The organism is Mesobacillus sp. MER 48 (assembly GCF_023714225.1).
Taxonomy (GTDB): Bacteria; Bacillota; Bacilli; order Bacillales; family Cytobacillaceae; genus Mesobacillus; species Mesobacillus oceanisediminis_A.
In genome coordinates this window covers 575,001-690,343 of sequence record NZ_JAMAUR010000001.1, presented here as the reverse complement: position 1 = coordinate 690,343, position 115,343 = coordinate 575,001, and the positions used below count along the sequence as shown (strand labels likewise).

119 protein-coding genes, 1 other RNA gene and 1 other annotated feature (2 of these 121 cut by a window edge) are annotated in these 115,343 nt (G+C 43.1%); of the genes, 97 read left to right on the top strand and 23 right to left on the bottom strand.

The features are described from left to right. The 11 genes from M3593_RS03500 to M3593_RS03450 all read left to right on the top strand — a co-directional run. Window positions 1–169, top strand: partial view of a capping complex subunit for YIEGIA gene (locus M3593_RS03500; RefSeq protein ID WP_144476751.1) — the 3' portion only. 17 nt of this gene lie to the left of the window's left edge; the window shows 169 of its 186 coding nt (coding positions 18–186); its start codon lies off the left edge, out of view; its stop codon occupies window positions 167–169. Window positions 170–376: 207 nt separating this feature from the next. Then, the gene (der, locus tag M3593_RS03495) at window positions 377–1,687 is read left to right on the top strand and encodes a ribosome biogenesis GTPase Der (protein WP_251540714.1); all 1,311 of its coding nucleotides are present in this window, start codon (window positions 377–379) and stop codon (window positions 1,685–1,687) included. A 19-nt stretch (window positions 1,688–1,706) separates the two neighbouring features. Further along, window positions 1,707–2,753 carry an NAD(P)H-dependent glycerol-3-phosphate dehydrogenase gene (locus tag M3593_RS03490; RefSeq protein WP_251540706.1) on the top strand — a complete coding sequence of 349 codons (1,047 nt, stop codon included), beginning with the start codon at window positions 1,707–1,709 and terminating at the stop codon, window positions 2,751–2,753. Window positions 2,754–3,010: 257 nt separating this feature from the next. After that, on the top strand, window positions 3,011–3,211 hold the full coding sequence (locus M3593_RS03485; RefSeq protein ID WP_144476760.1) for a DUF2768 domain-containing protein: 201 nt from the start codon (window positions 3,011–3,013) through the stop codon (window positions 3,209–3,211). A 27-nt stretch (window positions 3,212–3,238) separates the two neighbouring features. Continuing rightward, window positions 3,239–3,949, top strand: coding sequence for a hypothetical protein (locus M3593_RS03480; RefSeq protein ID WP_144476763.1), 711 nt, complete (start codon window positions 3,239–3,241; stop codon window positions 3,947–3,949). A 295-nt stretch (window positions 3,950–4,244) separates the two neighbouring features. Continuing rightward, complete coding sequence (gene spoIVA / locus M3593_RS03475) at window positions 4,245–5,723, top strand: stage IV sporulation protein A (protein WP_144476766.1); 1,479 nt, start codon at window positions 4,245–4,247, stop codon at window positions 5,721–5,723. A gap of 799 nt (window positions 5,724–6,522) precedes the next feature. Next, the gene (locus M3593_RS03470) at window positions 6,523–6,795 is read left to right on the top strand and encodes an HU family DNA-binding protein (RefSeq protein WP_079509561.1); all 273 of its coding nucleotides are present in this window, start codon (window positions 6,523–6,525) and stop codon (window positions 6,793–6,795) included. 190 nt (window positions 6,796–6,985) lie between these two features. Beyond that, entirely contained in the window at window positions 6,986–7,552 is a 567-nt protein-coding gene (gene folE / locus M3593_RS03465) for a GTP cyclohydrolase I FolE (protein ID WP_144476769.1), read from the top strand. A gap of 173 nt (window positions 7,553–7,725) precedes the next feature. Next, window positions 7,726–7,959: a trp RNA-binding attenuation protein MtrB gene (mtrB, locus tag M3593_RS03460; protein ID WP_144476772.1), complete on the top strand. Its 234-nt coding sequence runs from the start codon at window positions 7,726–7,728 to the stop codon at window positions 7,957–7,959. A gap of 278 nt (window positions 7,960–8,237) precedes the next feature. Beyond that, window positions 8,238–9,074, top strand: a complete 837-nt coding sequence (locus M3593_RS03455; RefSeq protein ID WP_144476775.1) for a heptaprenyl diphosphate synthase component 1 — start codon at window positions 8,238–8,240, stop codon at window positions 9,072–9,074. Between the two features lie 4 nt (window positions 9,075–9,078). Then, window positions 9,079–9,780 (top strand): demethylmenaquinone methyltransferase, encoded by a 702-nt coding sequence (locus tag M3593_RS03450; RefSeq protein ID WP_144476778.1) that lies wholly within the window; start codon window positions 9,079–9,081, stop codon window positions 9,778–9,780. Window positions 9,781–9,806: 26 nt separating this feature from the next. On the opposite strand, the gene M3593_RS23970 is transcribed toward M3593_RS03450, so the two are convergent. Then, on the bottom strand, window positions 9,807–9,938 hold the full coding sequence (locus tag M3593_RS23970; RefSeq protein ID WP_260983581.1) for a hypothetical protein: 132 nt from the start codon (window positions 9,936–9,938) through the stop codon (window positions 9,807–9,809). 90 nt (window positions 9,939–10,028) lie between these two features. On the opposite strand from M3593_RS23970, the gene hepT reads away from it, so the two are divergent. The 19 genes from hepT (at window position 10,029) to M3593_RS03355 (ending at window position 28,127) form a co-directional block, all read left to right on the top strand. Beyond that, entirely contained in the window at window positions 10,029–10,991 is a 963-nt protein-coding gene (gene hepT / locus M3593_RS03445; protein ID WP_144476782.1) for a heptaprenyl diphosphate synthase component II, read from the top strand. Window positions 10,992–11,081: 90 nt separating this feature from the next. After that, window positions 11,082–11,528, top strand: a complete 447-nt coding sequence (ndk, locus tag M3593_RS03440; RefSeq protein WP_144476785.1) for a nucleoside-diphosphate kinase — start codon at window positions 11,082–11,084, stop codon at window positions 11,526–11,528. An 809-nt stretch (window positions 11,529–12,337) separates the two neighbouring features. Continuing rightward, complete coding sequence (locus M3593_RS03435) at window positions 12,338–13,111, top strand: CheR family methyltransferase (RefSeq protein WP_144476788.1); 774 nt, start codon at window positions 12,338–12,340, stop codon at window positions 13,109–13,111. Between the two features lie 227 nt (window positions 13,112–13,338). Beyond that, window positions 13,339–14,511: a chorismate synthase gene (gene aroC / locus M3593_RS03430; protein ID WP_251540704.1), complete on the top strand. Its 1,173-nt coding sequence runs from the start codon at window positions 13,339–13,341 to the stop codon at window positions 14,509–14,511. Next, on the top strand, window positions 14,512–15,606 hold the full coding sequence (gene aroB / locus M3593_RS03425; RefSeq protein ID WP_251540695.1) for a 3-dehydroquinate synthase: 1,095 nt from the start codon (window positions 14,512–14,514) through the stop codon (window positions 15,604–15,606). Further along, window positions 15,599–15,955: a chorismate mutase gene (aroH, locus tag M3593_RS03420; RefSeq protein ID WP_144476797.1), complete on the top strand. Its 357-nt coding sequence runs from the start codon at window positions 15,599–15,601 to the stop codon at window positions 15,953–15,955. The genes aroB and aroH overlap by 8 nt, the downstream gene beginning before the upstream one ends. Window positions 15,956–16,067: 112 nt before the next feature. Then, window positions 16,068–17,171, top strand: coding sequence for a histidinol-phosphate transaminase (gene hisC / locus M3593_RS03415; RefSeq protein WP_251540693.1), 1,104 nt, complete (start codon window positions 16,068–16,070; stop codon window positions 17,169–17,171). A gap of 13 nt (window positions 17,172–17,184) precedes the next feature. Further along, window positions 17,185–18,291 carry a prephenate dehydrogenase gene (locus M3593_RS03410; protein WP_251540691.1) on the top strand — a complete coding sequence of 369 codons (1,107 nt, stop codon included), beginning with the start codon at window positions 17,185–17,187 and terminating at the stop codon, window positions 18,289–18,291. Window positions 18,292–18,308: 17 nt separating this feature from the next. Beyond that, window positions 18,309–19,601 carry a 3-phosphoshikimate 1-carboxyvinyltransferase gene (gene aroA / locus M3593_RS03405; RefSeq protein WP_251540689.1) on the top strand — a complete coding sequence of 431 codons (1,293 nt, stop codon included), beginning with the start codon at window positions 18,309–18,311 and terminating at the stop codon, window positions 19,599–19,601. Between the two features lie 323 nt (window positions 19,602–19,924). Next, window positions 19,925–20,830: a hypothetical protein gene (locus M3593_RS03400; RefSeq protein WP_251540686.1), complete on the top strand. Its 906-nt coding sequence runs from the start codon at window positions 19,925–19,927 to the stop codon at window positions 20,828–20,830. A gap of 68 nt (window positions 20,831–20,898) precedes the next feature. Then, window positions 20,899–22,161: a tetratricopeptide repeat protein gene (locus M3593_RS03395; RefSeq protein WP_144476813.1), complete on the top strand. Its 1,263-nt coding sequence runs from the start codon at window positions 20,899–20,901 to the stop codon at window positions 22,159–22,161. Between the two features lie 39 nt (window positions 22,162–22,200). Beyond that, complete coding sequence (locus M3593_RS03390) at window positions 22,201–22,755, top strand: ReoY family proteolytic degradation factor (RefSeq protein WP_144476816.1); 555 nt, start codon at window positions 22,201–22,203, stop codon at window positions 22,753–22,755. Window positions 22,756–22,995: 240 nt separating this feature from the next. Then, the gene (locus M3593_RS03385; protein ID WP_251540684.1) at window positions 22,996–23,451 is read left to right on the top strand and encodes a YpiF family protein; all 456 of its coding nucleotides are present in this window, start codon (window positions 22,996–22,998) and stop codon (window positions 23,449–23,451) included. A gap of 155 nt (window positions 23,452–23,606) precedes the next feature. Then, entirely contained in the window at window positions 23,607–24,113 is a 507-nt protein-coding gene (locus tag M3593_RS03380; protein ID WP_144476822.1) for a Rieske (2Fe-2S) protein, read from the top strand. 3 nt (window positions 24,114–24,116) lie between these two features. Further along, on the top strand, window positions 24,117–24,791 hold the full coding sequence (qcrB, locus tag M3593_RS03375) for a menaquinol-cytochrome c reductase cytochrome b subunit (RefSeq protein WP_102263395.1): 675 nt from the start codon (window positions 24,117–24,119) through the stop codon (window positions 24,789–24,791). A 68-nt stretch (window positions 24,792–24,859) separates the two neighbouring features. Then, window positions 24,860–25,618 (top strand): menaquinol-cytochrome c reductase cytochrome b/c subunit, encoded by a 759-nt coding sequence (locus tag M3593_RS03370; RefSeq protein WP_144476825.1) that lies wholly within the window; start codon window positions 24,860–24,862, stop codon window positions 25,616–25,618. Window positions 25,619–25,923: 305 nt separating this feature from the next. Beyond that, complete coding sequence (lhaT, locus tag M3593_RS03365; protein WP_251541255.1) at window positions 25,924–26,526, top strand: lipoprotein heptaprenylglyceryl N-acetyltransferase LhaT; 603 nt, start codon at window positions 25,924–25,926, stop codon at window positions 26,524–26,526. A gap of 70 nt (window positions 26,527–26,596) precedes the next feature. Beyond that, on the top strand, window positions 26,597–27,391 hold the full coding sequence (gene ypjB, locus M3593_RS03360; protein ID WP_144476828.1) for a sporulation protein YpjB: 795 nt from the start codon (window positions 26,597–26,599) through the stop codon (window positions 27,389–27,391). A gap of 61 nt (window positions 27,392–27,452) precedes the next feature. Continuing rightward, entirely contained in the window at window positions 27,453–28,127 is a 675-nt protein-coding gene (locus tag M3593_RS03355) for a zinc metallopeptidase (protein WP_144476831.1), read from the top strand. 184 nt (window positions 28,128–28,311) lie between these two features. Here the strand turns inward: M3593_RS03355 and M3593_RS03350 are convergent, their stop codons facing one another. Next, window positions 28,312–29,184 carry a YitT family protein gene (locus tag M3593_RS03350; protein ID WP_144476834.1) on the bottom strand — a complete coding sequence of 291 codons (873 nt, stop codon included), beginning with the start codon at window positions 29,182–29,184 and terminating at the stop codon, window positions 28,312–28,314. Between the two features lie 317 nt (window positions 29,185–29,501). On the opposite strand from M3593_RS03350, the gene M3593_RS03345 reads away from it, so the two are divergent. The 18 genes from M3593_RS03345 (at window position 29,502) to M3593_RS03260 (ending at window position 45,690) form a co-directional block, all read left to right on the top strand. Beyond that, window positions 29,502–29,831: a nucleotide pyrophosphohydrolase gene (locus M3593_RS03345; protein ID WP_251540682.1), complete on the top strand. Its 330-nt coding sequence runs from the start codon at window positions 29,502–29,504 to the stop codon at window positions 29,829–29,831. 16 nt (window positions 29,832–29,847) lie between these two features. Beyond that, window positions 29,848–30,648, top strand: a complete 801-nt coding sequence (dapB, locus tag M3593_RS03340) for a 4-hydroxy-tetrahydrodipicolinate reductase (RefSeq protein WP_144476840.1) — start codon at window positions 29,848–29,850, stop codon at window positions 30,646–30,648. Between the two features lie 10 nt (window positions 30,649–30,658). Continuing rightward, a complete protein-coding gene (gene mgsA / locus M3593_RS03335; RefSeq protein WP_144476843.1) occupies window positions 30,659–31,090 on the top strand; it encodes a methylglyoxal synthase in 432 nt (143 codons plus the stop codon). After that, a complete protein-coding gene (gene bshB1 / locus M3593_RS03330) occupies window positions 31,071–31,787 on the top strand; it encodes a bacillithiol biosynthesis deacetylase BshB1 (RefSeq protein WP_144476957.1) in 717 nt (238 codons plus the stop codon). Before mgsA ends, bshB1 begins: the two co-directional genes overlap by 20 nt. Next, window positions 31,784–32,938: an N-acetyl-alpha-D-glucosaminyl L-malate synthase BshA gene (bshA, locus tag M3593_RS03325; protein WP_144476846.1), complete on the top strand. Its 1,155-nt coding sequence runs from the start codon at window positions 31,784–31,786 to the stop codon at window positions 32,936–32,938. Before bshB1 ends, bshA begins: the two co-directional genes overlap by 4 nt. Further along, window positions 32,919–34,127 carry a CCA tRNA nucleotidyltransferase gene (locus tag M3593_RS03320; RefSeq protein ID WP_251541253.1) on the top strand — a complete coding sequence of 403 codons (1,209 nt, stop codon included), beginning with the start codon at window positions 32,919–32,921 and terminating at the stop codon, window positions 34,125–34,127. Before bshA ends, M3593_RS03320 begins: the two co-directional genes overlap by 20 nt. Continuing rightward, on the top strand, window positions 34,088–35,083 hold the full coding sequence (locus M3593_RS03315) for a biotin--[acetyl-CoA-carboxylase] ligase (RefSeq protein ID WP_144476848.1): 996 nt from the start codon (window positions 34,088–34,090) through the stop codon (window positions 35,081–35,083). Before M3593_RS03320 ends, M3593_RS03315 begins: the two co-directional genes overlap by 40 nt. 238 nt (window positions 35,084–35,321) lie before the next feature. After that, window positions 35,322–36,158 (top strand): 3-methyl-2-oxobutanoate hydroxymethyltransferase, encoded by an 837-nt coding sequence (gene panB / locus M3593_RS03310; RefSeq protein ID WP_251540680.1) that lies wholly within the window; start codon window positions 35,322–35,324, stop codon window positions 36,156–36,158. Next, on the top strand, window positions 36,155–37,003 hold the full coding sequence (panC, locus tag M3593_RS03305; protein ID WP_251540678.1) for a pantoate--beta-alanine ligase: 849 nt from the start codon (window positions 36,155–36,157) through the stop codon (window positions 37,001–37,003). Before panB ends, panC begins: the two co-directional genes overlap by 4 nt. 22 nt (window positions 37,004–37,025) lie before the next feature. Next, window positions 37,026–37,412, top strand: a complete 387-nt coding sequence (gene panD / locus M3593_RS03300; RefSeq protein WP_144476855.1) for an aspartate 1-decarboxylase — start codon at window positions 37,026–37,028, stop codon at window positions 37,410–37,412. 272 nt (window positions 37,413–37,684) lie between these two features. Beyond that, the gene (gene dinG, locus M3593_RS03295; RefSeq protein ID WP_251540670.1) at window positions 37,685–40,477 is read left to right on the top strand and encodes an ATP-dependent DNA helicase DinG; all 2,793 of its coding nucleotides are present in this window, start codon (window positions 37,685–37,687) and stop codon (window positions 40,475–40,477) included. A gap of 168 nt (window positions 40,478–40,645) precedes the next feature. Next, entirely contained in the window at window positions 40,646–41,476 is an 831-nt protein-coding gene (locus M3593_RS03290; RefSeq protein WP_251540664.1) for a ComEC/Rec2 family competence protein, read from the top strand. 181 nt (window positions 41,477–41,657) lie between these two features. After that, complete coding sequence (locus M3593_RS03285; RefSeq protein ID WP_144476864.1) at window positions 41,658–41,828, top strand: YpmA family protein; 171 nt, start codon at window positions 41,658–41,660, stop codon at window positions 41,826–41,828. A 54-nt stretch (window positions 41,829–41,882) separates the two neighbouring features. Next, window positions 41,883–42,395: a cell wall elongation regulator TseB-like domain-containing protein gene (locus M3593_RS03280; protein WP_251540662.1), complete on the top strand. Its 513-nt coding sequence runs from the start codon at window positions 41,883–41,885 to the stop codon at window positions 42,393–42,395. 48 nt (window positions 42,396–42,443) lie between these two features. Beyond that, window positions 42,444–43,625, top strand: coding sequence for a pyridoxal phosphate-dependent aminotransferase (locus M3593_RS03275; protein ID WP_144476966.1), 1,182 nt, complete (start codon window positions 42,444–42,446; stop codon window positions 43,623–43,625). A 223-nt stretch (window positions 43,626–43,848) separates the two neighbouring features. After that, window positions 43,849–44,556, top strand: a complete 708-nt coding sequence (locus M3593_RS03270; protein ID WP_144476867.1) for a DnaD domain-containing protein — start codon at window positions 43,849–43,851, stop codon at window positions 44,554–44,556. A gap of 109 nt (window positions 44,557–44,665) precedes the next feature. Then, window positions 44,666–45,316 (top strand): endonuclease III, encoded by a 651-nt coding sequence (gene nth, locus M3593_RS03265; protein WP_144476870.1) that lies wholly within the window; start codon window positions 44,666–44,668, stop codon window positions 45,314–45,316. Between the two features lie 38 nt (window positions 45,317–45,354). Next, window positions 45,355–45,690: a YpoC family protein gene (locus tag M3593_RS03260; protein WP_251540660.1), complete on the top strand. Its 336-nt coding sequence runs from the start codon at window positions 45,355–45,357 to the stop codon at window positions 45,688–45,690. Window positions 45,691–45,741: 51 nt separating this feature from the next. Here the strand turns inward: M3593_RS03260 and M3593_RS03255 are convergent, their stop codons facing one another. Further along, window positions 45,742–48,390, bottom strand: coding sequence for a penicillin-binding protein 1A (locus M3593_RS03255; protein WP_251540658.1), 2,649 nt, complete (start codon window positions 48,388–48,390; stop codon window positions 45,742–45,744). 32 nt (window positions 48,391–48,422) lie between these two features. Next, window positions 48,423–49,040 carry a Holliday junction resolvase RecU gene (recU, locus tag M3593_RS03250; RefSeq protein WP_251540656.1) on the bottom strand — a complete coding sequence of 206 codons (618 nt, stop codon included), beginning with the start codon at window positions 49,038–49,040 and terminating at the stop codon, window positions 48,423–48,425. Between the two features lie 123 nt (window positions 49,041–49,163). On the opposite strand from recU, the gene M3593_RS03245 reads away from it, so the two are divergent. The 3 genes from M3593_RS03245 to M3593_RS03235 all read left to right on the top strand — a co-directional run bounded on the left by M3593_RS03245 (window position 49,164) and on the right by M3593_RS03235 (window position 51,645). After that, window positions 49,164–50,150, top strand: coding sequence for a DUF2515 domain-containing protein (locus tag M3593_RS03245; protein ID WP_144481461.1), 987 nt, complete (start codon window positions 49,164–49,166; stop codon window positions 50,148–50,150). A gap of 404 nt (window positions 50,151–50,554) precedes the next feature. After that, window positions 50,555–50,809, top strand: coding sequence for a hypothetical protein (locus M3593_RS03240; RefSeq protein ID WP_251540654.1), 255 nt, complete (start codon window positions 50,555–50,557; stop codon window positions 50,807–50,809). A gap of 458 nt (window positions 50,810–51,267) precedes the next feature. Beyond that, entirely contained in the window at window positions 51,268–51,645 is a 378-nt protein-coding gene (locus M3593_RS03235; RefSeq protein ID WP_251540652.1) for a YppE family protein, read from the top strand. 90 nt (window positions 51,646–51,735) lie between these two features. Here M3593_RS03235 and M3593_RS03230 read toward each other — a convergent pair whose 3' ends face one another. Further along, on the bottom strand, window positions 51,736–51,933 hold the full coding sequence (locus M3593_RS03230; RefSeq protein ID WP_144481454.1) for a YppF family protein: 198 nt from the start codon (window positions 51,931–51,933) through the stop codon (window positions 51,736–51,738). 191 nt (window positions 51,934–52,124) lie between these two features. On the opposite strand from M3593_RS03230, the gene M3593_RS03225 reads away from it, so the two are divergent. Beyond that, a complete protein-coding gene (locus tag M3593_RS03225; RefSeq protein ID WP_144481453.1) occupies window positions 52,125–52,670 on the top strand; it encodes a YppG family protein in 546 nt (181 codons plus the stop codon). A 42-nt stretch (window positions 52,671–52,712) separates the two neighbouring features. Here M3593_RS03225 and M3593_RS03220 read toward each other — a convergent pair whose 3' ends face one another. Beyond that, the gene (locus M3593_RS03220; RefSeq protein WP_144481452.1) at window positions 52,713–53,183 is read right to left on the bottom strand and encodes an Hsp20/alpha crystallin family protein; all 471 of its coding nucleotides are present in this window, start codon (window positions 53,181–53,183) and stop codon (window positions 52,713–52,715) included. A gap of 224 nt (window positions 53,184–53,407) precedes the next feature. Between M3593_RS03220 and hcp the strand changes: the two genes are divergently transcribed. Beyond that, entirely contained in the window at window positions 53,408–54,709 is a 1,302-nt protein-coding gene (hcp, locus tag M3593_RS03215; RefSeq protein ID WP_144481451.1) for a hydroxylamine reductase, read from the top strand. Between the two features lie 54 nt (window positions 54,710–54,763). On the opposite strand, the gene M3593_RS03210 is transcribed toward hcp, so the two are convergent. Next, complete coding sequence (locus M3593_RS03210; RefSeq protein ID WP_144481450.1) at window positions 54,764–55,456, bottom strand: Crp/Fnr family transcriptional regulator; 693 nt, start codon at window positions 55,454–55,456, stop codon at window positions 54,764–54,766. 191 nt (window positions 55,457–55,647) lie between these two features. On the opposite strand from M3593_RS03210, the gene M3593_RS03205 reads away from it, so the two are divergent. The 8 genes from M3593_RS03205 (at window position 55,648) to M3593_RS03170 (ending at window position 63,339) form a co-directional block, all read left to right on the top strand. Further along, complete coding sequence (locus M3593_RS03205; protein WP_251540650.1) at window positions 55,648–57,924, top strand: DEAD/DEAH box helicase; 2,277 nt, start codon at window positions 55,648–55,650, stop codon at window positions 57,922–57,924. A gap of 14 nt (window positions 57,925–57,938) precedes the next feature. Further along, window positions 57,939–59,246: a ribonuclease H-like domain-containing protein gene (locus M3593_RS03200; protein ID WP_251540649.1), complete on the top strand. Its 1,308-nt coding sequence runs from the start codon at window positions 57,939–57,941 to the stop codon at window positions 59,244–59,246. A 384-nt stretch (window positions 59,247–59,630) separates the two neighbouring features. Further along, entirely contained in the window at window positions 59,631–59,939 is a 309-nt protein-coding gene (locus tag M3593_RS03195) for a CotD family spore coat protein (protein WP_144481447.1), read from the top strand. A 303-nt stretch (window positions 59,940–60,242) separates the two neighbouring features. After that, window positions 60,243–60,803 (top strand): SLOG family protein, encoded by a 561-nt coding sequence (locus tag M3593_RS03190; RefSeq protein ID WP_144481446.1) that lies wholly within the window; start codon window positions 60,243–60,245, stop codon window positions 60,801–60,803. Between the two features lie 183 nt (window positions 60,804–60,986). Continuing rightward, on the top strand, window positions 60,987–61,286 hold the full coding sequence (gene gpsB / locus M3593_RS03185) for a cell division regulator GpsB (protein ID WP_144481460.1): 300 nt from the start codon (window positions 60,987–60,989) through the stop codon (window positions 61,284–61,286). An 83-nt stretch (window positions 61,287–61,369) separates the two neighbouring features. After that, window positions 61,370–61,758, top strand: an RNA gene (gene rnpB, locus M3593_RS03180) — RNase P RNA component class B. Between the two features lie 134 nt (window positions 61,759–61,892). Then, window positions 61,893–63,044, top strand: coding sequence for a THUMP domain-containing class I SAM-dependent RNA methyltransferase (locus M3593_RS03175; RefSeq protein WP_144481445.1), 1,152 nt, complete (start codon window positions 61,893–61,895; stop codon window positions 63,042–63,044). 127 nt (window positions 63,045–63,171) lie between these two features. Beyond that, window positions 63,172–63,339: a hypothetical protein gene (locus tag M3593_RS03170; protein ID WP_186326895.1), complete on the top strand. Its 168-nt coding sequence runs from the start codon at window positions 63,172–63,174 to the stop codon at window positions 63,337–63,339. A 241-nt stretch (window positions 63,340–63,580) separates the two neighbouring features. Here the strand turns inward: M3593_RS03170 and M3593_RS03165 are convergent, their stop codons facing one another. From M3593_RS03165 to M3593_RS03145, 5 genes are all read right to left on the bottom strand, one after another. Next, window positions 63,581–63,886: a metal-sulfur cluster assembly factor gene (locus tag M3593_RS03165; protein ID WP_144480011.1), complete on the bottom strand. Its 306-nt coding sequence runs from the start codon at window positions 63,884–63,886 to the stop codon at window positions 63,581–63,583. A gap of 13 nt (window positions 63,887–63,899) precedes the next feature. After that, complete coding sequence (locus M3593_RS03160) at window positions 63,900–65,144, bottom strand: hypothetical protein (RefSeq protein WP_144480009.1); 1,245 nt, start codon at window positions 65,142–65,144, stop codon at window positions 63,900–63,902. A 5-nt stretch (window positions 65,145–65,149) separates the two neighbouring features. After that, on the bottom strand, window positions 65,150–65,365 hold the full coding sequence (locus tag M3593_RS03155; protein WP_144480007.1) for a DUF2249 domain-containing protein: 216 nt from the start codon (window positions 65,363–65,365) through the stop codon (window positions 65,150–65,152). Between the two features lies 1 nt (window position 65,366). Beyond that, on the bottom strand, window positions 65,367–65,606 hold the full coding sequence (locus tag M3593_RS03150; protein ID WP_144480005.1) for a DUF2249 domain-containing protein: 240 nt from the start codon (window positions 65,604–65,606) through the stop codon (window positions 65,367–65,369). Between the two features lie 105 nt (window positions 65,607–65,711). Beyond that, the gene (locus tag M3593_RS03145) at window positions 65,712–66,401 is read right to left on the bottom strand and encodes a Crp/Fnr family transcriptional regulator (RefSeq protein WP_251540647.1); all 690 of its coding nucleotides are present in this window, start codon (window positions 66,399–66,401) and stop codon (window positions 65,712–65,714) included. Between the two features lie 220 nt (window positions 66,402–66,621). Between M3593_RS03145 and M3593_RS03140 the strand changes: the two genes are divergently transcribed. Next, complete coding sequence (locus tag M3593_RS03140; RefSeq protein ID WP_251540645.1) at window positions 66,622–68,985, top strand: nitric-oxide reductase large subunit; 2,364 nt, start codon at window positions 66,622–66,624, stop codon at window positions 68,983–68,985. Window positions 68,986–69,096: 111 nt separating this feature from the next. Here M3593_RS03140 and M3593_RS23965 read toward each other — a convergent pair whose 3' ends face one another. Beyond that, window positions 69,097–69,231 carry a hypothetical protein gene (locus tag M3593_RS23965; RefSeq protein WP_260983649.1) on the bottom strand — a complete coding sequence of 45 codons (135 nt, stop codon included), beginning with the start codon at window positions 69,229–69,231 and terminating at the stop codon, window positions 69,097–69,099. Window positions 69,232–69,425: 194 nt separating this feature from the next. Here M3593_RS23965 and M3593_RS03135 point away from each other — a divergent pair, with 194 nt between their 5' ends. From M3593_RS03135 to M3593_RS03115, 5 genes are all read left to right on the top strand, one after another. After that, window positions 69,426–69,659: a DUF2249 domain-containing protein gene (locus M3593_RS03135; protein WP_144479999.1), complete on the top strand. Its 234-nt coding sequence runs from the start codon at window positions 69,426–69,428 to the stop codon at window positions 69,657–69,659. A gap of 164 nt (window positions 69,660–69,823) precedes the next feature. After that, window positions 69,824–71,332, top strand: a complete 1,509-nt coding sequence (locus tag M3593_RS03130) for a carboxypeptidase M32 (RefSeq protein WP_144479997.1) — start codon at window positions 69,824–69,826, stop codon at window positions 71,330–71,332. Window positions 71,333–71,427: 95 nt separating this feature from the next. Then, window positions 71,428–72,333, top strand: a complete 906-nt coding sequence (locus tag M3593_RS03125; protein ID WP_144479995.1) for an EamA family transporter — start codon at window positions 71,428–71,430, stop codon at window positions 72,331–72,333. Between the two features lie 91 nt (window positions 72,334–72,424). Further along, window positions 72,425–72,658, top strand: a binding site (T-box leader). 54 nt (window positions 72,659–72,712) lie between these two features. Next, a complete protein-coding gene (gene asnS, locus M3593_RS03120; RefSeq protein WP_251540643.1) occupies window positions 72,713–74,104 on the top strand; it encodes an asparagine--tRNA ligase in 1,392 nt (463 codons plus the stop codon). A 257-nt stretch (window positions 74,105–74,361) separates the two neighbouring features. Beyond that, on the top strand, window positions 74,362–74,604 hold the full coding sequence (locus tag M3593_RS03115) for a hypothetical protein (RefSeq protein ID WP_186326835.1): 243 nt from the start codon (window positions 74,362–74,364) through the stop codon (window positions 74,602–74,604). Window positions 74,605–74,625: 21 nt separating this feature from the next. Here M3593_RS03115 and M3593_RS03110 read toward each other — a convergent pair whose 3' ends face one another. The 3 genes from M3593_RS03110 to M3593_RS03100 are packed head-to-tail and all read right to left on the bottom strand — an operon-like array spanning window position 74,626 to window position 76,934. Then, window positions 74,626–76,281 (bottom strand): b(o/a)3-type cytochrome-c oxidase subunit 1, encoded by a 1,656-nt coding sequence (locus M3593_RS03110; protein ID WP_144479990.1) that lies wholly within the window; start codon window positions 76,279–76,281, stop codon window positions 74,626–74,628. Beyond that, window positions 76,281–76,757 carry a cytochrome c oxidase subunit II gene (locus tag M3593_RS03105; protein WP_251540641.1) on the bottom strand — a complete coding sequence of 159 codons (477 nt, stop codon included), beginning with the start codon at window positions 76,755–76,757 and terminating at the stop codon, window positions 76,281–76,283. Before M3593_RS03105 ends, M3593_RS03110 begins: the two co-directional genes overlap by 1 nt. Window positions 76,758–76,784: 27 nt before the next feature. Next, window positions 76,785–76,934 carry a cytochrome c oxidase subunit 2A gene (locus M3593_RS03100; protein ID WP_144479986.1) on the bottom strand — a complete coding sequence of 50 codons (150 nt, stop codon included), beginning with the start codon at window positions 76,932–76,934 and terminating at the stop codon, window positions 76,785–76,787. Between the two features lie 597 nt (window positions 76,935–77,531). Here M3593_RS03100 and M3593_RS03095 point away from each other — a divergent pair. The 6 genes from M3593_RS03095 (at window position 77,532) to M3593_RS03065 (ending at window position 86,449) form a co-directional block, all read left to right on the top strand. Then, on the top strand, window positions 77,532–78,305 hold the full coding sequence (locus tag M3593_RS03095) for an SDR family NAD(P)-dependent oxidoreductase (RefSeq protein ID WP_251540639.1): 774 nt from the start codon (window positions 77,532–77,534) through the stop codon (window positions 78,303–78,305). A 297-nt stretch (window positions 78,306–78,602) separates the two neighbouring features. Beyond that, the gene (locus tag M3593_RS03090; protein ID WP_144479980.1) at window positions 78,603–79,688 is read left to right on the top strand and encodes a type III polyketide synthase; all 1,086 of its coding nucleotides are present in this window, start codon (window positions 78,603–78,605) and stop codon (window positions 79,686–79,688) included. A gap of 1 nt (window position 79,689) precedes the next feature. Continuing rightward, window positions 79,690–80,259, top strand: a complete 570-nt coding sequence (locus M3593_RS03085; protein WP_144479978.1) for an isoprenylcysteine carboxyl methyltransferase family protein — start codon at window positions 79,690–79,692, stop codon at window positions 80,257–80,259. A 325-nt stretch (window positions 80,260–80,584) separates the two neighbouring features. Further along, window positions 80,585–84,253: a dynamin family protein gene (locus tag M3593_RS03080; protein ID WP_251540637.1), complete on the top strand. Its 3,669-nt coding sequence runs from the start codon at window positions 80,585–80,587 to the stop codon at window positions 84,251–84,253. Between the two features lie 185 nt (window positions 84,254–84,438). Continuing rightward, window positions 84,439–85,284 (top strand): sulfurtransferase, encoded by an 846-nt coding sequence (locus M3593_RS03070; RefSeq protein ID WP_313959735.1) that lies wholly within the window; start codon window positions 84,439–84,441, stop codon window positions 85,282–85,284. Window positions 85,285–85,558: 274 nt separating this feature from the next. Beyond that, the gene (locus tag M3593_RS03065; protein ID WP_251540635.1) at window positions 85,559–86,449 is read left to right on the top strand and encodes a 5'-3' exonuclease; all 891 of its coding nucleotides are present in this window, start codon (window positions 85,559–85,561) and stop codon (window positions 86,447–86,449) included. A 42-nt stretch (window positions 86,450–86,491) separates the two neighbouring features. Here the strand turns inward: M3593_RS03065 and sspL are convergent, their stop codons facing one another. Next, complete coding sequence (gene sspL / locus M3593_RS03060; RefSeq protein ID WP_023627620.1) at window positions 86,492–86,623, bottom strand: small, acid-soluble spore protein L; 132 nt, start codon at window positions 86,621–86,623, stop codon at window positions 86,492–86,494. Between the two features lie 153 nt (window positions 86,624–86,776). Here sspL and M3593_RS03055 point away from each other — a divergent pair, with 153 nt between their 5' ends. Both M3593_RS03055 and M3593_RS03050 read left to right on the top strand, forming a co-directional pair. Further along, window positions 86,777–87,238 (top strand): divergent PAP2 family protein, encoded by a 462-nt coding sequence (locus M3593_RS03055; RefSeq protein WP_144479969.1) that lies wholly within the window; start codon window positions 86,777–86,779, stop codon window positions 87,236–87,238. A gap of 55 nt (window positions 87,239–87,293) precedes the next feature. Then, complete coding sequence (locus tag M3593_RS03050) at window positions 87,294–87,575, top strand: DUF6123 family protein (protein WP_251540633.1); 282 nt, start codon at window positions 87,294–87,296, stop codon at window positions 87,573–87,575. A 176-nt stretch (window positions 87,576–87,751) separates the two neighbouring features. Here M3593_RS03050 and M3593_RS03045 read toward each other — a convergent pair whose 3' ends face one another. Further along, entirely contained in the window at window positions 87,752–88,690 is a 939-nt protein-coding gene (locus M3593_RS03045; RefSeq protein ID WP_251540631.1) for a DMT family transporter, read from the bottom strand. Further along, window positions 88,691–89,098 (bottom strand): reverse transcriptase-like protein, encoded by a 408-nt coding sequence (locus tag M3593_RS03040; protein ID WP_144479965.1) that lies wholly within the window; start codon window positions 89,096–89,098, stop codon window positions 88,691–88,693. It lies immediately after the preceding gene. 186 nt (window positions 89,099–89,284) lie between these two features. Here M3593_RS03040 and M3593_RS03035 point away from each other — a divergent pair, with 186 nt between their 5' ends. Both M3593_RS03035 and M3593_RS03030 read left to right on the top strand, forming a co-directional pair. Beyond that, a complete protein-coding gene (locus tag M3593_RS03035) occupies window positions 89,285–89,941 on the top strand; it encodes a reverse transcriptase-like protein (protein ID WP_144480057.1) in 657 nt (218 codons plus the stop codon). Between the two features lie 15 nt (window positions 89,942–89,956). Further along, a complete protein-coding gene (locus M3593_RS03030; RefSeq protein ID WP_144479963.1) occupies window positions 89,957–90,130 on the top strand; it encodes a zinc-finger domain-containing protein in 174 nt (57 codons plus the stop codon). A gap of 574 nt (window positions 90,131–90,704) precedes the next feature. Here the strand turns inward: M3593_RS03030 and cspD are convergent. Then, window positions 90,705–90,905 carry a cold-shock protein CspD gene (cspD, locus tag M3593_RS03025; RefSeq protein WP_144479961.1) on the bottom strand — a complete coding sequence of 67 codons (201 nt, stop codon included), beginning with the start codon at window positions 90,903–90,905 and terminating at the stop codon, window positions 90,705–90,707. Between the two features lie 338 nt (window positions 90,906–91,243). Here cspD and M3593_RS03020 point away from each other — a divergent pair, with 338 nt between their 5' ends. The 4 genes from M3593_RS03020 (at window position 91,244) to mntR (ending at window position 95,395) form a co-directional block, all read left to right on the top strand. Further along, complete coding sequence (locus tag M3593_RS03020; RefSeq protein WP_251540629.1) at window positions 91,244–92,230, top strand: HD-GYP domain-containing protein; 987 nt, start codon at window positions 91,244–91,246, stop codon at window positions 92,228–92,230. Window positions 92,231–92,289: 59 nt separating this feature from the next. Then, window positions 92,290–92,586: a hypothetical protein gene (locus M3593_RS03015; RefSeq protein WP_144479959.1), complete on the top strand. Its 297-nt coding sequence runs from the start codon at window positions 92,290–92,292 to the stop codon at window positions 92,584–92,586. Window positions 92,587–92,724: 138 nt separating this feature from the next. Further along, on the top strand, window positions 92,725–94,902 hold the full coding sequence (locus tag M3593_RS03010) for a DNA topoisomerase III (RefSeq protein WP_251540628.1): 2,178 nt from the start codon (window positions 92,725–92,727) through the stop codon (window positions 94,900–94,902). Window positions 94,903–94,972: 70 nt separating this feature from the next. After that, window positions 94,973–95,395: a transcriptional regulator MntR gene (mntR, locus tag M3593_RS03005; protein ID WP_144479955.1), complete on the top strand. Its 423-nt coding sequence runs from the start codon at window positions 94,973–94,975 to the stop codon at window positions 95,393–95,395. A gap of 38 nt (window positions 95,396–95,433) precedes the next feature. Here mntR and M3593_RS03000 read toward each other — a convergent pair whose 3' ends face one another. Then, the gene (locus M3593_RS03000) at window positions 95,434–95,652 is read right to left on the bottom strand and encodes a DUF3892 domain-containing protein (RefSeq protein WP_144479953.1); all 219 of its coding nucleotides are present in this window, start codon (window positions 95,650–95,652) and stop codon (window positions 95,434–95,436) included. 117 nt (window positions 95,653–95,769) lie between these two features. Here M3593_RS03000 and M3593_RS02995 point away from each other — a divergent pair, with 117 nt between their 5' ends. Next, window positions 95,770–96,453, top strand: coding sequence for a class I SAM-dependent methyltransferase (locus tag M3593_RS02995; protein ID WP_251540627.1), 684 nt, complete (start codon window positions 95,770–95,772; stop codon window positions 96,451–96,453). A 37-nt stretch (window positions 96,454–96,490) separates the two neighbouring features. Here the strand turns inward: M3593_RS02995 and metA are convergent, their stop codons facing one another. Further along, window positions 96,491–97,399, bottom strand: a complete 909-nt coding sequence (gene metA / locus M3593_RS02990; protein WP_144479949.1) for a homoserine O-acetyltransferase MetA — start codon at window positions 97,397–97,399, stop codon at window positions 96,491–96,493. A gap of 181 nt (window positions 97,400–97,580) precedes the next feature. On the opposite strand from metA, the gene M3593_RS02985 reads away from it, so the two are divergent. The 11 genes from M3593_RS02985 to M3593_RS02935 all read left to right on the top strand — a co-directional run bounded on the left by M3593_RS02985 (window position 97,581) and on the right by M3593_RS02935 (window position 110,413). Then, the gene (locus tag M3593_RS02985; protein WP_144479947.1) at window positions 97,581–99,269 is read left to right on the top strand and encodes a formate--tetrahydrofolate ligase; all 1,689 of its coding nucleotides are present in this window, start codon (window positions 97,581–97,583) and stop codon (window positions 99,267–99,269) included. A gap of 91 nt (window positions 99,270–99,360) precedes the next feature. After that, complete coding sequence (locus M3593_RS02980; protein WP_144479945.1) at window positions 99,361–99,894, top strand: hypothetical protein; 534 nt, start codon at window positions 99,361–99,363, stop codon at window positions 99,892–99,894. Between the two features lie 165 nt (window positions 99,895–100,059). Beyond that, on the top strand, window positions 100,060–100,908 hold the full coding sequence (locus tag M3593_RS02975) for a DegV family protein (protein ID WP_251540626.1): 849 nt from the start codon (window positions 100,060–100,062) through the stop codon (window positions 100,906–100,908). 504 nt (window positions 100,909–101,412) lie between these two features. Further along, window positions 101,413–102,057 (top strand): HD domain-containing protein, encoded by a 645-nt coding sequence (locus M3593_RS02970; protein WP_251540625.1) that lies wholly within the window; start codon window positions 101,413–101,415, stop codon window positions 102,055–102,057. Next, window positions 102,054–103,934 (top strand): ABC-F family ATP-binding cassette domain-containing protein, encoded by a 1,881-nt coding sequence (locus M3593_RS02965; protein WP_251540624.1) that lies wholly within the window; start codon window positions 102,054–102,056, stop codon window positions 103,932–103,934. The genes M3593_RS02970 and M3593_RS02965 overlap by 4 nt, the downstream gene beginning before the upstream one ends. A gap of 99 nt (window positions 103,935–104,033) precedes the next feature. Then, window positions 104,034–105,164 (top strand): conserved virulence factor C family protein, encoded by a 1,131-nt coding sequence (locus M3593_RS02960; RefSeq protein WP_251540621.1) that lies wholly within the window; start codon window positions 104,034–104,036, stop codon window positions 105,162–105,164. A 162-nt stretch (window positions 105,165–105,326) separates the two neighbouring features. Beyond that, the gene (gene ilvD / locus M3593_RS02955) at window positions 105,327–107,039 is read left to right on the top strand and encodes a dihydroxy-acid dehydratase (RefSeq protein ID WP_144479935.1); all 1,713 of its coding nucleotides are present in this window, start codon (window positions 105,327–105,329) and stop codon (window positions 107,037–107,039) included. Between the two features lie 81 nt (window positions 107,040–107,120). Next, the gene (locus tag M3593_RS02950; protein ID WP_251540619.1) at window positions 107,121–107,555 is read left to right on the top strand and encodes a BrxA/BrxB family bacilliredoxin; all 435 of its coding nucleotides are present in this window, start codon (window positions 107,121–107,123) and stop codon (window positions 107,553–107,555) included. Between the two features lie 156 nt (window positions 107,556–107,711). Continuing rightward, entirely contained in the window at window positions 107,712–108,509 is a 798-nt protein-coding gene (locus M3593_RS02945) for a class I SAM-dependent methyltransferase (protein ID WP_144479931.1), read from the top strand. Between the two features lie 369 nt (window positions 108,510–108,878). Further along, window positions 108,879–109,460: a YpjP family protein gene (locus M3593_RS02940; protein WP_144479929.1), complete on the top strand. Its 582-nt coding sequence runs from the start codon at window positions 108,879–108,881 to the stop codon at window positions 109,458–109,460. 164 nt (window positions 109,461–109,624) lie between these two features. After that, window positions 109,625–110,413: a TerC family protein gene (locus M3593_RS02935; RefSeq protein WP_144479927.1), complete on the top strand. Its 789-nt coding sequence runs from the start codon at window positions 109,625–109,627 to the stop codon at window positions 110,411–110,413. 167 nt (window positions 110,414–110,580) lie between these two features. On the opposite strand, the gene M3593_RS02930 is transcribed toward M3593_RS02935, so the two are convergent. Next, on the bottom strand, window positions 110,581–110,841 hold the full coding sequence (locus M3593_RS02930) for a hypothetical protein (protein WP_144479925.1): 261 nt from the start codon (window positions 110,839–110,841) through the stop codon (window positions 110,581–110,583). Between the two features lie 206 nt (window positions 110,842–111,047). On the opposite strand from M3593_RS02930, the gene M3593_RS02925 reads away from it, so the two are divergent. From M3593_RS02925 to M3593_RS02910, 4 genes are all read left to right on the top strand, one after another. Beyond that, the gene (locus tag M3593_RS02925; protein WP_251540618.1) at window positions 111,048–112,685 is read left to right on the top strand and encodes a YceG family protein; all 1,638 of its coding nucleotides are present in this window, start codon (window positions 111,048–111,050) and stop codon (window positions 112,683–112,685) included. Between the two features lies 1 nt (window position 112,686). Beyond that, window positions 112,687–113,775, top strand: coding sequence for a toxic anion resistance protein (locus tag M3593_RS02920; RefSeq protein ID WP_251540616.1), 1,089 nt, complete (start codon window positions 112,687–112,689; stop codon window positions 113,773–113,775). A gap of 316 nt (window positions 113,776–114,091) precedes the next feature. After that, window positions 114,092–114,793: an anthrax toxin lethal factor-related metalloendopeptidase gene (locus tag M3593_RS02915; protein ID WP_144479919.1), complete on the top strand. Its 702-nt coding sequence runs from the start codon at window positions 114,092–114,094 to the stop codon at window positions 114,791–114,793. A gap of 143 nt (window positions 114,794–114,936) precedes the next feature. After that, window positions 114,937–115,343 carry the 5' portion of a thymidylate synthase gene (locus M3593_RS02910; protein WP_251540614.1) on the top strand. The gene runs 388 nt beyond the window's last position, so the window shows 407 of its 795 coding nt (coding positions 1–407); its start codon is at window positions 114,937–114,939; the stop codon falls past the right edge of the window.

Below are 115,343 nucleotides of genomic sequence, written 5' to 3'. Positions count from 1 at the left end.
CGTCCTGGCTGCCATTACCACCAATCCAAAAAAGGCGCCTTCCGGTACCGCTGTATTCCATTGTGATTCAAAGGAAGAAATGGATCAGGTTGCGGCAAACCTGGAAGCTATCCTTGATGGTATCGCCCATTCTTTGACCGAGGATCTGTATATTATCGTGAAACATTGACAAGAAATGTTTTCATTGCCTGTTTACGGCATCTTTTGATAAACTGATTAAGCCAGACCCTTCTGTATACTAAAGAAGGGTTTATTTTATAAATGCCGTCCTCCATGATGGTATTTAATTAATAATTGAAAACTATGGATATGTAAGTTTGACATTGTTATGGCCTGGTCTGTGACCTGCAAATAGAATTTTGAAAGGGTGATGTTCATGACGAAACCAGTGGTAGCTATCGTTGGGCGTCCGAATGTCGGCAAGTCTACGATTTTTAATCGAATCGTTGGTGAACGTATTTCGATCGTTGAAGATATTCCTGGAGTAACGAGGGATCGTATATACAGTTCAGCTGAATGGCTGACACATGATTTTAACATTATTGATACTGGCGGGATTGATTTGGGGGACGAGCCATTTTTGGATCAGATCCGCCAGCAGGCAGAAATTGCGATTGATGAGGCGGATGTCATCATCTTCCTTGTCAACGGCAGAGAAGGAGTGACTTCTGCGGATGAAGAAGTGGCAAAGATTCTCTATCGCTCGAACAAGCCTGTTGTCCTCGCAGTCAACAAAATTGACAATCCGGAAATGAGAGAAATGATATACGACTTTTATGCCCTGGGATTTGGCGAACCTTTCCCGATTTCCGGCTCACACGGTCTAGGTCTCGGTGATTTGCTGGATGAGGCTGCAAAACATTTTCCAAAGGCCAAGGAAGACCAGTATGATAAAGATGCAATCAAGTTTTCTTTAATCGGAAGGCCAAATGTAGGGAAGTCTTCACTGGTGAACGCAATTCTTGGGGAAGACCGCGTCATAGTCAGTGATATCGCGGGGACAACTAGAGATGCTATTGACTCCCAGGTAACGTATGATGGGCAAAAATATGTCATAATCGATACAGCTGGAATGCGCAAAAAGGGGAAAGTGTACGAAACGACTGAAAAGTATAGTGTTCTAAGGGCCTTAAGGGCGATTGAACGCTCCGATGTCGTTCTTGTCGTTATTAATGCCGAAGAAGGCATCATTGAGCAGGATAAGCATATCGCCGGCTATGCAGAGGAAGCTGGCCGTGCGGTCATCATCGTCGTAAACAAATGGGATGCGATTGAAAAAGATGAAAAAACAATGAAGGAATTCGAGGAGAAAATCCGTGCCCACTTCCAATTCCTGAGCTACGCCCCAATTGTCTTCCTGTCGGCAAAAACGAAGAAGCGAATCCACACATTGATGCCGATGATTGATTTGGCTAGTGAGAATCATGCAATGAGGGTGCAGACAAACATCCTCAACGAGGTCATCATGGATGCTGTAGCGATGAATCCAACTCCTACGGACAAAGGAAAGAGACTTAAGATTTATTACGCAACACAGGTGTCGGTAAAACCGCCTACTTTTGTTGTCTTTGTCAATGAGCCAGAATTAATGCATTTTTCTTATGAGCGTTTCCTTGAAAACAGGATCCGGGATGCCTTTGATTTTACAGGCACACCGATCAAGATTTTTGCGAGACAAAGAAAATAAGATAAAGGTTGTGGTTTAAATGGAAAGGAAGAGAGAGAAAGTTGCTGTCCTGGGTGCTGGCAGCTGGGGAACAGCTTTAGCGATGGTTCTAGCCGATAATGGACATGAAGTCCGTTTATGGGGCCATAACCCAGCGCAGATTGATGAAATCAATCAAAATCATATCAACAAGAAATATCTTCCTGAAATTACGCTGCCTGAAACTATCAAGGGATACTCTTCACTTGGGGAGGTATTGCACGGGATCAAAACGGTGATTATGGCAGTGCCTACAAAAGCCATCCGCGAAGTAATCAGGAAAATGACAGAGATAACCACAGAATCTTTGGTCATTGTACATGTCAGCAAGGGAATAGAGCCTGATTCCCTGCTGCGCATTTCTGAAATGATTGAAGAGGAAATGCCTGCTGACCTTCTGGAAAGTGTTGTCGTCCTCTCCGGACCAAGCCATGCGGAAGAAGTAAGCTTGCGCCACCCTACGACTGTGACAGTCTCTTCGAAAAATATGGATGAGGCGGAAAAAGTCCAGGATTTGTTCATCAATAATCATTTCAGGGTATATACAAACCCGGATTTAATAGGTGTGGAGATTGGCGGAGCGCTGAAAAATATCATCGCGCTTGCTGCCGGCATATCTGATGGACTTGGGTATGGCGATAACGCAAAGGCTGCCTTGATCACGAGGGGACTTGCCGAAATAGCACGTCTTGGAGTCAAAATGGGCGCCAGCCCTTTGACTTTTTCCGGATTGACGGGGATTGGCGATTTAATTGTTACTTGTACAAGCGTCCATTCCCGTAACTGGCGTGCAGGCAATATGCTTGGCAAGGGGCAGAACCTTGAGGAGGTCCTCGAGAATATGGGGATGGTTGTTGAAGGTGTGCGAACCACCAAGGCAGCTTATCAGCTTGCACAAAAATTTGAAGTCAAAATGCCAATTACCAATGCCCTTCATAACGTTTTATTTAACAACGTCAATCCAAAGGATGCTGTTGATGGGCTGATGTCCCGTGAGAAGACTCATGAGATGGAAGATTTGGCAGATATCCTCGGAGGAAGAAATTAAGCGAAAAATTTTTTTGCAATAATGCGTTCAATATAGGCATTCGAGGATGCGATTCTAACGATGTTTGCATAAGATGCAACGAAGCAAACTGGTGGTTTGAACTGGGTGATAGGGTATTTAGTCATTTAGCTGGAGTAAAGTTGACCGCCCCTTCTTTACTTCAGCTTTTTTTTTGCTTAATCAGAAGCCTGAAGACAAATTTGCAACAGTGATTGCAGATTATGATATAATACTGTTCGAAAAAGGGAGGGGTTCAGTTGTCACCCGCATTATTAAAAATGTATATTTCTTTTGTAGGCATGGGCAGTATGATTTTGTCCCTTGTTGCCATTTATCTTAGCCGTTATAAGTTAAAAGGATTTTTCAAGATTGCCACGGCTGTCATTGCATATATGTTAATGGTCCTGGCAGGCCTGATAATCTTTTTTGTTGTTTTCAGCGGCCCGACGAGCGAATAAAATACATAGAATTAAGGATTGGGATCAATGAATAAGAGCCGATTTTTCCTGCCGGTCATCATTGTGCTGTTTACTTTGACTGGCTGTATGTTTCCAGAAGAAAAATTAATGCAGAACCAGGTGCCCTATAAGGACCAGCTTGACAGTGTCCAGTCTGCAGTCGATCAGTATAAGGAAGCCAATGGCGGTTTGCTGCCAATCAAGACTAGAGATGCAAAAACACCGATTTATCAAAAGTACCCGATCGAGTTTAAGAAGGTCGTCCCTAAATTTATTGCTGAGCCGCCGGGGAATGCATTCGAAAGCGGCGGACTTTTTCAATATGTCCTGGTCGATGCAGAAACAAATCCGACAGTGAAACTGCTTGACTTAAGAATGGCAGATACGATCCGGGAAATCAAAATGCGGATCAAAGCCAATGGCTATCCTCCATTCAAGGACCAAATTGCTGAAAATGTGTATACCATCGACTTCAAAAAGATTGGTTATCAAGAGGAGCCTGTTGCAGTCAGCCCCTTTACAAACCAAAACTTGCATTTTGTCATTTCGACAGAGGGCGAAATCTATGTGGATTACCGAAGTGACCTTTTTCAGGCTATGAAATCCTCCGGGAAAGAACTCAAGGAAGGAGAGGATATCCGGGGCATCCTTGTGGAGAATTCCATGTTCGTGCCGGCATATTCTTTACCTTATACCATTGATAAAGAGACCAATGAACCAGTCTTTTTAGCAAAATAGTCATAACCCTGTTTCTGCAAAATATATTGTAGAAGCAGGGTTTTTTTGTCTTAAAAAAGATATCGACTGTCCTCATAAATGAGAATCGAGGAATCTTTTTATAAGGTTGTTTTGGATTTCGGAGATAAAATAATCAGCAAATAGACCAAAACTCCTTTGTTAAATCAAAATTAAGGAGGTAAAAAAATAAAAAATTGTCATATCGATATAGGACAACATCATAGATATATACTGTCCCAGATTACAAATTTGGATGAATTTATTCCCACTAACTCTATGATCGGGAGGGGATCACTTGGAAAAGGTAGATATTTTTAAGGATATCGCCGAGAGGACTGGCGGCGATATTTACCTGGGGGTTGTAGGTGCGGTCCGCACTGGAAAATCCACGTTTATCAAAAAATTTATGGAGCTGGTGGTTTTACCTAATATCAATAATGAGGCTGACAGAGCCAGAGCGCTTGATGAGCTGCCGCAAAGTGCAGCAGGTAAAACGATTATGACGACCGAACCTAAATTCGTGCCTAACCAGGCAGCATCCGTGCATGTGGATGAAGGGCTGGATGTGAATATCAGGCTGGTAGATTGTGTCGGCTATACAGTTCCTGGAGCAAAGGGATATGAAGATGAGAATGGGCCAAGGATGATCAATACACCTTGGTATGAAGAGCCGATCCCTTTCCATGAAGCAGCTGAAATTGGAACCAGGAAGGTTATTCAGGAGCATTCAACACTTGGCGTCGTCATTACGACGGATGGGACAATTGGGGAGATCCCAAGGCAAGATTACATTGAAGCAGAAGAAAGAGTAATCGAAGAACTGAAGGAAGTCGGCAAACCATTCATCATGGTGGTGAACAGTGCGCAGCCGTATCATCCGAATACAGAAACGTTGCGTGCACAATTGGCAGATAAATACGATATCCCAGTGCTGGCTATGAGCGTGGAAAGCATGCGTGAATCAGATGTTTTAAGCGTCATGAGGGAAGCTTTATACGAATTCCCGGTACTGGAAGTAAACGTCAACCTGCCAAGCTGGGTGATGGTTCTCCGGGAGAATCACTGGCTGCGTGAGAGCTACCAGGAAGCTGTCAAAGAGACAGTGAAGGATATTAAAAGACTTCGTGATGTTGACAGGGTTGTCCATCAATTCAGTGATTTTGAATACATTGACCGAGCCGGCCTGGCAGGTATTGAAATGGGCCAGGGTGTAGCTGAAATCGATCTTTATGCACCTGATGATCTTTATGATGAAATCCTCAAAGAAATCGTTGGCGTGGAGATTCGCGGCAAGGACCACTTGCTGGAGCTGATGCAGGAATTTGCATACGCAAAAGCGGAGTTCGACCAAATTTCAGATGCACTTAAAATGGTTAAGCAGACAGGATACGGGATCGCATCTCCTTCACTGACGGACATGAGCCTGGAAGAGCCGGAAATCATCCGCCAGGGTTCTCGTTTCGGAGTCAGATTAAGGGCTGTAGCTCCTTCCATCCATATGATTAAAGTGGATGTAGAGTCCGAATTCTCGCCAATCATTGGCACTGAGAAGCAAAGCGAAGAGCTTGTCCGCTACTTGATGCAGGATTTCGAGGATGATCCGCTGTCGATCTGGAACTCCGACATCTTTGGCAGAAGCCTGAGCTCGATTGTGAGAGAAGGCATTTCGGCTAAATTAAGCTTGATGCCGGAAAATGCCCGATATAAATTAAAAGAGACACTGGAAAGAATCATCAATGAAGGTTCTGGTGGACTGATCGCAATCATACTTTAATTTGACTCCTTTTTGGGAGTCTTTTTGTTTTTTGCTCTGGGAAGCTAAATGTTGATTTTTAAACCCTGGTGATGTAGTGTAAGGCGCGTAGATTCCTCGAAAATGCTAACGAATTTCCTTCGTGTGTGGGCAGGTTCAAGGTAGTTAAATCAATGTCCTGCGGGCGCAGCTGGTCAGGTGAGACCTAGGTGAAATGATTCACGTGAGGAATCATTTGCACCCCGCAGGAACGAATCGGCGAGGAAGGCTAAGCGCCAGCCCCAAGGAAGAATTGCTCATGAAAAAGACGGCAGTTGGTAATTTTCATATTCTTCCAACGGAAAGCGAAGCGCCTGGAACGAAAATCAAAAGCCTGTTTAACAGATTCTTGTTTTTTAAAGAAATCAGGCGATTTTTCAGGTAAGGTAAATTAATCTTCTAATATAATAAAAATTTCCTGGAACAAGCAAAAAAACTGGCAAGTAAGGGATAAATATATTATTTTATGTTTAAACCCCTCTGACAAGGGTAAGGAAAGAGGGTTAACTTATTACAAATATGTTTCAAAGAAGAAAAGATTCCCATTATTTCTTGAAATTATCTTGATAAGAGGAAAACATTATGATAATCTTTTAACAGAATTAGCGTTGTTGCTTAAAAACCCTTATGTAATAGGGGTTCAAGCGATTTTGGATGAATTTATCAACAAATGATAAATAAAATCTTCCAGCAACGTATAGAATTCATATGTTTTGTTTAGAAATGTAGTAAGATGCTTAATTTCTGAGCAATGGGATCTCTTTGGGAGGAGGTGAATGGCATGAACAAAACAGAACTTATCAATGCAGTTGCAGAAGCTGGTGAGCTTTCAAAGAAAGACGCAACAAAAGCAGTTGACGCTGTTTTTGATTCAATCTTAAATGCATTAAAAGATGGGGACAAAGTACAGTTAATCGGTTTTGGTAACTTCGAAGTTCGTGAGCGCGCTGCCCGTAAAGGACGCAACCCACAAACTGGTGATGAAATCGAAATCTCTGCAAGCAAGGTGCCTGCTTTCAAACCAGGCAAAGCGCTTAAGGATGCAGTGAAATAATTACATACGGCGCACTGAGCGTATGCTAAACCCCAAGGCCGCGACCCGTTCGCGGCCTTTTTCTATGGGGTGAAACATTTAGCTTTGCCTGCTTTGATTTGGTTATGCTAAGATGAAAATATTATAATCAAATAGTTGGAAGACTATACAAGATTATAATGAGATTGATGGACCATAGGAGGAAACGCAGATGTCAAACGTCAATCGTGCCCAAATCGAAGAAGCGGTACGTTTAATATTAGAAGCAGTCGGTGAAGATCCTAACAGGGAAGGGTTGCTCGATACTCCAAAGCGGGTTGCGAGGATGTATGAGGAAGTTTTTTCAGGCCTTAACCAGGATCCAAAAGAATATTTCGAAACCATTTTTGGTGAAGACCATGAGGAGTTAGTCCTGGTCAAGGATATCCCATTCTATTCTATGTGTGAGCACCATCTTGTTCCTTTCTTCGGCAAGGCTCATGTCGCATATATTCCAAGAGGCGGAAAAGTTACCGGTCTCAGCAAGCTTGCAAGGGCAGTTGAAGCGGTAGCTAAACGGCCGCAGCTGCAGGAGAGAATCACGTCGACAATTGCGAATGCGATTATGGAAAAGCTTGATCCGCATGGTGTCATGGTTGTGGTTGAAGCTGAACATATGTGCATGACGATGAGAGGAGTCAAAAAACCTGGCTCTAAAACAGTTACCTCTGCTGTGAGAGGTACACTGGCTGAGGATGTAAATGCTCGTGCTGAAATTCTCTCTTTAATCAAAGACTGATATATTAGTCTTAATCATAATCTATCTCCGTATCGATGATGGCAAGAACTCATGAAAAGATTTCGAAGGCTGAAAGAAACTCTTTTAGCCTTTTGTTTTATATGAACTGAAATTTGATACTTGATTTTGAAATGCAAGTCTCGTCATATTCTTTTTGGGGAAGGGGGATAATAATGGATAAGAAACAAACCTTAAACACCGATTATGTCATAATCAAAGCGATTGAGGATGGCGTGAATGTGATTGGGCTTACAAGAGGGACAGACACTCGTTTCCACCATTCAGAAAAGCTCGATCAGGGTGAAGTCATGATCGCCCAGTTCACAGAACACACTTCAGCTATTAAAATCAGAGGTCACGCCAAGATTGTCACACCTTTTGGCGAAATAGAGAGCGAGAAAAAGTAAAGCGGTTCAAAAAACAACTATTTTGTTACAAAATCATGCTCAATTTGTAGCAAATAGTGTTTAATTTATATTATCACGCCCATGTTTTTATCTTTTGTGATATAATTGTCACTGCTTTGGAATGTTCGGTATAGATTGATCAGGCGTTTTTTTTATGCCTGTCTTAAAATTTTCTATTTTTAAAAATGGGCTCTCCAGGCCTGAATGACAAGTATCTATTCTTGACTAAAACCAAGTTATGCCCGCTGCCGGCAATCCAATAAATAAGGGGAACAAGGGTGATTCATTTGCTAGATTTACAAAACAAATTAGACGGCATCAGGGAGCTTCTTATAGAAAAACTTTCACATCCTTACTTGCAGAAGCATGTAGAATCTCCTTTTATTGATGATGATCGACTCTTGCTGCTTACTTCATTGCTTGAACAGCAAGAAGGCAACCAGGAGAGAGCAACCAGTTACACCCTGACCACCATGCTCCTGCAAATCGCCCTTGATACCCATGAGCATGTTCGCAACTCCCTGCCAGGTGAAGGGGATGAAAGCCATAAGCAGCGCCAATTGACGGTTCTTGCCGGGATATATTACAGCGGTCTGTATTACAAGCTGCTTGCGGACCTTGAAGATACTGATATGATCAAACAATTGGCATCTGGTGTAAAAGAAGTGAATGAGCATAAAATATCCTTGTATCAGAAAGATCCTGTAGCAATCGATCAATTGATGGAAAGCTTAAAACTGATCGAATCTTCTCTCCTGGGCAAGGTTGCTGACCATTATCATGCGGCAGAATGGTATGAATTCGCTTCAAACTGGCTTTTCGTCAAAAGGCTGCTTTCTGAAGAAGCAATTTACATGAATACAGGGCATTCTCTGCTATTCAATGCGCTGAAGAAGATCGCACTCCCAAAAATGGATCAAAAGGCTGCTGAACTTTCTGCTGAGCAGCAAAAATACCTTTTGTCGATCTGTACAAGATACATGGAATTTTCAATGACAAAGATAAAAACAGCTTCGAAAAAGCTTTCTGGGATGAACAGCTTGCTGCTGGAACGGTTAGACCTGACCGCCGGGCAGTATCAGACCATGTCTAAAAAATTCGCGGAAGAAGGGTAATGCAATGCAGCAATCGAAAGAAGAACGTGTTCATGGAGTCTTTGAAAAAATCTATGAAAATTACGATCAAATGAACTCTGTCATCAGCTTTCAGCAGCATATTAAATGGCGCAATGACACAATGAAGAAGATGAATGTCCAAAAAGGGGCTGCTGCCCTTGATGTGTGCTGTGGTACGGCTGACTGGACGATTGCCCTTGCGGAAGCTGTTGGCAAGGATGGCAAAGTGACAGGTCTTGATTTCAGCAAAAACATGCTGAAAATAGGTGAAGAAAAAATACAATCGCGCCACATGGACCAGGCAAACCTGATCCATGGGAACGCCATGGAGCTCCCATTCGATGACAATAGCTTTGACTATGTCACGATTGGGTTCGGATTGAGGAATGTCCCTGATTACAATCAGGTACTGCGGGAAATGCACAGAGTTCTTAAGCCTGGCGGTATGGCAGTATGCCTGGAAACTTCCCAGCCTACCATGCCGGGATTTAAACAAGCATACCGATTATACTTCAGGTTTATCATGCCAATGTTCGGAAAATTGTTTGCGAAAAGTTACGATGAATATTCATGGCTGCAGGAATCTGCTAAGGATTTCCCAGGAATGAAAGAGCTGGCCAAGATGTTCACGGAAGCCGGTTTCGTAAACGTCGAATACAAACCATACAGCGGCGGAGTTGCTGCTGTGCATATAGGCCGTAAATAATCCAATAGATTCTGGCTGCCCTTTTCTCATCGCTCGGCAAGGAAGGTCAGCCTGTTTTCATTTAAGGTCACTCTATTTATCCAGAATAGAACAGGGCCGGATGTAATTCTGTTGAGATTAAAAATGAAACTATTTGCCTGGGCATTAATTGCCCGCATAAAAGAAACCTCCTAATTGTGCAATGAAGCCATGAGGATGAGAAAGTCGCAACAATGGAGATCGAGAATGCAAAAGCTGGGTGGATAATAATGAAGATGAAGCTGTTATATACATATTTGAATTCTGATTTGACGTTAATAGAAAGAGAACTGGAAGAATCAATCCAGGCAGATTCCCATCTGCTTAGACAGGCAAGCCTGCACTTGCTTAAAGCAGGAGGGAAACGGATAAGGCCTGTTTTTGTGCTTCTCGGTGCGAAATTCGGTGATTATGATATCAATGTCATCAAGGATGTCGCGGTCTCTCTTGAACTCATCCACATGGCATCACTGGTACACGATGATGTGATTGATGATGCCGAATTGCGAAGAGGGCAGCCGACGATCAAGGCAAAATGGGATAACAGGATTGCCATGTATACAGGGGATTACATATTTGCGAGGGCGCTGGAGCTTATGACCGAAATTAAAAATCCGGCAGCGCACCAGATTCTCTCAGATACCATTGTCGAATTAAGTATTGGTGAAATTGAACAAATAAAAGATAAATATAATTTCGACCAAAACCTGCGCAATTATCTGCTCAGGATTAAGCGGAAGACAGCTCTTTTGATTGCTGCCAGCTGCCAGCTTGGTGCTGTTGTGGCAGGAGTCCCGAAAGAGGAGCATCACAAATTGTATAAATTCGGCTACTATGTCGGGATGTCCTTCCAGATTACGGATGATGTGCTTGATTTCACAGGAACAGAAAAGGAGCTTGGAAAGCCCGCTGGCGGGGACCTGCTCCAGGGTAACATCACCTTGCCAGTCCTGTATGCTATGCAGGATGAGTACATCAACAGCAGGGTCCGGACAGTCCATGAAGGAATGGAAAGGGCAGACCTGGAGGAAGTCCTGAAGCTGGTCCAGGAATCTGGCGCGATTGAAAAGTCTCTTGAAATCAGTGACCGGTATCTGGATAAAGCACTCGCCATCCTTGAGGAACTTCCGCCAAACAGAGCAAAGAAGTCATTGCGCGACATCGCCAAATTTATTGGGAAACGCAAGTATTAGCAAGTTGCGAATTTTTCAAAAAAATGATACTATTTCTAAGGATTGCTTTTGTAAGCGGTTCACATACATAGTGAAATAGGAGTGGAACTCATGGAAAAGACTTATTTGATGGTCAAGCCTGATGGCGTGCAGCGCAACCTGATCGGCGAAGTTGTAGCACGTTTTGAAAAGAAAGGCTTCCAGCTAGTTGGCGCAAAGCTTATGAACATCCCAAGAGAACTTGCTGAAGAGCATTATGGCGAACACAAAGAGCGTCCATTCTTCGGCGAATTGGTAGATTTCATTACTTCTGGTCCAGTATTCGCAATGGTTTGGCAAGGTGAAAATGTAATCACAACTGCACGCCAGATGATGGGTGCTACAAACCCTAAAGATGCAGCTCCTGGAACGATCCGCGGAGATTTCGGCGTTACTGTAGGAAAGAACGTCATTCACGGTTCAGACTCACCAGAAAGCGCAGAGCGTGAAATCGGACTATTCTTCAAACAGGAAGAGTTGGCTGAATACAGCAAATTAATCAACGAGTGGGTTTACTAATATAACCCCTGGACACTTGCTTATAGCAAGTGTCTTTTTTATTTGCGTCATTCTACTGCATCGGTGTACTGCTTTCGGATTATCGATTGGCATCATTGTGGACCCAACGGGGTTCGAGGCACCGATAGACTTCATTGGAGCAGTTATTTTCTAAAAAATGTAATATAAAGTAACCTACCGCCCTTATTGGGGCACTTGTTTTGCAAAAACTGTAATATCGGGGCACCAATAGCCCTTATTGGAGCACTGGTTATCCAGAAACTGTAATAACATGTCACCAATAGCCTTGATTGGAGCACTGATTATCCATAAATTGTAATATCGTGTCTCTAATAGCCTTGATTGGAGCATTGATTATCCAGAAATTGTAATATCATGTCTCTAATAGCCTTGATTGGAGCATTGATTATCCAGAAATTGTAATACCGTGTCTCCAATACCCCTTATTGGAGCTTTAATTATCCAAAAACTGTAATATCGAGTCACCAATAGCCCTTATTGGAGCCCTGATTATCCAGAAACTGTAATATGCTATCTCCAACAGCCTTGATTGGAGCATTGATTATCCATAAATTGTAACACCAGGTCAACAATAACCCTTATTGGATCACTGTATCTCCAAAAAAACTATTAGCTCGGCTCAACAATAGCCATAATTGGGTTTCATGCACAAAGCTCCTTGTATCTAACTGAATTAAGAAAGGGAATTTGTGCTAAATAGGGATAGCAAAAAATAGTGCACCTATCTCAAAGATTTCCGCTATAATGAAATTGTCCAGATTTTTCTAGTACCGATAAGGAGCAAACTGATGCAGCAAGACTATGAAATCTTTATATCGAAAATCTACGAGAAGACAGGTATCAACCTTTCTCTCTATAAAGAAGCCCAGATGAAGAGAAGGCTGACTTCACTCTATCAAAAGAAAGGCTTTTCATCTTTCCAGGATTTTTATCAAGGGCTCGACAAAGATCGGCAGCTATTGAATGAATTTCTCGATCGCATGACCATCAATGTTTCCGAGTTTTACAGAAACGCAAAAAGGTGGGAGGTCCTGGATCAGACAATCCTTCCTGAATTATTGAGCAAAAATCCTAATCCGAAAATTTGGAGTGCCGCCTGCTCGACCGGAGAAGAGCCATATACTCTATCAATGGTGCTTTCAAAGCATATACCACTATCCCGGATTCAGATTCATGCGACGGATATCGACGAAAACGTATTGGCAAAGGCAAGGCTTGGTGTTTATTCAGAAAGGGCGCTGAATGAAGCGCCAAAGGATATGGTTAACAAGTTCTTCAAGAAGGAAGGGCCATATTATACGGTAGCTGATGAAATCAAGAGGACTGTTACCTTTAAAAAACAGAACCTGCTCGCCGACCGCTATGAGGGTCCGTTCGATCTGATTGTCTGCCGGAATGTCCTGATTTATTTTACCGAAGATGCAAAGGAAAGCATCTACCATAAATTCAGCTCGGCGTTAAGGCAGGGCGGCATTTTATTTGTGGGCAGCACAGAACAGATCTTTAATCCTAGTACATACGATTTTGAGACAGCGGAGACTTTCTTTTACAGGAAGAAATAACAGGAGGAGCCGGGTGACCGTGCTCCTTTTGTTATTTGTAAAATAAAATCACCTGATGTCTGCAGACAATAATACATGATGGTTTTTTTGCGAGACTGAAGGGTTCATGATAAAATGGCTTCATTCTTTAAAAGGAATCATACATATTTCGAAATTTTTAATTTATTTATTGGAAACTGTGTGATATAGTAAAACAAATCCTTTAGCGAGTTGAAGGGGGAAAGTATATGAGATATTTAACAGCGGGTGAATCACATGGACCGCAGCTAACAACCATAATTGAAGGAATGCCAGCAGGAATGCCGCTGGTAGCAGAAGATATAAACAATGAGCTTGCGCGCAGGCAAAAGGGTTACGGCCGCGGCAGAAGGATGCAGATTGAAAAGGACCAGGTCCAGATTACTGCAGGAATCAGGCATGGTCAAACTCTTGGCTCACCAATCGCACTGGTGGTTGAAAATAATGACTGGAAGCATTGGACCGGCATTATGGGCCAGGAACCGCTGGATGATCATTCATCCGAAGAAGTGAAAAGAAAGATTTCCAGACCGCGTCCCGGTCATGCTGATTTAAATGGAGCAATCAAGTATGGACATCACGATATGAGGAATGTCCTTGAGCGTTCATCTGCAAGGGAAACGACGGTAAGAGTCGCAGCGGGTGCAGCGGCTAAAAAACTGCTGTCGCTGTTAGGGATTGAGCTAGTTGCACATGTTGTAGAAATTGGCGGAGTAAAAGCAATGAAGCAGGACTTTTCCTCACTGGATGAACTTAGAGAGGTAACAGAGGAATCTCCAGTTCGATGCTTCGACACCGAAGCCGGAAAAGACATGATGGCAGCGATTGATGAGGCAAAGAAAAATGGTGACTCCATCGGCGGTGTCGTTGAAGTCATTGCTGAAGGAATGCCAGCCGGGGTGGGCAGTTATGTCCATTACGACCGCAAGCTAGATGGTAAGCTAGCCGCGGCGATTATGAGCATCAATGCATTTAAAGGGGTCGAAATCGGTATTGGTTTTGAAGCAGCCAGGAAGCCTGGCAGCCAGGTGCATGATGAAATTGCCTGGGAAGAAGAGCGTGGTTATTACCGAAAAACCAACCGGCTTGGTGGGCTTGAAGGCGGGATGACGACAGGAATGCCAGTCGTTGTACGTGGTGTCATGAAACCAATCCCGACGCTTTACAAGCCATTGATGAGTGTTGATATCGATACTAAAGAACCTTTTTCGGCTAGTATAGAACGATCCGATGCCTGCGCAGTTCCGGCTGCTGCCGTCGTTGCTGAAAATGTGATTGCGTGGGAGCTTGCTTCTGCCCTGGTTGAGCAATTTTACGCAGACCGTTTTGACACGCTGAAAGCGACCATCGAGGAACAAAGAAGGACTGCGAGGGATTTTTAAATGCAGCAGGTGAAAATCGTTACAAGTACTAACTCATATCCCGTCTATATTGGGAGCGGTGCGATCCATCTCTTGAACGATTTCATCCAGAAGGCAGCAGATCGCTATACATCAATCATGGTCATAACGGATGAAACAGTTGCAAAGCACCATCTGGATTCTTTTCGGGAGTCGGCCGGTTTAAGCGAGCTCATCGTAAAAATCGTACCTTCAGGTGAGAAAGCTAAAACATTTGATGTTTATTATGATTGTCTTTCTTACGCACTGGAAAACAAACTCGACAGGAAGTCGCTGATTATTTCCTTTGGTGGAGGAGCAGTAGGAGACCTTGCGGGATTTGTCGCTGCATCATATATGCGCGGGATTCGTTTCATTCAAGTACCGACCACGATTCTAGCCCATGACAGTGCAGTAGGAGGGAAAGTGGCTGTTAACCACCCGTTAGGGAAGAATATGATCGGTGCATTTCATCAGCCAGACGCTGTGATTTATGACCTTGATTACTTGAAGACGCTCCCTGCACATGAAGTGCGTTCAGGATTTGCTGAAGTGATCAAGCATTCTCTGATTAGTGATGAGACTTTTTATAGATGGCTAAAGGAACAAATCCATTCACTGGATGCAATAAGCAATTCCCAAATGCTTGAATTCCTGACAAAGGGTATTTCTATCAAAGGTTCCTTTGTTGCAGAGGATGAAAGGGAGAAAGGGATTCGCGCATTTTTAAATTTCGGGCATACGCTAGGCCATGCAATCGAAGCTGAGGCCGGTTATGGAAATGTCACGCATGGTGAGGCTGTTGCGATTGGTATGCTATTTGCCCTCGAATTAAGCAAGGATTTGCTTGGGCTTGGTTTTAATTTGGATGAATTAAAGCTTTGGCTTAAAAAGCTTGGATATCAAACGTCCATTCCGAAAGGACTGGAAAGAGGGCAGTTGATCCAAAGAATGAAACAGGATAAAAAATCAGTGAGCGGTACCATTCGTTATGTTCTTTTGGAAGAGGTCGGCAAACCTGTGCTTATTGAAATAGATGAAAGAACATTGATGTCATATCTGAAGAAATTCGAAGAGGAGGTTGGGCTTGATGATTAGGGGAGTAAGGGGAGCCATCACGGTAAGCAGCAATGAAGAAAGGGAAGTTATTCTTGGTGCTGAAAGGCTTTTAAAAGAAATGATCGCTTCCAACAAGATTGCTCCGGGTGAAGTGGCCTCAATATTCATCTCTGCTACTGATGATGTCGATGCGGTCTTCCCGGCAAAGGCATTAAGGAACCTTGAAGGCTGGACCTATGTACCGGTCATGTGCATGAAAGAGTTATCCGTCACGGGCTCGCTTCCAATGTGCATCAGGGTGATGATCCATTTCAATACTGAAAAGAAGCAGGAAGAAATCAGGCACATATATCTTGAGGGAGCAGCTGGGCTGAGACCGGATTTGTAAAATTGTCCTTTTTTACTTTTTCTGCACCGTCAAACAGTGTATGATAAAAACATACTCTTTATTACTTTAATTAGATAGAGGATTAAAGAATCAGATAGTTGAGGTGGATAAGATGAGATGGAAAGAGCAGCTTTTAAAGCTTAAACCGTACCAGCCAGGAAAATCAATCGGGGAAGTTAAGAGACAGTATGGTTTATCAGAAATCGTGAAACTGGCATCAAACGAGAATCCATTTGGTTCTTCAGAAAAAGTGAGGAATGAAATTGCAGGCTATGCAGGTAAATTTTCGGTGTATCCTGATGGTTATGCTACAGAACTCCGTACAGCTCTTGCAGAGTATTTAGGAGTAAAAGAGGAGCAGATTATATTAGGCAACGGTTCTGATGAAATAATCCAGATGATTGCAAGAGCACTGCTTTCACCACAAACCAGAACAGTGATGGCTGCTCCGACTTTTCCTCAGTATAAACACAATGGAATAATAGAAGGCTGCGAAATTACAGAGATCCCTTTAGTGGACGGTGCACATGACCTGGATGGTATGGCGGCTGCAATCGATGAGAAAACTTCAGTTGTTTGGTTATGTTCGCCGAACAATCCGACAGGGATCCATATAACAGAAGAAGAACTTACTGCATTTATGGCACGGGTTCCTGAAGATGTGCTGGTAGTGCTTGATGAAGCTTATTTTGAATATGTGGATGCTGAGGATTTCCATGATTCAATGCGCCTATTGCAGCAATATAAAAACTTGATCATTCTAAGGACATTCTCCAAAATCTATGGCTTGGCAAGTTTCCGCGTAGGATATGGCATTGCCCATGAGGATACCATCAGGGCACTGGAGCCGGCCAGGGAACCATTTAATGTCAACACATTGGCCCAGGCAGCCGCGATCGCTGCATTGGGAGACCAGAAATTCATAGAAGAATGCAGGCGAGAAAACAGAGAAGGGTTACAGCAGTTTTACGATTTTTGTGATCATGCCGGATTAAAATATTATCCATCACAAGGAAATTTCATTTTGATTGATTTTAACAGGGATGGCCAGGAAGTGTTTCAGTTCCTGCTTGAAAGAGGATATATCGTCCGTTCAGGCACAGCGCTTGGATTTCCTACAAGTATAAGGGTCACAGTTGGTTCAAAGGAACAAAATGAAGGTGTAATTGGGATTATTAAAGAATTTCTGAATGTGGACACCGCAATATCTAAATAAGGATGTGGATTTTATGGAAGGCCGCGTATTGATCATTGGGCTAGGGTTGATTGGCGGCTCTCTGGGAATGTGTATTAAAGAAAAACATCCGGATTCAGAACTGGTAGGTTACGATTTGGACCAAAACCAGATGAACCTTGCCAAGATGCTTGGTGTAATTGACAGACCGGCAGGAGGCATTGAAGAAGAAGCTTCTGGGGCAGATTTGATCATCATAGCGACTCCAGTCACGATTGCAGGGAGGATCATCGAGACTTTGGCATCCTTGCCGCTGAAAAAGGAAGTCATTATTACAGACACAGGAAGCACCAAGGGGTATATCTCCCAAAAGGCATCCATCCTTTCCGACAAAGGGGTTTCGTTCATTGGTGGCCATCCAATGGCAGGTTCCCATAAAAGCGGGGTAGCAGCTGCCAAGAAAATATTATTTGAAAATGCTTTTTATCTTTTGACTCCTGCCAGCAACGTCATGAATGAGACAGTCGATCGTTTAAAAGCCTGGCTTTCAGGTACGAAAGCCAGGTTTCTGGATGTTTCTCCTGAAGAGCACGATTATCTTACTGGTGTTGTCAGCCATTTTCCTCATATAATTGCTGCTTCGCTAGTGCATCAGGCAGCGCGGGCGGACAAAGAGAAACCACTTGTAAACCGCCTTGCAGCAGGTGGCTTCAGGGATATCACGCGAATAGCTTCCAGCAACCCCAAGATGTGGAGAGATATTTTGCTTCAAAACCGCGATGTCCTGGTTTCTTTGTTGAATGACTGGCAGGCTGAGATGGAACGGGTAAAGGAGTTATTGTCCGCAAAGGATGAAGACAAAATTTATGATTTCTTTGAATCTGCGAAAAAATATCGTGACGGTCTTCCTGTAAAGGATAAGGGAGCGATTCCAAGCTTTTATGACTTGTTTGTGGATGTTCCCGATTATCCAGGTGTGATTTCGGAAGTAACCGGGTACCTGGCAATTGAGAGAATCAGCATAACGAATATCAGAATCATTGAAACCCGTGAGGATATATATGGAGTGCTGGTGATCAGTTTTCAGACACCTGAAGATCGGGAAAAAGCAATGAAATGCATTGGGAAACACACGGAATTCGAGATGTCTGTTGCAGAGTAAATTGAAGGAGCAAAATTATGTCTACAAAAACACTTAAAACAAACAAAACCTCCCTGGAGGGTGAAATTAAAGTACCGGGAGATAAATCCATTTCACATAGGGCAGTCATGTTTGGCTCCATTGCTGAAGGGACCACCCAAATCGAGAATTTCCTTCCCGGAGAAGATTGTTTGAGTACGATTTCCTGCTTTCAAAAACTCGGAGTCGAGATTAACAGGAATGGAAATGAGGTTACTGTTTCAGGCAACGGAATCAAGGGCTTAAAGCCACCGGAAGAAACGCTGGATGTCGGCAATTCCGGAACGACCATCCGGCTGATGATGGGAATCCTTTCTGGACTGCCTTTCGAGTCCCGTTTGGAAGGGGACGAATCAATCGCACGGAGGCCAATGACCAGAGTAACTGTTCCATTGTCAAAAATGGGCGCAAGAATCGATGGAAAGAAAAATGGTGAGTTCACTCCGCTGATTGTAAAAGGCGGGAAGTTATCGGGCATTACATATCAATTGCCTGTTGCGAGCGCACAGGTGAAATCGGCTGTTCTCCTTGCCGGTCTGCAGGCCGAAGGTGACACAGTCATCGTCGAACCAGTAAAGACAAGGGATCACACAGAACGAATGATTACGCAGTTTGGCGGCAAAGTCGAACGTGCAGGAGATTCGGTAAAGGTAGTCGGAGGCCAAACACTAAAAGCAGCTAATATAAATATTCCTGGTGACATCTCATCCGCTGCCTTTTTCCTGGTGGCAGGTGCTATAGTGCCAGGGAGTGACATCCTACTTAAGAATGTTGGGCTTAATCCGACAAGGACGGGCATCATTGATGTCCTTGAAGCAATGGGAGCAGATGTCAAGATTGAACCATATGATCAAGAGGCAGCTGAGCCTGCAGGAGATATTAGGATCAAATATTCAAAACTAAATGCTGCAAAGGTTGAAGGAGACTTGATTCCCCGTCTGATCGATGAAATACCCGTCATTGCTTTACTTGCCACACAGGCCGAGGGCAAGACGATAATCAAGGATGCAGGGGAATTGAAAGTCAAGGAAACAAACCGAATTGATACTGTGGTAAATGAATTAAAGAAGCTTGGTGCGAATATCGAGGCAACAGAGGATGGGATGATTATTTACGGGCAGCAAAACCTTGCCGGCGGAACCGTTTCTGCTTATGGGGACCATCGAATCGGAATGATGCTGTCAATCGCTGCCCTGCTTTGCCAAAAAGACGTCGTCCTCGAACAAAGTGAGGCAGTCGCCGTTTCTTATCCTGGTTTTTTCGATGACTTGTATAGCTTAGTACAAGAATAAAATAGCAGGAATGAGGGCCATCAAGTAATAAGATGGCCCTCATTCATTTATTAAGTCTCTTTTCTCAAACTTTGTTGCTATTGACTACTAAATGGGATTGAATGATCTAGTTTTATTCATAAAATTAAGACTTGTTATGAGAAAAGAGCTTGAACACTTAAAAACGAACAGCAAAATGGCTTTATAGCACGTTAAAATCGGCTTTAGGATTTTAACAACAATCTTTCCGAAAACAACTTTTATTAGAGGTAAAAGGAATACAAGCCGTTATATTCCCGGATTTTTTGCATAGTTTGTCATAAGACCGATAAAGGAGTGGTTTTATGGCATACATTATAGAAAATATCCACCTCATGAAGGGACAGGCCCTGATTAATACTAGCATGCTTGTAGAAGGTGACCGGATTATAACGACGACTTCGAGACTCAATCGGCATCAGCATATGAAGATGGATGCGGACAAATATATCATGACCCCTACACATGTCCTCTATGATTCCAATTTGCCTCTGGCAGGTTCCTTTAAAGACAGGAAAGAATATTACTTGAAGAACTTTATCATGAAGGGAAGCACTGTCATCTTCACACCTGTCCGAGTCGAATATGAACGGCAGCTTGAAGAAAAGCTGAAGCAGGCAAAAAGTGATTTGCTGGACAGTCCGATTGACTTTGTTCTTGGAATCTCCATTCCGGTAAGGTTGCTGAAACCCCAATTCATCCGCAAGTGCAAAAAGTTGAAGATACCGGCTATCTTTCTTGAAATCGATGAGATGTGCAGCTTGGAGACCATGCCATGGGGATGGATCAAGGAAGCCTTGTTTCCCTACAACTGTCCGATCATCCCGTTATTTTCAGAAAGCCACCACAAAAAAGAGAAGCAGCAACAGCTGCATGCCTGGAGCAGTTTGATGAAAAAGGAGAAGGTTCCAGCCTTATACGAAGAATTGAAGGATGGCTGCCCTGTTTCAAGATCGGTTTTAAAAAAAACCGGTATTTTTCCGGGGAAATCGAATCTGCACAGTGGCGGGGAAGTCAGCTATAACCTTTATAATATTAGTGCAGAAACAAAACATCGTGATGAGCAGGGGTTATTTTTTCAGTCCAAGCATTTAGTGGTGACTGTGGACAAAGGAAAAGTCATTCGTGCAGGAGATGAGGTTTATTATCGTCCAGGAAAGGGAGAGAATGTTATAATCAAGACACCAGGATTTTTTACTGATAACTACTAATTAGACGTTAAGGTACTGCCTGACTAAAAAAACGGACAGTGCCTAATTTTGAGGATAGGATGATAGCAATGGTCGCAGTAAATGAAATAACCAGTCTTATAGAAAATGGACAGCTTGAGAAAGCTATGTCTGCATATAGGGAAATTCTTGAACAAGGCAATGACGAAGAGAAATTCCTGCTTTCAGAGGAGCTTTTCCGTTTTGGGTTTATGGAAGAAACGGAAACTCTGATTGAAAGTTTATTGAAAAACTACCCAGAAGAGGGTGAACTCCATGTCCTGCTAGCAGAAACAAGAATTGAACTCGGTAAAGAAGAAGAGGCTATGCTCACTCTCGAAAAGGTAGACAAAGACGACCCTGCTTTCCCCCAGGCACTTCTTCTGTTGGCTGATTTATATCAAATGGAAGGTCTCTATGAAGTGAGTGAAAACAAACTCCTCGAGGCTAAAAGAATTTTACCGGATGAATCGGTGATAGATTTTGCTCTTGGGGAACTTTACGCTCATCAGGGAAAACTTGCGGAAGCGATTCAATATTACGAAACAGTCCTTAAGGTGCATGAAGAAATCGGCGGGGTAAACATCAACCAGAGGCTGGCTGAAACATTAAGTGCTGGTGGATCATTTGAAGAAGCGCTTCATTTTTACGATATAGCCCTCGAACAAAAGCTGGAAATCAATACTTTATTCGGTTATGCTTTTACAGCACTGCAGGCTGGCTATAATAAAACAGCAATCGAAAAATTCGAGGAATTGAAGACTCTCGACCCTGAATATCACTCACTATATCTCTATCTTGCCAAAGCCTATGAACGGGAAGAAATGGCGGAGGAAGCGTTTGAAGCTGTCAAACAGGGCATTGAGCAGGATGAATACAACAAGGATCTATACTTTTACGGCGGGAAGCTTGCCCTTAAGCTTCCGGATGAGGATACTGCCGAGAAATTGATACGGGAGGCCATTGCGCTGGACCCGGGATTCATGGAAGGAGTTCTTGTCCTGAACAAACTTCTGTTGAAGCAGGAGCGATATGAGGATGTTCTGGAGCTGATCGGTGCGGCGGACTATAATGAAGAAGAAGAACCGCAAATCCTATGGGATGCAGCTATTGCATATCAGCATATTGAAGATTATTCACAGGCATTAAACAAATACCAACTAGCATATACTTTCTTTAAAGACAACAAAGAATTTTTGTCAGACTACGGATATTTTTTAATTGAAGAAGGAAAAATGGGCGAGGCCGCCGAAATTCTAAGTATGTTAGTTGAAAAGGAACCTGGCAATGAAGAATTCCGTGAAATGCTGGAGCGTTTGACGGAAAATCAGTAACCGAAAAAAATTTAAGTTATGCAGAGGAGGGATTCAAAAATGACAACCCCTGTATCTGTCAACGAGAAAAAGGATTTTATCCGCTGGTTTTTGAACCATTATCAGCTGAAAAGGCGGGAATGTGTTTGGATCCTTAACTACTTGATGAGCCATGATCAGCTGATGGAAAAGGTACACTTTGTGGATAATGCCCAGCATTGCCCAAGGGGATTAGTGATGTCGACACATTGCGTGGATGAAGTTCCATTCCGGTTCTTCAAGGAAAATGTGATGACGACCGATGCTGAGAAGTCTTTTCATGATATTCGTTTGAACAGGGAAGAAGAAATCTACATCCAACTGAATTTCCATGCTTCAAACAAAGCCCATCAATTTGCGGCCGTGCTGGAAGAAAACCCTTATATGCCAGGACAGCTCCAAATCAGCGAAAGCGACAAAATGGTGGCAGAAAGATTTCTGGAGGAAAGCATCCACAATTTCCAGAAAGACAAATTGTTATCCCTGATTGACCAGGCACTGGACAGCCAGGACCAGGAAGCCTTCGAACATCTTACAGAGCAATTAAAAAAATTAGGTGCAGTCAACTCTTTATAGCTTGCTAAAAAATAGCAGGCTTTTTATTTTGCCCGTTTTCAAAGTGGTTGGCAGTCTGAGTACGAATGGGTTTTCCCTGGATTATAAGGTTAGACCGTAAAAATAATTTACGCCCCATACGATTCGAAAACAGTATTTAATCATGATATTATAGAATGGATGTAAACAATGGGTTATGATTGCAGAAGATGGAAATCTATGTTTACGATTCTAGCCTAATTGAAAGATGGAGTTGGTATTATGAAATGGGTGGCAGCAGATGTTGAAATGTATCAAAAAGCTGCTGAGTACGTTGACACGGCAATCGTCCCGCTTTTGCCAGTTTCTTTTGGTGAGGACATGAAACAAAATGCTTCAATGGCTGAGTTCACAGGCATCCTTACATCTCAGCTGGAAAAGCAGTTTCGGGGGCGAATTTTCCTTTTGCCTGATTTTGTGTACATAAAGGAAGATGAGGGCAGCCTGGACGCTTTAAAGAATTGGGAAAATAGTCTATTGGACAAGCAGTTCAATCATATCTTTTATGTTACGTCTGACAGCCGCTGGAGGCATCGAGAAAAAGACCTTAATGGTAATGTGCTTTGGATGCCGTCCTTGTCCATGGATCAGATGCATGACCAGCAAAAGGTAGCAATCGTGGATGATCAAGTTAAGCAATTATTATCTTTGTTCACTGAGAAATGGGATGAAAAATAGCCCTCTGTTATTTTTATCACTGCGAAAAATGTTTTCAACATAGTATTATATTGATTTTGTAATGAGATTGATATATCATGGTTATGTCCTAGTTTTAAAATGTGTTTAAATTATGTCCGTTGGGGACTTAACTTGGGAATAGAGGGGGGAATAACGTGAGTAAGCATCGTGTTTCAAGACGTCAATTCTTAAACTATACTCTAACAGGTGTAGGCGGTTTCATGGCTGCGGGGATGCTGATGCCAATGGTTCGCTTTGCCGTCGATCCTGTGCTGAAGGGTGAAGACACGGGAGATTTCATCGCGACTCCATTGAAGATCGCAGAAATCAAGACTGAACCGCAAAAAGTCAATTTTAAATTCAAACAAAAAGATGCATGGTATGAATCTGAAGAAACAGGAACAGCCTGGGTTTTCAAAAATGAAGCCGGGGAAATCGTTGCCTTGTCGCCAGTGTGTAAACACCTTGGATGTGTTGTAGACTGGGGTACTGACAAGGAGCATCCTGAACAGTTCTTCTGTCCTTGCCACTATGGCCGTTATGAAAAAGATGGAACCAATGTTCCTGGTACACCGCCATTAGCACCTTTGGATGTGTATCCGACAAAAGAAAAAGATGGATTCCTTTATGTAGGAAAAGCTCAACCACGAAAGGGGGCGTAATCATTGTTAAACAAAATTTACGATTGGGTAGATGAGCGTTTGGATATTACGCCTTTGTGGCGCGATATCGCAGACCATGAGGTACCTGAGCACGTTAACCCGGCGCATCACTTTTCTGCGTTCGTGTACTGCTTTGGCGGTCTGACGTTTTTCATCACAGTCATCCAGATTCTTTCCGGTATGTTCCTGACAATGTATTATGTTCCGGACATCAAGAATGCCTGGGAATCTGTGTACTACCTTCAAAATCAAGTAGCGTTTGGACAAATTGTTCGCGGAATGCATCACTGGGGTGCGAGCCTTGTCATCGTCATGATGTTCTTACATACACTTCGTGTGTTCTTCCAGGGCGCTTATAAGAAACCTCGTGAATTGAACTGGGTTGTCGGAGTACTGATTTTCTTCGTAATGTTGGCTCTTGGCTTGACAGGATACTTGCTTCCGTGGGATATGAAAGCATTATTCGCAACCAAGGTTACATTGCAGATTGCAGAAGCTGTCCCATTGATTGGGCCATACATTAAAATTCTGCTATCCGGACATTCAACAATCGTTGGTGCCCAAACCTTGACACGATTCTTTGCGATTCACGTATTCTTCCTGCCTGCAGCACTATTAGGCTTAATGGGAGCACACTTCCTGATGATTCGTAAGCAAGGTATTTCTGGTCCATTGTAAAATTTGAATGAAAACGTTGCGCGAATTGAGATTCGTTCAACTATACGGAAAAAGGAGGGGATCGCTCGATGCATCGTGGTAAAGGTATGAAGTTCGTAGGAGACTCACGTGTCCCTGCAGAACGCAAGCCTAATATTCCGAAAGATTACTCGGAATACCCTGGCAAAACGGAAGCGTTTTGGCCTAACTTCCTATTGAAAGAATGGATGGTTGGTGCTGTTTTCTTAATCGGATACTTGAGCTTGACCATTGCTCACCCGTCTCCGCTTGAAAGGATTGCCGATCCTACAGATACGGCTTATATTCCATTGCCAGACTGGTATTTCTTATTCTTATATCAATTGCTGAAATATTCTTATGCTTCAGGTCCATATACTGTAATTGGAGCTATGGTAATCCCGGGTCTTGCATTCGGTGCATTACTGCTGGCGCCATTTATTGACCGCGGCCCTGAGCGCCGTCCATCAAAGCGTCCACTTGCTACAGGATTCATGCTGCTGGCAATCGCTTCTGTTTTCTACCTTACTTGGGAATCAGTTGCGACCCATGACTGGGAAGCTGCAGAGAAACAGGGGCAGATTGTGGATGTGGAAATCGATAAGAATTCTGATGGATACAAAATTGCCCAGGCACAGACATGTACTTCCTGCCATGGCGGGGAACTTGCCGGCGGTGCTGCAGCACCGAGCCTGCTTGAAACAAAATTGAACGCTGAAGAAATCGCAGATGTTGCAAAGAATGGTAAAGGTAACATGCCTGCAGTTTTCAAAGGAACGGACGAGGAACTAAAGACATTGTCTGAGTTCATCGACGGTCTAAGCGAATAATAACGAAAGGAACCTGTAATCAAACTTGCAGGTTCTTTTTTATTGTATAGGAAATTTTAAAAGCGTTTTTGTGTGGATAACTGCATATGGGTGTCTTAATCCAGCTCCAGCGCCTAGCCCCTCGAGACGCTTCGGTCCTGTCAATGAAGTCAAAAAACGACTTCACTGCCAGGACCTCCGGGTTGTCGGGGCTGAACAAGGCGCTTGCGCTTTTTGTTCTTGCACAAGAGCCATGAAGAACTTGGTTTATTTTCAATAAACTGTAATAATAGTGATAGAAAAAAAGGGAATGGAGTAGTCGTATGATAAAGAAAATATATCCTTTGCTAGGAAACAGGTCTATACTCTTGCTTTTATTCTGGGTAAATGTTCTGGGTACCGCTTACGGATACTATTGGTATAAATGGCAGCTGGTAGATACGCCGCCGCGCTTCTTGCTTTTTGTGCCTGATAGTCCAACAGCCAGCTTGTTTTTTGTATTCGTGCTTGGTGCTTTTTTGTTGGGGAGGAACTGGCCGCTAATGGAAGCGTTGGCAATCGTCAGCCTAGTCAAATATGGCCTATGGGCGGTTGTCATGAATCTGATGGTGTACTTCGTCTCTGGGCAGCTGGATTGGATCGGACTAATGCTGATGGCTTCACATTTTGCCATGGCAGTGGAAGGAGTCCTTTATGCTCCTTTCTATCGGATGAAACCGTGGCATCTGATTGTTGCTGCTGTGGTCGTCCTGCATAATGAAATCATCGATTATGTTTTTGGAATGATGCCAAGGTACCATACGCTAGATTTATACATGGACCAGATAGGATACTTTACATTCTGGCTGAGTATTTTCTCGATTGCGGTGGGATATTACTTCGGACTAAGGCCGGGCCGCTTCTTTCTTTCGCTAAAAAGATCAAGATAACACCTTGAATTTTGGTCTAACCTTGTCCACCCCTTCATACATTTTAATAGTATTTAGAGGGGGGACAGGAATGAAAGCAAAATTTATTATATTATTTTCGGTGCTGATGTTGATCGTGCCGTTCGCAGCATATGCAGAACCACAGTCGCCTGTAGAAGAACTGGACAATATATCAGACCAGGCCTTGCAGATGGTCAAGCTTCACCGTTATGAAGATGCAAACAGGCTGCTGGCCCATTTTTCAGAAGAGTTTTTGCTGGTGACAGGAACTGGCCGTCCGTTTAGCATGGATGAACTGCGCATCATTACAGTCGCACATGATGAGGCATTGGAGGCAGTAGCCAATGGTGATCTTGGACATGCTGAAAGAATGAACAGGGTGACAAAATTCCGGCTGGTGATTGATGCGATCGCTTCTACCCACCAACCGTTATGGGCTGAGATGGAAGACCCGATCATGACTGTTTTTAACAATATGAAAACGGCTGCCTATGAAGGTGACAACGATCAATTCGACAGTAATCTTAATTCCTTCCTTGCTTTGTATAATGTCATCCATCCAAGCATGAAAATAGATATCAATCCGGAAAGAATCCAAAAGGTCGATGCAAAAGTCAGCTTTATTGATCAGTACCGGCCGCAGGTCCTCCAGGAAGCTTCGAGCAGGGAAGAACTGGAGGCTCTAGAATCGGATTTGCAAAATATCTTTGATGATATGACGGAAGATGAAGCAGACCCTTCTCTATGGTGGGTCATGATTTCGACTGGCAGCATCATCATCCTTACATTGTCTTATGTCGGCTGGAGAAAATATAAAGGCAACAGTGAGAAAACAAAGAATGTCCAAAAAGAACGAAAAAATTGACAGCCTATTTAAGTATTAATAAAATAGTAATAACAGCTAGAGTTGTAAGAGGAGGTAACAGATGTATCTCATTTATTTCGCGATTATTATCTTGATCCCGATTTGGGCTCAATTCAAGGTAAAAGGGGCATACAAAAAGTACTCACAAGTGGCTTCTTCATCCCAGATGACAGGAGCGGAAGTCGCACGTAAAATTTTGGACGATAACGGTTTGTATAATGTGGGTGTTGAGGAAACCAGGGGTTATTTAAGTGATCACTATGACCCTCGTGCCAAAGTAGTCCGCTTATCATCAGGTAACTTTTTTGGTCATTCCGTTGCAGCGGCCGCAATCGCTGCCCATGAAGTTGGCCATGCCATCCAGGATGCCGAGGATTATGCATTCCTCCGATTCCGCCATGCGCTTGTGCCAGTGGCAAGTCTTGGTTCAAACTTCTCATGGATATTGATCCTGATCGGAATTTTTGCAAACTTAAGCGGAATGCTTCTGCTGGGAATTCTTTTCATGGCAGCTGCCGTTGTATTCCAGGTCATTACATTACCGGTTGAATTCAATGCTTCCAACCGCGCGATGGATCAAGTGGTGTCAGCTGGAATCATCCGCAATGATGAAGAAAGAGAAACGAAGAAAGTATTGAATGCAGCAGCTTTGACTTATGTAGCAGCCGCAGCTGTAGCGGTGCTGGAATTGTTGCGACTAGTAATGATCTACACTGGGATGACTAGTGAAGACTAAAAAAATCCGGACTTGTCCGGATTTTTTTTAGTGAGATAAGAAAGTATAATATAGACTTTGAGAATAGTCCAGCTCCAGCGCCTAGCCCCTCGAGACGTTTCGGTCCGCCCAATGAAGTCAAAAGAACGACTTCACTGGTCGGCCCTCCAACGCTTGTCGGGGCTGACCAAGGCGCTTGCGCTTTTTATCTTTCTATAGGAAGTTTGTTCTCATCAAGTGTGAATCCTTCGCCAAGGACATCATGGACGACCGTAACAGATACGAAAGCGTGTGGATCCACTGAGTTAATCACTGTCTTTAGGCGGACGATTTCGTTTTTTGCGACAACACAGTAAAGGACATCTCTTTCAGCCTTCGTATAGGAACCTACTGCTTTTAAACTGGTGACTCCCCGGTCCATTTCCTTCATGATTTTCGCAGCAATCTCTTCGTTTTTATCGGAAATGATCATGGCGCCCCTTGCGGCATAAGCACCTTCCTGCATGAAATCAATTACCCTGGCTCCGACAAATACGACGACAAGAGTATACATCGCCTCCCGATAGTCTAAATATGTAATGAGTGATAGGGTGATAACCCCGAAGTCGAACATGAACATCGTCCGGCCCATTGTCCAGCCGAAATATTTCTGCGCAAGCCTTGCGATGATGTCAACTCCGCCAGTCGTTCCACCGTAGCGGAAAATGATTCCGAGCCCGATTCCAATAAAAACCCCAGCAAACAGTGCTGCTAAAAACAAATCTTCATATAAAGGCATGTCGATTTGATACTTTTGGAATATCCCTAAAAATATCGAAACACCAACAGTTCCGATGATTGTGTATATAAAAACACTCCGTCCAAGAAGCTTCCAGCCGAGGAAGAACAAGGGCAGGTTCAGCAGCAGGTTGGTGATGGAAGGGGACCAGCCAAACACGAAATAAAGCAAGAGTGTAATCCCTGTAAAACCGCCTTCTGCCAAATTGTTCTGCATATTAAAATGAACAAGTCCGAACGAGAAAATAGCGGAACCAAGTAAAATGAACAAGATGTTTTTAATTTTCAGGCCATTAAGCAAATGAATTCCCTCCTAGTGCCAGGAATAAAATCTCCTGATTGAAGCGCTTATATTATATAAAATATAGCAAGCAAGGGCAATCTTTTACAGGAGGGGCAATAAGAGTCGGAATTTTCTTTGTTTCCTCCCTTATTTTCAGAGAGTAACCCGAGATCTTTGATTGATAGAGAAAGTAATAGCTGCGAAATGAAAAGCAAATTGTCCAGCAATATACATGCAGCAGAAAAATTAACTCGAAATAAAAATATTTGTCAAAGCTACTCCGTTAAGCTAACATCGATATAGAAAAGCATACATAAAAAGGTTGGGTGAATCTTTTGAGTAACAAGACGATGAAAGAACTCCAGCAGGAAGTCGACGCTTATATAAGCCAGTTTAAAGAAGGATATTTCAGTCCACTTGCTTTGACGGCACGGATGACCGAGGAACTAGGTGAACTGGCCCGAGAAGTCAACCATTACTATGGAGAAAAACCTAAGAAAAAAGAGGAAGAGGAAAAAACAATTGAAGAAGAGTTGGGAGACATGTTGTTCGTGATGATTTGCTTCGCCAACTCGCTGAATATAGACCTTGAAGAAGCACACAACAGGGTCATGGAAAAATTCAATACAAGGGATAAAGGTCGCTGGACAAGGAAAGACAGCTAAAAGGAGCGGGATTATATTGGAAAAAGTTAAAATTGTCATTGCAGGTCCACGGGGAAGGATGGGTAAAGAAGCCGTCAATCTCGTCCTTGGAACGGAAGGGTATGAATTGGTGGGAGCGGTCGACCGAAAACATGAAGGACTCAGAATTGGTGAACTTGATGGTTTTCCGGAAAGTGAAGCATTGATTTACACTGATTTCGAGAAATGTCTCCAGGAGACGGAACCAGATGTCCTGATTGATCTGACCACTCCAGAAGTGGGTATGTTCCATACAAGAACGGCTTTGAAATACAAAGTCCGTCCTGTAGTCGGTACAACTGGTTTTTCGGATGAAGACCTTGCTGAACTTGAGAAGCTTTGTGCTGTACAGGAAACAGGCTGTATCATTGCGCCAAACTTTGCTGTCGGGGCTGTATTGATGATGAAATTTTCACAAATGGCCGCAAAGTATTTCAATGATGTGGAAATCATTGAGCTTCATCATGACCAGAAGCTTGATGCCCCTTCAGGGACCGCAGTGAAAACAGCACAGATGATTTCTGATGTCAGGGAAGCAAAAAAACAGGGACATCAGGACGAAAAAGAAACACTAAAGGGAGCCCGCGGTGCTGATTATGAAGGGATGCATATCCATTCAGTAAGGCTGCCTGGTCTGATTGCCCACCAGCAGGTTCTGTTTGGCGCTGATGGACAAACGCTCACAATCCGCCATGATTCCTATAATCGCAGCTCTTTTATGTCAGGAGTAAAGCTGGCTGTTGATTCTGTGATGAAAATGGATGCTTTTGTTTATGGATTAGAGAATATCATTGAATAGGGGAGAGCTTATGAATATTGCCTTAATCGCCCATGATAAGAAAAAGGATGATTTAGTGGGGTTTACAGTCGCATATAAAGAAATCTTTGAAAAACATACATTATTTGCGACGGGCACTACTGGTTTGAGGATCATTGAAGCAACCGGGTTAGAGGTCCAAAGATTCCAGTCAGGTCCGCTGGGCGGAGACCAGGAAATCGGCGCACGGATCGCAAACGATCAAATGGACGCTGTATTTTTTTTCAGGGATCCGCTGACGGCCCAGCCGCATGAACCTGATGTCACTGCCCTTGTCCGTCTTTGTGATGTATACGCAGTACCCTTGGCAACCAATATGGGAACGGCCGAAATACTCGTAAAAGGAATCGAGCGAGGCGACCTTGATTGGAGAAACATAGTGAAAGAGAAATCTGGTGATAAAAATGGAAGCAATCAAGCTTGATATATTGGCTTTTGGCGCCCACGCAGATGATGTTGAAATCGGCATGGGCGGAACGATCGCCAAATATGCTGAAAAAGGAAAAATAATGGGGATTTGTGATTTAACAAACGCAGAAATGTCTTCAAATGGGAGTGTAGAGATAAGGAAACAGGAAGCGAAAGAGGCGGCGGATATCCTTGGAGTTCGGAAGAGGGAAACACTTGACCTGCCGGATAGAGGCCTGTTCCTTAAGGATGAATACATAAAGGAAATCGTTAGAGTGATTAGGCGGGATCGCCCGGAATTGGTCTTTGCACCCTATTTTGATGACCGTCATCCTGACCATGGCAGCTGTGCGCGCCTTGTCGAGGAGGCGGTCTTTTCGGCAGCCGTCAGAAAATATGATGAACAATCGGGGCTGGATGCCCACAGGCCGAAAGCCTTATATTTCTATATGATCAATGGTTTTCATAAGCCTGATTTTGTTGTGGATGTATCTAATTTTATGGATAAAAAAATTGATGCCCTTAATGCTTATGAAAGCCAGTTCAAGAAAAGCGACTCTACTTTTGAGACACCGCTTGTGAACGGCTATATCGAAACAGTTGAGGCCCGGGAAAGGTTATTCGGCAAGGAAGCAGGCGTGAGTTTCGCTGAAGGCTTCATGTCCAAAAAACCGCTGCTGATCCATAACGATTTGTTAGGGGAAGAAAAATGAAGAAACTTAAAATTGGCATCACCTGTTATCCGACAGTAGGAGGTTCAGGTGTTGTCGCGACAGAGCTTGGGAAGCTGCTGGCTGAAAAAGGTCATGAAATTCACTTCATCTCCTCGAGTCTCCCTTTCCGGCTGAAAAAGATGTATCGAAATATTTACTCGCATGAGGTCGAAGTCAATCAATACTCAGTGTTTCAATATCCTCCATATGATATCGCACTGGCAAGTAAAATAGCAGAGGTAGCCGTCCTGGAGAATTTGGATGTCCTGCATGTTCATTACGCTATACCCCATGCTGTCTGTGCGATCCTGGCACGACAGATGAGCGGAAGGGATTTGAAAATCGTTACAACCCTCCATGGAACCGATATTACCGTGCTTGGATATGACCCATCACTGACAGATGCCATCCGATTCGGAATCGAAAAGTCTGACTATGTAACGGCTGTTTCTGAATCATTGATTAAACAAACTTACGATTTAATCAAACCAAAGAAAGAAATTGACTGTGTATACAATTTTATTGATACTCGCGTCAACAAAAGGGTGGACACGTCCGACCTCAGGGATCAATTCGGGATTCTCCCTGACGAAAAAGTAATCATCCATGTTTCCAACTTCCGTCCTGTCAAAAGAGTTCCTGATGTGATCAGAGCATTTGCAGGGATTGCCGAAAAGCTTCCGGCAAAGCTGTTGCTTGTCGGGGACGGTCCTGAAATGAAGAAGGTATGCAGCCTGGCCAGCGAGTTGGGGGTTCGGGATCAAGTATTGCTGCTTGGAAAACAGGAAAGGGTGGAGGAACTTTATTCATTGAGTGATTTAATGCTTCTTTTGTCCGAAAAAGAGAGTTTTGGACTTGTAGCCCTTGAAGCAATGGCTTGCGGCGTACCCTGCATCGGAACAAACGTCGGTGGCATTCCGGAGGTAATTGTCGATGGTGAGACAGGCTATATTTGTGAGCTGGGAAATATTGCTGAGATTACTGAAAAGGCGGTAGAAATCCTTGCAAATCCCGAAGCTCATAAACGATTTGCCGCAAACTCCCTGAAACGGGCTGAAAGAGATTTCAGCGCCGAACAAATCGTGTCAGAATACGAAAACATTTATTACAGCCTGCTGGAGAATGATGAAGATGATCCCAAATCTATTTAAAGAGGCAGCACCCGTAATTGAAAGGATTGAAAATGCTGGTTTTGAGGCTTATTTTGTAGGTGGATCTGTCAGGGACCACCTTCTTGGCCGTTCAATAGCTGATGTTGACATTGCTACGTCCGCTTTGCCGGAGGAATTGAAGCGGATTTTCAGCAAGACCGTTGACGTGGGGATTGAGCATGGAACCATTCTGGTCCATCACGGCCGGAGCCATTATGAAGTTACCACTTTTCGATCTGAAGCAGGCTATACTGACTTTCGAAGACCTGATAGCGTTTCTTTTATCCGCTCTCTGAAGGAGGACCTTCAGCGCCGCGATTTTACAATGAATGCCATAGCCATGGATAAAGATGGCCATATCATTGACCCTTTCGCAGGAAGAGATGCAATCGACCGAAAGATCATAGTCACTGTGGGTAATCCGGATGAGCGGTTTGGCGAAGATGCATTGAGGATGCTTAGGGCAGTCAGGTTCCAGTCCCAATTATCCTTTTCAATCGAGAAGGAGACTTTTGAATCGCTGGCGTCTCATTGCCATCTGCTACAGAACATAGCTGTCGAACGAAAATTAGTGGAATTTGAGAAATTGCTGCTGGGACCGGGAAGGCAAGAGGCAATCATGCTGCTGGCTAAAAGCGGTATCTCTCAGTATTTGCCTGGTATGAAAGGGAAGAATGGACAGCTGATGAATTTCTCATCACATTTGACCTCGGACCTTGAACTTGAGGAATTATGGGTACTGCTCCTTTTTGAATTAGAGCTGTCAGAACAAGAAGTTGACGGTTTCCTGAGGGAATGGAAGCTGCCTGTCCAGAAGATCAAGAAGTATAAGAAGATCCATTCATTGCTATTATATCGTCTTGAAAACCAATGGAGTCTGGAATCCGTCTATAAGGCCGGACAGGCCGATGCCATCAGCGCGGAAAAAGTATTTGGGACCCTTCGTGAATATGGAAGTAATCCTGAAGGTGTAACTCAATTGTATGACATGCTGCCTATCCAGAATCGCGAGCAATTAGCAGTTTCTGGGAACGACGTAATGACATGGATGGAAAAACAGCCAGGCCCGTGGCTGCGGCAGGCCCTTGATGAAATTGAACGATCTGTAATCTATGGCAAAGTGCCAAATGAGAAGGAGAAAATAAAGCAATGGCTGAACGCGCCCAATCAGAAATCAGGAAAAAATTGATCGATGCTTTTACCAATAATGAATCGGAATATTTATCTGGACAAAAGTTGGCAGACATCGCTGGCTGTTCAAGGACAGCAGTATGGAAACAAATCGAAGAACTTCGCAAGGAAGGATTCCAGTTCGAGGCGGTAAGGAGAAAAGGCTATAAGATTGTTTCAATACCTGCAGATATGACAGCAGATAAGATTACTCTGGGATTGAAGACAGAAATCCTGGGAAGGAATCTGCACTACCATGACAGCGTGGAATCGACTCAGAAAATTGCCTATAAACTGGCTTATGAAAATGCCGAAGAAGGAACAGTCGTCATAGCAGAAGAGCAAACAGCAGGAAGAGGAAGAATGGACCGTAAATGGCATTCACCCAAATACACGGGTATCTGGATGAGCGTTCTGCTCCGCCCAAAAATCCCCATCCCAAAAGCCCCGCAGCTGACACTGATCACCGCGGTAGGTGTGGTACAGGCCATAGAAGAAGTAACCGGTTTATTACCCGAAATAAAATGGCCCAATGATATCATGATAAACGGAAAAAAAATAACAGGAATCCTTACAGAACTTCAGGCGGAGTCAGACCGCATCAATTCTGTCATTATTGGTATTGGCATCAATGTCAATTCTTTGGCAGAGGACTTTCCTGAAGAAATACGGCCAATCGCTTCATCTCTGGCGATCGAGTCAGGCAGGACAATTGACAGGGAAGAATTGATCAGGACAATACTTGAAAAATTGGAAAAGCTATATTTTCTTTATCTGGAAAAAGGTTTTTTACCGATAAAATTGATGTGGGAAAGTTACGCAGTCAGTATTGGCAAACAGATCATTGCCCGTACGATTACGGGGGAAATCAGGGGAAAAGCTACTGGAATAACAGAAGATGGTGTTCTCTTGATTGAAGATTCTGCAGGTGCTGTCCACAATATTTATTCTGCAGATATCAAAATAGACGGATAATTTCATTATATAGCCAAAAAAGCAGTCTTTTGCTATAATCAATCTGGGCGGTATCGAGAGAACTGCACCTGAAGTGATGATTAAATAAAAATAGTTCTGCCTGGATCCGATTGCGGACTGGGACAGAGGGATGAAACAAATGCGGCTTCAAAGGGTCCTTCTGGCATAGATGGGTCCTTTTTTAGTGTCTTGCATTGATGGATTGTTTTATCTCCTCTTCAGAAAAGGAGGAATGGAAATGAAACAAACAACGGATTTCTTGAAAATGAAGCAAAGTGGCAGCAAGATTGTCATGGTGACAGCCTATGACTATCCATCGGCAAAACATGCTGAACAGGCAGAAGCTGACATGATTCTCGTTGGAGATTCATTGGGCATGGTCGTGCTGGGGTATGATTCCACGATTCCAGTGACAATGGAGGATATGGTCCACCATTCAAAAGCCGTCCGGCGCGGAGCAGGCAATACCTTCATTGTTGTCGATTTGCCATTTATGAGCTATCATCTGTCAATCAAAGACACATTATTAAATGGTGCCAGAATCATGCAGGAGACTGGGGCGAATGCCGTAAAACTTGAGGGTGCTGACGAGGTTATAGATCATATCAGCGCACTTACGAAATCAGGTGTACCGGTTGTTGCACATCTTGGCCTGACACCACAATCTGTTGGTGTTCTTGGAGGATACAAAGTCCAGGGAAAAAGTGCAGATGCTGCCAAAAAGCTGATCGAAGATGCAAAAAAATGTGAAGAAGCAGGTGCGTTTGCCGTAGTGCTCGAGTGTGTGCCTAAGCAACTTGCTGAACAAATCAGCAAAGGTCTATCAATCCCGACAATTGGTATTGGCGCTGGCGCGGAAGTCGACGGCCAGGTACTTGTCTATCATGACATTATCACGTATGGAGTGGACCGTGTCCCAAAATTCGTGAAACAATATACGAATGTGAATGAACAAATTACCGCCGGGCTTGGTGCCTATGTTTCCGAAGTGAGGCATAAAGCATTCCCGGAAGATAAACATACATTTACGATGAAAGAAGAAGAATTGCAGGCATTGTACGGAGGAAGAGAATGAAAATCATCAGTACGATCACAGAAATGCAGCAACAAATGCAAAAATTAAAATCTGAAGGCAACAGCATTGGCTACGTGCCAACGATGGGATTCCTGCATGAAGGGCATATGTCCTTGATGAAAATGGCGCGGAAGGAAAATGAAGTTGTCGTCCTGAGCATATTCGTGAATCCTCTCCAATTCGGCCCTAATGAGGATCTGGATGCCTATCCGCGTGATTTTGAACGTGATCATAGGATTGCCGAATCTGAGGGAGTAGATTATATCTTCTATCCTTCAGCAGAAGAAATGTATCCAAATAATCCTTCTGTTAAAGTGACCGTTGTTGATAGGACGAATGTACTTTGCGGCAAATCAAGACCGGGGCATTTTGATGGCGTTGCCACGGTGTTGATCAAGCTTTTCAATATCGTTCAGCCTGCAAGGGCTTATTTTGGGCTGAAGGATGCCCAGCAGGTTGCTGTTGTTGAAGGTTTGGTCCAGGATTTTAATTTCCCGATTGAATTGATTCCGGTTGATACTGTCAGGGAAGAGGATGGTCTTGCCAAAAGTTCTCGAAATGTCTATCTGAATGAACAGGAGAGAGAACAGGCACCAGAGCTTAACAGAAGCCTTCTGTTGGCAAAAGCCGCCGTGGAGAGCGGTGAGCGGAATCCAGCAAAGCTTTCCGAAATGATGAAGAACCATATTAACGAAAATACGACCGGAATAGTCGATTATATTGAAATCTACTCTTATCCAGAGCTGCAATCCCTAAAGGAATTGACAGGCAGGATCATCATCGCAATGGCAGTCAAGTTTTCGAAAGCCAGATTGATCGACAATATCATTTTAAATGTAGAATAACTTTTTAGGGGGAGTACATTCCATGTTCCGCACCATGATGAACGGTAAAATACATCGTGCAAGAGTAACCGAGGCAAATTTGAATTATGTAGGCAGCATCACAATCGACAGTGATATACTTGATGCTGTTGGTATGGTTCCGAACGAAAAGGTACAAATCGTCAATAATAATAATGGCGCCCGTTTTGAAACATATATTATCCCTGGGGAAAGAGGCAGCGGGGTAGTGTGTCTGAATGGAGCAGCAGCCCGTCTAGTCCATGAGGGTGATGTTGTCATCATCATTTCATATGCCCTCATTCCTGAAGAGAAGGTAGCGACCCATCAGCCGAAAGTTGCATTGATGGATGAAAACAACCATATCGTTGAAATGATCCATGCTGAACCTGAGAAAACGGTATTTCTATAGAGCCAGAGAACTCCCGACCATCGGGAGTTTTTTCATACATATCTCACATGGCCGCTATACACGAAATTATGACATAAAGAAATTATATTGGTGATACTAGGATTAATAGATGGAATAAATTCGATAAAACACAAAAGCTTGTTTTTACGTAAATTAATGAAAGCAACGTGGTATAAAAATGAGCCAGAAAAATACTGTAAAGCTCCTGCTTTCACTTTCATATTTTTTGTGATACGTTTTTGTTTGACTGAATGTTAGAGGTGTATTGAAAAATGAGCCAAAAATTTGTTGTGGTCGATTTAGAGACTACGGGTAATTCTCCAAAAAAAGGTGACCGAATTATACAGTTTGGTGCAGTTGTAGTTGAGGATGGCCGAATTACCGGCCAGTTCTCCTCTCTCGTCAATCCATTACAGAAAATACCCGTTTTTATTGAAGAACTGACAGGCATTTCGGATTCCATGGTTAAGGAAGCCCCATTATTTGAGGAAATCGCTCCGCAGGTTTCTGATATGCTTGAAGATGCTTATTTTGTGGCTCATAATGTATTATTCGACCTTTCCTTTTTACAGGAAGAATTATTAAATGCAGGCCAGGAAGGTTTTTATGGTCCGGTTATAGATACTGTGGAAATGGCGAGGATCTTGTATCCGACTGCCGATAGTTTTAAATTGACTGACCTTGCTGCGAGGGAGGATCTCCAACACGACCGTCCTCATCAAGCAGATAGTGATGCCCGGGTGACAGCAGAGCTTTTATTGATCATGCTCAATGCAGTTGGTTCGCTCCCTTTTGTCACAATCAAAGAGCTGGCTAAGCTTTCAGAAGGACTGAAAAGCGATCTTCATTTGATTTTTGATGAGATAGTGAATGTAAAGGAAAGCCGAATCGAGATTTTACCGGAGCATATAGAAGTTTTCCGCGGGATAGCTTTAAGAAGGAAACCCGTGATTGAAAATGATGAACAACAGGCAATTGATTATCCAAAGTCAATGGAAGACAAAAAAACCTTACTGCAAAAAGCTTTTACCGGATATGAAATAAGGCAAGGACAATTCGAGATGATGGACCTTGTTTATGATGCGTTCCATAAAAACGGCCATGCATTGATTGAAGCCGGAACTGGCGTAGGGAAGTCCCTGGGTTACTTGATTCCCTCAGCTGTGTTTTCGCTGGAAAGCAATAAACGTGTAGTGATCAGTACATATACCACCCAGCTGCAGGAGCAGCTTCTGACGAATGATGTCCCGAAATTAAACCAGGCATTGGGTAGAAAAGTGAAGGTTTCGCTGATCAAAGGGAGGAGCCACTATATTAATATGGCTCGCTTTGAGCAGTCTCTCAGGGAAATAGAAGAGAATTATGATACTGCCCTAACAAAAATGCAAATCCTTGTCTGGCTGACCCAAACCGAAACTGGTGACTATGATGAACTCAATTTGTCCAGCGGAGGAATGCTTTACTGGAATAAAGTGAAGAATGAGCGTTCCATCTTCATCAAGACAAAGCACTGGGAGGCATATGACTTTTATAAAAAGGCCATTGAAAAAGCGCAAAATGCGGATCTCCTCATCACCAACCATTCGATGCTTCTTGCCGACCTAGTGTCAGAAAATGGCCCTTTACCGGAGTATGAGCATGTTGTCCTTGATGAAGGCCATCAATTCGAAAAGGCAGCGGGCAAATATTTTGGAGAGTCCCTCGATTATATGTCAGTCAGGCTGGTGCTGAATCAAATTGGTCTTTACGAACAAAATCAGCTATTTTATAAGCTTGAATCCTTGCTGAACGAGGTTGGAGTTCTTAATGGTGAACATCGTCATACCTTTGAAATCAATCATTTGATATCTGATTTAGTCTATGAAACAGAGGACCTATTCAAGCTTGCAGGTACCTATGCAAGGAAGGCGATGAAGAATAAAGTTGCTGGGAGCAAAATCCATGCAAGCATGGTTCCTGAAAGGGAAAATCGGATATGGACAGCATTGAGGACAACTGCTGAAAGGGTTTATTTTTATCTTAGAGATTTGATTGAAGCCCTTGAAAAAAGGCTGGAAGATGCATGGAGAACCCCGGACAGCTTTTCAGCAAGGCAAATGGCGATACTGGAAGAGGTTGTTCAGGCCAAGGAAGATTTGGAACAAATTTGCATCACGGCCAAAAGACTATTTACAGATGAGAACAGGTATGTGAGGTGGATTGAAGCTGATACAAGGTCAATGCAAAATTCAACGGCTATCTTTTCACGTCCAGTTAATGTTTCCGAATATCTGGAGGAGCAATTTTTCTCCAGGAAGAAGAGTGTGGTCGTAACATCAGCGACTTTATCGGTTAATCATTCTTTCAGCTTCATCAAAAGAGAATTAGGGTTGCAGCAAGTGCTGTTTGAGAAGCACATCCGGTCTCCATTCTCCTATAAGTCACAAGTGAAACTCGTCGTCCCAGATGACTTGCCAGATATTAAATCTGTTTCTGATGATGACTATGTCGCAGCCATTTCGGAACATATCATCTCGATTGCCGAAGCCACAATGGGCAGGATGCTGATTTTGTTCACTTCGAATGAAATGCTGAAAAAGACATACAATCTGATCAAGGAAAGCGGCCTTCTGGAGGATTTTGTATTGATTGCCCAGGGGATTACGGCAGGCAGCAGAACGAGATTGACGAGGAATTTTAAAAGGTTCGATAAAGCGATCCTGTTTGGGACGAGCAGTTTTTGGGAGGGTGTGGATATACCAGGTGAAGACCTTTCATGTTTAATCATCGTCCGGCTTCCTTTTTCGCCCCCTGACGAACCACTTACAGCAGCAAAATGTGCATTGATAAAAGAGAATGGCGGAAACCCTTTTTCTGAGTTATCATTGCCGGAAGCAATTCTCCGCTTTAAGCAAGGTTTTGGAAGGCTGATTCGGACTTCCGATGATCGTGGCCTGATTTTTGTTTTTGACCGGAGGCTTGTAACGACAAAATACGGAAATGCCTTTTTAAGGTCAGTGGCTGACGTGCCGGTCGAAGAAAAATCAATTACTGATATTGTTGATTTGATTCATCATTGGCTGTAGGCGTGCATCAGAATGGTTTAGATTCCAGGTTCTTGAGCCATGCTGATTGCTCAGTCCCAGGAACGAACATCAACAACTAAATTGAAAAGAGTCAACTTTTCCAAAAGTCTTTTTATATTTTCAGCCAAATGACGCACTCTATAGCTAGAAGTAATTGGAGGAGTGTATATGAAGCTGATAATGGCAATCTTCGCCATCGTTAATTGGTACTATTTCCCGTATGAATCTCCTTCAGCTCCTGTCGAGGTGGAAGGAGTCGATGTCAACCTTAAAAGAGATGAACTGGCCTTCACTTTTCTTGCTTTGAGCGATGGGGAAGCTGCGCTGATCCAATACGCCACCGGCGAAAATATCCTGGTGAATACGGGTGGCAAAGGAACAATGAAGGAACTTGAAAGGCTGCTCGCTCTCTTTCATGTAAAAAATATATCTACAGTCATTTTGACATCAAGTTCGGAAATGGAAAACCTTGAGGAACTCATACGGAAATACGATGTTGGCAAAGTAGTGAGCGGAAAAGCCGGAGAGACTGCACTAATGGAGAAAGGAATCCCCGCTGGAGTTAAGGTGGAACAATGGAAGCAGGGGGATCTTCGAAAACTGTTGCCTGGGTTGACCGCAGAAGTTGTCTTCGATGGAGATAAAGAAACCGAGGGGACGGATATCTCTTTTCAATTTTTCCATCATCAAATTTTTTATATCAGTTCAGCAAGCCGCCACTCGGAGCAGGCTTTTCTTGCTGAGCCATTAAGAAATGTCAATATCATTAAACTTCCCGCTTATGGTGCTAAGGGCTCGTTTTCCGATCTCTTGATCGAGCATATGGATCCGCAGTTGGCCATCATATTTAAATCAAATTCAATAAAGCCTGATCCCGATTTAGTGGAAATGCTTCATGAAGCCTGGATTGATGTTTATTTCACAAAACAGCATGGTACTGTTACAATAAAGTTTACACAGTCTACTTATGATGTGATTACCATTATGGGTGAAGAATAAAGAACTGCGCATATACTGCGCAGTCATTTTTGATGTGTGGGCTAGAATTTTTTTGTTTGATTTTGTTCTTATCCTTACAGTAAAGACCATCTCCTGATATAATGAGTGGTGTTAATTGTATTGTTTGCAGCGGGATGCTGTTCTATAAATGTCAAAAAATGTGCAAGGAGAGAGTTGCAGGATGGAAAGCAAAATCGAAATAATTTCTACGGTTAAGGTCCAGAATAGTCCGGATCTATATAAAATAGTTGATGCCCTTAACAGGTCCTTGAAACATGATGACCTCATGTTTGGCCTGGCTTTGGACCAGGAGGATAAAGATAAGGCCGTCTTTACGATTTACCGTACCTAATGAAAACATCTTTTATTTTACCGCTTGTTCAACCAGGTTGAGGGGAGCGGTGAAGTGAGCTTACATAAAGAAGGGATACATGTGAAGAAGTGGATTTTATTGAGTGTGCTTTTTGTGGCCATCATCACGGGAATCCTGGTGAATGTTTACTTGAATGCGATGGAACCAGTTAGTGCCGCAGAAAATAAGGCTGTGAAGATTGCAGCGAAAGAAACGAACCTGTCTGATTTTACTGACTTCAATCTTTACAGTGGTGAAGAAACTTATTATGTCATGACAGGGAAAAATGCCAGGCAGGAAGAAGTATATGTCTGGATCAATGAAAAAAATGGTGAATTGATTACGAGAATTGCCAAAAATGGAATCACGAAAAAAGAAGCGTTAAATAAACTATATCAGGAAAAGAATCCTGATGAAATAATCGCTGTAAGGCTGGGCATGGCCAGAATCCAAAAAACGGACAGGCCGGCCTGGGAAATTTATTACCGTAAAAACAGCGACACCATCAATTATTATTATGTCGATTTCGAGACGGGCGAAAAATTGAGGGCTATTAATAATTTATAAACGTGTTCTATTGAACGCAATTAAAATATAGGAGGAAAAAGGATGGAGATCCAGTTAGCCGGCAGAGTGGGAGCACTCACACCTTCATCAACTTTGGCCATCACCGCCAAGGCAAAAGAATTAAAAGCACAGGGAAAAGACGTGATTGGACTTGGAGCGGGTGAGCCTGATTTCAATACACCGCAGCATATAATCGATGCTGCTGTTAAATCGATGAATGAGGGATTCACAAAATATACTCCTTCAGGCGGGCTTCCTGAATTGAAAAAGGAAATCGCAGCGAAATTAAAAGCAGATCAGGGTCTTGATTATCAGCTGAGTGAACTCATTGTCACCAGTGGTGCAAAACATGCATTGTACACATTATTCCAGGTTCTGCTTAATGAGGGCGATGAAGTCATCATTCCGATTCCTTATTGGGTCAGCTATCCAGAGCAAGTGAAGCTGGCAGGAGGAACCCCAGTCTATGTTGAAGGGCTGGAACAAAATAATTTCAAGATCACTCCAGCACAGCTGAAGGAAAAGGTGACGGATAAGACCAAAGCAGTCATCATCAATTCGCCAAGCAATCCTACGGGGATGGTTTATTCAAAAGAAGAATTGCAGGCAATTGGAGATGTTTGTCTTGAAAAGGGCATCCTGATCATATCTGATGAAATCTATGAAAAATTGATTTATGGTGAAGCTGAACATATTTCGATCGCACAACTATCAGACGAATTGAAAAAGCAGACCATCATCATCAATGGTGTTTCAAAGTCCCACTCCATGACGGGGTGGAGAATCGGGTATGCTGCCGGTGACAGCATCATCATCAAGGCTATGACTGACCTGGCAAGCCACAGTACCTCGAATCCGACTACTCCGGCACAATATGCGACAATCGCAGCATACGCTGGATCGCAGGAAGAGGTCGAGATGATGCGTTCCGCTTTTGAAGAAAGGCTTGAAATCATTCATCTTAAGTTGAATGGGATTCCGGGAATCAGCTGCATTAAGCCTCAGGGAGCATTTTATCTGTTCCCGAATGCAAAAGAAGCTGCCTTGATGACAGGCTGCAAGGATGTAGATGAGTTTGCGGAAATACTGCTGACTGAAGCAAATGTTGCAGTTGTTCCTGGCTCTGGTTTTGGGGCTCCGGACTTTATGCGCCTTTCTTATGCGACATCACTCAGACAGTTAGAGGAAGCAATCAGCCGAATTCATGACTTTGTTAACAGCCGTGCATAAAAACAGCAGACGGAGAACTGTGAACCGGTTCTCCGTCTCTTTTTGAAAAGGCTCTGTAATTTCAGTGCCTGAAACGATAATCAGCAGCTTTGTTACACAGATTTTATGGTTTGAATCTGAATCGCCTTTTCGATATTTTTCGACTAATTTCCCTTTTTAATCTTTTTCTATTTTATTACCAGCCGGGCTTGTTCATGCTATACTATGAAAAGAGGTGTCCGGAATGAAAAAAGCAGATATGTTAGATTGGCTGAAAGAAGGGAATGTTACTATTCCTTCAGTATTGCTGACGCAGTACAAAGAAATGAGATTGAACGAACAAGAATTGGCATTATTACTCCATGTTTTCTATTTTTCTGAAAAAGGAAATGAATTTCCTACTCCCACTGAACTTGCAGCCCGCATGACGATATCCGCTTTCGAATGTACTGATTTGCTCCGTGCACTGATCCAGAGAGGGTTTATATCAATCATTGACGGAAATTCCACTGAAGGAATCAGATATGAAAAATACTCACTTGAACCCCTTTGGGATAAGCTGTTTGACCAGTTCATGCTGAAACGTAAGCAGGAAAAAGAGCTTATGGAGCAGAAGGAAGAAACAGATTTATATACCGCGTTCGAAAGAGAGTTCGGCAGGCCATTGTCGCCGTTTGAATGTGAATCTCTCGCAATGTGGATGGATGATGATCACCATGACCCGATCATCATTAAAGCTGCTTTGAGAGAAGCTGTGATATCGGGGAAATTGAATTTTCGGTACATAGACCGGATTCTTTTTGAATGGAAAAAGAATGGAATCAAAACAATCGAACAGGCTAAAAGTTACGGAAGGAAATTCAGGCAGCATCAGAGCACGCAGCGGGCAGCGAAGGAAGAGCCTAAAGTTTCCGCCAATCCTGTACCTTTTTATAACTGGCTAGAACAGTAATTGTTATGAGAGAATTCATTCATTCTCTCTTTTTTCATTTCATTTTGTTTTGTGAAAGTATGAAACTGAGCCCCAAAATTAACAAAATCGGAAATGTGGTGAAGAAATCATGTTAAATAAGCAGCAAATCAGGTTCTGCCTTGATGAAATGGGCAGGATGTTCCCTAATGCACACTGTGAGCTGGTCCACTCAAATCCTTTTGAACTTGTGATAGCAGTTGCATTGTCGGCTCAGTGCACTGATGCACTTGTCAATAAAGTGACGAAGAACTTGTTTCAAAAATATAAAACTCCTGAGGATTTTTTGGCCGTGACATTGGAAGAATTGCAGCAGGATATCCGCTCTATTGGACTGTATCGTAATAAAGCAAAGAATATTCAAAAGCTATGCAGGATGCTTATCGATGAATATGGAGGGGTTGTGCCTGCAGACAGAGATGAATTGACAAAGCTTCCCGGAGTAGGACGGAAAACTGCTAACGTCGTTGTTTCCGTTGCATTTGGAGTTCCTGCGATTGCAGTGGATACACATGTGGAGCGCGTCAGCAAACGGCTTGCTTTTTGCCGGTGGAAGGATTCAGTGCTGGAGGTCGAGAAGACTTTAATGAAGAAAATTCCTGAAGAAGAATGGTCAATTACTCACCACAGGATGATTTTCTTTGGCCGGTACCATTGTAAAGCACAGAATCCAAGATGTGAGACTTGTCCTTTGCTTGATGTTTGCAGAGAGGGCAAGAAGCGGATGAAGGATAAATTGTAAGGAAAAGGACTATTAACTCCGGGGAGAGGAACGCTGTTATGGAGAAAATCCTTAGTGATTGGAATCATTACAATTCAGAACTCCGCCATCACTTTACAAACAGGGATCGTGACCAGGCACTACCAATAATGAATAAGGCAATTGAATTATTCAAGCAATTTCTTTTCGCTACGAATGGAATGAATCAAGAGCTGCATTCGATTGAAGAGTGTAAACTCAAGCCCGTAAACGTCCTTGAAAGATTAGAGTTTGTTACATCAAGGCCTGGCCTTTTCCAATCCTATAAGCAACTGGCGGAACTATTCGCCGAACAGGAAAAGCAGTATGCCAGAAAGACAGCTTTAAATCATGCAAAAAATAAACGCCCTGACTAATCAGGGCGTTTATTTTTTATGATTTTTTCTTATACGGCAAGGGGGTGAAGGTTAATCGCCGTCTCCAGTGCCGGTGCCAGTGCCGGTGCCAGTGCCGGTACCGCCACTATCGTTATTGCTTCCTGCACCGCTGACATCACCAGTACCATCTCCGGTACCTTCACCATCTCCGGTGTCGTTACCGTTGCCATTCCCGTTACCGTTGCCATTTCCATTCCCGTTGCCATTTCCATTTCCATTACCATTGCCATTTCCATTTCCATTACCATTGCCATTTCCATTTCCATTCCCGTTTCCATTGCCGTCTTCGACTTCATCACCTTCACCATCATCAGGCAATGTGACATCTGGGACTTCAATTTTTAGAGTGGCAGGTTCGGAACGCTGATCACCACGGATAGCGGTAACTTTAAAGGAATAAATCCCGCCTGGAACTGCGTTGGCAATTTTTAAACCGGTATCCGTTGTCTTCGTTAATTCTTGTTCAGGACCTTCATCAAGGGAAGCGGTCACCTCGAATTGGACATCTTCCTTGTTTTTCTGTTTGAAATCCCAAGTCAGGATGATTTCATTTTTCGCTTCATCGTACTTGGCTTCAAGCTTTGAAGGAGCTTCAAGCTTTTCGAATTTCTTTGACTTTTCCTTCGGCAGATTTCCTTTCACTGCCCACTCGTAAAGGATCTGATCCTTTGGAGTATACTCACTGGCAAGCTTGGCAGGCATAGTGCCTTTTTCAATTTTAACTCTTTCGACACTCTTCGGTACGGTGAAATCTGGAGTGTCTACGTCTTTAGATACATAAGACATCAGATCCTTGAATAGCATCTGGGATATTTTTTGTTCTGTACCGTAAAGTGCGGTTTTGCGATCACTGTAGCCGGTCCAGACAGATGCTGTATACCTAGTTGTATACCCTACAAACCAGGAATCTGGCACTCCGCCATCTTTGATTCCGAATTTATTGATATCCTCTTCGGTGTAATTCGTTGTTCCAGTTTTACCGGCAACATGAAGGTTGGAGATATTTGCGTACGTTGCACCAGTTCCTTGCGTGATTGCCGTTTTCAACATATCAGAAATCATAAAGGCAGTATAATCCTTCATGACCACTTCAGTCTCAGGTGTCAGATCAATTTCTGTCTTGTCTCGGAGTACTATTTTCTTGACTGAGTATGGCTCCGTAAAGAATCCATTGTTTCCGAATGCCGCATATGCACCAGCCATTTCAATAGGGGCAATTTCTTTAGAACCAATTGATGCTGATTCATAGAAAGGATCATCAAGTGTCAGTCCAAGATTACTGCCGAATTCCCTTGCTTTATCAAGACCTACAGCCTGGAATGCCTGAAGGGCAGGGATGTTGATTGATTTTGCAAGGGCCATTCTCATTGTCATGATGCCGTTATACTTATTGTTCCAGTTCCGGATTGGGTCACCAGTTGAATAAGTCATCGGTTTATCTTCAAGCATGTGGTAGGTACCCCAGTGCAAATATTCAATTGCCGGTCCATAGTCAAGGATAGGCTTAATCGTTGAACCCGGCTGTCTTTTTACATCAATAGCATAATTCAACCCACGCTTGACCTGCTGTTTGCGGCCGCCGCCAATCGCACGTATTTCCCCGGTTTGCGTGTCTAGAAGGGTGATGCCTGCCTGGAATTCATCATTTGGGAATTGTACCGCAGCATCGGTGTTCAGGATATTCTCAACATGAGTCTGGGCGTTAGGGTCTAGCGTTGTATAAATCTCAAGTCCATCGGAAAAAATATCGAAATCGGTTTTTTCGGTTACTTCATCAATGACCATATCGACAAACGCATCGAAAGGCTTTTCATCCTTGTTCTTCCTGTTTTCTTCCTTGACAAGACTGGATTCCACAGGAATCTTTTGAGCTTTTTCCATCTCTTCCTTTGATATGAATCCATGCTGGTGCATCAGGGATAAAACAATATTCCTGCGCTTCTCTGCTTTTTCAGGATTTGTAAAAGGATTGTAATTATTTGGACTTTGAGGCATTCCTGCAAGCAGAGCTGCTTCATGAAGCTCAAGCTGATCCAAATCCTTGCCAAAATACGTCCTTGAGGCGGTCAGGACACCATGCATGTTTTCAGACATATAAATTTTGTTTACGTACATCTCGAAGATTTGATGTTTCGTATATTTCTGTTCAAGCTGATAGGCGAGCCATGCTTCCTGTGCTTTCCTGGAGATGGTCTTTTCAAAACCAAGGAAGTAGTTTTTCACGACCTGCTGTGTGATGGTGGAAGCACCCTCAGATCCAAATCCATTCGTGACATTGGCAATAATTGCTCCGCCAAGACGGATGACATCGATTCCATTATGTTTGTAGAATCTGACATCTTCAGTTGCCAAAAAGGCGTTTTCTACTAGTTTTGGTATATCCTCATAAGCAACATAGTCCCTGTTCTGTGATCCTACTTCTGTTACAAGTTTCTTGTCTTTATCATAGATTTTTGATGAGATCGGGTCTTTGAGCAAGGATTCATCAAGTTTTGGTGTATCCTGTATCATGAATGCAAATGTAGCGATACCAGTCAGCATGCCAATGATGCCCAGGGCGATCAGCGTCAGGAAAATTTTCTTGAACATTCCTTTTTTCGCTTTCTTGCCTTTTGGCTTGTTGTTCTTGGCTGCCTGCTGTCTGCGTCGCTCCTCTCTTGTTTGAGGTTTCTGTGCCATATATAGTTCATTCCTTTCTCGCAATAGAAAAACTAACTAAGTGTATAAAGATAATCGATAACTTTGATATAGTCAATCCTCGGATGAAGACCAAGGGGGATTTTATGGCCGCAATTGATGACTTCTTCCTTGGTAATCGACTTCCTGCCGCCTTTGACCATTCTCTCCCAAAAAATAAGCAAATGGCTCGCTTCAAGGAAATAGATTTCCTCATCAGTAGAGAACCGGAGGATGACAAAACAGATTCCTCCTTGCTCAATGACGGCTTTCATATGGACAATTTGGTGTTCATGAAAGTTTTTTAATGGGAAAGATGTTGAAAACTTCGTCTCCTTTGCCTCAAAATCAATGTATTTTCCTTTATAAACGCCATTATAGTCTGTTGTAGAAGCTTGTTTAAAGTATGCCTCTTTAATGACCGCTGCACTCCTTCGCGGATAATCCACATTGACGATTTGGACTGGTGTAGGCTTTTTATGGATTACCGCAATGTTGCGGTCAAGGTAAAAGGAGTTGGTTTCATTGAGGTCCTCCTCCAATGTCATCCCTCTGTTGCTATATGCTGCATTCTTTTGTTTTTTTGTTTTTTGTGCTGTCTCTTTTTTTTCAGCAGGAATATATTTTTTTCCGTTTGGATAATTGAAAATCAAGATGACCACCTCGCAGACTACTCTATATCATACCAAATTTAAACGTTTTTTGGTTGAATAAAAAGCCTCATTTCACTTCACTCTAAGAACAACCTATAGAAAAGGAAGAGAAACGGTGTGTCAATGACCCATTATCCCCAATTTTCACAACTGCCGGATGACGAAGCAGAGATGATCCAAAAGATCAGAATTGAAACGGCTAAAAAAAACCTGGACAATATCTCAAGAACACAAGCCTATCTGGATTTCTATCTGGAATATCCCGAGATGATTTGGTCCTTCCTTGCAAGCATGGTATCCAGGAATGGTGGCTATAATATGTGCGACCTGGAAGGTGACTGGTTTCCGAGAATGCTTGCTCCTGCTATCCGCAAACGATTATTCCTCACATATGAACGGGCGAATTGGCTGATTTTTCGTGATGCATATGCACAGCTGCTCTTGTACTCTTATTCGACGAAAAAAAGCACCCCAATGTTTCACTTGCTTCAATTTCTTGATGTATCGGCCTTTATGGAGAAAGAGTGGAAGGAATTTTGGAAGTATGGAGATAAAAGAAGGCTCATGGTCGCATTAATTATCAACGAACAAAATGTGATACAGGAGCCGGTAATCAAAGAACCGGTATATAAGAGAAGAGTTTTCAATACGTCAATGTTTTCTTTTGAAGATCACCTGCATTTCAGTACAGTCCTCTTTCCTACTTGTGAAGGTGAGCTGTACGGAGCAAGCGTTAATGGTTTCAAATTCATCAGCAAAAGGATCAATCTGGGAAAGAGGCTGGCATCCATACTATTTCACCCCGGGTATTACCCCTCATTTCTTGAATTCGCATTAAATACGGAACATACGGCATCCAGACATGATTACGAGAAATACTTCCAAAATCACAAAAAGCGGGACACGCCCTTCCTTAGAAGTACCTATCCAATCATCCTCCATCATTTTCGTGATCAGGGTGACTGGTATAGACAGCGAAAGTTTCACCGGGAATGGATCAATCCAGAAACCAAACATAGGCATCCTATCCATCTGACAGATTGGTATAAGAAAAAGCAAAAACAGCTGCATGCTTTAATAACGGTTAAAGAATTGTTTACCCCAGATTAATGCGGACAAATAAAAAAGCAAGGAATCCCTTGCTTTTTCTCATCATTCAGCCGGGCGGTTAGGTCCTTCAAGCTTTTTGTCACCATAGCCAGCTTTTTTCTCTGCCGTTTTATTCGGCTGCTGCGCGGTTTTACGTTGTTTTTTATTCATGTGAACACCTCCCGACCTTAGTTTGTTCATTTGTTCGGTTTTCATACGATTTGTCCATGTCGAAGGCTGTAAAGTTCACTGCTGAAAAACACTTTGTTTGCCGAATCCCTTCTAGTTTTGTCAACCATGAAGGAGGTTAAGTCCGAGGGGAGAATTTTACAATCAAGAGACTGGGATTCTATAAGGAAAGATTCATCGTCGTGCACCGGGTTCATTCTGCCAGACCTTAAAATACCAAGTTAGGAGAGATGATCATGAAGCCAGGAATTGAAAGGGAGGAGTTTTTAGGGATGTTGACTGAAATGGCCCTCTGCCTTGAAGAAACTGACATGAATTTGCATGAATCTTTGCAGGGAGTCCGGGAAAAAATGTACAAGGCCCATTCAGTACATTTAGAAAAAACAAGCATGCTTCTGGATAAAGTGGAAGGGGAAATTCTGCAAGCCCTTAATTCCTCAATACTGCCGATAAACGAGCAAGCCTCTTTAAAACTTGAAATGAGTTTTTAAAATATAATAGAATAGATTCAACATGAAGCAGCTTTTGCCATGAAAGCTGTTTTTTTTGTGGCTCTGTTAAAGCTGATTATTGATTGTTAAACCCTGTTGATTGTAGTGGAAGGCGCGTAGACTCCTCCGAAAATGCTATCGCATTTCCATCGTGCGTGGGCTGAATCGAGGAAGCTAATCAATGTCCTGCGGGCGCAGCTGGTCAGGTGAGACCCCGCAGGAGCAAAGCGACGAGGAGGCTCAGCGCCAGCCCCAAGGAAGAATTGCTTATGAAAAAGACGGCAGTTGGTCTTTTTCATATTCTTCCAACGGAAAGCGAAGCGCCTGGAACGGAAATCAACAGCCAATGTTAACAGAGTCCTTTTTGTATGGATCGCCCTGAAAAGCATACAGAAGACATGAAAAGAGCAGCGGAACTAGCTGCTTCATAAAATTGAACCAGAGAAAGCGTGATTAACTTGGAAACTGACCAAAATCTTATTGCATTATCTGAAAGGTTGCTTGTGAACCTGGAATTTGCTCATCAACGATTTCAACATTCAAAAGAAAAGCGAGTAAGAGGCGATTTTCATGAAGAAGTAAAGCCGTTTGCTGATGAGGTAAAGGGGACAACAGATACATGGAGGAAAGCAGCGTCCTATTGGGTAGGTCAGAACAGGCCGAAAAACCTTCATGTCAACCAGATTGAAACGGCCGCAGACTATCTGGAAGTCATTTCTGTACAGGCATTTTTTCCGGAAACAAGCAAAAAGCGATTCCTTGATCAACTACAATCAGTGGAATTCATCCTCAAGAGTCTGATCATTGCGGTTAACCAAACAGGCAGCCAAAAATAAAGAAGCACCAGAGCATTTGAACTGCACCTCGATTGTCAGCCAAGCCGGCAATAATGGGGGCGGTCCAAATATTCTGGTGCTTCAACTTTTTTAGATGGTCATTTCTTTCTGATCTTCGGGAATGAAAGCTCCTAGCAATTCCAGCTCACGAACAAGGTTCCGGTATTCCAGAATGGTGATCTCATTCTGAATATACGACTTTTTTGTAAAATCAAGCAATTCATTTACATGTTCCGGAGTGTATTCTTTTGTCTGGGCAAATAGATTCTTCAGTTCGTGAACGTTCATTTTTCATCCTCCTCCATCATTTGAGTCCATACTATCATGAAAAAGGAAGAGTCATTTATTTTTCAAAAATTGAAACTTCCGACAACATATTTCATTCTTAGACAAAACCGGAAGCCTTTTCCAACACTTTCACCCATTGGGCGGTTTGATCATATACTATCGTAATGAATTATTGGAGGAGGATGTTCGCCATGTTTGGCCGCAGAAATAAGACGAATGCCTACCAGCCCCAGTGGTGGGTGAATCAATACAGTCAAGACCCTTACCTATATAATGGGAACAATCACAATTTGAACCGGCAGCAACCGCTCCCTCAACCATATAACACACCATATTGGAATGCCATGCCGGGGAACTGGCAAAACCAATATTCTCCGCAAGGTTACCCTGTGAATCCTTATATCCAGGGGAACCCTCAGTGGAATCAGCCATACCCAATTGCCGAGAGCAAAAATAACTACCCGAAAATGCTTTTTCAAAATCCGCTAGAACCTGAAGATGACCCTATTTATGGTTACTATAACCCGCAGGCTGATTATCAGAATTATAACCCATATCCCCAAAATGCTTTTATGCCAAAGCAGCCATCAGGCATGCAGTCGATCATGAATTCGTTTAAAAGCCAGGATGGAAACCTGGATATCAATAAGATGGTCGATACAGCTGGCCAGATGATGAATGCAGTGACCCAGGTTTCATCACTTGTCAAGGGACTCGGCGGAATGTTCAAAGTCTAAAAAACAAGCAGGCACTTATGCCTGCTTGTTTTCGTTAAACAACTATTCATCAATAAAAATATCAATTTTCTTTCCCTGTTTTTTAGCGATTTTAATTTCAAGCAATCCATTGCGATAGGAAGCACGTGTCTTTTTATCATTTATAGGATGAGCAAATGGAATTGTCCGGCTAAACTGCCTGGAGGAGGCCATATGCATTTCTGTTTTTGCGATATCGTTGATTTCTGAAGTCATTTCGGTTTTATTTACAAGGATCGTCAGCGAGTTGTTGATGACATCAATCGAGATATCCTCTTTTTTGATCCCTGGCAATTCTGCGGTCACAACATATTCGCTCACTGTTTCATTTACTCGTACACCGAGGGATGTCTGGGCTAAGGGTTGCCTGAAAAAATCATCAATGCTTTGCAGGAAACCTTTGACAGGCTTCTCCTGCATCAACTGGTTCATTGATTTGAACCACTGTTCGAGAGTTTCATGTTTTTTTGGGCGATCAGGATGGTTGGTTGCCATCTTCTCACATCCTCCTCTGCAAAAATACTTATAATAGTCTATGTAGCATGGAATGTCCCTGTTCAAGAAGAGGGTATCTTTCAAATAAATGCACTTTCAACAGTTCGCCGTACTTTTTTGAACACTTTGTGAAAAATGCATTTAGTGTGATTTAGGTCACATAACCGATTTTTCAACCTCTGTATGCTGAAACAGTAAATAAAGCAGAAAAGGGGAATACACATATGTTTTGTTACCAATGTGAACAAACGCCAACAGGAGGATGTAAAGTTGTTGGTGTATGCGGAAAAGATGAAACAATCGCAAGTCTTCAGGATACGATCATTTTTGCACTGAAAGGCATTGCAGCCTATAGAACCCATGCGAATCAGCTTGGATTCACGGATCCGTTCGTAGATGCAACGACCCACGAAGCATTATATATGACGTTGACTAATTCAAACTTTAATGTCCAGGAACATATTGATATGGCGATGAAGGTGGGCCAATCAGCTGTACGCGTGATGGAAATGCTTGATGAGGCGCACACTAGCCGCCTTGGCATCCCTCAGCCTGTAAAGGTAAGCCAGAACAAGATAGAAGGCAAAGCGATCGTTGTTACGGGGCACAATCTATTCGCGCTTGAAGAATTGCTGAAGCAAACAGAAGGCAAAGGTATCAATATTTACACGCACTCTGAGATGCTCCCTGCTCACGGTTATCCAGCCTTGAAAAAATATCCTCATCTTAAGGGTAATATCGGGAAGGCTTGGTTCGACCAGCGCCGTCTGTTTGAAAAATTCCCTGGGGCAATCCTGGCAACGACTAATTGCGTGATGCCAATCAAGGGTTCCTATGCAGATCGTATGTTTACATACGAAGTTGCCGGTCTTGAAAATGTAAGGAAAATTGAAAATGAAGATTTCTCCATACTGATCGAAAGAGCATTGGAGCTTCCAGAGGCTAACATGGAATCGGAAGAAACATTGGTGACTGGCTTCCATCACGAAACAGTGATTGGTCTGGCTCCTGAAGTCATAGAAGCAGTCAAATCAGGAAAAATCAAGCGTTTCTTCGTGATTGCCGGTTGTGATGCACCGGGAAAAGGCGGAGAATACTACCGCGAGCTTGCAACATCCCTTCCTCCAGAAGCGGTCATCCTGACAACTTCTTGCGGCAAGTTCCGTTTCAATGATGTCGATTATGGGGTAGTGCCTGGAACGAACATCCCTCGATATCTGGATCTTGGACAGTGCAATAACTCCGTATCTACAGTTAAAATTGCCAAGGCACTTGCGGATGCTTTTGAATGTGATGTAAACGAATTACCGGTGAGTATTGTCCTTTCCTGGTTCGAGCAAAAAGCGGTCGCAATCCTGCTTGGACTTTTCAGCCTTGGAATCCAGGACATCCGCATCGGGCCAAAGCCCCCTGAATTCATTTCCAATGGCGTGATGGAGGTCCTGCAGGAAACATTCAACCTGAAGCTGATCACATCTGCCCAGGAAGACTTGGAAACAATGATGGGTCTAAGCAAGACAGAATAACAGATTTAACGCCCGGGGCTAACTGCCTCGGGCGTTTTCATGCAGGTGAACTTATTAGACTAGCTCGTCCAGCAATACATCAGGATCCAAGATCATATTCCCGGCTGAATCAGTGGAAATTAGATTGTCTTTTTTCATTTTGGTCAGCGTCCTGCTGACCGTTTCCCTGGTGGTGCCAATCATATTGGCCAGGTCCTTGTTCGTGAAATCCGTCTTTAACAAAACAGTGCCATTTTCCTGCTTGTCTCCGTGAAGCTCACCCATCCTGATCAAAAGCTTAATGATTTGTTCGTAGGTGTTATTAAGGATTTGGGCTTCAAGTCTTTCCTGGAGGTCAACGATTTTCTCGCCAAGCACCTTGAATACCTTGATGCTTAAATGAGGGTTATCGACCAGCACCTTTTCGAATTGTGAAATTGGGACAACGACAAGGCTTGCTTCCTCCAATACCTCCGAATACCCTGGATAACCGCCTTTCCTGAAAAAGCCTACATGAGGGAACATTTCACCTTTTTTTAGGATAGCGACGATTTGCTCGCGGCCATTGGCATCACTTTTATAGACTTTTACCTTGCCTTCATTGATGAAATAAACATTTTCCAGCGGGTCATCCTGCATGAAGATATGGCTGTGTTTCTTCCACTGCCGCGAAATGGATATATCGACGATCTTGTCTAATTCATGGTCCTCAAGGTCCCTGAACAATGAGAATCTTGCCAGCACATTTTTTATTTCATTCTTTTCCAAAAGAAACACCTCTATATAAGCTGTAGTCCATTCTATTATTTTAGCAAAACGGGACCATAAATAACATAAGGGATTTCGCAGCCAGACAGTGAATAGAAATGTGAATGCCAAAAACTAGCAGTCTGGTCACAATAATTTTTCTTTTGTAACGAACGTTTATTCGCTAAAATAGAGTTAATGAGGTGAACGTGATGAAATTCAGGAAAAACATGCAAGAGATTTTGCAAGATTTAAAGGTTAGTGAATCGGTAAAGAAAAATATTGTCCACTGGCACACGATTGAGGAGAAAGAAGCCAGGACGGAAGACATGCCGGAAAATTTAAGCGGGATCCTGGAAAATGCACTCCAAAGGCGCGGGATATCCCGATTATATACACACCAAAAATCATCTTACGAACAAATCATGAGAGGACAAAGCATCGTTGCTGTCACACCGACAGCCTCGGGGAAAACGCTGTGCTATAATCTGCCCGTCCTGCAGTCAATCATCGATGATCCGAATGCAAGGGCTCTATACATGTTCCCGACAAAAGCTCTTGCCCAGGACCAAAAGAGTGAAATCAATGAATTGATCCAGGAGGCGGAACTTTCGATTAACAGCTATACATATGATGGCGACACACCAGCCAATATCCGTCAGAAGGTGAGAAGGGCAGGACACATCGTCATTACGAACCCGGATATGCTCCATTCAGCAATCCTGCCGCATCATACGAAATGGGTCTCGCTTTTTGAGAATCTTAAGTATGTGGTCATCGATGAACTGCATATTTACAGAGGAGTTTTTGGCAGCCATGTGGCAAATGTCATCAGGAGGCTGAAAAGGATCTGCAAATATTACGGTAGTGATCCTGTTTTTATCTGTACTTCCGCGACCATTGCCAACCCGCTGGAATTGGCTGAGGGATTGACCGAGAAAGAGATGATTTTAATTGACAATAATGGTGCGCCTTCAGGAAGGAAGCACTTCTTATTTTATAATCCGCCAGTCGTCAATATTCCGCTGAATGTCCGCAGGAGCGCGACACTTGAAACAAGAAAGCTTGCAGGAGAATTCCTGAGGAACAGGATCCAGACCATCGTCTTTGCGAGAAGCAGGGTGAGGGTGGAAATCCTGCTTACCTACCTTCAGGAGCTGGTCAAGCATAAGCTTGGCCCCAAAGCTATCAGGGGATACAGAGGCGGCTATCTGCCTACGGAAAGGCGTGAGATAGAAAAAGGTCTGCGTTCCGGCGAGATTTATGGTGTTGTCAGCACCAATGCGCTTGAATTGGGTGTCGATATCGGACAGCTTCAGGTATGTATCATGAACGGGTATCCGGGTACGATCGCAAGTGCCTGGCAGCAGGCAGGACGGGCGGGCAGGCGGCATGGGGAGTCTGTGGTCATCATGGTGGCAAGCTCAAGCCCGCTGGACCAGTATGTCATCCAAAATCCCGATTACTTCTTCAATCGCAGTCCAGAGACAGCGAGAATCAACCCAGACAACTTGATTATCCTGATCGATCACATCAAGTGTGCGTCCTATGAATTGCCATTTAAAAAGGGGGATACTTTCGGTGCGGCGGAAATTGAAGAAATCCTTGAATATTTGACGGAGGAGCGAATTCTTCATCAGAATGGCGACAAGTGGTACTGGATGAATGATGCCTTTCCCGCCCATAACATCAGTCTCCGTTCAGCGTCACAGGAAAATGTCGTGATCATCGACCAAACAGATGTTGCAAATGTAAGGGTAATCGGCGAGATGGATACATTCTCTGCCATGACATTATTGCATGAAGAAGCGATCTATCTCCATCAGGGAATACAATTTCAGGTGGAGAAGCTTGACTGGGAGGAAAAGAAGGCGTTTGTGCGTGAAGTCGATGTCGATTATTTTACAGATGCGAACCTCGCCGTCCAGCTCAGTGTTCTGGAGGAAGATAAACACAGGGGCAATGAAGAAACGGAAATCGGTTATGGAGATGTAAGTGTAAGGGCTATGGCCACAATCTTCAAGAAAATCCGATTTGAGACTCATGAAAATATAGGATCGGGACCAATTTTTCTTCCGGAAGAAGAGCTGCATACTAGCTCAGCATGGATTTCCCTTAATAAAGAGCTTTCCGAGTTTGCTGATGACCGCCTGGAGGAAGGGTTGATCGGTACATCCCAGGCGCTGAAGCATATCGCTCCATTATTCGTGATGTGCGACCCATCTGATGTCCATGTCGTCCCGCAGGTGAAGGCGGCGCATAATGAAAAGCCAACGATTTTCTTTTATGACCGTTATCCAGGCGGAATAGGCCTGAGTGAAAAAATTTATTCAGGAATCGAGGAAATCTTGAAGCAGACGAAACAGATGGTCCTTAACTGCCAGTGCTCAGATGGGTGCCCATCATGTATCGGGACGGATACAACATCGATTCATTCAAAAAAAGATGTGGTGAAATTGTTGAATCTTTTCCTTGAAGCCGCAATCTAGGAAGGAGGGGGAAAATGAGTTTAAAGAACAAATTGAACAGGCTGAAGCCACATATCAAGAGTGGCACAGATAACCCTGGACCGCTTGCAGCCAGCAGCACCATCCCGGAGAACGAAAACGCGGACGGTAAATCGGCACCAGACATCCCATTTCTCGATATCTGGGAGAAGGAACATGTTACCCCCTTCTATTTTGATGGCGAATACTGTCTGGTCAGGGAGGTTGTTTATCCGCTTGACCACAAACATGGCCACTATCAATTCAGTGATCTGCTTGAGGCTGTCTCCCTGTGGAATCAGGAACAGACCAATCATCCTCTTTCCGCCTCGGGCCATAGGGCAGGCGATTTAGTGTTTTTTGATACTGAAACAACGGGACTTGGCGGGGGAGCAGGGAATACGATATTCCTTTTAGGCCATGCGAGTGTTTCCGGTGATTGTGTAAAACTTAAACAGCATATCCTGCCAAGCCCTGGCGCAGAAGTAGCGCTATATCAGAGTTTTTTGGAAAATGCCGACTATACGACCCTGGTTACCTACAATGGGAAGGCTTTCGATTGGCCGCAAGTCAAAACCAGGCACACCCTTGTCCGTGACCATGTCCCAAAACTGCCATCGTATGGACATTTTGACTTGTATCATGCCGCCAGAAGAATGTGGAAGCATAAAATCGAACGAATGAAACTTAGCATCGTCGAACAGGAGGTATTGGGTCTTGAGCGGAAAGACGATATCCCAGGCTTCCTGGCACCGATGATTTATTTTGACTTCCTCGAGAGGAAGGACCCCGAGGGATTGCTCGGGGTCATCAGGCACAATGAAACAGATATTCTGTCACTGCTGACCCTTTATACACATTTAACCTTCCAGATACTCGGCCGTGACCAATCACAGACAGCAGAGGAAACATACGAGGTTGGACGCTGGTTTTCCTACCTTGGCGATACTGACAAAGCAAAGCAGGCTTTCACTGGACTATTGGATGAGGGCAATGATCAGGCAGTTTCTGCAAAGCACGCACTTGCTTTCGAACATAAAAAGCATAAGGAATGGCAGAATGCCGTTCCGTTATGGAAAGAAAGTGCGGAGAAGGGCAGCAATAAGCAGAGGAGAGAAGCATGCATCGAACTGGCCAAGCATTTTGAACATCGGGAGCGAAATTTCGAAATGGCTTTGAGGTATTGCCGGCTTGCTGAAGAGCATATTATCCAGGGAAAGCTGGCAACAAAAAAAGACATGATTTTTAAGGAAGAGCTCGAAAAAAGGATCCAGAGAATTTCCCGGAAAGCATTTCCCGGGCAAGCGCAAAATTCGTCAAATTGACCCTGTTTCAACAGGTTTCGCCAGGTTTTTTTCAATTGTAACAAAATTTTAACATTTAAATGCGCAAAACCTGTATTATCCTGTTGTATGTATGGTTCCGACATTGTAAAATGTAAAATTGTATGGTGTTAAAATCAATATAATTTTACGGGGCTGGTAAGATGTATAAAGCGGTTTTAGTTCTCTATTTTGTTGTCATCACTCTTATTGCTGTACTATTCAGCGGACTGAAGGACAACTTTTACACATTCCTTTAATAGATTAATAGGCGCTTGTATTGAAGAGAAACTTGAAAAAATAGGTGTTTTCATTAGTACAAGACGCATGACTCCTTCATAGGCTGTTAATGTAAAGAATAAGTCTAAACGAAAGGAGTTATGCACTATGTACTGCAAGCCAACCAATGTTTTGCCAACAGTAGTTCATCCTACTAAATGCTGTGTGAACCATAATTTTGTCAACAATGTGGTTCCGCATGTTCATCCATCACATACTACAAATGTAAATCACATCAATTATGATCATGTCCATTACTTCCCGCATACAGAATCAACAGTGAACCAGGTTACAAACCAGAACTTTTATGGCGGACCTGGTCCGGTTCCAGGCGGAGTAGCTCCAGTTGGTCCTGTTCCACGCCCAGGATTCGGCGGTCCAATGGGATATGGACCGGGAATGGGATTCCGCAGATAATAAATGCAACAAGGGCTGAACAGCCCTTGTTTTTTTAAGATGGCTGTTTTCGTAATGATTGTTGTTAAAATCCTAAAGCCGATTTTAACGTATGATTAGGCATTTTGCTGGTCGGTATCTAGTTTGCAAGCTCTTTACTTGTCTAAATCGTCCATTTAGCGAAGTTACCTAGGTCATTCAATGCATTTTTACAGCAAATAGCTACAAAGTTTTAGAAAAGAGCCTTTAAGATTAAAAGGTGTTATATAAATCGCCTAAAGGGAATAACTTCAATATGACAAAGATAATTCAAAGGAGTCAACCATGGTTAAAGTAGCCGCGATATCCGGGTATAAACCTTTTGAACTCGGGATATTCCAGCAAGACCATCCGGCAGCTGAATACATAAAAACAGCAATAAAGAAAACTTTAGTGCCACTGATCGAGGACGGCCTTGAATGGGTGATGATCAGCGGCCAGCTTGGTGTCGAATTATGGGCTGGCGAGGCCGTATTCGATCTTCAGGAAGACTATCCCGAACTTAAGCTGTCAGTATTCACGCCCTTTCTCAACCAGGAGGAAACCTGGAAAGACGCCAATAAGGAATGGTATGAATCTGTATTGGCTGGAGCTGATCATGTGGATTCGATTACCAAAAAGCCATATGAGAAGCCGTGGCAATTCAGGCTGAAAAATCAATTTTTTATTGAGAAAAGCGACATGCTGATATTGCTATATGATCCGGAAAAAGAAGGCAGTCCAAAATTCATTTACGAAACTGCGAAAAAGTATCAGGAAACACATCCATATGATACTCAGCTGATCACTTTATATGATCTGCAAATGGCCGTAGAAGAAGAACAATTAAGACAGCAGGGATTTTAATTAAAGAATCTGAAATGCTTGAAGCAAATTAATGATCAGTTGAATGTGATGGCTTCCGCGGAAAGCGAAGCACCTGGAACGAAAATCAACATCCTTAATTAACAAAAAACACAAGAAAATTGACAAATCCCGATGTTTTTGAAAAAATGAATGTGAAGATAGGGGTATATTGAGGTGAATGGAATGCTATCCGATAAAATACAATTAACTGCTAAAGATATTTTAGAAAAAGAATTCAAAACAGCAATGCGCGGCTACAAGCCAGAAGACGTAGATAAGTTTCTGGATACGATCATCAAGGATTATGAAATGATGCAACAGGAGATTGAAGAACTGCAGCAGGACAATCTCCGCCTGAAGAAACAGCTTGATGAGGCATCACGCCGCCCAAGTACACAGGCAGCTGGAACAACTAATTTTGATATCCTTAAAAGGTTATCGAACCTAGAGAAGCATGTGTTTGGAGATAAACTTTACGATTAATCCAGATTCTGCCGGTTTTTGAAATGTATTACCATTGCTTTTCATCCTGAACTTACATATAATATTTTTTGTAGCTGTTAATAACGTTCGGGTAATCGCTGCAGTTCTGCTGCAGAGGAAAGTCCATGCTCGCACAGGCTGAGATGCCTGTAGTGTTCGTGCCTGGCCAATTCATAAGCCAGGGCAGTCGGGCTCACGCCTGGCTGACGGCCGGGAAAATGCCTAAGTCGGCGACGATATGGCATGAATACCTATAAAAGTGCCACAGTGACGGAGCCTTCCAAGAAATTGGAAGGGTGGAACGAGGTAAACCCCACGAGCGAGAAACCCAAACGATGGTAGGGGCACTTTCCCAGAGGAACTGAACAAAGGGAAGGACAGATGATTATTCATCTGTAGATAGATGATTACCGCCGGAGTACGAGACTTTTGGTCGTTTGCAGTACGATGGTACAAAACATGGCTTACAGAACGTTATTAATGGGTTTGTATGAGTGTTTATTAAAGCTCTCCTTTTGCCAGGAGAGCTTTTTTTATGTATATTAAAGGTTATTGGGCAATTTAATAATTGGATTCATAAGTATATTGGATATAAAGGGTGAAACGATGAAGAATTTTGATATTATAGCAACCTCTGCTATGGGACTCGAAGCCATTGTTGCAAAGGAAGTGCGCGATCTTGGATACGAATGCCAGGTTGAAAATGGGAAAATTGCCTATAAAGGTGATGCACGCGCGATTGCAAGAAGCAATATGTGGCTCCGTACTGCCGACAGGGTCAAAATAAAAATTGGAGAATTTAAGGCATATACTTTTGACGAGCTCTTTGAAAAAACAAAGGCACTTCCATGGGAAGAATTTTTACCGGAGAATGCTGAATTCCCTGTTTCGGGCAAATCTGTTAAATCCAAGCTATTCAGCGTATCCGACTGCCAGGCAATTGTAAAAAAAGCTGTAGTTGAACGCTTGAGAACATCGTATAAAAAGACTGGCTGGTTTGAAGAAAACGGCCCTTTATTCAAAATTGAAGTGGCTCTGCTTAAAGATGTTGCTACAATAACAATCGATACAAGCGGCAGCGGTCTCCATAAGCGGGGATACAGAACAGGCCAGGGGGAAGCTCCGTTAAAGGAAACATTGGCTGCAGCCTTGGTCATGCTCACAAACTGGAATCCGGACAAGCCATTCGTCGATCCTTTTTGCGGTTCTGGAACGATCCCGATTGAAGCTGCTTTAATCGGACAGAATATCGCGCCGGGCTTCAATCGGGAATTCATATCGGAAGGCTGGGGCCTTATTCCCGATACAGTCTGGGAGGAAGTCAGGTTGGAAGCAGAAGATCTTGCGAATTATGACCAGCCGCTGGATATCAGTGGAATGGATATCGACCACAGGATGGTTAAGATTGCTGAGGAAAATGCTTTTGAAGCAGGTCTTGGTGATTTGATTTCCTTTAAGCAAATGCGAGTCCAGGATTTCACGACAAAAAAGGAGTATGGTGTTATTGTCGGAAACCCTCCATACGGCGAGCGCCTAGGTGAAAAGAAAGCTGTTGAAGAGATGTACAGTCAAATGGGACAAGCCTTTGCTCCGCTTGATACCTGGTCCATTTATATGCTGACCTCAAACGAGAACTTTGAACAAGTGTATGGAAAGCCAGCAACAAAGAAACGCAAGCTATTCAACGGCTTCATCCGTACAGACTATTACCAGTACTGGGGTAAACGCCCGCCACGGGCTAGTAAGGATGAATTATAATTTACCACAATAAAAAATGCGTTCCTCCTGTTTTGGACAGGGGGATTTTTTTCTTTGAGTTCCAAGAATAATTCAACGCTTTTTTGAATACAATAAATCCATATTTGCATAGAATGGAGGGATGGCAATGAATTATTCTTTTATCGATTTCCAGCGTATTTCAAAGGCACTTTCTTCTAGTAATGAGGCTTTGCGTAATGAATTCCCTTCTGACGATGTCCAATCGGCGGAATTGCAAGAAGCAGAAAATAACCTTCGTCAAGCATTGTCATTTGGCCTTTCAACTTCTAAATAAAAGGCTGTTTTCGTAAAGATTGTTGTTAAAATCTTAAAGCCGATTTTAACGTGCTATAAAGCCATTTTGGAGTTCGCTTTTAAGTGTGCAAGCTCTTTTCTCATACTAAGCTTGAATTTTATAAAGAAAACTAGGTCATTCAATTCCCTTTTGTAGTCAATAGCAACAAAGTTTGAGAAAAGAGCCAAATAAAAAGCAAAGAAACGCTTGGAATAACAAGCGTTTCTTTTATTGGTCCCATTTAAAATCCCTGCAGCAGTCTTTTTCCATCCTCTGTCATCCGGTCAGGTGTCCAGGCAGGCTCCCATGTCAATTGGACATCAGCGTGGTCAATTTCCTCCATTCCCTGAACACAATACTTAATTCCGCTGGCAATGCTGTCATGCAAAGGACAGCCTGGAGTCGTCAAGGTCATCAGAATTCTTGCAGTGCGTGGTTCCGGAACGTCAATATCATAAATCAGCCCCAAATCCACAACATTGATGTTTAATTCAGGATCATAGACGGTCTTTAAGTTTTCCCTGATTTTATTTTGTAAATCTGTCATCTTGAACTCCTCCTTAAATCGTTAACACTTTGGCTATGATATAGCTGAACAAAATACCTGCCATTAGAATCAAGCTTTGGGCAATATAGAAAATTGGCATCAGCTGGACAAAGAATGAGACGATTAACAGCACTGTTCCACCCGTGAACAAAGTGAAAAGTGGAAGTGCCAGCTTTTCATCCATCATATCTTTTAAGGCAGGTACTCGCTTTTTGCCGATTTCTTTGCTGTATTTATGAGTCCACCAGAGAAATGGCACGATTTTGTACAAGTATCCGATGATGCTGAATGCAATCCAGGCGATTAAATACAATAATAGAATGGGACCGGCGGTTTTTAACAGCAAATTTGCTGAACTGGCCATAAAAGCGGCCAGGTGGATTGCTGCCCCGCAGCCAATCGCAAATAAAGCGAACATGAATGGGCGATCGAGCTTCCTTTTCACGCGTTTATCGATGATTTTTTTAACATGCCAGGTGAAAGCTAAAAATCCAGAAAGCAACAACAGCGTTCCAAGGATTTCCAGTAAATGGCTGCCTGTAAAGAATGACGCAACCATCATGATGATTCCGGCCAGGTAAAAGGTGAATACATAGGCTGCCGGCTTCATGGTAAATCCATGGGCAAGTGAGAACATTGGTACCATTTTATAAGAGAATCCAAAAATCAGCAGTGAGAACCATCCGACAGTGCCCAATAGAATGTGTGTCTTGAAAATGGCCTGGTAATATTCTGATGCATAGCCGGTTTTCATGCTGATTACCAGTGTGATTCCCAATGTGATGGTCAGCAGGAGTGAAAATAAAGCGCTGCCGACAAACAATGTGAGTATATTGGGTTTTGCCTGGCTTCTCAGGGTCATGAACATTTGAACAAGGAACATCAGGATTCCTGTCAAGGTCATGATTCCGGGAATAAGGGCATCCTGTGGACGAAGATAAAGTACTGTCGCAAATGTCAGGATTCCCAGGGCGGTAACGGTAAATTGCCAGAATCCGAATTTTTCGCTCCAGATAGGCGTCAGGAAAGCGACAGGCACAAGCTGGTACATAGCGCCCATTGCAACCATCAATGCCCATCCAAGGACAAATAAATGGGCAGCAGACCAAATGGCCGGCAAACGGAATGTGCCTGTTATCAGCATGTCGCCGTTCAGCAGGATCAGCAGCTGTGAAGATATCAATGCAAGCATGCTGAAAAAAATGAACGAAAAAGGAAGCTTAATATTTGTCTCGTTGCCTCTGCTTTGCTGAAACATTTAAATCACCCCGCTTTTCGGGAAATCGTCACACGGTAACTTCCGTCTTCCTGTTGTTCTGTCAAATAAAGGTACCCCAGTTCATCCAGCTGCTCGAACAGAAACATAGGTCGACGGTCATTTATGATGGTCAGTGTCTGTCCCTCATCAAGCTCCTCCAGTGCAGCGAGGGTCCGCATCATTGGCTGAGGCGGCTCTAGCCCTCTATTATCAAGTACCATCTTATTTTCCTCCCGTTTTGGTGAAAATGATTTTATAATGTTTAGCTTCAATTTTTTCAACCTCATGGTCAAACCCTTTTGCCCTTAAAACTCCATAGAGGGGAACAGGCTTGAAGGGGGCATGAAGCACAAGCACATCGTTCAAGTTCAACTCCCCAATCGCCTCCATGATTTTCTGGAAAGGCTCCAGCTTGTTATTGATATCTTCTCTGACATCCAGTTCAATCGTTTTTTGTTCCATTGGATTCCACTCCTCGATACGATAGTTGGTATAGTTAAATGATAATCATTTTCAATATAAACTTCCGTGATGTGAATCACTTAACAAGAGATTTTTTGCAAGTGGTCAAAATAATTCCTGATGCAATTTTTCATGGTCGATCAGGTAGGTGCCATCCATCTCAACACTTATAAATTCCTTCTTTTTTAAATAATTGATTGTCCTGCTGACGGTTTCGCGTGAGGTTCCAATCATGTTGGCGAATTCTTTATTAGTGAAATGGGTGGTCAATTTAAAGCCATGTTCCAGCTTTTCGCCATTTGTTTTGCAAAGCCTCAGCAAGAGCATAATGATTTGCTCGTACGTATTATGGAGGATTTGTTCTTCAAGACGAGCTTGCAAATCAATGATTTTTTCTCCCAGAACCCTGAATAACTTAATGGAAAGCTCGGGATAGGATACCAGGATTTCTTCGAATCTAGATATTGGCACGACAATCATTTGAGTGTCTTCCATCATTTCTGCATGTGCTGGATACTGGCCTTTTCTAAAGAAGCCGGCATGAGGGAACATTTCTCCAGTCTCCAGAACGGAAACTATTTGTTCTCTTCCGGATGAATCGGTCTTATAGATTTTCACCTTCCCTGAATGGATGAAGAACACACGGTCAAGCGGGTCCCCCTGCATGAACGCATACATTTTATTTTTAAAGAATCGTGGCTGGGCAATTTCAACGATCGGATCAAGTTCCTTTGGAGATAGTTCTTTAAAAATAGGAACTGCCTTTAATTGCTGCCTGATTTGGGATATATGCATATGAATCTGCTCCTTATTTCGGTTTAAGTTTCTACTATAGATTTTATCAACTGCAAAGTGAGTGCTAAGTGACCTGAATCATATTTTGAAGTTTTCTTGAAAATAATTCTCACTGCTGTGGGAAATATCACACCTGCTGCATGAGGTAGTTCACAAACTCCATTTTCATTTCGCTTTAAGCTTGGTATGTAAAACAAATTAGGAAGGGGATGCAGGGAAGATGGAAATCCAGCATGGGACATCCACAAAGGCAGTAGTCAAGAAAAATAGAAACTCACTGCTGAAATCTGTACTCATTATTACTTTATTATTAAGCTTTACAGTACTCCTGACAGGGGGTTACTGGATCTTTAAAGAAATGGCTCCGAGGCCGCTTGAAGTTACAAGCGAAAAAGGGGATGTCATTTTTACGAAAGATAGTATCGTAGGCGGCCAGGCGGTATTCCAGAAGTACGGCCTGATGGATTATGGAACAGTGTTGGGCCATGGGTCATATATGGGCCCAGACTATACGGCAGAAGCGCTTGAGATATACACTGAAGGTATGCAGGATTTCAGGTCTCAGGAAGAATATCAGAAGGACTTTAAAGATTTGAACAAGGATGACCAGACAATTATCCGGGAACGGGTCATGAAGGAAATGCGGGAGAATCGTTATGATCCGGATGAAGACCATTTGGTATTGACTGATGCACAAGTGTTCGGGCATCAAAAGGTAAAAGAGTTTTACCATACTATTTTTACGAAGGGTGATGATTGGGGCCTTAAGGCAGGCTTGATCCAGGAAAAGCATATGCCGGATGGAGAGCGTGCCTGGGTAGCTAAGGGTGACCAGATTGGACAGATCTCTGATTTCTTCTTCTGGACAGCGTGGTTATCAAGTACCCAAAGACCTGATGATAAAATCACTTATACAAATAACTGGCCATATTATGAAGACGCTGGAAACACAATGTCATTCTCGGCCGTCTGGTGGAGCGGTGCAAGCGTAACCTTATTGATTTTCTTTGTAGGCTTGATCCTGTTTGTTTTCTATCGCTATCATCTTGGTATGCAGGAGGCATATACCGAGGGCAACTTCCCTAAGATTGATTTGAAGAAGATGCCGCTGACTTCTTCGCAAAGGAAAACAGCCAAATATTTTGCGATTGTATCTGTTTTGTTCTTTGTCCAGTCCATGTTTGGTGCATTATTGGCACACTATTATATCGAACCTGACAGTTTCTTCGGGATGAAATGGGTCCATGACATCCTTCCATTTAACATCACGAAAGGTTTCCACTTGCAGCTTGCTATTTTCTGGATAGCGACAGCATGGCTTGGCATGGGAATTTTCGTGGCACCGCTTGTAGGAGGACATGAGCCGAAACGCCAGGGATTGCTTGTCGATATATTGTTCTGGGCATTGGTTGTACTTGTCGCTGGCAGCATGATTGGCCAATGGCTTGGTGCCAACGGTTACCTGGGCAACAATTGGTTCCTGCTTGGACATCAGGGATGGGAATATCTTGAACTTGGACGCATCTGGCAATTCATACTCGCTGTCGGCATGCTGATTTGGTTATTCATCGTATTCCGCGGCATCAAGAGCGGATTGAAGAGGGAGTCTGACAAAGGTGGCTTGATTCACCTGTTATTCTACTCGGCAATCGCAGTCCCGGCATTTTACTTCTTTGCTTTCATGATCAATCCGGGTACACATTATACTTTTGCCGACTACTGGCGCTGGTGGATCATCCATTTATGGGTAGAAGGAATTTTCGAGGTTTTCGCAGTCGTTGTCATTGGTTTCTTGATGGTGCAAATGAAGCTTGTGACAAAGAAATCGACTGTAAGGGCATTGTACTTCCAGTTGATCCTGCTGATGGGAGCAGGCGTCATCGGGATCGGTCACCACTACTATTACAACGGGTCAGCTGAAGTATGGATCGCATTGGGAGCAGTCTTTTCAGCACTTGAAGTCATTCCATTGACTCTGTTGATTTTAGAGGCGTATGAACAATATAAAATGATGCGTGACGGCGGTGTGGATTTCCCATACAAAGGCACGTTCTGGTTCTTGATTTCGGTAGCAGTTTGGAACCTTGTCGGTGCTGGTGTATTGGGCTTCCTGATCAACCTGCCGGCAGTCAGCTTCTTTGAACACGGACAGTTCCTTACTCCAACACATGGCCACGCTTCAATGATGGGCGTTTATGGCATGTTTGCAGGGGCGGTGCTGATCTACTCATTGCGTAATATCGTCAAGCCTGAAAAATGGAGCGATAAATGGGTCAAATTCATCGTCATCATGCTGAACGTCGGCCTGGCGGGCATGGTATTCCTATCCTTGCTTCCGGTTGGTTACCTTCAGATTAAAGAGGCTTTCTTTAATGGATATGCTGCTTCCCGTTCACCTGCATTCCTGCAGCAGGATACAGTCCAAATGCTGCTGACATTAAGGGCCATTCCGGACACGATTTTCTTGATTGGTGTTGCAGCCCTGGCAGTATTCAGCATTAAGGCGCTTTTCAATCTGAGAAAAGTAACCCACAAGGAAGAAGAAAAGCTTCCTGTTAAAGACCTTGCAGTCGAAGAAGAATAAACAAAGAAACCGCAAAGTGATATCGCTTTGCGGTTTCTTTACTTGATCGGTCCGGCCAATTGAGTCAAAGAACGACTTGAGCTGGCCGAAAACGCGATTGAGACTTTCTGACTACGACTCTTCTTTGGTGTTTTTTTCGCATTCAAAACAAAGCAATTTACCATGTTCATGTATTCCATTCAAAAAGCCGTCCATGCAATAAATTTCTTTTCCGCATTTATCACAGTTTCCAACCAATTCTTTCAAATAGATCCCTCCCTATTAAAATAATTCTTGTTCTTGCCCGGAGTTCCTTTTTTAAAAGTCGATTTTTCGACTGAATTAAGGCAAGTCATGAATGAGGGATGTCATAGTAGAACTGTGACGGCGCTCACTACCTGGGGTACGGGTCGGTTCTATAATGAAAATGAAAAGAAAATAGATTCGAAGGAGAGAGGGAAATGACTTTCAACGTAATTATCAATGTTCCTGATTTTGCACCACGGGAAAAACACCCTACTATATTCCAAAACTTTGATTCACTTAAGCCAGGAGAATTCATGCAAATTGTCAATGACCATGACCCAAGGCCGCTTCAATATCAGTTCATGATGGAACGCCCAGAAGCTTTTTCATGGGAGTATCTTGAAGAAGGCCCGGAAACATGGCGTGTAGCAATCGGGAAAAGGAAATAAAAGAAATATAACCTCTGATTCCATGAAAACAACAGGTTCGCCTGTTGTTTTTTTATGCATTAAAAGCAACAAACAAGGCGAAAAAAGCCTTTCTGAATTTCGTAAACCAAAATATCAGAAAAGTATGATAAGATGATGGAAACAGATAAAATGGGGTGAAACGGATGAGTGAAGTAAAACAAACAGAAAAAAACTTCTTGGATTACGTAAAGAAAATGGCAGCCTATGGTGAGGCGCTTTCTTTGATTTATTGGGATTTAAGGACCGGCGCACCCAAAAAGGGAGCAGCTCAGCGATCCGAAGTGATTGGAGTTCTTTCATCTGAGGTATTCAATATGTCAACATCGGAGGAAATGGCTTCATACATAGCGAGACTTTCAAATGAACAAAATCTATCTGAAATTACGCGCAAGACGCTTGAAGAGTGCAGAAAAGATTATGACCGCAATAAGAAAATTCCTGCAGAAGAATATCGGGAATATGTAATCCTGCAATCAAAAGCAGAAACAGTTTGGGAAGAGGCTAAGGCTAAATCTGATTTTGAAATGTTCAAGCCATATCTTGAGAAACTGGTAAAAACGACAAAAAGCTTCATTGAATATTGGGGTTATGAAGGAAATAAGTACAATACTTTGCTAGATATGTATGAACCAGGCGTCACCGTCGAGGTTTTGGACCAGGTGTTTGGTGACCTGCGCAAGAAGATTGTTCCGCTTGTACAGCAGATATCAAGCTCAACTGAAAAACCGGAGACTGGGTTCCTGTTCCGTCATTTCCCTAAAGAGAAGCAGCGTGCATTCAGCCTGGAAATCCTTGAACAAATGGGATACGATTTCGATGCTGGCCGTCTTGATGAAACGGTACACCCATTTGCGATGGGCTTAAACCCAGGAGATGTAAGGGTAACGACGAAATATGACGAATCAGATTTCAGGACAGCGGTATTTGGGACCATTCATGAAGGCGGCCATGCTCTATATGAACAAAATATTTCCGAAGATCTGGTCGGTACGCCTATGAGCTCTGGCACTTCAATGGGAATCCATGAATCACAGTCGCTTTTCTATGAAAACTTTGTCGGACGCAATTATTCTTTCTGGAAGCATAATTACAGTTTGCTTCAGGATTATTCAGAAGGGCAGTTTTCGGGAGTGGATGTCGAGGACTTTTATCGTGCAGTCAATGAGTCCAAGCCAAGCTTGATCAGAATTGAAGCCGATGAGCTAACTTACCCGCTGCATGTAATGGTCCGTTATGAAATTGAGAAAGGCTTGTTCAACGATGAGATTGAAGTCAAGGACTTGCCGCAAATCTGGAATGACAAGTATGAGCAATATCTTGGCATCAGACCTGAAAATGATGCAGTAGGTGTCCTTCAGGATGTCCACTGGGCAGGAGGCAGCTTTGGCTACTTCCCATCCTATGCCTTAGGATATATGTATGCAGCGCAATTCAAGCATGCCATGCTCAAAGACTTACCTGACTATGAGGAACTCCTGGAACAAGGAAACCTTCAGCCGATTAAAGAGTGGATGACTGAGAAAGTCCATAAGCATGGAAAAATGAAAAAGCCGCTTGAAATATTGACGGATGTAACTGGAGAGGGACTCAATGCCCAGTACTTAGTGGATTATTTATACGATAAATACAGCAAGGTTTATCAACTGGTCTAGTATCCAGGATTTTAACTAAACCAAATAATTTGTTTGAACAGCATTTAGAATATAAGATGACAGTCTTTCTGTCATCTTATCTGTGTGGTGAACGTATGAAAGGGAAAATGCCTTATTTTATGATCGCATTTGCAGCGGCTATGTGGGGCTTGATTGGTTTCTTTGTAAAAGGCCTAAACACTGCCGGTTTTAGTGCCATGGAGATTGTGGCCATCCGGGTTTTGACCGCAGCCATTGTTTTAATAATAGTCGGAATTGCTTTTTACCGAAGTCATTTAAAAATAAGGTTAAAGGATTTGTATCTTTTTGTAGGTACTGGAATTTTAAGCATTGTGTTTTTTAACTGGTCTTATTTTACGGCGATCAATCTGATGAATATTCCGATCGCAGTGGCTTTATTGTACACATCTCCTGCTTTTGTGGCGGTTTTGTCATTTCTTTTCCTGAAAGAAAGCATTAACAGAAAGAAACTGTTGGCGATTGTCATGACAGTCATTGGCTGTACACTTGCTGCAGGCATCACCGGGCAGGGAGGAACGTCTTTTTCTGTCTCCAGTATCCTGATCGGCCTTGGGGCAGGGTTCGGTTATGCTCTTTACAGCATTTTTGGGAAGGTGGCATTAAGGCGGTACCATCCATTTACAGTCACTTTGTACACCTTCCTTGTGGCCTCTGCTGCACTGGTTCCGACAACCGGTATAGCCAGTAAAGCTGCTGTCCTGTTCACCGGGGATGTGTGGCTTTATGCGATAGGGTTAGGGATTTTCCCGACCGTGGTTGCTTATTTTGCATACTCCTGGGGCCTTGAACGAACAGAAAGCAGTACTGCTGCTGTTGTAGCAACATTGGAACCTGTCATTGCCACCATGCTGGGATTGCTGGTGTATGGCGACAGGCTGGGCGGTATTCAGCTGCTCGGATCCGCGTTGATTATCATGTCAGTCATTGCTATCAATATCTCTATTCCAATCAGGAGGCAAAAAAAGCACTTCACTGTTTGATCAAAATAGTTATATAGCAGGGGCCAACTAGACAAAGGATGATATTATGTGATAAATTATTACAGTAAAAATCCTTTTATAAACTGCATATTTTAAATCGATGAAAAGGAAAGTAGTTTTTGCTATACTCAATAGCGAGCCGGGGATGGTGGAAGCCTGGTGATGATGCATAAATGAAGAACACCTTTGAGTTCTAACCGAAAGGGATATCATGAGTAGGCTTAGACGTGGCCAGCACGTTATAGACTGGGAAAAGTAATTATGAAGTTGGTCATTTTATGACAATTTGGGTGGTACCGCGGAAGTTCAGCCTTTCGTCCCTTTTTTGGGGGATAGAAGGCTTTTTTTAATGCAAAAAGTTACCATAAGGAGGCTTATTATGATCAAGACTGTAGTAAAAGATCTATACAGAAATCAAGATAGTTATAAAGACAAAACTGTTCAATTAACAGGATGGATCCGCACTCTTCGCGATTCCAAAACGATCGGCTTCATGGAGTTAAATGATGGTACATTCTTTAAGAGTGTACAAATTGTTTTTGAGGATACGCTTGATAACTTCAAAGAAATAACAAAGTTGCCTATCAGCTCTTCTGTTCTAGTGGAAGGTGAATTTGTTCCAACTCCAGAAATGAAACAGCCTTTTGAAATTAAAGCGACAAAAATTGTCGTCGAAGGTTTATCGGATACAGATTATCCTATACAAAAAAAGCGCCATACGCTGGAATACTTAAGGACAATCGCTCACTTGCGTCCGAGAGCCAATGCCTTCTCAGCCGTTTTCAGAGTAAGATCTGTTGCATCCTATGCTCTTCATAAATTCTTCCAGGACAAAGGGTTTGTTTATGTACATACACCAATCATTACTGGAAGCGATACTGAAGGGGCAGGGGAAATGTTCCGCGTGACATCAATGGACTTGAACAAGCTGCCAAAAACAGAAGACGGTAACGTGGATGAAAGTGCTGATTTCTTCGGCAAAGAAACCAACTTAACCGTGAGCGGTCAATTGAATGCCGAAAGCTTTGCTCTTGCTTTCCGTAATGTGTATACCTTTGGCCCGACATTCAGGGCAGAAAATTCGAATACTGCACGACATGCTGCAGAATTCTGGATGGTCGAGCCGGAAGTTGCCTTTGCGGAATTACCGGATATCATGGACCTTGGAGAAGAAATGATTAAGTATGTCATTGATTACGTTTTTGAACATGCACCAGAAGAAATGGCCTTCTTCAACAGCTTTATCGATAAAACACTTGTTGAAAGATTGCAGAATGCATTAAATTCTGATTTCGGAAGGGTTACTTATAGCGAAGCTGTTGAATTATTAAAGAACTCTGGTAAGCAATTTGAATACCCTGTAGAATGGGGTACTGATTTGCAAACAGAACATGAACGTTATCTTAGCGAGGAAATTTATAAGCGCCCTGTCTTCGTAACTGACTATCCGAAAGACATCAAGGCATTTTATATGAGAGCGAATGAGGATGGCAAGACTGTTGCTGCGACCGACCTTTTGGTTCCCGGCATAGGCGAGTTAATCGGCGGAAGCCAGCGTGAAGAAAGAGAAGATGTCCTTGCAGAACGGATTAAAGAACTTGGTATGGCCGAAGAAGATTACTGGTGGTATCTCGAGCTTAGAAAATACGGCAGCACCAAGCATTCCGGCTATGGAATTGGGTTCGAACGACTTGTCATGTATTTAACCGGGATGAAGAACATCCGTGATGTCATTCCATTCCCTCGTACACCAGGGAATGCAGATTTTTAATTAAATCCATGTAAATAATGAACAATAGGATGCTGCGGCATCCTTTTGTTTTTTTTATATAGCTGGAATGAACATGATCCGGATGCAGACTAGTTAATTTAGCTCTTTGTTTATAATTTTTATGCCTTGTAACTAAAAGGCTCTTTAAAGCCTAATGTTGTTTTAACACCTGTTGATTGTAGTGGAAGGCGCGTAGACTCCTCGAAAATGCTAACTCATTTCCTTCGTGCGTGGGCAGGTTCAAGGAAGCCAAATCAATGTCCTGCGGGCACAGCTGGTCAGGTGAGACCCCGCAGGAGCAAAGCGACGAGGAGGCTCAGCGCCAGCCCCAAGGAAGAATTGCTTATGAAAAAGACGGCAGTTGGTCTTTTTCATATTCTTCCAGCGGAAAGCGAAGCGCCTGGAACGAAAATCAACAGTCTTGGTTAACAGAGCCAACTAAAAAAACAGGGTATGAAATCGAGACAGATTTCATACCCTGTTTTGCTTGGTTTTTTTAAAAAAAGAGAGCACATTCATTATTAGAAGAATTTGTATCCCTTCGACCCAATTGGTGCATTTTGAATCATATCGATGAACGGAATTGTGTACGCGAACAGAATCAAAAGAACAGTGATACCGAGCCATAACTTCCAGTTTTCGAATACCATTGGAGTTTTTTCAGCCTGATCAGCAACCTCTCCGACTGGGAATTCTTCTTCACCTTTTGGTGCGAAGAAAGCAAGGTTGATGAAAATGTATAGCATCAGGATGATTCCAAGGAACAGAATGGTTCCGCCAACCGCCTGTGCAATCTGGTATGGAATCCATTCTGCAGCTTGCTCTGAACCGCCGTAGGTTGAGAAAGATGAACGACGTGGAGCACCAAGCAGGCCGGCTGCGTGCATTGCACCTGACATGAAGGTCATGCCGATCGCCCAAATAACACCCTGGATAATCGCTAATTTATTCATTGCTTTTGTCAGGACTCTGCCGGTCAGGTGAGGGACCAGCCAATAGGAAATCCCGAAGAACGTCAATACAACAGAAGTTGCAAGTGTCAAATGGAAGTGTCCAGTAACCCAGATTGTATTGTGGACTACCTGGTTCAATTGGTGGGAAGCATTGACAAGTCCCCCGGCACCAGCTGGAATGAATGCAAGCATGCCGATGAATGGAACTGCGAAACGCGCATCTCCCCAAGGAAGCTTTTTCACCCAGCCGAATAGGCCAGTCGCCCCTTTGGAACGCCCAAACATTTCAAACGTAGCAAACAATGAAAATGCCGTCATTAGTGATGGAATGACAACTAGGAATGTCAAAATTACCTGAAGGAACTTCCATGCCGGATCAATTCCAGGTTCCATCAGCTGATGGTGGAAACCTACCGGGATTGAGAACAGCAGGAACAGGATGAAGGACATCCTTGCCAATGAGTCTGAGAAAATCTTTCCGCCAATGATCTTTGGAACGATTGCATACCATGCCATGTAGGCAGGCAATAGCCAGAAATACACAAGCGGGTGACCGAAGTACCAGAACAATGTACGGCTGACAAGTACGTCAACGCGATCAACAAGGCCCAATGACCAAGGAAGCAGTTGGAACAATACAGTTGCTGCTACGCCGATTGTTGCAACAATCCACATAAGTGTGTTGACAAGGGACATGAAAGTCAGCAGCGGACTAGGCTTTCCAGGGTTTGCTTTTCTCCATGAAGTGTAAGCCATGATGATTGCGGCACCGTCAATCCAGCTTCCGACAATCACGAGTGTAAGGCCCAGGTAAAAGAGTGCATGTGCCTGTAATGGAGCATAAAATGTATACAGGACAGAAGCCTGGTTGGTAAGGATCATGATGGCAGCCATTACTGTACCAATGGTCATGGTCCAGAAACCGATCCATCCGGTCAGGCGCTGTTTGTCAGTGAAGGTTCCTGATGTTTTGCTTACAAGAGCGAGCTGGAATCCCATAATGAAAAATGTTGTTAAGACAAGCCCAAGTACGACTCCATGTATCGTAAGGATCTGGTAATACCCAGTCCATGAAGGCAATTCGAATTTCCCTGAACGGACAAGTGTCTGCAGAAGGCCTGCTAACCCGCCGATGGCAAGTGCGGTGAAAGCGACATAAAAGTGGGCCATGGACAGTTTTCCGTCACGGCGGTCAACTTTTGGATTCATTGAATTAGTATTCATTATTCTACCACCTCGATTTTAGACGTCATCATGTGGTGGCCGACGCCACAATATTCATTACAAACGATCAGATATTCGCCAGCCTTGTCAAATGTAGTGACATATTCACTGATGAAGCCAGGCTCGAGCATCATATTGATATTGGTTCCTGCAACCTCGAAACCATGGATGACGTCTTTAGTTGTAGCGATGACTTTTACTTTTGCTCCCAGTGGAACTTCCACCTGTCCAGGGTTGTAAGAGAATGCGGATGCAACGTATACAAGTTCGTAATCCCACTCTTTTCCTTCAACCTTTTTCAATCCAGGCTCATTGAATGGTGCAGTGGTGTCAACTTTTTCCGGATTGATTGTTGCCAGACAGCTTGGAGGCTGGTTTCCGAGGTAAAAAGCGCTGACCCCGATGACAGTCAGGAAGACGATCAATGTCGTTATCCCGAAGATAAGCCAGATTTTCTCAAATTTATGAATATGCATAACTTCTTTCTCCCCTTTTGGTCTCTCTTAAAAACGATCTACAAATAAGAAATAAACGCCTAACCAAGTGACAATCAAAAAGAATCCTAATAAGAAAACGGATGCAAGTGTTCCTTTCAAGGAAGATCGATCTTCCACCTTTGTATGTGTTTTCTTCCCAATTCCAGGCTGCGCCATCCCGGTCCACTCCCTTCACATAAAATAAGTCCATTGATTAATTGATAAGTACATTCTCATCATACAAAACAATTTGGAAACGTAAATATGGTTTCGGACAGTTCACAAATTGTTCATACCTGACATATTTACTATGTTAATGGTGAAAACGCGTAAATACAGTGATTTAAGTCACATGGAACGTGGGGTAATTGTGAATAATCTGTGAAAATAGTTTTGTGATTATATGAGCAAAACGACATATGTCAAAACCAGTGTGTGACAAGAAGGCTTGACATTTTATTAACAGCAAATCTTAAAAAAGAATCACCATTCTGAGCAGGAATTAATATACTGTCAGAAAGAACATTTTTCGGGAAGTGAAATCATTGCAGAAATATTATTGTGATCATTGCCGACTTATCTATGATGAGAAAAGGATATGCATGAATTGCGGGGAAGCAGCCGAAAAACAGATCTGGATTGAAGTGCAGAAGCAGTCAGATGAGAACAACTAGCACCGAGAGGGGTGCTTTTGTTTATTGAGGTGTACATACAACAAAAGGCCACTGTACTATGGTAAAATGAAAGCAATTTTACATAGGGAGGCTGATAGGTATGTTCTTACCTTCATTTGATTTGAGCGGAAAAACGGCAATAGTGACGGGTGCAGGCCGGGGAATTGGCAGAGCGCTGGCGGTAGGGTTAGCTGAAGCCGGCGCTGATGTCGCACTTCTTGCCAGAACCGAAAAAGACCTCACAGAAACTGCAGGAATGATTGAGGAATTAGGAAAAAAAGCTCTTATACTTCCGACGGATGTCACTGAAAGGGAACAGATACATACTGCGATTGCTGAGATTGAAGCGAAATGGGGAAAGATTGATATTCTTGTAAATAATGCCGGGATGAATATCCGGTCTAAGGCTCTGGATGCGACAGATGAGGAATGGCAACAGATCATGGACACCAATTTGAAGTCTGCCTTCATGATGTCCCAGGAAGCTGGACGCATCATGAAAAGCCAGCAAACCGGCGGAAAAATCATCAATATTGCGTCAGTAGCCGGCCAGGTTGCTCTCAGGACTGGCGTCGTCTATGCCGCAACAAAGGCAGCTCTCATGCAGATGACTAAAGTCCTTGCAATGGAATGGGGACAATATGGCGTCAATGTAAATTCCATTGGCCCGTGGTATTTCAAAACACCATTGACTGAAAAACTTTTAGAAGATGAGTCATATGTAAAAGACATCCTTGCCGTCACACCCCTGAAAAGGATCGGCGAGCTGCCAGAGCTTGTGGGACCAGTGGTCTTCCTAAGCTCAGACGCCGGGAATTATGTAACAGGACAAACCCTATTTGTCGATGGCGGAATGACCATTCACGGTTTTTAAATAGGATTCCTCATTATCCGCTTCCAGCAAAAATGGAACGGTTTTTTGCCAGGAGTTGATTTCACTTGGCCATCACAACGTTGTCTCCCATTGTGCCTTTGTCAACTGGTAATGATTTAATAATGTACGGGCCTCAACTGCATTGTATAATGAACTTGCACAGCAACTCCTTCAAAACGTTAGGCTTCCTCCATCCCGGGGGAAGCTTTTTTTGTTTTCAATCAATATTTGTTTGCTTGCATACTCTCAGGGTAAATGGAAAAAGTAACCGTACATATATGTGAGGAGAGTATTGTCATGCCCAGAATTATTTCCATCGCAGAAGCTGTTCCGCCGTTTTCAATTGAGCAGGATAAAGTCATGGACTTTGCCGAAAAGTTATTTAAAGAGTCCTTTAAGGACATACAACGTCTGCTGTCTGTATTCCAGAATGGCCAGATCGAGAAACGCCATTTTGCCAGGGATCTTGACTGGTTCGAAGTAGATCATACATTTGAGGAAAAAAATGATGCGTATATCGAAACGGCTGTAAAGCTTGGTGCGGAGGCAATCACGAATTGTTTGAAGAATGATGATTTCCTGAAAAATGAAATCCACTTTGAAGAAATAGACGCTATCTTTACAATCAGCAGTACAGGACTTTCGACGCCAAGCATAGATGCAAGAATCATGAATATCCTGCCGTCCTCACAATATACTAAAAGGATCCCGATATGGGGTCTCGGATGTGCAGGCGGAGCGGCAGGATTGTCACGTGCCTATGAATACTGCCTTGCATACCCAAAGGCAAAAGTCCTCGTGCTCTCCATCGAGCTATGCAGCCTGACTTTCCAGCGAAATGACCGGTCAAAAAGCAACCTGATCGGGACCTCTCTGTTTGCCGACGGAGTTGCATGTGCCCTTGTCTGCGGTGATGATTCGGGCTATGAAAAAATCACCAAAAAGAATGCAGCCCCTAATATAGTTGGAACTCAATCCACGACAATGCCGGATTCCGAGGATGTCATGGGCTGGGATGTGAAAAATGAAGGTCTTTATGTTGTATTTTCAAAGGATATACCTACTATTATTGAAAACTGGCTTCAGCCTAATGTACTGAGGTTTTTGAACTCAAACGGCCTTGATGTGCAGGATCTTGACCATTTTATTGCCCATCCAGGCGGCAAGAAGGTTATTGATGCCTATGTTTCAGCATTAAAGCTGCCAGAAACCATGACAAAAAACTCCCTTGACGTCCTGAAAGAATTCGGGAATATGTCATCTGTGACAATTTTATATGTGCTTAAAAGATTCATGGAAACTGCTAAGGAGGGCGATCTTGGACTGGGGGCAGCCCTTGGGCCTGGGTTTAGTTCAGAGCTGCTTTTAATGAGGTGGGAGTAACTTGGTATTCTATCTATTTGTCGGATTGATTATTTTCCAGAGAATAACGGAACTAGTGATTGCCAGAAAAAATGAGGCCTGGATGAAAAAACAGGGAGCAATGGAATTCGGGCAGGGCCATTATCCTGCGATGGTGGCGATCCACACTGCTTTTTTCCTCTTTTTTATTGCTGAAGTGACGCTGTTGAATAAACAGCTGTCGGATTATTGGCCTGTTCTGCTGGCGCTGTTTCTATTCGCACAGGGGATGAGGATTTGGGCACTTGCTTCATTGGGAAGGTTCTGGAATACAAAAATCATCATCCTTCCAGGAGCAAAAGTCATTAAAAGAGGACCCTATAAAATCATAAAGCATCCAAACTATTTGATCGTAACCATTGAAATTCTGGTCATTCCCCTGATGTTCAATGCCTATATTACGATGGCACTTTTCACCCTACTGAACATCCTGATTCTTTCAATCAGGATTCCTGCTGAGGAAAGGGCTTTGAAAGAGTTGACTAAATATGAATCAGCTTTCACGAATCAGGGGCGATTTCTGCCGAATTTGTTAAAGAAGTGTGACAATTAACCATCTCTCATTGAAAATGATAATCAATAGTGCTACACTTTCCTTAGGATGAAAATAGTTCTCAATCAAAAGAACTTCAAGGACGGTGTCGTATAAATGGTATCCATGCTAGTAGTTTCAACGATAGCTGCTTACTCCTTAGTTATGAAATATGTTTTGAGCAATGTTTTAAAACCTCACTAAACTTAAAATATTATTTAAATGGCGGCCCGGACATGATGTTCGGGTTTTTCTTTTTTTACTAGAAAAAATGTAATAATAGGAAAAGGCCGAAAAATCGTATAAAATAAAGTTATTCACAATTTTGTCACAAGGAGTTTGAGGAATGGGCCAGACTGTAGCACATCAAGATCATAAACTTCTCGGGAAGATTTTATCTTTATATCATTTATTAAAAACGAATCAAGATGGAGAAAGCGCTGAAAAAGTGAGGGAGCTGGGGAGGAAAGCGGTTGAAGAAGAATTTTCGATTACCTTCTGCGGCCATTTTTCTGCAGGTAAGTCGAGCATGATCAATAAATTGATCGGCGACAATATCCTGCCATCAAGTCCGATCCCTACAAGCGCAAATCTGGTGAAAATTAAATCAGGAGCAGAATATGCAAAGGTCTTTTTTAAAAACGGAGGATCAAGGCTTTACCCTGCTCCATATGATTATGAAACGGTCAAAAGCTATTGTAAGGATGGTGACCAGATCCAGGCAATCGAAATCAGCCACAACGGTGCGGAATTCCTGCAGCAGGCTGTCATTATGGATACACCTGGAATAGATTCCACGGATGATGCACACCGGATCGCGACAGAATCTGCCCTTCATCTTTCAGACCTTGTTTTTTATGTCATGGACTATAATCATGTGCAATCGGAGCTGAACTTTCTTTTTACGAAAGAGCTGACCGATGCAGGAAAAGAGCTTTATTTAATTATCAATCAGGTTGATAAGCATCAGGATGCTGAGCTGTCATTTGAACAATTCAAGGAAAGTGTGGAAGTTTCTTTTTCAGATTGGGGAGTAAAGCATTCAGGAATTTTTTATACGTCGCTTAAAGTTCCTGAGTCGCCATTAAACCAGTTTGAAGAGCTTCGTGAATTCATCATTGAGCGAAAAAGCAAAAGGGCGGAAATTTTGCCTGTTTCAATCTTCAAGTCCCTGGAGAAGCTCTCAGAGGATCATTTAGGCCGCCTAAAACAGGATGTTTCGGCTCAGGTTGAACAATATGAATCCATTCTCGGAGATCTCTCTGAAAGCGAAAGGCAGCAGCTTTCAAACGAACTGGATCAAATAAGAAGCCATATTGCCAAAATCAAAATAGAGCAAGACCCAGAACAAGAGTTCAGGTCAGGCCAGAATGACATCCTGAAGAATGCATATCTTATGCCGTTCCAGACAAGGGAGCTGGCAGAATCATACCTGCAGGCAAGGCAGCCGGATTTTAAAGTAGGCTTGTTTTTTTCAAAACAAAAAACCGAACAGGAAAGAGCAGCCAGATTGGCCAGTTTCTATCAGGATCTCGAGGAAAAGGTCCAATCACAGCTAAATTGGCACATCAAAGACTTTTTGACAAAGCTATTTAAAAAACACCAATTATCACAACCTGATCTTCAGGCAGCTGCCAATGGTTTCAAGGTGGATTTTGGTGAAGAATTGCTGTCTGGAGCCGTCAAGTCTGGCGCCAGGCTGTCAGGTGATTATGTCCTGAATTATACGAATGATGTCGCTGAGGCCCTGAAAAACCTCGTGCGAAAAGAGCTCGAACCAATTAAAAAAATGTTCCTTCAATATGCAAAAGTCAATGATGATGAGCAAGTGAATGAACTTGTCGAGAAGGAACAGAAATATGAAAAGCTGTTGGACGCCTGGTCAGGTTTGTCCGCAATCAGGGAAAAAATAGACGAGGACAGAAGGCATGTTTCTGAGATTCTTTATGGAGAGCCAATTCAGTTAAAAGATGAGGACTTTAGCCTTTTCGATGCTGAACAGGATGAGCCGGAAGTGATCAGAAACCTGGATCCTGGCACACCGGAACCTGCCGAAGAAAAAGGTGAACCTGTAAAGGATGAGATATCTTCCATTGACCAGGAAGGTAATGATATAGAACAGTTCCATGAAGTGCAAAAAAATTTGGCGGGGAAATTAAACTTCACATCTGAACAGATTGAAGGGATTCCGGGACTGAAAAAGATTGCCCGCGAATTGAAGGATAAAGCAGTGCGGATCAAAGACAGGGAATTCACTGTTGCCCTTTTTGGTGCATTCAGTGCTGGGAAATCCTCATTTGCCAATGCGCTGGTAGGGGAAAGACTTTTACCGGTATCACCTAACCCGACAACGGCCGCAATCAATAAAATCAAACCGGTGACGCCAGAACATCCCCATGGTTCAGTTATTGTTAAAATCAAAACGGATAAAGAACTCACGAAAGAACTTGAACGTTCACTTGGATTATTCGGCGAGAATATCACTGATTTTGAGCGAGCGATCGATCAAATCAAAAGCATTAAATGGGAAGACAGCGGTTATAGTGCAATAGAAAAGACACATTACTCATTTCTCCAGGCCTTTGCGAAAGGATTTAATCATTTCAGGGGAAAATTCGGTGAACAGTTATCCGTTGACCTGGATTCCTTCCGGGAGTATGTAGCACAAGAGGAGAAATCATGTTTTGTTGAATGGATCGAAGTCTATTATGATTGCGAGCTGACAAGGGAAGGAATCACTCTTGTCGATACTCCAGGCGCTGATTCAATCAACGCACGCCATACCGGAGTTGCCTTTGATTATATCAAGAATTCTGATGCCATTCTTTTCGTCACCTATTATAATCACGCCTTTTCAAAAGCGGATCGGGAATTCCTGATTCAGCTTGGCAGGGTAAAGGACAGCTTTGAACTTGATAAAATGTTCTTCATCGTCAATGCAGTCGATTTGGCGAACTCAGTGGAAGAACAGGAGGCTGTTCTGGAATATGTTGAAGGGCAGCTTGTCCAGTACGGAATAAGGAACCCGCATCTATTCCCTGTATCCAGCTTAAAAGGGCTGAATGCAAAACTGCAGCCGGACAGTGGCGGTGACCAGCTCTTTAACTCATTTGAAAAAGCGTTTTATAGATTCATTGCCAATGACCTGATGAACATGGCTGTCGAGTCTGCTGAGGCTAAATGGCATCAGGCTGTGAGCATGATTGAAGAATTGATCCGTTCGGCAGAAGAAGATAAGGCAGCAAAAGCTGAGAAACGTCAAAACCTGCTATCTGAAAAAGAACGGTTGCTGGCTGTTCTGGCCCAGAAGAATCCCGCAATCCTTGAAGAGCGTTTGAAGCAGGAGGGGGACGAATTGACTTATTATATTCGCCAGCGTGTCTTCATTCGCTTTGGTGACTTCTTCAGGGAGGCGTTCAATCCTGCGCTTTTGAAGGATGATGGACGAAACTTGAAGAAAGCTCTGGAGTCGGCGTTGGATGATTTGATTGAAAGTATTGGATATGACCTGGCACAGGAAATGCGAGCAACTTCATTAAGGGTTGAAAACCATATTGCCCAGCTGCTCAAGGAATTCCAGCAAGCGCTTATAACTGAACTGTCAAAAATTAATTCTTCGGTATCCATTTCATTCACTGAAAATGGACCACTATCAGGAATTGAATTTGAGACAGCTTACCAGAGCATCGACCGTGCCATTTTCAAGAAAGCGCTAGGAATGTTCAAAAATCCGAAGTCGTTCTTTGAGAAAAATGAAAAAAGATATATGGCAGAGGAACTTGAACAGCTTTTACACGGACCTTCCGGGGAATATCTAGAGGAAGAGAATTCAAGATTGAAAGAACATTATATGCAAGAAATGAAGCGGGAGTTCGAAAAAGTACAAAATGACTTTTCAGAACAAATCCATGAGTATTTTGAAGGGATCACCTCTGCGCTTGAAGAGAATTTCTCAATAGAAGTGGTTAAACAAGCACTAATGAAAATTGAAAACAACTATAAGGGTTTATTGTAAGCATGAGCGGCAAAAGATTCCATGCATGTGCAACATGTGTTAATTTCCAGGCTGTAAAACAGGATGGGAAAATGAAGTATTATTGCAGCAGGCTAGGGTATGAGACTAAGAGCCACTATCAATTTGCCTGCTGGGATCCAAAAGAACATGTAAAGAAATTGATGGCTAAAACTAAAAGCTGAGGAGTGGTATCCTTGCAAAATTATGTAGACGCTGATTGGCTTAAGGAGCATCTTGACGAGAAGGATCTAAGAGTTGTGGATTGCCGGTTCAAGCTTGGAGATCCTGAAGAGGGCAGACAACAGTATGAACAAAGTCATATTCCTGGAGCAGTCTATTTCGATCTTGAAAAGGACTTGTCTGGCGCTGTCCGTGAGCACGGCGGCAGGCATCCGCTTCCTGATTTGAACCTGCTTAAAGATAAACTTCAGGCTGAAGGAATTAACAATGAAACAACAATCATTGCCTATGATGGCAAGGAAGGTGCTTTTGCATCCAGGTTATGGTGGATTCTGAAATACGTTGGTCATGAAAAGGTGTATATCCTGAACGGAGGCTTCGCTGGGTGGGAAAATAAAGGCTATCCAATTGATCGAACCAAACCCCAGTATGATAAAACAGCATATACCTTAACAGAGAAGAAAGATATGCTGGCCTCTTATGAAGAAGTAAAGGATATAGCACTCAATGGCTCAGGAAACGCGGTCCTGATCGATTCACGGGAAAGCAGACGCTATAAAGGGATTGAAGAGCCGATTGACAGAATTGCGGGCCATATTCCAACTGCCATCAATAAACCGTGGATGGAAGGCTTGGAAAATGGGTCTTTTAAGTCCAGGGAACAGCAAGAAAAGCGTTTTGCCGACCTTGACCGGAACCAGCCTGTCATCGTATATTGCGGATCAGGAGTGACAGCAACTCCTAATTATATTGCCCTGAAAGAAGCAGGATTCAAAAATGTCAAACTGTATGCTGGCAGTTATAGTGACTGGGTTTCATATAAAGAAAATCCTGTCTCCGGGGAAGAGTGAAACACGAAGAGTAAGTGATGTCGAAGGCCTCCACGGTCTGCTTCCGCAAAAAAATGGCGGTTGCGGGGCCGTGGAGTTTTTTAAAAATGCAATTTCCTGGTGTTTTCGTGATCGGAGGTTGATAGAGGCCCTCGTCTTTACATAGAACAATAGGCGTAATTTTCCGTGCGAAGTATGACCATGAGATATGTTATAATATAAAAGTTGTATATTAAATATCGCCAAGCGTTTAACATAAAGACTTATCAAAACAATATTTTAAGGAGGCCTAGCTTTGGATACTAATAAATCGTCACTAATGCTAGTTGACGGAATGGCTTTGTTGTTCAGGGCATTCTTCGCAACAGCTGTTTCCGGACAGTTCATGATCAATTCCAAAGGGGTGCCGACCAACGCAGTCCATGGTTTCGTCAAGCATTTCGCGACTGCTGTTGCTAAATTCAAGCCTACCCATACAGCGGTTTGCTGGGATATGGGCAGCAAAACATTCCGCACTGAAATGTTTGATAATTATAAAGCAAACAGACCTGATGCACCCTTAGAGCTACTGCCCCAATTCGATCTTGTCAAAGAAGTAGTGGAAGCACTTGATGTTCCGAATATCGGCATTCCAGGCTTTGAAGCAGATGACTGTATCGGCACGATTGCAAAGACTGCCAGGGAAGTGGATTCGATCACGATTTTGACCGGGGATAAGGATATCCTTCAGTTGATTGATGACCGGGTTTCAGTCATTCTGCTGCAAAAAGGTTATGGGAATTATCTGGTTCACAATCGAGATACTTTGTTTGCAGAAAAGGGAATTTGGCCTGAACAGATGATCGATTTGAAGGCATTTATGGGGGACCCAAGCGATAACTATCCCGGTGTCCGCGGTATTGGTGAGAAGACCGCCATTAAATTACTTCAGGAACACGGGAATGTGGAAGGTGTCATCGCTAACCTGCATCAATTGACGAAATCACAGCGTGCCAAAATCGAGGCGGACCTCGAGATGCTTCATCTAAGCAGGCAGCTTGCTGAAATCAAGTGCGATGTACCGGTTGAATGCAGGATGGACGATGCCCTATTTAGAATTGACAGGGATAAGCTTCTTTCCAAGTTTAATGAAGTAGAACTGCGAGGCTTGCACCGCCTTTTTGAAAACGATACAATGTACGCTTAATAAAACGGCTGGATTCTGCTCCAGCCGTTTTTATATTGCCAATTATTTTGTATTCTTCTTCTTGGCGGCATTCTCAAGCTTTGATTTCGGTTCTTCAGCAAATTCAGCATCCTGCCCGTAGCCCTGTGGATTAACTCCTGGTGCCTTTGTTCCTCTGTTTCCCTTTTTACTCATCGCAGTTGATCCCTCCAAAAAATTTTGTTTAAAACTTCATAGAAAAGTGAATTAACCTTAATAGGTTGTCTGCTTGAACAGCTTAATCCTTATTATGAACGGTCAAGAATAAAAGCAATCATTTTTCTTCAAAATAACATGGAGGTGACAGATATGAATAAAGGTGCAGTGATCGCGATATCAAGTATCGGCCTGGCTCAGGCTTTAAAAATACCGATTCATTATGCAAAAACGCAGGAATGGAAACCAGATTTGTTTTTGGCTACAGGAGGCATGCCCAGCTCACACTCAGCTGGTGTCTCATCCTTAACCACCTATGTTGCCCTTACAAGGGGAGTGCGTTCGATTGACTTCGCGCTTTCCCTAGTTTATGGCATGATAGTTATGTATGATGCCCAGGGGATCAGAAGGCAGACAGGAGAACTTACTTTAAAAGTGAATGACCTTGATGAATTGATTGATAAAATACATCAGGACGACCCAGTGGAGTTTGAGGAAAAGTCCCCGGATCCTTTGAAAGAAATGCTCGGGCATCAGCCGAAAGAAGTGCTTGGAGGCGCCCTTTTAGGTATGCTTATGGGATTTGCTGGTTATTATTTAACGAAAAAACGGTAGAAAAAGCTCGATTAATGCGGTAAAATTTTACTAGAAACGGCTTGAAGAGAGAGGATTGATTCAGTCAGTGCGGACAGTTGAAGATTATCTGCTTCATTTGAAGAGCAAGGGGTTCCTTTTTCGCGAAGATGCAATCGGCTTCATTTATTTCGGACAGCAATATACGAATTCCACCGATGAACTCGCGAATGCCGCCATTGAAATCACCCTGATGGCTCAAAAAGGTTTTGACGGGAGCTTTTATATTTCATTGCTTGAAACGTTCGCTTCTAATAAAATTGATTCCCGCAAAGCAGCATTGCAATTTGTCAAAAAAATCGAGCTTTTGGCCGTATGACGAAAAGCGGAAGCGCCTTGGCCAGCCCCGATAAGCTGCTCAGCGCTAACGCTTATCGCAATATACTTTAGAGAAAATTTAGCAAGAGGAGAAAACTGGCTATGCGCTGAACCCTGGCGATTCTCTAAGTGGAAATTATTCTAAGCTAGTTCCTAAAAAAGGCTGGTTCCAAAGCGTCATGCTTTGAAATCAGCCTCTTTTTTCGGGAATATTTTACGAACGAAGCTTTCGAATTTTCCTGATGGCAATTCAGCGAAGATCATTCCGGCAAAAATCAGCGCACAACCCGCCAATGCGCTATAGGTCAGGCGCTCATCTGCCCAAAAATAAGCGGTAATCGCTGCAAAAACAGGTTCCATTGCAAAGATCAGGGCAACTCGTGTAGCAGTCGTATGCTTCTGGAAATTCGTCTGGATGAAGAACGCAAGGGCGGTTGCAAGAATCGATGTAACCAATAAGGCTACCATCACATCCGCAGAAAAAATGACCTCTGGCTGAAAAACCCTTTGCCAGTCCTCGAAAAGGACAGAAGATACTGCTGAAAGAGCGGCAACAGTCGAAATCTGCACAGCTGTCAAAAGCAGTGTAGGATAACTGCTTGAAAACTTGCCGGTAAAAACGATATGGAGGGCGAAACCTGCAGCACAAATCAGCACAAAAGCATCCCCGATGTTAAGGCCCGACACATCTGACATCGTTAATAAATAGAGGCCGGTGGTGGCCGCTGAAACGCCTGCTATTGAGTTCATTCCAGGGCGCTGTTTCAAAATCCCAATCATCAGCAAGGGAACCAGTATGACGCTCAAGCCAGTGATAAAACCAGCCTTTGAAGAGGTAGTGTACAAAAGGCCAAGCGTCTGGAAGGCATAGCCTATGAACAGCCAAAAACCCAGCATGATCCCTGATAAAAGCAATCTCTTATCAACTTTCTGAAGTTGATGCCTTTCAAAGATCACTAGCCATAGTCCCAGCAGGATTGCGGCAATGCTAAATCGGACGGCATTAAACGCTAATGGCTCAAGGAAGGAGATGGCATTTTGTACGACGACAAAAGTTGCACCCCAGATAAGAGCAACAAATAATAAGCTTAAGTCTGCAAAAGTTGATGCTTTCATTTAGATATCGGTTCCTTTCGTATTGTTGTCTCTTATCGCTTTCCTGGCTAATTCATCAGCTGTTTTATTTTCGCTCGATGGAATCCATTTCATGAAGAACAGATCGAATTGCCCTGCAAGCATCAACGCTTTTTCAAGAAGTGGGGCGTAAAGTTTGTTTTTGACGAACTCCTTCTCGACCGCAGCATTGACCAGCTGTGAATCAGTCCTGAAGGAAACAACTTTAAAATCTTTTTCAATACAGATTTCCAATGCTTTTATAAATGCATGATATTCAGCTTCATGGTTTGACATGACGCCAAGAGGGATGGAATATCTAAAAACCTCCCCTTCCCCCTTAATAAAAATGCCAGCACCGCTTGGTCCCGGGTTGCCAGCACTTGCTCCATCGATATATACCTCGAACAAAAACGATCACTCCCGGTTGGTTTGTACAGATAATAGATAGTGTATCATAATAGGAGCGATTATTTATAAAAATATACAAATGCATTTTCTGCAGCAACAACTCTTTTTCATTGTAACGGTCATGGAAAATGGGTAAGATAACTAAAAATGGTGGAGACACAACTGATCGGAAAGTGGGGAGAAGTCTTGAAATATAAATTGGAATGGGAATATAAAACAAAAGGTCTGGCTCCTATCCTGTTCAGCTCTGATTATCTGGATGGAGAACATGCACTTCAGGCTGGTGAAGAACTCGAAAAATCGGGCAAAGCGTTGGAAATCTCCTTCACTGATGAAATTGGTACCTCCTGGTCAATCAAGGAAATGCGCAAACTTCTTGCAGAGGTGGAAGAAGAGCCTCATGACCTGACTGTTTATTTCGATGGAGGATTCGATAATGCCCATTATAAGGCCGGACTTGGCACAATCATTTATTACAAGCAGGGCAAAAAGAAATACAGGCTGCGCGCCAATGAAGTATTCGATGAGCTGGAAACGAACAATGAAGCAGAGTATGCAGCTCTTTATTTTGCGCTTTCTATCCTTGAGGAAATGGGCGTTAGGAACATGTCTTGTGAAATAAAAGGTGATTCCCAGGTGGTTTTGAAGCAGCTGGAGGGTGAGTGGCCTTGCTATGAAGAAACTCTCAACCGCTGGCTGGACCGGATCGAAAAGAAGATAAAGGACCTCGGATTGCACCCAAAATACAATCCGGTAGGAAGGAAAGAGAACAAAGAGGCTGACAAGCTGGCAACCCAAGCTTTGCAGGGGAAGATGATCAACAGCAAAATGCAAATAATATAGCCAGGAGGGAAACGATTGACTCGAAATGAAATCCTTGCTGAGGTAGAAACATTGCTCAATACATATTGCAATGGATGCTTCCTGAAAAAGCATAACCGGCAAGAACACGGAAAACGATCCGCACACCGGTTTTGCATAACAGAATGCACCGTCGGCGAGAAAATAAAAAAGTGCGGACAGAAATTATAATCATTGTGGTTTTAGTGGACATTTTAAGGTCATGAAGAAGGCGAAATGTCTAAGAAAATGGTTTTAATGGACATTTTGAGGTCATGAAGAAGGCGAAATGTCTAAGAAAGTGGGTTTAATGGACATTTTGAGGTCATGAAGAAGGCGAAATGTCTAAGAAAGAGGGTTTAATGGACATTTTGAGGTCATGAAAAATGCGAAATGCTAAGAAAGTGGTTTTAATGGACATTTTGAGGTCATGAAGAATGCAAAATGTCTAAGAAAGTGGGTTTAATGGACATTTTGAGGTCATGAAGAATGCAAAATGTCTAAGAAAGTGGTTTTAATGGACATTTTGAGGTCAAGAAGAAGGCGAAATGTCTAAGAAAGTGGTTTTAATGGACATTTTGAGGTCATGAAGAAGGCGAAATGTCTAAGAAAGAGGAATTAAAGGACATTTTGAGGTCATGAAGAAGGCGAAATGTCTAAGAAAGAGGAATTAAAGGACATTTCAGGGGCATGGAGAATGCGAAATGTCTATAATCAAATACAATCAAAAAGGCTGGCGTCTGGCGCCAGCCTTTAACTTTTGGAATTATAGTTTCACTACGTTAGCTGCTTGTGGTCCGCGGTTTCCATCGACGATTTCGAAAGATACTTCCTGGCCTTCTTCTAATGACTTGTAGCCATCACCCTGGATCGCTGAGAAGTGTACGAATACATCGTCTCCACCTTCTACTTCAATAAAGCCGAAACCTTTTTCATTGTTAAACCATTTAACTTTACCGTTTTGCATGTTAAACTTTCCTCCCATGTCTTTCGCGACACAATGTCTGCGTCAAGTTGAATATTATCATCTAATTGGATACACCTGCATTCTCTGACATGGCAAATATATTCTATTAAATGATGTCTTAAATATACAATATTGGGATAGTCCTAGTCAAGATTGTAAGCGCTATTATACTGAAAATAATCTTAAAATTTAGTTAATTAAAAATCAGCCTCCAGGTTCCTATTTCCGGAAAAATTTGTTATTATTTTCTTATTAAAGTATTCCTTTTGAACTGCAAAAGTTTTAAGAACAGCAATCAACTAAAAAACAAGTCTATTATTAGCTTAGAGGAGGGTACTATGATGAAGACCACTCCATCAGCGTTCACGTCCTTATCTGATTATCAAATTGAGACATTATTGGATTCAATCAGGAACGGAAAGCCCGTTCAGGACCCTACATCACAGAATGCGGTAAATACTAAAATCGATGATATTTCAAGGAAACTTGACGCAGCTTCCATACAAATGGAAGAGATATTCGATGTAGTTGCGAAAACAGGCGTTGTACCTGTTTCCGAAATCAAGAATGAAATCATGCCAGCGATCAGACAGGCAGCAGAAATACCTCATATCTACCATCTTTTTTATGAACTTAAGTCAAAAGATGAGTATACTTACAGGCATACAGTTTGTGTCGGTATCATTTCAACATTGCTTGGAAAATGGCTGAATCTGAATCAGTCCGATTTGAATGATCTTTCTCTGGGAGCTACCCTTCATGATATCGGAAAGGCCAGGATACCGGCTGACATTCTCAATAAGCCAGGAAGGCTGACACTTGAAGAGTACGCCGAAATGAAACGGCATACTGTGTATGGATACAGATTGCTGAAGGATATACCCGAGTTGAATGACAGGGTTGCCCTCATCGCACTCCAGCATCACGAACGGGAGGATGGTGGCGGCTATCCGTTCAGTCTGCCCAGCGATAAAATCGACGAGTTTGCCAAAATTGTGGCGATTGCTGATGTCTATCATGCCATGTCGTCTTCGAGGGTTTACCATCAGGCAGAACCATTCCATATAGTCATTTCCCAGATGCAAAATGATGTTTTCGGCAAATTCGACCCGAAAATCATGCTGGTTTTTTTATACAGGATCATGGACAGCCTTGTCGGGAAACGCGTTCTTTTAAGCAATGGTGAAGAAGGGACAATCCTTATGGTCGATAAATTTGAACCATTGAGGGCTCTGATCAAGACCGATGATACTCTGATAGATTTGCGTCTCAACCGCGGTTTGAGAATTTCACGGGTCTTAAATGATTCAATCGTAGGGGTATAAAATATACCTGCCAATCATATCTTTTAATAGTCAAATATGATGAATAAAAGGGTGAGGGCATGTATCGCTTTTCGATTGGTGATGAGGACTGGATTATCATTTTTTCTCCGCATCTTTCCCTTGAACAAAAAGAAAAGGAAGAAATCATTCGTTCCATCGCCATCATGGGTCCGCAATGGGCTGCTTTCAGCCACGGCGAGTCATTCGTGATTTTCCAGGAGCTAGTCGGTGCGATCGTAGTCAGGATTGAAAAAGTTCCTTCATTGATTTTGACTGTTTCAGCAGTTGTTCATAGGGATCGCTGGTACATCAATGATAATAATAAAGTCGAGCCGTTCGATATTGAAAATTTTTAGAAGGCAGCTGAGCAATCAGCTGCCTGTTTATGTGTTTTAGATGCTGAGATAAAAGTCCTTTACGCTCTTGTCGAAAAAAAGATAAAATAGAATTTAGGTTTACACTACGCTCTTATAAAAGCTTTTCAGGAGGAAATTATGAAGTTGATCGTTGCGGAAAAGCCTGACCAGGGCAGAACGCTGGCCTCCGTTTTTAAAATGAAGAAGAAAGATGGATACATTGAGATCCTTCCAAATGAAATTTTTCCCGATGGTGCTTATGTATCCTGGGCAATTGGCCATCTAACGGAATTATCCGCGCCAGAACAGTACAACCCAACCTGGAAAAAGTGGTCCCTGAATACATTGCCGATCATTCCAGACCAATTCCAGTATGAAGTAGTAAAATCAAAAGCAAAGCAATTCAATATTATAAAAAGATTGGTTTCGGACCCCCAGGTAACTGAAATCATCCATGCAGGTGATGCTGGGCGGGAAGGGGAGCTGATCATCCGGAATATCCTTCGCCTTGCAAATTGCACGAAACCGATGAAACGGCTGTGGATTTCCTCCCTCACCCCAAAAGCGATAAAAGAAGGTTTTCAGAAATTATTAAGTGAATCAGATACAAAGAATTTGTATTTTGAAGCTTATACCCGAGCTTGTGCTGACTGGGTTGTCGGCATGAATGCATCCAGACTTTACACTCTTTTATTGCAGAAGAAGGGGTATTCAGATGTATTTTCCGTTGGAAGAGTCCAGACGCCCACACTTGCTCTCATTGTAAAACGTGAGCTGGAGATCGAAAACTTCGTCTCAGAACCATTCTGGGAGGTAATCGGGAAATTTAATATCAATGGCAAAAAATACACGGGCAAATGGGAAAAAGATGGTGACTCAAGGATCAAAACAAAAGAAATGGCTGAAAAAATTGCTGAATTCTGCAACGGCAAAGCTGCGGAAGCAGCAGAAGTCAATTCAGAGAAAAAAGAATTCCTGCCGCCATTATTATACAATCTTTCAGCGATTCAGGCTGAAGCAAACCGGCGCTTCAAGATGTCGCCGAAAAAGACGCTCGACATTTTACAAGGGCTCTATCAACGGGGAATCGTCTCTTATCCCCGTTCGGATTCAAGGTATGTGACTCCAGGCGAAGCGGAAGGGTTTCCGGCAATCCTGAATAAACTCAAGGCGATTCCTGATTATGGACCGTTATTTCCGTTGCCAGTGGAATCCATTGAAAATAATAAACGATATGTAAATGAAAAAAAGGTGACAGACCACTATGCGATCATCCCCACCGAACAAGTTCCCAACTTGGGCAGGCTTTCGGGAGATGAGCTTAAACTATATGATTTGCTCGTGCGGACGCTGATCGCCGCCCACTATGGACCTTATATAGCGGAGTATACGACCATTAAGACCGTCGTGGATGGCAGGGCTGAATTTATCTCGAAGGGGAAAGTCCAGCTTGAGGAAGGCTGGAAGAAGGTGCTTCCGCAAAAAGACGCAGACAAAGAACCAGAGCTGCCTGCTGTTCAGCAGGGTGAAACGGGAATTGTCGTGAAAACTGAAGTGAAAGAAAGCAAAACACAGCCGCCAAAGAGACTGACTGAAGGACAGTTGATCACTTTAATGAAAACGGCCGGCAAGCATATTGAAGACAAGCAACTGGAAAAAGTCCTGATGAAGGCAGAAGGGCTTGGAACTGAAGCTACGAGAGCAGGAATCATTACCATGCTTAAGGACCGGGCCTATATCGAGGTCCGTAAAAATCTTGTATATGCCACAGCCAAAGCAAAAATACTCGTCGCCGCAGTTGGCGGACAAGTCCTTGCTTCACCGGAAATGACAGCTAAATGGGAACAGCGGCTGCACCAGATAGGCGAAGGGGAGGCATCGCCCAAACAGTTTATCGAGCAAACCTCAAAAATGATCAAGCACCTGGTTACGGAAACAACCGAAGGTTCAGCAAGCTGGACATTTTCCGAGGAACTCACCAACGCCTTTGTGCCCGGAAAAAAAAGCGGGAAGGCAAGGCGCGGAACGAATCTGGGGAAATGTAAGAAATGCGATGGCATGGTTGTGGACAAGGGGACGTTTTATGGTTGCTCCAACTACCAAAAAACAAAATGTAATTTCACCCTATCCAAACAGATCCTTGGAAAGACAGTGACCCAAAAAAATATAAAGAAGCTGCTGGCTGAAGGAAGCACAGATGTAATCGAAGGCTTCCAGAGCAAAGATCGAAATTTCAACGCAAAGCTTTACTGGGATACGGCCGAAAACAAACTGAAATTCGATCTGGCTCCACAGCCTGTCAATCAAGGGGAGTAGCGCCTTGTCACCCTTGTCCTTCTATAGTAAACTTTAATATGGCTATTGTATAAGCATTGGAGGTCATGGGATGCCAACACCTAGTATGGAAGATTATATTGAACAAATTTTTATTTTAATAGAACAAAAAGGTTATGCCCGGGTAGTAGATATCGCAGAGGCATTATCGGTCCATCCCTCCTCAGTAACAAAAATGGTCCAAAAACTTGATAAAGACCAGTTCCTGGTTTATGAAAAATATCGCGGGCTTGTGCTGACTCCTAAAGGATACAAAACTGGCAAAAGGCTGGTTTACCGCCATGAATTACTTGAGCAATTATTACAGGTAATCGGTGTAAAGGAAGAAAACATCTATAATGATGTCGAGGGCATTGAACATCATTTAAGCTGGGATGCAATCGACAGGATCGGTGACCTTGTCCAGTTTTTCGAAGAAGACAAATCCAGGGTCCAGGAATTAAGGGCGATCCAAAAACAAAACGATGACCAATAAAATAAACACCTGGCACTGCTGTCAGGTGTTTTTTGTCTTCAGTATATATCTGGATAAGTTTGAAAGTCGGAACCGTCTGCTGAAATTAATGAGGAAATCCCATTGGTTTCCTCATTTATGTTCACCCCGGAAATATTCCCGGCATACGCTTCCAACAAGGCTTTGCGATAAGAGATGATCCTCCCGCTTGAGGTCTGGAAGCTGATGATTTCACCAGCATTGTTTTTATGTACTGCGACTAACTGTTCTTGTTCCAATCCAATCTCTCCTTTCATCCACCTAGTCTTGCACTTTTCCTCGAAAAATAAACTTAACAGGAATTCTGCTTTTCTTGACGAATTAACTATTATTAGAAGAAATAGGCGGGTGAGCTTTTGAATACATCAGATTGGAAGAAGGAATCGGAAAAACTGTGGGACAGCATGGCAACATCATGGAATTCAAGAAGCAAGGGGATGTGGGAGGACGGAAGCCGTAAGGATATCGTTCCCTTCATCAAAAAATTTGTCTTACCAGGTGCGGCGATTTGTGACTTAGGATGTGGGGATGGTGTCGGCACAAGGAAGCTGGCGGAAGCAGGATTTGTGGTCACGGGAATGGATGTTTCCGGGGAAATGCTTGATAAAGCCAGGCAAAATTCAAGTGATTGTGATTTTATGAAGGGTAATTTAACTGATTGCGGAATAGAGGATAATACCTTTGAAGCAGTGATGGCAATCAACTCGATTGAGTGGACGGAAAGCCCGTTTGAATCTTTGAAGGAAGTTGCAAGGGTATTAAAGCCTGATGGATTTGCTTGCATTGCCATCCTTGGACCAACAGCTGCCCCGAGAAGGAACAGTTTCCGGAGACTGTACGGAGAAGAAGTGTTCTGCAATACAATCATGCCCTGGGAGTTGGAAAAACTGGCAGGGGAGATTGGATGGAAAAAGGTTGGGGAATATGGTGTCTACAAAAAAGCGGCCGAACAGCTTTCCCTGGGGTCCCTTCCGTTGGAGCTTCAGCAATCACTTTCTTTTATGTGGGTTTTCATGTTCCAGGTTCCTAAGCCAGTTTAGAGCACAAAGAAAGGCACCGAGATTTGTCGGTGCTTTTTTAATTCCATTCAAAAGGAGTCTCCTGGTACACATAATAATTGAGCCAGTTTGAAAAAAACAAATGTGCGTGAGACTTCCAGCGATTGGCCGGTTTCTTTTCAGGATTGTTATCTGGAAAGTAATGCTCAGGAACCTGGATATCAATTCCCCTGTCCCTGTCTCGTGCATATTCCTCTGCTAGAGTTGCAGCTTCATATTCAAGATGGCCAGTAATCATGATTCTGGCCCCATCCATGCTTGAAATGATCAATGGTCCTGCTTCATCCGAAACCGCAAGAATTTTTAAATCCGGATGGTTTTCAAGTTCATTAATAGATAATTCGGTGTTACGTGAATGGGGTGCAAAAAATTCATCGTCAAACCCTCTTAACAACTTTTCCGTTTCATCCAGGACTACATGATTGAAGATTCCTGAGCATTTTCGCGGAAGGACGTATTTGCCAATACCATAGTGATGATAGATGGCAGCCTGCGCTCCCCAGCAGATATGCAAAGTCGATGTCACGTTTTCCTTTGTCCAATCAAGGATTTCCCTCAACTCATTCCAATATTCCACTTCCTCAAATTCCATAAGTTCGATTGGCGCACCAGTAATAATCATCCCATCATATCTCTTTTCTTTTACCTGGCTGAAGGTTTGGTAAAACTCGTCTAGATGATATCGGGATGTGGTTTTGGAGTCATATGTAGCTGTTTTCAAAAAAGTGATGTTGACCTGGAGCGGAGTGTTTCCGAGCAGTCGAAGCAACTGTCTCTCAGTCTTTTCTTTCTCAGGCATAAGATTCAGGATCAAAATATTTAATGGGCGGATATCCTGCCTTGAAGCGCGAGTGTCATCCATGATGAAAATGTTTTCTTTTTCCAATATTTCTTTCGCTGGCAAATGCAGCGGGATTTTGATTGGCATAACATAACCTCCCTTTTAACAAACTAAAGTCAGTAATTTTTATTATAGTCTGAATTCTTTCATGGAGCAATTGGCTAAAGAGGAAATTTTATGACAAATAAATATTTTTTACCTGATAGTAATTTTCTGATGGTAGAATATAAGATGGTAAGCACATAGATAATATCTGGGGGGTTTGGGAATGGAAACGAATGTTCAGGTTAAGTCAGATATTGAAATTGCTCGTGAAAGCCAAATGAAGCCGATCGTTGATATTGCTGCAAGCATAGGACTTGCTGCCGATGATATCGAGATGTTCGGCAAGTATAAAGCAAAGCTGTCATCAGAAGCTTTGGCGAAACTGAAAACAAAGGAAAGCGGCAAGGTTGTACTTGTCACTGCGATTAATCCGACTCCTGCTGGGGAAGGGAAATCGACTGTGACGGTCGGACTCGCTGATGCTTTAAATAAGCTGGGACAAAAGACAATGATTGCCATGCGTGAACCATCACTCGGACCCACGATGGGGATCAAGGGCGGTGCAACAGGGGGCGGCTATGCACAAGTGCTTCCAATGGAAGACATCAATCTTCACTTCACAGGCGACCTGCACGCCATAACCACAGCCAACAATGCTCTGGCTGCTTTAATCGATAATCATCTTCAACAGGGAAATAACCTGAATATTGACCAGCGCAGAATCGTCTGGAAGCGGGCACTTGATTTGAATGACCGTGCATTAAGGAAGGTTATCATCGGACTTGGCGGGCCGCTTCAGGGTGTACCTCGTGAAGATGGGTTCGATATCACGGTTGCTTCTGAAATCATGGCGGTTTTATGTCTTGCAAGCGACTTAAAGGACTTAAAGACGCGCCTATCCAATATGGTTGTTGCCTATAACTTTGACAAACAGCCTGTTACAGTAGGCGATCTTGGAGTAGAAGGTGCACTCACACTTTTACTGAAAGAAGCCGTTAAACCAAATCTTGTCCAGACGATTGAACATACTCCTGCATTGATCCATGGAGGTCCTTTTGCGAATATTGCCCATGGCTGCAATAGTGTCATCGCAACTGAAGCGGCATCCAGGCTGGCGGATTTTGTTGTGACCGAAGCGGGATTCGGGGCAGACCTTGGGGCAGAAAAGTTCCTGAACATCAAAGCAAGAACATCTGGAATCGACCCAGCAGCAGTTGTCATCGTGGCAACCATCCGTGCGCTGAAAATGCACGGGGGCATGAAGAAAACCGAGTTGGTTAACGAGAACGTCCAGGCATTAAAGGACGGTTTCACAAACTTGAAAAAGCATGTTGAAACGATTGCCAGCTTCGGATTGCCGTATGTTGTTGCAATCAATCGATTCATTACCGATACAGAGCTTGAAACGAATACACTGAAAGAAATGTGTGAGAATGCAGGCATACCAGTTGCGCTGACAGAAGTATGGGAAAAGGGCGGTGCTGGTGGAATTGAGCTGGCTGAGACTTTGCTCGATGTGATTGAAAAAAGTGAAAATTCCTTTGCCCATCTATATGACCTATCCGATACACTAGAGGATAAAATCAAGAAGATTGCCACTCAGGTATATGGTGCAGATGGAGTCGAGTTCTCAACAAAGGCTAAGAAACAGCTCCTGGATTTTGAAGGATTTGGCTGGGGTGTTCTGCCAGTCTGTATGGCTAAAACACAATACTCTTTATCAGATGATCCTCTAAAACTTGGCCGTCCGTCAGGGTTTACCATTACAGTCAGAGAATTGAAGCCATCGGTAGGAGCGGGATTCATCGTCGCCCTGACAGGTGAAGTCATGACGATGCCTGGACTTCCTAAAATGCCGGCTGCGCTGAATATGGACGTTGATGAAGATGGGAATGCAGTTGGCCTATTTTAGTCTAAATCGTCTCGAAATCTAAGTGCCAGCCTTCCATATGGGAGGCTGGTTCCTTAATATTGGATTTGAAATTTAAAGGAAGTGAACTGTTTTGTTTGATCCGACAGCTTTTGAAAACATAAAAGTCGTAATAGAAGGCGAAATATATGACAGGGATTTGAGCGGGGAAATCAAAGTAGTTGATCGGAATGACTGGATCAATTCAGCCAAGCTATCGAGAAAATACGAAATTTGCTTCACTGTTAGTGGATACAATGAAAAAGAAATTGCGGCGACCTTGACTTTAGAGGCTGGTTTAGAGAATCTTTCCGCTGAATTATTAGGAAGCGGAGGCGCTAATCCCCTTGCAGGATGCATAGTCGACATTTCATTCTCATTGCTGCTGAGAAAAGAAGTTCAGGTTTATCAATCCATACAGGAAGAACTGGAAGATATCTGGGGAAAGGAAAGGGAAATCGTCCAATCCTTACAGGTTTCTCCGCTGGCAGAAAGTGAATGGATCAAAAATAATGCCAGGGTTTCATTTAACCGCCTCGTTTATGAGGAGCAGATTGATGATTTAACAGAAATGATCGATTATATGATTGACTCGTTGAATAAACTAAAAAAATTATTGGCTGAATAATAATTCCTGCTTTAATAGGCAGGAATTTCTATGTTGTTTTCAGAATAATCTATTATCAGAATGTTTTTAAACATTAATCTGCAGAAAACTATCTATGTTTAATATAAACTTTGGACATGTATAGCTGTCCGGGGAGAAAACAGGTTTTAAATGGGGGGAGATTGTTTGAAGAAAATAGCTTGGGTAACGGATAGTACTGCTTATCTGGATGAGGAATTGAAAAACAATCCCGATGTCTACCAGGTGCCAATGACAATTGTTTTGGATGATGTTGAATACCTGGATGGCAAGGACTTAACGGCAGAAGAATTATATGAAAAGTTAAAAGAGGTGAAGACGCCGCCTAAAACTTCACAACCGCCTGTAGGTGTCTTTATGGAGTTGTATGAAAAACTTGAAAAAGAATATGACCTTGTTTTCGCGGTTTTGATTTCCTCAAAATTGAGCGGAACAGTCGCTTCAAGTGTACAGGCGGCACAAGCTGTGAACATACCGGTCATCACTTTTGACTCGAAAATCCTCACTTATCCGCTGACATCACTTTTGAAAAAGGGGATTTATCTTGCTGAGCAAGGTGCCACCGTTGAGGAGATAAAGGAAAAACTTGAAATCATCCGTGATTCAAATGAAACCTATGTGATGATTGGGAATCTGGAACAGCTTCATCGCAGCGGAAGAATGTCGGGGGTGCAATTTTACCTCGGAAGTATGCTCAGCATAAAACCAATCATCAGCATTGAAGATGGCGGATTGAATACCAAGGAAAAGGTGCGAAGCGACAAGAAGGCCCGCGACATAATATTCGAGTATCTAAAGGTATCTCAAGAAAAATACGGAGTAGAAGAGGTATACATCCTCTATGGACTTCACAAAGAAGCTGCTGATGAATGGCAAAGCCAGCTTGAAGGAATATTCCCGGGTATTCAATTCCTCAGCTGCCCGATTGGAGCAGTCATCGGCGTCCATGCCGGTGAACATACCATCGGAATCAGCTGGAATAACGCAAAAGTCTAAGTGCCGATTTGGCACTTTTTCTTTTGTCTTTGGGAATAATAAGCTGAGATTAATAGACATTTCAACGCCGGGAAGAGATCAAAATGTCCAAGAAACCGATTTTTATAGACATTTAAACGCTGAGAAGAGGTCAAAATGCCCAAGAAACAAGTTTTAATAGACATTTCAACGTTGAGAAGAGATCAAAATGTCCAAGAAACCGGTTTTAATAGACATTTCAACGCCGGGAAAAGGTCAAAATGTCCAAGAACCGGGTTTTAATAGACATTTCAACGCCGGGAAGAGGTCAAAATGTCCAAGAACCGGGTTTAAATAGACATTTCAACGCGGGGAAGAGGTCAAAAAGTCCAAGAAACCGGTTTTAATAGACATTTCAATACGCGGAAAAAATCAAAATGTCTATAAGATGTAGATAAAGCCCTACTGTCCAATTCTGTACTTATACTCCCATCACCATCCGATTTATATGGTAAAATGAGTTCGGTAGGAAAGTAGGTGCTGAATATGAAAGAGTTAATAAAAATCACAGAGGAATTTGTGAAAAAGGAACTGGGCAGTGATTCTTCCGGACATGATTGGCATCATATTGACCGGGTGAGGAAAAATGCACAGCTGATTTGGGACAAGGAAAAGCAGGGCGACTGGTTCATAATCGAAATGGCTGCCTTGCTTCATGATATACCGGATGATAAATTGAATGAATCGGAAGCAGCTGGACGGGCGAAGCTTGATTCGTTTTTGCAAAGTATAGAATTAGATGGTGACACTGCTTCGAGGATTAAGAGCTGTATCGAAACGGTTTCTTTTAAAGGCGGCAGGGTGCTTGAACTCGACAGTATTGAAGCAGAGATCGTCCAGGATGCAGACCGCCTTGATGCCCTTGGTGCTATCGGGATTGCGAGGACTTTTGCGTTTGGAGGCAAGAAAGGCCATCCAATCTATGAACCCAGCCTTGGTGTCAGAGGAGAGATGACTCTTGAGGAATACCGGAATGGCAGCAGTTCTTCGGTCAATCACTTCTACGAAAAGCTTTTGAAGCTGAAAGATAAAATGAATACACCCCAAGCAAAACAACTAGCTGAGGAAAGGCACCGTTTTATGGAAGCTTTCCTTGAACAATTTTATAGTGAATGGAATGGTAAGGCATGAAAATGATCACGATTGAAGACGTGACAAAGACATACGGGGAAAAAGAACTGTTCAAAGGCATTACATTTACGATAGGCGAGCGTGAACGGGTCGGATTAATCGGAGTGAACGGCACTGGAAAATCTTCTTTGCTGAGAATAGTGGCGGGGATTGACCAGCCGGACTCTGGAGAGTTGATTTTTGCAAAAGATTATAAAATCTCGTTTTTATCCCAGCAGCCTGAAATGGAACCAGAGAAAACCGTCCTTGATCAGGTGTTCAGCGGAGAGGCTCCTATCCTGAAGCTGATGCGGGATTATGAATTGGTTCTCTCTGAGTTAGGCCAAAAACCAGATGATGCAGGAGTTCAGGAAAGATTTTACGAGTTGCAGCGGAGAATGGACAGTTCTGATGGCTGGGATGCGAATACGGCGGCAAAGTCGATTCTGATGCAGCTTGGGATCTCAGACTTCACACGAACAATGGGTGAGCTATCCGGCGGTCAGAAAAAACGTGTCTCACTCGCACAGGTGCTGATTGAATCTCCTGATTTGCTGATCCTGGATGAGCCTACCAACCATCTTGACTATGAAACAGTCAAGTGGCTGGAAGACTATCTTTCCCGATATTCCGGATCACTTTTACTCGTTACCCATGACCGGTATTTTCTTGACAGAGTGACGAACAGGATTTTTGAGCTGGACGGGGGAAGCCTATACAGCTATAAAGGAAACTATGCGAGTTTCCTTGAAGCAAAGGCAATCCGCGAAGAAAATGAAGCCGCGACACTAGAGAAGAAGAAGAATTTATTCAGACAGGAACTGGAATGGATCAGGAGAGGGGCAAAGGCCAGGACAACGAAGCAGAAGGCAAGGATCCAGCGTTTTGATAAACTGGATGAAGAAGTGTCGAATGTTAAGTCCACTGAAAAACTGGACATCTCCTTAAGTGGCAGCCGTCTGGGCAAGCAGGTGCTTGAACTGAAGGATGCAACCAAGAAATATGAGAACAAAATCATCCTGGATGATTTCAATCTTCTCGTGAAGCCGGGTGACAGGCTGGGAATCATCGGCCGAAATGGAACAGGGAAATCCACTTTACTGAATATCCTGTCGGGAAGAATAGAACTTGATTCTGGTGAAATCATCACGGGCCAGACAGTTAAAATTGCTTATTATACACAGGAAAATGAAGACATGGATGAGAATAAACGGGTAATTGAATACCTGAAGGAAACAGCAGAAATTGTCCATACAACCGATGGAAAAACGATTTCGGCTGCGCAAATGCTTGAACGATTCCTGTTTCCGCCATATGCACATGGAACTCCGATCAGAAAGCTTTCAGGAGGAGAGAAGCGCAGGCTCTATCTGTTGAAGCTGTTGATGGAGGAACCGAATGTCCTCCTGCTCGATGAGCCAACTAATGATCTGGATACACAGACTTTGACTGTATTGGAGGATTATCTGGAGGAGTTCCCTGGTGTTGTAATTACCGTGTCCCATGACCGCTATTTCCTTGATAAAGTCGTTGACCTGCTGCTTGTATTAGAAGGTGATGGCCAGACAGACCTTTATTACGGCAATTATACCGATTACCTGGAAAAACGCCCGAAACCTGATTCGGTTTCTTCCCAGCCGAAGAAAGAAAAGGCGGAGCAGCCTGAAAAAACGAAGAAAAAGAAACTAAGTTTCAAAGAGCAAAAGGAATGGGCAGAAATTGATGATAAGATTGCAGGTACTGAAGCCCGACTCGAAGAAGTACAGGGAGAAATGGCCAATATCGGAAGCGATTTCGAAAAAGGCCAGGCCTTGATGAAAGAAGAAGAAGAGTTGAATGAACAGCTAGAGTATTTAATTGAAAGATGGAGCTACTTATCTGAGCTCGCTGACGAATAAGGCCTGGATTCCAGGCCTTGTTTAATGTCTCCCAAATGCGATTGTTCATTTGTTATGTTAAAATGGCTTCATTCCTGAATAATATAAAGGAGTGGGAATGTGAAAATTTTATCGATTGAACCAACACCAAGCCCGAATACGATGAAAATCAATCTAGACGAAGAACTTCCTATGGGCAAGAGCAATAATTATAAAAAAGACTCGGCGGCTGGGGCACCGGAAGTCGTGTTGAACATATTGGATATTGAAGGGGTAAAAGGGGTCTACCATGTGGCAGACTTCCTGGCAGTCGAAAGGAATGCCAAATTTGACTGGAAGGTCATTCTTCCTGAAGTGAGGAAAGCTTTCGGCGAAGAGGCAGAAGAATCCGGGGATAGTTCACTTGAAATCAATGAACATTTTGGAGAAATCAAAGTGCTGGTCCAAATGTATAAAGGAATCCCAATGCAAGTGAAGCTAACGGATGGAACAGAAGAGAAGCGATTCGGACTTCCGGAATTATTTGTGAAAAAAATAGGAGAGGTACAGACTCCTGAGGATAACGTGGTCATGGTCCGTAGGTGGAAAGAACTTGGTGTCCGTTATGGCGAATTTGAGCACGTTGGAAATGAGGTTGTCGAAGAGCTTTTGGCAGCTTATCCTCCGGAAAGGCTGGAGGATTTGGTCAGATTAGCGCAAAATCCAGGACAGGAAGCCCAGTTGAAAGCGGCAAAAAAGAGGATCAGGCTAACGGAGGCAGATTTGGACAATCCTGATTGGCGCATCAGATATCAGTTCCTTGAACAAATGGACGACCCGACAATAGATGACCTGCCTGTACTCGAAAAAGCGTTACAGGATGAGAAAGCATCCATACGCCGCCTGGCAACAGTGTATGTAGGAATGATTGAGGATAAAAAAGCACTGCCTTTATTGTATAATGCCCTGCAGGATAAAACTGTTACGGTTCGCAGGACAGCAGGAGATTGCTTATCGGATCTTGGGTTCCCGGAAGCGATGGACACAATGATGGAAGCTCTTAAAGATCAAAGCAAGCTTGTCCGTTGGCGTGCAGCCATGTTCCTGTATGAAGTTGGGGATGAGAGAGCCTTGCCTGCGCTAAAGCAAGCTGAAGATGATTCCGAATTTGAAGTAAGCATGCAGGTGAAATTGGCTATTGCCCGGATTGAACATGGCGAAGAAGCAAAAGGGTCAGTATGGAAACAGATGACAGAATCAAGAAAACAATAATTTATAATAGACACACAGGAATACTGCAATATTTCCTGTGTGTTTTCTTTTATTCAAATGAATCCGCTTACAAATATTTAATAATTAAAATATTTAGATTATTATTGCAATTGGACGAGAAAAGAGGTAAGGTAATGAATAAAAAATCGGGAGGGACAATCAATGGGAAAAGATTTAAGAATTAAAAGCCATGTATTCAGTGATGATGCCAGGAAGGCACCAAACAGAGCGATGCTGCGTGCAGTTGGCTTCAATGATGAAGATTTTAAAAAGCCAATGATTGGGATTGCAAGTACCTGGAGCGAGGTAACTCCGTGTAATATACATATCGATAAGCTGGCCGTTAAAGCCAAAGAAGGTGCGAGAGCAGCAGGTGGTGCTCCCCTTATTTTCAATACGATCACGGTATCCGATGGAATCTCGATGGGAACAGAAGGGATGCGGTATTCCCTCCCAAGCCGTGATTTGATAGCTGATTCTATCGAAACTGTAGTCCAGGGGGAAAGCCTTGATGGTTTTGTTGCAATCGGCGGCTGTGATAAAAATATGCCAGGCTGCATGATGGCGATCGCCAGGATGGATCTTCCTTCTGTTTTTGTTTATGGAGGGACAATCAAGCCTGGGAAGCTTGATGGCAAGGACATTGATATAGTGTCTGCGTTCGAAGGAGTTGGCCAATACAATAAAGGTGCAATCGGGGATCGACAGCTGCATAAAATTGAGTGTCATGCTTGTCCAGGTTCAGGTTCGTGCGGTGGTATGTACACAGCCAATACAATGGCCAGTGCGATTGAGGCTCTAGGGATGAGCCTGCCGGGAAGTTCATCCCATCCGGCAGAAACGGATGAGAAGCGGGATGATTGCTATAAGGCCGGTGAAGTAGTTTATCAGATGCTTGAAAAGGATATCCGTCCAAGGCAAATTTTAACGAAAGAAGCCTTTGAGAATGCGATTACCGTGGTAATGGCACTTGGCGGGTCCACAAATGCGGTACTCCATTTGATGGCAATCGCCAATGCGGCTGAAGTTGACCTTACCCTTGAAGATTTTAATAGAATTCAGGAAAAAGTCCCTCACCTTGCGGACCTGAAACCGAGCGGGCAATACGTCATGCAGGACCTTTTTGAAGCAGGAGGAGTCCCTGCTGTCATGAAGATGCTTTTGAAAGAAGGAATGTTTCATGGAGATTGTCTCACGGTCACTGGCAAAACAATCGCAGAGAACCTTCAGGACTTTCCGGACTTGAATCCAGGCCAAAAAGTAATCCGGCCGGTTGATCAGCCTTTCAGGGAAAATGGGCCGCTTGTGGTCATTAAAGGGAATCTTGCCCCATCCGGAGCAGTAGCAAAGGTTTCTGGCCTGAAAGTGAAGAGTATGACTGGTCCAGCAAAAGTTTTTGACGATGAAGAATCAGCATCAAAGGCAGTAATGTCCGATGAAATCGTTGCCGGGGATGTATTAGTCATTCGATATGAGGGGCCAAAAGGCGGACCGGGCATGCCGGAGATGCTGTCATTATCAGCCATCCTTGTCGGGAAAGGCCTGGGAGAAAGTGTGGCACTGCTTACGGACGGAAGGTTTTCCGGGGGCAGCCACGGTCTTGTCATTGGCCATATAGCTCCTGAAGCCCAGGTTGGCGGACCGATTGCATTGATACAAAATGGGGATATGATCACGATTGATAGTGAACAAAAGGTGTTATCTGTGGCACTGAGTGAGGAAGAGCTCGCTGCCCGAAAGCTGAATTGGACTCCGCCGGCACTGCCATCCAGAGGGACTTTGGCTAAATATGCACGACTTGTTTCCTGTTCTTCCAGAGGAGCTGTAACGGACCTGTTTGAAGGAGAAAAAGTACAGGAACCTGTTCATTCCTAAATCGAGACGTTCTTTTATTGCGTTGGGCCCAAATTATATAGTATGCTAACACTGCAAACCAATGTTTGGGAGGGATTATTTATGTCAATGGCATATGAAGAATATATGAAGCAAATGGTTAAGCCGATGCGTGAAGAACTGACTCGCGCAGGTTTCAAAGAATTGCTTACTGCAGATGAAGTAGAAGATTTCATGGAAAATGCGGAAGGTACCACTTTGGTCGTTGTTAATTCTGTATGTGGCTGTGCGGCAGGTCTTGCCCGTCCATCAGCAACACAGGCAATTTTAAGAAGTGAAAAGAAACCAGATCATCTTGTGACGGTTTTTGCAGGGCAGGATAAGGATGCAACAGCAAAAATGCGTGAATATTTTACAGACCTTGAGCCTTCTTCACCATCAATGGCATTGTTGAAAGGTAAAGAAGTAGTCCACTTTATCCCTCGTCACGATATCGAAGGCCAGCCAATGGAAACCATCATGGAGAATCTAACTTCTGCTTTTGAAGCTAATTGCTAAACTTAATGGCGGGATAACCCGCAGTTTGCACTTAGGATATTAGATTCAATCGTAATCTTTTACGATGGGCTTAAATCCATGTAAAATCAGATTTGCCAATCGGGAAAGGATGTCAAATGACGTCCTTTTTCTTTTTTTAGGCAGGAGGTGTATGTTGTGTTTGTGACTACAGCGGGCAGGACAGATGAACATATGACTGCCCAGGCAAAAGCGATTGCGGTCGAACTTGAAACAGAATTTATTCCAAGAAAAAAAAGATCAGTTTCCAAGATACAGGAACAGTTAAAGGACGACTGTCTGGTAGTTGGAAAGGAGAGGTTAGAGCTTTTTCCGCTTGGAGAGACCGAGCCGTTCTTTTTCCATCCCAACTCAGCGATGTTTCGAATAAAAAGACTTATGAACAGGGAAAGAGATCCTCTTATAGACGCGGCACAATTGCATGAGGGGATGAGTTTCCTTGATTGTTCGCTTGGTCTTGGTTCGGATAGTATCGTAGCCAGTTTTGCGGTCGGTGAACAAGGTTTTGTTACTGGAATAGAAGCAAGGCAGGAGCTTTCCTATTTAGTCAAAAGAGGCTTGCGTACATGGGATGCTGGCAATGAACTGATCAACAGGGCGATGAGAAGGATACATGTAATAGAAGGGTATTCACTGGATATCTTAAAGGGAATGGGCGATAACAGCATCGATTGTGTTTATTTTGATCCAATGTTTGACGAGTCGATCCTTGAGTCGGATGGAATCAGGAGCTTAACGAATTTTGCTGTTTATGAGGGACTTTCGGATGAACTGATGGACCACGCAGCACGTGTTGCCAGGAAGAGGATTATTTTAAAAGATCATTTCAGGAGCAGAAGATTTGAAGAGTATAGTTTCAATGTAATCGTCAGGAAATCGGCGAAATTCCACTTTGGGGTCATAGAAAAAGATGGTGGTTGTGAAGGGCATATTTAGAGTGAGTGACGGACAATAAATAGATCTTTACTGTCCGTCCACATAAACTCCACTGCTCAATCAGCAATGGCTAAATATACAAAATAAGCTAGCATAAATAGACTTACAGCTATAGTGATCCACTCCATATTTTTAGACCTCCCTTTTTAACTCGGTAATCAAACCTCTAATATTTCCTTATAACCATTTTTGAAAAATCTGAAACCCATTGCCCACATATACGTATAAACAAGTTATAATGATAATAAGCAAAAGTCCTGATATTATTTTTACCAGGACAGGCTGCATTAAACCATATTTTCACAATGACGATAGATTCCTATTTTAACAATTAATAATTTTCCCTATTTACATAAGGATGTGATCCAAATGCCTGCATGGCTCCGTAAATCGTTAGTTGTCTTGATATCGATTGTCACCTTTGGGATGGTATCTCCTGCACAGGTGAATGGGTTCCTGACAACCACAGCTGAAAGATCCGATAGATCGACTGCCGCTGAAACGGCATACCTTGATTCCCTTGATGACACTTTTGATGAAGATGCAGAACGGAACCGGTTCATAGACAGGGCAATGAGGGAAGCGGAACATCAGTCCTTCGAGAAATTCGGTGCCAAAATTGGCCCTGTGATTGAGGACGAATTCAGGCAGACCATCCTGCCAAACATTGAAAAGGCTATTGAAATGGTAGCTGTGCAATTTCCCGGCGAAAAACTCAATACATTGCAGATCACCGAAATGCCAGGCGGTGGCGAATCAGAAAAGATATTCCATATAATTGGAGATAATGGCAAGGACATTATCCGCTTCCATGTCAGAAGAGACCAGCCGCCGAAGGATGGCCACTGGTTTAACTTCCATTACCATACCTATCATGACGAGTTCCAGACTCATTATGAGCTGGGTAGGATTTTTTGGGCCAAAAACACTCCTCCAAAATGGAAAAGTTGAATCAAATCTGCCAGCAAGCACTGTGACTAAATGCTTCTCATTTTTTTGCTGCAATAGGACTTAAATTAAGTAAAACGAAATATGTTTTTAGTAAAGGCCCGGCGGATGCTGGGTTTTTCTATACTACATGGACCTACAGCTGAAAAATGGGAGGAACATCTAGAATGACGGACATCATACAAGGATTTGTTGATACATATGCCCAATTTTTCAATTGGGATATGTGGATCGAAGTATTAACGGACCCAGTCAGCTGGGGGCTGATCGGGACTCTCGTCATCCTTGAAGGACTTTTATCTGCTGATAACGCTTTAGTCTTGGCTGTTATGGTAAAGCATTTGCCAGAAAAACAGAGGAGAAGAGCGTTGTTCTATGGATTGCTCGGCGCCTATGCATTCCGGTTCATCGCAATCGGAATCGGTGTATACCTTATTGAATTCTGGTGGGTTAAAGTTCTTGGCGCAGGTTATCTGGCTTGGCTTGCGACTAAATATTTTTTGGAAAAGAAAAAAGGGGAGAGCCTTGAAAACGGTGAAATTCCTGAAATTAATAAAAGCGGGCTACTGATCCGAATGTTCGGGACATTTTGGGGCACGGTTGCCGCAGTGGAAATGATGGATATTGCTTTTTCCGTTGATAGCGTCCTGGCAGCTTTGGGCATCAGTGAGGAAGTTTGGGTATTGCTGCTTGGCGGGATGCTGGGTGTTCTAATGATGAGAGGTGTTGCAGGAATTTTCATCAGATTGATTGAGCGGATCCCTGAACTCGAGACAACTGCATATACCCTTATTTTTATCATATCTGCGAAAATGCTGGCCGGTGTTTTCGGCCTCCATATCGAACATGCACATTTTTTCATTCTGCTGCTAATCACATTCACAGCAACCTTTGTCGTTCACTACATGAACAAGAAAAAAGCTGCAGGAATTGAACAGCAAAAGAATGTCCAATAAAACGAGTTGTCGGGGAACAGAGGCATGTCTGTTCCTCTTTTAATGGACAGAAATCAGGAAACGGCCAGTAAAAGTGTCCGTCATAAGGTTCATGATGGACAGAAATCGGGAGTCGACCATCAAAAGTGTCCATCATCAGGTCCATGATGGACAGAGGTTTAGCAAACTCACTTTATATTAGTATCATCCTTTTCCTTCCCTGCCTTCCTGATCAATAGGAATAAGCAGACAAGTGAAGAATAGATAATAATGAATGTGCCGGTCAACCTGGTTATCGTAAAGGTTAGTGGCATGATCAGAAGGGTGAGAATGAACGAATAGAATAACAGATCAAATAATACCAGCCAGCCTGAAGACATAGCCTGCCAGACCTGTGATAATTCGTCTTCCATCTCGCCAATGGGCTGCCTCTTATATAAAAAGCGCATGTGCATCACCCTTCCAGATTGAAGTATTTATCTATATGCAAGGACGGCTTTGGAAGTGAAAATCAGGCATATTACTGATTCGTGAAACATTTTAAGAACCAGCACGTAAAGGTAGTAGAGGTCCGCAGATGGCTTTTCCAGTATAATGGAATCAGGCAGCTTGGCAGGGGCTTGTTAGAACTTTTTCTTCAGTGGGAAGTGATTCTATGTATCCATCAGAGTATCTTTTAATGAAGCATTCATTACCTATAACAGATGAGAACTGGTTGTCCATCTTAAAAACGCCTGGAAATGAGCGGCCGGCTTATAAAAAAGAGGGGAATATCCTACATATTGGACAGGTAGCAGCCAGTTTCACAGGTATTCCGTATGATGAGGATGAATATTATAACCAGTTATTTGATTATGTTCGCTCCCATAACCTGATTTTGTTAACTGAGGAGTCATTAGTCAACAGCTCGGAAGCTGCCCGTATGTCCACAATACAAAAAGCATTTTTCTCCTGCCAAAAAAGAAATGCGTCAACAATTGACTTCGTCTCAGTCCTCGAAGAAAAGGATTTGCTGCTGAAATCCGATCATCCCATCCTCAACAGCCAAGTAAAACTAGCACTAATTGAAATGCTTAAGCTATTCGGTAAAAATGAAGACTTCGGACTGGCGGGCGAGGATTCCATTAATATCCTTGACGATGTCCTCGGCTGGATCCAGAACCAACTCGGCCAATATTTGAGAAAAGCAGATCCGGAAAAGAACATGCCAGCATTTCTCTGGTATGGGAATTATACAAAAAGCCACCAGTACCTTTTGTTATTTTTACTGGAAATAGGCTGTGATGTCATTTCATTCACACCGTCAGGAAACGACGCACTTGAAATGGCTGTACAGCGGGAGCGTACCTGCTTTTTGCGTGTATATCCAGAAAAGCATGAGCCAGAAAGATTTCCCGCTGAATATAGAAACAGCAGTGCTACAGTAGCGTATCAGGCATCAAAAGAGATTGAAAATATTTTGACCGATTCTGGAAGCCTATTGTACAAAAAATGGCAGTTGAGAGACTATGTACCTTCTGTTATCACTCTAAAGACAACTTACGAAGAATTGTTTCTGGTAGCAGAGGAAAAAGCAATGGTCAGGCCATATTTTGAAATGAAGGATAAAACAGTAAGGATTCCTGCGTTGTTTGCAAAAGTCAATGGGGTCAGCAATAACCGGCGAGAGTATTGGAAGCTGCTTCATCGGCTGATCCTCCAGGAGAATGCCTTACTCATTAAAACGCTCCCATTTTCCACAGGGGCAAATAGTGATTTCCGGTTCCATTATCACAAGGCTCTAGACAGAGAAGGACTTCTTGACCCGCAAAAGATGGCCGACGCACACTATTGGAAGTATCAACACATGCCCGAATGGCTTCAAACAGCCATTGCTTCAGCAATCAGGAGGATTTGTGCCGACCCAAACCTGAAACCTCAAAACAATGAGAAAGTAGATGATTTAAGGGTCTATTTGTTTACACAGGCCATGCAGATACCAGAAAGTATATTGAAAATGCTGCAGAAGTTCGATTATTCCCAGGAAGTGCCCAAGGTGATCATATACAATAACGGGCTGAATGGAACTATTACCAGGCCAGATGCAGCCTTGCTGCTGTTATTGAACCAATTAGGCATAGATTTGATCATTTTTAATCCTGCAGGCCACAGCGATATAGAAAAATTCATCAATAAGAGAATCTTTGTTTCCCATTGGCTTGAGGACGTCATATTTGAACAGGAGATGAGGGAACCTTCTGTCTTGAAAAAAGTCATTGTTCAAGGACTATTCAAAAGTCTAAGGAGTGATTAAGATGATGTTTCCGATCAATGATCAAAATGTAAGCCCTTATTCTAATCATTCCCACGGGAAGTTGAACGATGCGAAGGTGTCCAAATTAAAGCAGGCTTTGAGGAATGAACAGGAGGTCCAGCATCTGGCCAGGAGCATAGATGACCAGGATCTTATTCATATCCTTGAATTTGGCATGAAACCTGCTGTTGATGTTTCCCGTTTCTCTGAACAGCTTCTTGATTTTATTATGAAGGATAACCAGGAGGATTTTGAGCACATACTCATTCAGCTGGGTAAAATTATGGATCGGTTTGACAGGAAGGATTTTCAGAAAACAGCAGTCGGATTGTTCAGCAAACTATTCAAGAAAACCGATAATATGATGGATAGGTTAATTAATAAGTATCTGTCGATTGGCAAGGAAATAGATCAAATATATGTGAAGATATTCAAATATAAAAGAGAAATGGCAGAAATGTCGAATAGACTGGGGCAGATGCTTGAACAAAACTACCAATATTACTTGACGCTTGAAAAATATATAGTGGCTGCCGAAATGAGGCTCAATGAATGGGCAGCAAGCAAAGAGATGAGGCTGGAACAACCTGCTGGAGATCTTATGGTCTCAACGGAAGTTGACACATTGCAGAATGCGATAAATGCCCTTGAGCATAGAATTTATGATCTTGAAATGGCTAAAATGGTTGCTTTACAGGCGGTACCTCAAATAAAGATGCTGCAGAGCGGAAATGACAGGCTGGTTGCCAAGATGAACTCGTCATTCATGAGCACCATTCCTATATTTAAAGATGGATTGATTCAGTCAATCGCTGCTAAAAGACAGAAGCTGGTTGGGGACTCGTTGAGGGAGCTGGGCAAAAGGACGAATGAGATCGTGAAAAACAAGAACATCAACCCGCAAAGTAGGGAAGTCCCCCCCGTTTTGGATGCGCCGACCATTGAGATCGAGCTGATTGAGGAATGTTATCATATTATTATGAAAGGTATGCAGGAAACCAGGTCAATTGAAGAGGAAAATAAGCGTGTGAAGGAAAAAAGCAGAGAGCGTCTGGTGAAGCTGCTAAAAACAATAAGTGCATCCCAATGATCAATCCTGTGGCATACTCATCCATTCTGACCGGATGAGTCTTTTTGCTTTTACTACAAATAATGATTGATACCGCAAACAAACTCTCTTTCAAATATTTTAATCCATCGTTCTCCCGCAATAAACTTATGATGCTCATCTTCCACTCTACATGGAAAATCCACAGAATAGAATGTTTCCTGAATTTCTCAGCCAGCAGGCAAGCGAACGTATGTTATAATTTTAATAGATTACTATTGGGAAATCCCTCACTCTATCGTTATCCACATCTATTGTTATTCGCCCAGAAAAAACTCTTCAGGAAAGGGGATAATACATGCGAAAAGTTTTTCAAATATTCGTTGTTATCATTCTTTCCTTCACACTACTAGGAAGCTCAAATGCCAATATGGATGGCATTTTTCTTTTTGAATACCCAAAACAATCATTACTATATGAATCTTTGGATCCTGAAGCAGCCAGTCTGGCGGGAAACTTGGTGGTGCTTCCGGAGGATGACTTCGATCAGGTGGAGGCAGCGAATATTATCGGGCGTCTCACCCTTTTGCCTGAATCCATGATCAAGAAAGCGATCAATCAAAATATCAAGGTTCGATTATTTGAAGGCAACCTCACTGATAATCCTACGGCCAGTCACTTAAAGGGAGTCATTCCGCGCGGCTACACATCGAAACGGACATGGGACCAGGTTCCGGGGATTGGTGGATCTAGAGTTGTGCTTGTGAAAATTGGAAGCAGTGAGAAGGGCAAGGGGCATGGGTCGGTCAACCTTGAATTGCACGAACTTGCACATTCACTCGATCGCCATGTCTATGACGGAATCAGGGAGGAAGAAAGGTTCCTGACTATATGGAAACAGGAAAGCCGCGTGCTTTTTCCCGGCAGGGCATATTTCCTGGATTATCCCGAGGAATATTTTGCCGAATGCTTTGCGATGTACTATATTGGCGGGATGCCGGCACGTTTGTTGAAGGAAGCAGCTCCGCAAACCTATCATTATATTGAAGCTCTTAAGTAGTATTTTTCAAGGATTCTGCTAAAAACAAGCAGGAATTTAGCTAGAGAACATCAAAGATAAAAGAGGAATATCCTTTATTCCATCCGTTATACTTGCTAAAATGAATAGAAATAAATCGTAGCTTTTGAAGGGCAGGGAAATTCATGAAACAATATCTAGAATTATGCAAACATGTCTTGGACACAGGTGTGAAAAAGGAAGACCGTACCGGTACAGGGACAATCAGTACATTCGGCTACCAGATGCGTTTTAATCTCCAGGATGGATTTCCACTGCTGACGACTAAAAAGCTTCACCTGAAATCGATCATCCATGAACTCCTTTGGTTTTTGAATGGTGATACGAATGTTAAGTACTTACAGGAAAATGGTGTGAGGATTTGGAATGAGTGGGCAGATGAAAAGGGTGAACTAGGGCCGGTGTACGGACATCAGTGGCGCTCATGGGACGGTGCTGAAGGGGAGACCGTTGATCAGATTTCCGAGTTGATCCATACTATTAAAACCAATCCGGATTCCAGAAGGATGATTGTCAATGCCTGGAATGTGGC

Bases quoted from the DNA above. Each gene is read 5' to 3' on its own strand.
- panB (WP_251540680.1), top strand. From the start codon at position 35,322: ATGAAACAAACAACGGATTTCTTGAAAATGAAGCAAAGTGGCAGCAAG.
- M3593_RS03130 (WP_144479997.1), top strand. From the start codon at position 69,824: ATGAGTGAAGTAAAACAAACAGAAAAAAACTTCTTGGATTACGTAAAG.
- aroB (WP_251540695.1), top strand. From the start codon at position 14,512: ATGCAGCAGGTGAAAATCGTTACAAGTACTAACTCATATCCCGTCTAT.
- M3593_RS03100 (WP_144479986.1), bottom strand. From the start codon at position 76,934: ATGGCGCAGCCTGGAATTGGGAAGAAAACACATACAAAGGTGGAAGAT.
- M3593_RS03400 (WP_251540686.1), top strand. From the start codon at position 19,925: ATGGCATACATTATAGAAAATATCCACCTCATGAAGGGACAGGCCCTG.
- M3593_RS03470 (WP_079509561.1), top strand. From the start codon at position 6,523: ATGAACAAAACAGAACTTATCAATGCAGTTGCAGAAGCTGGTGAGCTT.
- M3593_RS03090 (WP_144479980.1), top strand. From the start codon at position 78,603: ATGCCCAGAATTATTTCCATCGCAGAAGCTGTTCCGCCGTTTTCAATT.
- M3593_RS03320 (WP_251541253.1), top strand. From the start codon at position 32,919: ATGATCCCAAATCTATTTAAAGAGGCAGCACCCGTAATTGAAAGGATT.
- M3593_RS03355 (WP_144476831.1), top strand. From the start codon at position 27,453: ATGTATCTCATTTATTTCGCGATTATTATCTTGATCCCGATTTGGGCT.
- hepT (WP_144476782.1), top strand. From the start codon at position 10,029: ATGAAGATGAAGCTGTTATATACATATTTGAATTCTGATTTGACGTTA.
- M3593_RS03165 (WP_144480011.1), bottom strand. From the start codon at position 63,886: ATGACAGATTTACAAAATAAAATCAGGGAAAACTTAAAGACCGTCTAT.
- folE (WP_144476769.1), top strand. From the start codon at position 6,986: ATGTCAAACGTCAATCGTGCCCAAATCGAAGAAGCGGTACGTTTAATA.
- aroC (WP_251540704.1), top strand. From the start codon at position 13,339: ATGAGATATTTAACAGCGGGTGAATCACATGGACCGCAGCTAACAACC.
- M3593_RS03125 (WP_144479995.1), top strand. From the start codon at position 71,428: ATGAAAGGGAAAATGCCTTATTTTATGATCGCATTTGCAGCGGCTATG.
- M3593_RS23970 (WP_260983581.1), bottom strand. From the start codon at position 9,938: ATGCGGGCAATTAATGCCCAGGCAAATAGTTTCATTTTTAATCTCAAC.
- M3593_RS03410 (WP_251540691.1), top strand. From the start codon at position 17,185: ATGGAAGGCCGCGTATTGATCATTGGGCTAGGGTTGATTGGCGGCTCT.
- M3593_RS03010 (WP_251540628.1), top strand. From the start codon at position 92,725: ATGAAGTTGATCGTTGCGGAAAAGCCTGACCAGGGCAGAACGCTGGCC.
- M3593_RS02970 (WP_251540625.1), top strand. From the start codon at position 101,413: ATGAAAGAGTTAATAAAAATCACAGAGGAATTTGTGAAAAAGGAACTG.
- der (WP_251540714.1), top strand. From the start codon at position 377: ATGACGAAACCAGTGGTAGCTATCGTTGGGCGTCCGAATGTCGGCAAG.
- M3593_RS03270 (WP_144476867.1), top strand. From the start codon at position 43,849: ATGAAAAAAGCAGATATGTTAGATTGGCTGAAAGAAGGGAATGTTACT.
- M3593_RS03205 (WP_251540650.1), top strand. From the start codon at position 55,648: ATGAAATTCAGGAAAAACATGCAAGAGATTTTGCAAGATTTAAAGGTT.
- sspL (WP_023627620.1), bottom strand. From the start codon at position 86,623: ATGAGTAAAAAGGGAAACAGAGGAACAAAGGCACCAGGAGTTAATCCA.
- bshB1 (WP_144476957.1), top strand. From the start codon at position 31,071: ATGGAAGCAATCAAGCTTGATATATTGGCTTTTGGCGCCCACGCAGAT.
- hcp (WP_144481451.1), top strand. From the start codon at position 53,408: ATGTTTTGTTACCAATGTGAACAAACGCCAACAGGAGGATGTAAAGTT.
- aroA (WP_251540689.1), top strand. From the start codon at position 18,309: ATGTCTACAAAAACACTTAAAACAAACAAAACCTCCCTGGAGGGTGAA.
- M3593_RS03370 (WP_144476825.1), top strand. From the start codon at position 24,860: ATGCATCGTGGTAAAGGTATGAAGTTCGTAGGAGACTCACGTGTCCCT.
- M3593_RS03220 (WP_144481452.1), bottom strand. From the start codon at position 53,183: ATGGCAACCAACCATCCTGATCGCCCAAAAAAACATGAAACTCTCGAA.
- ypjB (WP_144476828.1), top strand. From the start codon at position 26,597: ATGAAAGCAAAATTTATTATATTATTTTCGGTGCTGATGTTGATCGTG.
- M3593_RS03145 (WP_251540647.1), bottom strand. From the start codon at position 66,401: ATGCATATATCCCAAATCAGGCAGCAATTAAAGGCAGTTCCTATTTTT.
- M3593_RS03450 (WP_144476778.1), top strand. From the start codon at position 9,079: ATGCAGCAATCGAAAGAAGAACGTGTTCATGGAGTCTTTGAAAAAATC.
- M3593_RS02985 (WP_144479947.1), top strand. From the start codon at position 97,581: ATGGAAACGAATGTTCAGGTTAAGTCAGATATTGAAATTGCTCGTGAA.
- asnS (WP_251540643.1), top strand. From the start codon at position 72,713: ATGATCAAGACTGTAGTAAAAGATCTATACAGAAATCAAGATAGTTAT.
- M3593_RS03115 (WP_186326835.1), top strand. From the start codon at position 74,362: ATGTCCTGCGGGCACAGCTGGTCAGGTGAGACCCCGCAGGAGCAAAGC.
- M3593_RS03230 (WP_144481454.1), bottom strand. From the start codon at position 51,933: ATGAACGTTCACGAACTGAAGAATCTATTTGCCCAGACAAAAGAATAC.
- M3593_RS03285 (WP_144476864.1), top strand. From the start codon at position 41,658: ATGGAAAGCAAAATCGAAATAATTTCTACGGTTAAGGTCCAGAATAGT.
- M3593_RS02930 (WP_144479925.1), bottom strand. From the start codon at position 110,841: ATGCGCTTTTTATATAAGAGGCAGCCCATTGGCGAGATGGAAGACGAA.
- M3593_RS03170 (WP_186326895.1), top strand. From the start codon at position 63,172: ATGAATTATTCTTTTATCGATTTCCAGCGTATTTCAAAGGCACTTTCT.
- panD (WP_144476855.1), top strand. From the start codon at position 37,026: ATGTTCCGCACCATGATGAACGGTAAAATACATCGTGCAAGAGTAACC.
- M3593_RS03395 (WP_144476813.1), top strand. From the start codon at position 20,899: ATGGTCGCAGTAAATGAAATAACCAGTCTTATAGAAAATGGACAGCTT.
- hisC (WP_251540693.1), top strand. From the start codon at position 16,068: ATGAGATGGAAAGAGCAGCTTTTAAAGCTTAAACCGTACCAGCCAGGA.
- M3593_RS03200 (WP_251540649.1), top strand. From the start codon at position 57,939: ATGAGTTTAAAGAACAAATTGAACAGGCTGAAGCCACATATCAAGAGT.
- bshA (WP_144476846.1), top strand. From the start codon at position 31,784: ATGAAGAAACTTAAAATTGGCATCACCTGTTATCCGACAGTAGGAGGT.
- ndk (WP_144476785.1), top strand. From the start codon at position 11,082: ATGGAAAAGACTTATTTGATGGTCAAGCCTGATGGCGTGCAGCGCAAC.
- cspD (WP_144479961.1), bottom strand. From the start codon at position 90,905: ATGCAAAACGGTAAAGTTAAATGGTTTAACAATGAAAAAGGTTTCGGC.
- M3593_RS03190 (WP_144481446.1), top strand. From the start codon at position 60,243: ATGGTTAAAGTAGCCGCGATATCCGGGTATAAACCTTTTGAACTCGGG.
- M3593_RS03195 (WP_144481447.1), top strand. From the start codon at position 59,631: ATGTACTGCAAGCCAACCAATGTTTTGCCAACAGTAGTTCATCCTACT.
- ilvD (WP_144479935.1), top strand. From the start codon at position 105,327: ATGGGAAAAGATTTAAGAATTAAAAGCCATGTATTCAGTGATGATGCC.
- M3593_RS03105 (WP_251540641.1), bottom strand. From the start codon at position 76,757: ATGCATATTCATAAATTTGAGAAAATCTGGCTTATCTTCGGGATAACG.
- nth (WP_144476870.1), top strand. From the start codon at position 44,666: ATGTTAAATAAGCAGCAAATCAGGTTCTGCCTTGATGAAATGGGCAGG.
- M3593_RS03150 (WP_144480005.1), bottom strand. From the start codon at position 65,606: ATGGAACAAAAAACGATTGAACTGGATGTCAGAGAAGATATCAATAAC.
- M3593_RS03385 (WP_251540684.1), top strand. From the start codon at position 22,996: ATGAAATGGGTGGCAGCAGATGTTGAAATGTATCAAAAAGCTGCTGAG.
- M3593_RS03390 (WP_144476816.1), top strand. From the start codon at position 22,201: ATGACAACCCCTGTATCTGTCAACGAGAAAAAGGATTTTATCCGCTGG.
- M3593_RS02950 (WP_251540619.1), top strand. From the start codon at position 107,121: ATGTCAATGGCATATGAAGAATATATGAAGCAAATGGTTAAGCCGATG.
- M3593_RS03260 (WP_251540660.1), top strand. From the start codon at position 45,355: ATGGAGAAAATCCTTAGTGATTGGAATCATTACAATTCAGAACTCCGC.
- M3593_RS03245 (WP_144481461.1), top strand. From the start codon at position 49,164: ATGACCCATTATCCCCAATTTTCACAACTGCCGGATGACGAAGCAGAG.
- panC (WP_251540678.1), top strand. From the start codon at position 36,155: ATGAAAATCATCAGTACGATCACAGAAATGCAGCAACAAATGCAAAAA.
- dinG (WP_251540670.1), top strand. From the start codon at position 37,685: ATGAGCCAAAAATTTGTTGTGGTCGATTTAGAGACTACGGGTAATTCT.
- M3593_RS03240 (WP_251540654.1), top strand. From the start codon at position 50,555: ATGAAGCCAGGAATTGAAAGGGAGGAGTTTTTAGGGATGTTGACTGAA.
- M3593_RS03175 (WP_144481445.1), top strand. From the start codon at position 61,893: ATGAAGAATTTTGATATTATAGCAACCTCTGCTATGGGACTCGAAGCC.
- M3593_RS03045 (WP_251540631.1), bottom strand. From the start codon at position 88,690: ATGAAAGCATCAACTTTTGCAGACTTAAGCTTATTATTTGTTGCTCTT.
- M3593_RS02925 (WP_251540618.1), top strand. From the start codon at position 111,048: ATGTATCCATCAGAGTATCTTTTAATGAAGCATTCATTACCTATAACA.
- M3593_RS03135 (WP_144479999.1), top strand. From the start codon at position 69,426: ATGACTTTCAACGTAATTATCAATGTTCCTGATTTTGCACCACGGGAA.
- metA (WP_144479949.1), bottom strand. From the start codon at position 97,399: ATGCCAATCAAAATCCCGCTGCATTTGCCAGCGAAAGAAATATTGGAA.
- M3593_RS03160 (WP_144480009.1), bottom strand. From the start codon at position 65,144: ATGTTTCAGCAAAGCAGAGGCAACGAGACAAATATTAAGCTTCCTTTT.
- M3593_RS03490 (WP_251540706.1), top strand. From the start codon at position 1,707: ATGGAAAGGAAGAGAGAGAAAGTTGCTGTCCTGGGTGCTGGCAGCTGG.
- mntR (WP_144479955.1), top strand. From the start codon at position 94,973: ATGCCAACACCTAGTATGGAAGATTATATTGAACAAATTTTTATTTTA.
- M3593_RS03435 (WP_144476788.1), top strand. From the start codon at position 12,338: ATGCAGCAAGACTATGAAATCTTTATATCGAAAATCTACGAGAAGACA.
- M3593_RS03225 (WP_144481453.1), top strand. From the start codon at position 52,125: ATGTTTGGCCGCAGAAATAAGACGAATGCCTACCAGCCCCAGTGGTGG.
- M3593_RS02940 (WP_144479929.1), top strand. From the start codon at position 108,879: ATGCCTGCATGGCTCCGTAAATCGTTAGTTGTCTTGATATCGATTGTC.
- gpsB (WP_144481460.1), top strand. From the start codon at position 60,987: ATGCTATCCGATAAAATACAATTAACTGCTAAAGATATTTTAGAAAAA.
- M3593_RS03480 (WP_144476763.1), top strand. From the start codon at position 3,239: ATGAATAAGAGCCGATTTTTCCTGCCGGTCATCATTGTGCTGTTTACT.
- M3593_RS03140 (WP_251540645.1), top strand. From the start codon at position 66,622: ATGGAAATCCAGCATGGGACATCCACAAAGGCAGTAGTCAAGAAAAAT.
- M3593_RS02920 (WP_251540616.1), top strand. From the start codon at position 112,687: ATGATGTTTCCGATCAATGATCAAAATGTAAGCCCTTATTCTAATCAT.
- mtrB (WP_144476772.1), top strand. From the start codon at position 7,726: ATGGATAAGAAACAAACCTTAAACACCGATTATGTCATAATCAAAGCG.
- aroH (WP_144476797.1), top strand. From the start codon at position 15,599: ATGATTAGGGGAGTAAGGGGAGCCATCACGGTAAGCAGCAATGAAGAA.
- M3593_RS03290 (WP_251540664.1), top strand. From the start codon at position 40,646: ATGAAGCTGATAATGGCAATCTTCGCCATCGTTAATTGGTACTATTTC.
- M3593_RS02965 (WP_251540624.1), top strand. From the start codon at position 102,054: ATGAAAATGATCACGATTGAAGACGTGACAAAGACATACGGGGAAAAA.
- M3593_RS03055 (WP_144479969.1), top strand. From the start codon at position 86,777: ATGAATAAAGGTGCAGTGATCGCGATATCAAGTATCGGCCTGGCTCAG.
- M3593_RS02935 (WP_144479927.1), top strand. From the start codon at position 109,625: ATGACGGACATCATACAAGGATTTGTTGATACATATGCCCAATTTTTC.
- M3593_RS03110 (WP_144479990.1), bottom strand. From the start codon at position 76,281: ATGAATACTAATTCAATGAATCCAAAAGTTGACCGCCGTGACGGAAAA.
- M3593_RS03315 (WP_144476848.1), top strand. From the start codon at position 34,088: ATGGCTGAACGCGCCCAATCAGAAATCAGGAAAAAATTGATCGATGCT.
- M3593_RS03095 (WP_251540639.1), top strand. From the start codon at position 77,532: ATGTTCTTACCTTCATTTGATTTGAGCGGAAAAACGGCAATAGTGACG.
- M3593_RS02915 (WP_144479919.1), top strand. From the start codon at position 114,092: ATGCGAAAAGTTTTTCAAATATTCGTTGTTATCATTCTTTCCTTCACA.
- M3593_RS03080 (WP_251540637.1), top strand. From the start codon at position 80,585: ATGGGCCAGACTGTAGCACATCAAGATCATAAACTTCTCGGGAAGATT.
- M3593_RS03155 (WP_144480007.1), bottom strand. From the start codon at position 65,365: ATGGTACTTGATAATAGAGGGCTAGAGCCGCCTCAGCCAATGATGCGG.
- mgsA (WP_144476843.1), top strand. From the start codon at position 30,659: ATGAATATTGCCTTAATCGCCCATGATAAGAAAAAGGATGATTTAGTG.
- M3593_RS03020 (WP_251540629.1), top strand. From the start codon at position 91,244: ATGATGAAGACCACTCCATCAGCGTTCACGTCCTTATCTGATTATCAA.
- M3593_RS03015 (WP_144479959.1), top strand. From the start codon at position 92,290: ATGTATCGCTTTTCGATTGGTGATGAGGACTGGATTATCATTTTTTCT.
- M3593_RS03255 (WP_251540658.1), bottom strand. From the start codon at position 48,390: ATGGCACAGAAACCTCAAACAAGAGAGGAGCGACGCAGACAGCAGGCA.